Source organism: Ruegeria sp. HKCCA4812 (assembly GCF_013034245.1).
In the GTDB taxonomy this organism is placed as follows: domain Bacteria; phylum Pseudomonadota; class Alphaproteobacteria; order Rhodobacterales; family Rhodobacteraceae; genus Ruegeria.
On sequence record NZ_WQFQ01000001.1, the window covers coordinates 505,345 to 614,723 of the forward strand.

Sequence of the window (109,379 nt, forward strand, 5' to 3'; positions counted from 1 at the left end):
GATGCGGCGGCTGAAGCGGCTGAATAGCATGTTTCTTCGCGACATTTAAAAACCGGGCATCTGTTGTGTAGCGCAATGGATGCCGCCGCCAAGCTCTCCCAGCACATCCACGTCAAGCGTCACGACTTCACGCCCAGGGTGGTGCCTTGCAAGCGTTTCCGACGCGATCCTGTCTGTTTCCGAGTCTCCGAACCGGGCCGCAATCACACCGCCATTGCAGACGTAGTAATTGGCATAAGAGGCCACGAAATCCGGGTCTTCGACACGGCGGAAATGCGGCTCGGGTATCGCGTCCATGTTGATGCCCGCGGCAATGAGACGATCATGGGTGTCCAGCGCGGCCATGTGGAAAGGATCATCTTTGTCCGGTTCATCCGGCAAGTTGATGATGCCGCGACCGGGGCCGGTAAAGCGGGCCAGACTGTCAATGTGATAGTCGGTGATATCTTCGCCCCAGACTCCTTCGGACCAGATCATGCGTTTGGCCCCATAGGCCGCCAACAACCGGGCTTCGATCTCGTCCCGAGTGAGGCCGGGATTGCGGTTGTCATTCACCCAAGAGCTTTCATGCGCCATTAGCGTCCCATGCCCATCCTGCTCGACGCCACCGGCTTCGCCGATCAGCCCGGTCGGCAACAGGGGCAGACCCAGCCTTTCGGCCACTCTGCCGGCAATTTTCGCATCATGTGCGTGAACCTGTTTTCTTCCCCACCCATTGAACTGGATCTGTTGGACCGCAAGCGCGCCACGGGTATTGATCGCAAAGACCGGGCCTGCGTCCCGGCACCACAGATCTTCGGTCGGGACATCCCAGATCTCGACCGCCGCAGAAAGCCGTTTGCTGATGTCTGCGTGATGTTCCGATCCGGCGAGCATTGTGACGGGTTCAAAAGCAGAGATCGTGTTTGCGATTTCCGCAATACTCCCCTGTACCATTTCCAGAAAAACGGGATCGCGATATACGGTGCGGCTGACCGGCCATTGCATGAAAGTGCGTTCATGCCGGGCGTCTTCGGCCGGCACGTGGAAGCCTGTCGCGGACTGCGCAATAGACTGGCCAGAGAAACACGTCATACCCAACGCTCCTCCGGCCACCAGAAATTCCCGCCGCTTCATGGCACGTCGCCGACAGATCCGGCCTTAGCCGCGTTCGGCACGTATACCGTTAACGATCTGCTGCATCTGATCGGCTGGCAAATAGCCACGCAGCATCTCTGTGCCCAACACGAACGAAGGCGTGCCCGAGATCTGCATCCGCTGGGCCAGAGCACGGGTGCGCGCAATCTCATCCGTAACGCGATCGCTGTCCATCGCCGCGATGATCTCGTCGCTGTTCAGCCCCAAACCGTCCGAGATGCGGCGCAGGGCAACTTCGGTTGGCTCGCCGGTGAATTCCAGCAGGGCATCATGGACCTGCTTGTATGCGTCGTCGCCCGCCACGTGTTTGGTGGCCACGGCAAAACGTGAGGACAGCACAGACGCATCACCCAAGATGGGGAATTCCTTGATTACAAGGCGGATGTTGCCGTCTTCTGCCAGCAGGCTGGTAACTTCGGGAACGGCACGGCGGCAATAGCCACACCGGTAGTCCATGAACTCGACCAGCGTGATGTCGCCATCCGGGTTGCCGCCAACCCAGCTGTACCCGTCATCAAACAGTTCATCCGCATTGGCGGCGACCAGTTCTTTGTCCGCCGCGGCTTCGGCGACGGCATTGCGCTCTTCCAGAATGTTGATGGCTTCGATGATCACTTCGGGGTTTTCCAGCAGGTATTCGCGCACTTGGGCACCAAATTCCGCCTTCTCGGCATCGTTCATCGCGTTCAAGTCCAGCGCCTGCGCCGAGGTCGTCGCCATGGAAAGCCCCAGAAGGGCGGGTGCAGCATGTCTGAGGATCATTTCCGTTTCCTTTTGTCTTTGTCGAGTCGTTCCGCCGCAATCAACACGTCTTGTGCCCTTTGCCAACCCGGTGAACCTTCGGGCAGTCGTGCCACGGCGCGTTTCGCGTGAATTCCGGCATCTTTCAACCGCCCTTGCAGCGCATACCGCTCTGCCGTCACGGTGGATGCCATACCATCATTGCCAACCCGAGCATAGGCCACACCCAGATCCTGCAACAGCCTAGCGTTCCGGTAGTCCCGGGCGCGGGCTTTTTCCAGCACGCTCAGGGCCTGTTTGGTTTGACCCTGCGCCAGCAACGCCCGCCCGTATCCAGCCAGGATAAGCGCATCGTTCGGAGCCATTTCAACAGCGTTCCCATACGCTTCAACAGCCGCGCCTACTTGCCTGTTTTCCAGCAGAATTTGCCCTTTCAGGTCATAATAGTAGGGGTCGTTCGGGCGCAGCGCCAGTGCCGCGTCGATGGCACGGCGCGCGCGATCCAAATCACGGTTCTGATGATGGGCCGAAGCCTCGCGCATCAGGCGGATGTCCTGGGCGGCTTCTTCTTTGGCGCGCCGTAATGTCCAACTGGGTGAGCGTAAAAAGGCCGACAGTTTGCCTTTGACGCGGGCAAACCAGTAATCGGCATTGGCATTCGGAACGGCTTTGTCGCCGAACTCATCCAGAAACGCTTCGGCGGCGCGCAATCGTTCACGACTGGTGGGATGCGACCGCATGTACGGGTCCTGATTGGCGACGCTCAGCAATTCCTGACCCGCAAATTTTCTGTGCAGCTCCACCATGCCGCTGGGGGAAATCTGAGCCCATCGCAGATAGCTTGCGGCGCTTCGGTCGGCCGAGGCCTCTTCGGCGCGGGTATGGCCCAGAAAGCTGCGGATTGCGGCGCCTTGGGTGCCTGCGGCGATGCCAATGGCGGCTTCACCCCCTCCGGCCACAGCCGCAAGAAGGGCCAAAGCGGTACCAAGGCCTGCATTGCGCCGCGCCGCCTTCAGGTTTTCGGCGCGCCGGGCCAGATGGCCGTTCGCGATATGCGCGGCCTCATGCGCGATCACTGCTTGCAGCATTTCGGGGTTTTCGACCGTAAGGATCAGCCCGTAATTCAAATAGATGGCGTTGTAGTCGATGACGAATGCATTGAACGTGTTGTCATTGACCACAAGGATTTGAACCCGATTGGTGTTCAGACCGGCGGCACGCAGAACCGGAAAGGCCAGCTCGCGCAGGCCACGCTCGATATCGGGGTCGCGGATCAGGCTTTGCCCATGGGATTGCGTTGCCGCCACCAGCCAGACACCAAACGACAGGATCAGAGCCGGGATTGACGTCAGCAGGGATACGCGTTCAAAAGCCATGGCTGCAACATGGGAGATGGGCATGAGAAACTCAACCCGGTCCGGGGTCGATCCCTTCATCGTGATGGACGTGATGGAAGCTGCGCGCCGTGCGGAAGAAGCGGGCCGCCATGTGATTCACATGGAAGTTGGCCAGCCCGGAACCGGCGCCCCCAAGGGCGCGACCGAGGCGCTGGCGAAAGCGATGGATCAAAGCCCGTTGGGATATACGGTGTCTCTGGGTTTGCCTGCGCTGCGAAAGCGTGTCGCGCAGCTTTATGGTGAATGGTACGATGTGGACCTGAACCCGGGGCGCGTGGTCATCACGCCCGGATCGTCCGGCGGGTTTCTGCTGGCTTTCACGGCATTGTTCGACAGCGGGGATCGCGTCGGAATCGGTGCGCCGGGGTATCCGTCTTATCGCCAGATTCTCAGGGCACTTGGATTGGTGCCGGTCGATCTGCCGACCGCGCCTGAAAACCGTCTGCAACCCGTGGCAGCGGATATTCAGGGAATGGGCCTGAAGGGGCTGATGGTGGCGTCTCCGGCGAATCCTACCGGCACGATGCTGGATCACGCCGCCATGGGGTCGCTGATCGAAGCCGCACACGGGCAGGGGGCATCCTTCATCAGCGACGAAATCTATCATGGTCTGGAATACGAGGCCAAGGCCGTGACCGCGCTGGAACTGACGGATGAGTGCTATGTGATCAACTCGTTTTCCAAGTATTTCTCGATGACCGGTTGGCGCGTGGGCTGGATGGTCGTGCCCGAGGATCAGGTGCGCGTGGTCGAGCGGATAGCCCAGAACATGTTCATCTGCGCGCCGCATGCCAGTCAGGTTGCCGCACTGGCCGCGATGGATTGCGAGGACGAACTGCAAGCCAATCTGGACGTGTACCGCCGAAACCGCGCCCTGATGCTGGACGGGTTGCCCAAGGCGGGCTTTACGAAAATCGCGCCTCCGGACGGGGCTTTCTATGTATATGCCGACGTGTCTGACCTGACCGATGACAGCCGCGCATTTGCGGCCGAGATTCTGGAAAAGGCCGGCGTCGCGGTCACGCCGGGTCTGGATTTCGATCCGCAACGCGGCCATACGACGTTGCGTTTTTCCTATGCGCGCTCGACGGCCGACATTCAGGACGGGCTGGAACGGTTGCGCGTTTTCATGACCCAGCGGAAGGTGATCGGGGAACCTGCCTGAGCCGTTCACAAATCAGCCCTTGTGGTATAGGCTGCCTGGCAAACGATCTCGGGAAAACTTGAGGCCATGAGCAGGATCTTCATTTGCATTGCCCTGTTCTGGGCGCTGTGCGGCAGTGCCGTCGCGCAGGATTTCAGTGCGCTGGCACGCGTTCAGCCCGACCAAAGCCGCATCACGGATGTGGGACGAACCGGCGTTCGCGTGGATATCGGCCTGAGCCAGGGGGTGCCGTACCGGATCTTCACCTTGCAGGATCCGTACCGGATGGTTCTGGACTTCAACGAAGTGGATTGGACCGGGCTGAACCGAACGGATTTCCTGCAATCCGAACGCGTCAGCGGCGTACAATTCGGAGCCTATGTTCCGGGTTGGTCGCGGCTGGTGTTGGAACTGGGCGCTCCGATGGCCGTAGACACTGCCGTATTGTCAGTTGCCGAGGTTTCGGGGGCGGCTCTGCTGACTCTCAACCTCAAGGGCACGGATTTTGATACGTTCAACGCAACTGCAGGTGCGCCGCGCAACCCGGGATGGGACCTGCCGGAACCGGCTGATGTGCCGCAGGCATCGGCGCGCTCGGCAGACAGACCGTTGCGCGTGATGCTCGATCCGGGGCATGGCGGGATTGATCCGGGTGCCGAAATCGACGGCGTTGATGAAAAAACCCTGATGCTGACCTTTGCCCGCGAACTGCGCGAAGTTCTCTTGCGATCAGGAGGTTATGAGGTGGTCCTGACCCGGGTTGACGACCAGTTCGTCTCGTTGGAGCGCCGGATTGCCCTGGCGCATCGGGCTGGCGCGGATCTGTTCATTTCGCTGCATGCGGATTCCCTTTCGGAAGGTCAGGCCCATGGGGCTGCCGTCTATACCCTGTCGGCCGATGCTTCGGATGTGGCGAGTTCAAAACTGGCCGAGCGGCATGATCGTGGGGATTTGATCTCGGGTATCGATCTGAACGGCGCCGATGATCAGGTGGCAGATGTTCTACTTGATCTGGCGCGCCAGGAAACGATGCCGCGGACCAGTTCCTTGGCCAGCGCGATTGCCAACGGGATGGCCCAGCAAGGCGGGCCGATGAACCGTAAACCGCTGCGGACCGCTTCGTTCTCGGTTCTCAAGGCGGCCGATATTCCGTCTGTTTTGGTCGAACTTGGATTTCTGTCGAGCCCCAGAGATCGAGAAAACCTCAGGGATTCGGAATGGCGGGCGAAAATGGCCTTGGGTATCTTTCAGGGGATCGAAGACTGGCGTCAGCAGGATGAGATCCGCAAATCCCTGATTGGCCAGTGACCTTGCGACGCAAAACGGCTAGAATACGCTTGGTGTTTTGACCCTTGGGCGGTGCAACACTATATAGGCACCACCGCGAGAAAAAGGCAGTAACGTGATCCGGTTCATTCTTTCGTTTTTCGGGGCGATCTTCAGTATCGTTACCTTGGGTATTTTCATGGTCGCACTGGTGATCGGTGCGGTGTTCTGGATGTATGGCCGGGACCTGCCCAGCCACGAATCCCTGGCCCAGTACAAACCCCCGACGATCAGCCGGATCTATTCGGGCGAAGGCCAGTTGATCGACGAATTCGCGCAGGAACGCCGCCTGTTCACGCCGTCCGCGGAAATTCCCGATCTGGTGAAGCAGGCGTTTATTTCGGCGGAAGACAAGAATTTCTATACCCATCAGGGGTACGACCCACGCGGCATTGTCGCGGCAGGTGTCGAAGCGGTGCGCACCAAAGGCGGAACCGTGCGGGGTGCGTCGACCATTACGCAGCAGGTGATGAAGAACTTCCTGTTGTCGGGCGACCGCCGGGCAGAACGCAAGATCAAGGAAATCATCCTCGCCACCCGGCTCGAGGATACCCTGGACAAGGAGCAGATCCTTGAGCTGTACCTGAACGAGATCTTTCTGGGTCAGAACTCGTACGGTGTGACGGCCGCCGCACAGACCTATTTCAACAAGACCTTGCAGGAACTTGCCCCGCACGAAGCCGCGATGCTGGCCGCGATGCCCAAGGCGCCGTCGGATTACCACCCGGTTCGGGAAAAGGAACGCCTGCTGGCCCGCCGAAACTATGTGCTGCGTGAGATGTACCAGAACGGTTACATCGATCAGGCGACCTATGAGTCCGAGGTCGAGATGCCGCTGCGCTCGGTTCAGAACGGCGATTTCGAAAGCTTCCGCACCGCATTGCCGCCGCGTGACTACTTCACCGACGAAATCCGTCGCCAACTGAGCGAGGACTTTGGTGAAGGTGAGTTCTTTACCGGCGGCTTCACGGTTCGTGCGTCGGTGGACGAAGAAATGCAGGTCGAGGCCGCAAAGGCCCTGCGCACGGCGTTGCAAAAATATGACCGGTCGCGCGGGAAATGGCGCGGCACCGGCGAAGTGATTCCGGAAGAAAAACTTGCGGATGAGGCACAGTGGCGCGAGGCACTGTCGCTTCTGGAAATCCCGCGCGATGTGGTGCTGCCGACCCGCTGGTATCCCGCCGTGGTTCTGAATGTCTCGGATCAGCAACTTACCGTCGGGATCGAAGACGGCCCTGCGGATGGCACTATTCCGCGGTCCGATATCAAGTGGATGCAGGGTGATTTTGCGACGAACTTCAAACGCGGTGATGTGATCCTTGTTGTCGAGGGCGAAGAGGGGCAGTGGTCTGCCCGTCAGGTGCCCGAAGTTCAGGGCGCTTTTGTGGCGATGGATGTGAACTCGGGCCGCGTTCTGGCGATGCAGGGCGGGTTTTCTTATCAGGATACCGTTTTCAACCGCGCCACGCAGGCACAGCGCCAGCCGGGGTCCAGCTTCAAACCCTTTGTCTATGCCGCCGCGCTGGACAGCGGATACAGCCCGGCAACCATCGTTGTGGACGCACCGATCGAGGTGAACACGCCACAGGGCTTGTGGCGGCCCAAGAACTCGTCAAACAAGTTCTACGGGCCGACGCCCTTGCGCACCGGGATCGAGCAGTCGCGGAACCTGATGACCATCCGTCTGGCGCAAGAGGTCACGATGCCGGTGGTTGCAGGCTACGCTGAACGCTTTGGCGTCTATGACCGGATGGGCGCGTTTCTTGCAAACTCGCTGGGGTCCGAAGAAACGACGCTGTACAAGATGGTCGCGGCTTATGCGATGTTCGCGAACGGGGGTCAGCGGGTTGAACCCACTCTGGTCGACCGTATTCAGGACCGGTTCGGCAAGACCATCTATCGTCATGATGATCGCCAATGCCTGAATTGCAACTCGACCTGGCTCGAGCCCGACGAGGCCCCGACCCTTGTTACGGACCGCGCGCAGGTAATGGATGCCATCACGGCTTATCAGCTGACGTCCATGATGAAAGGCGTGGTGGATCGCGGCACCGCCTCGCGCTATGTGAACCTGCCGGTGCCGACTGCCGGCAAGACCGGAACCACCAACGAATCCAAGGATGCGTGGTTCATCGGCTTCACCTCGAACATCGTGGCTGGCTGCTATATCGGATATGACCGCCCGCGCCCGATGGGCCGGGGGGCTTATGGTGGTACCTTGTGCGGCCCGGTGTTCCAGAGCTTCATGGAAAAAGCCGTCGAAAAGTATGGCGGTGGGCCATTCAAGGTTCCAGAAGGTGGCCACTTCATCAAAATCGACCGTTTCAGCGGGGCCCGCTTGCCGGATGACGCCACTGGCGACTATGTCGTAGCCGAGTTCTTCCGCGACGGTGTCGATGGGTTCATCGACCGTGTTTACGACGGTGGTTTTGCGATTGGTTCCGACCTGCCCTTGTTCGAGGAAGCGCAGCGCGCAGGCGTGCAGGTTCAAACCTCCACCGGTCAAACCATCACGGTCGGCCCCAAGGCCACGCAAGGCGATCTGAGTACCGGCGGTCTTTACTAATCGGCCGCGTCCAGAAAAAGGCGCAAAAGATCGGCTTCCGGGTCGTTTTCGATGGCACCGTCGGATCGCCAGCAGATGGACAAGGCGCATTTGACGGCTGCCCATTGGGTCAGCCGTTTCTTTGAAATATTCATGGCTTCGGAATATAGCGACAGGCAGGTTTCGATCTGCCGGGGATCGCGCACCAATTCGGTCATGCCTTTTGGGTGCCGCAGTGCATTTGCCAGTTCAAAGGCCGGATCTCCTGCATATCCTTTGGCATCGAAAACCCGCGGGCCATTGTGGGTCAGAATAATGTTGTCCGGGTGAAGATCCCCGTGCAGGGGCACCGGCGTGGGCTGGCTGATCAACAGGTGCTGACCCAGATTTGTGGCGGACAGCATGTCCTTGCGCAGAAGGGTTGGGCAGGCCGGAGCAAAGGTGCAGCCGAACAAAGGGGCGAACACCTGGTTCAGGGGTTTCAAGCCACCGACGTCAGCGGTGGCCTTCCCATGCAGGCGCACCGCCGTTTCTGCAAGGATCGCAACAGCGTCTTCAGGGCGTCCTGCCCGCGCAATGTCCCCCAAAGACGGGCCTTCCAGCCATTCCATCAGAACGGCATTCCGTTCCTCGTTGAGAACCCGAACCGCGCCCCGGTCATGCCAGGTTTTCAACAGCGCGGTACCGGGTCCTTCGTTGCCGCGATCCGGTTCGCGATAGAGTTTCAGGGCGGCCGGCCCGTGTTCCGACTGTACCTTCCACACCCGCGCCTGGGCTGTCTCGGCAACCAGTTCCGGCTGATGCAATTCCCATCGGTCCAGAAACTCTTGGAATGTGTCTTGCATTCACGCTCAGCCCGTCTTGTGGTGTCTCGCACCTCTTGCTATCACGCAGGCCTGATTGAGCAAGTTGGGACAAGACCATGCGCGCCGAAACCCAGAACACTGTGGCGGAAATCGAAAAGTCGCTGGAGCTGCTGGCGCAGCGCATGGACTATGAGACCGCGCCGCATCGCCTTGAGGAATTCAATGCGCGTGTCGAAGATCCCAACCTGTGGGACAATCCCGAAAAGGCGCAGAAACTGATGCGCGATCGGCAGATGCTGGTCGACGCGATCGAGACCTACGAGGCCATCAAAACAGATCTGAGCGACAATATCGAACTGATTGAGCTGGGCGAACTGGAAGAAGACGAAGAAGTTGTCCAGGACGCCGAAGCCGCGATCAAGGCGCTTCAGGCCAAGGCCGCGAAGAAAGAGCTTGAGGCCCTGCTTGACGGTGAGGCCGACAGCAACGACACCTTCCTCGAGATCAACTCGGGCGCGGGCGGAACCGAAAGCTGCGACTGGGCCTCGATGCTGGCGCGGATGTATGTGCGCTGGGCCGAGAAAAAAGGCTATACGGTCGAGCTTCAGTCCGAAACCCCGGGTGAAGAGGCAGGGATCAAATCCGCTGCGTACAAGATTTCCGGCCACAACGCCTACGGCTGGCTGAAATCCGAAAGCGGCGTACACCGGCTGGTGCGGATTTCGCCTTTTGACTCGGCGGCCAAGCGGCACACCTCGTTCTGTTCGGTCTGGGTTTATCCGGTGGTCGACGACAATATCGAGATCGAGGTGAACCCCGCCGATATCCGCATTGACACCTACCGGTCATCGGGTGCCGGTGGTCAGCACGTGAACACCACGGACTCGGCCGTACGGATCACGCACATTCCGACCGGGATTGTCGTGACCTCGTCCGAAAAGTCGCAGCACCAGAACCGCGATATCGCCATGAAGGCTCTGAAATCGCGCTTGTATCAACTGGAGCTGGACCGCCGGAACGCTGACATCAACGCGGCACACGAGGCCAAGGGGGATGCGGGCTGGGGCAACCAGATCCGGTCATATGTTTTGCAGCCCTACCAGATGGTCAAAGACCTGCGGACCAATTACGAGACCTCGGATACCAAGGGTGTTCTGGACGGCGATCTGGACGGCTTCATGGCGGCCACACTGGCCCTGAACGTGGCGGGCAAGAGCCGCTCCGAGGCCCAGGGCGACAGCTGAGGTGAAGCGTAACAGCCCTTTCCTGAACGTTCTGAAAGGGCATTGGCAGCTTATCCTCATCACGGCCCTGGTGTTTCTGCTTTGGAATACACCGGTTGCGGTGCCACTGAAGATACTGGTCGTCTTTCTGCATGAGTTGTCTCACGCGGTGACGATCCTGATGACGGGTGGCTCGGTCGAGAGCTTTTCGATCTCATCACAACAGGGCGGCGTTGTCGTCGGCCGGGGCGGCAATCGCTTTCTCAGCCTGTCTGCCGGGTATCTTGGTTCACTGGCGCTTGGCATGGCCCTTTTGATCCTTGCCTTGCGAACAAGGGCCGACCGCGCCGTTCTGGCGGGTTTTGGCGGCGTCATGTGTCTGGTGGCGGTGCTGTATATCCGCGACCCGTTCGCCCTTGTTTTCAGCATCGGAACCGGGGCTGCGATGATTGCTGCGGCGTGGTATCTGCGTCCCGATGCAAGCGATCTGGTGCTGCGTGTGATCGGATTGACCAGTATGATCTATGTCCCTTTCGACATCTTCGATGACACGATCCGACGGTCTGGCGCGCGCTCGGATGCATTCATGCTGGCCGAGGAATTCGGTGGCTCTGCCATGTTGTGGGGCGGGATCTGGCTGGTGCTCAGCTGCATCGTGATCGTTCTTTGCCTGCGCTACTGGCTTGGGGCTGACAGCAACCTGCATTTTCGCAGATCAGCGCGCTGACATTGCCGTCTGCGACGACGCTGAAAAGATACATCTAAACAGTGGGTTTAAATGATCCGAGCTGCCCGCTAGGCTGCCGGAAACGACAATGGATTGGCGTGTCATGGACCTGACCCGGATATCGGCAACACACCTTTTGAAACAGTTGGCCAACCGGCAGGTTTCAGCCTCGGACGTGATGCAGGCCACGCTGGATCGCATCGCCAAGGTCAATGGTGAGGTGAATGCCATCGTGGCGCTGAGGGATTCAGATGGTTTGATGGCTGAGGCGAAGGCCTGTGACGACGGCCCGATCACCGGCCCGCTGCACGGTCTTCCAATCGCAGTCAAGGATCTTGTGAATGTGGCGGGTGTCGCCTCGTCGCAAGGATCACCTGTTTTTCAAGACCACGTGCCAGCCAGCGACGATCTGATCGCCGCCCGGATGCGGCAAGCCGGTGCCATCCTGATCGGCAAAACCAATACGCCGGAATTTGGGCTGGGATCGCACACGTTCAATCCGGTCTATGGGGCAACGCGCAACCCTTATGATGCCAATCGTACCTGCGGTGGCTCATCCGGCGGGGCGGCGGTTGCTTTGGCGACGGGCATGGTTGCGCTGGCCGATGGCTCGGACATGATGGGCAGCTTGCGCAACCCTGCCGCCTGGAACAACGTTTATGGCTTTCGGCCAAGCTGGGGCAGGGTGCCTTCCGATCCCGTAGGGGACAGCTTTTTGCACCAGTTGTCGACACTGGGCCCCATGGCGCGCTGCCCCGTAGATCTGGGTGTTCTGCTTGATGTCATCTCGGGTCCGGACCCGCGCTTGCCGCTGGCCGTTGAAAGTGCGCCGGTGTCGCCGGTGACCGCCACAGATCTGCAAGGGCTGCGGATCGGGTGGCTTGGCGACTGGGGCGGCGCTTTTCCGACCGAGCCCGGTATTCTTGACATCTGTAAAGACGCGATGGACGTGTTCGAAACACGTGGCGCGCGGGTTGAGGACGTCGCCCCGCCTTTCGATGCCGAAAAACTCTGGACCAGCTGGATCACCCTGCGGTCGTTCAGCGTGGCCGCCGGGCTGGAACCCTTGGCGTCGCAAAAGGAAGATTTGAAAGACTCGGCACAATGGGAACTGGATCGGGGTTTGGCAATGAATGCAATGGAGGTGCACCACGCCAGTGTCATCCGCTCGGAATGGTTCCGTTGCGCGGCGAACCTGTTCGAACAGTTTGACGCGTTGGTTCTGCCGTCTGCTCAGGTCTGGCCGTTTTCGGTTGATTTGCCTTACCCGACAGAGATAGCGGGCCGGGCCATGGATACCTATCACCGATGGATGCATGTCACGATACCGGTCAGCCTGATCGGCCTGCCATGTCTTGCTGCGCCCGCGGGGTTTGGCACGCAGGGGCTGCCGATGGGGTTTCAATTGTTCGGGCCCAGAGGATCGGATCGGAAACTATTGTCAGTCGGTGCGGCTTACCACGCCGAAACCAATTGGCCGAACAAGAGGCCGGCGATGCAATAACGCCGGTCAGGGAGGAGGAAGACAACATGGACAAACCCTTTGGTGTTCCGGATATGCGACCGGTCGATACTGCTATGCTGCGGACTGCATTGCAGCGCGCCGGGGCCGACTTTCGCCGCGCACCGCTGTTCGGCCTTATTTTTGCGGGGTTTTACGTACTGTCCGGGTGGGCGATGGCATGGGTGACAATTCAGACCGGAACAACCTTTTGGCTGGTGCTGGCGGCCATCGGGTTTCCGCTGATCGGCCCGTTTGCCGCTGTTGGTCTGTACGAGGTGTCGCACAGGCTGGAACAAGGCGAGCCGCTCGACTTTGGCGCGATCTTCGGGGTCGTGATGCAGCAAAGCCGCCGACAATTGCCCTCGATCTGCGCGATCATAGTTGTCGTGTTTCTTTTCTGGTTTTTTCTGGGTCACATGATTTTTGCCCTGTTCATGGGGTTGGCGACGATGACCAACGTGTCGACCTCGCTTGAGGTGTTTCTGACATTGAATGGCCTGACAATGCTGGCCGTTGGCACGGCCGTCGGGGCGGTTTTTGCAACCGTTCTGTACATGATCACCGTTCTGTCGATCCCTCTGCTGCTGGACCGCGAGCTCGATTTCGTAACGGCCATGATCACCAGTTTTACTTACGTGTCAGAGAACTTTCCGGTGATGCTGGCCTGGGGTGCCTTCATCGCGGTGCTGACATTTCTGGCGATGGTGCCCTGGTTTCTGGGGCTGCTGGTGGTACTGCCTTTGCTGGGACATGCCAGTTGGCATCTGTACCGGCAGATCACGCAGAATGATGAAGAGGAAACACCAACCTGAGACGGTAGGTTACAGGTTCTGAGCCACATTGTTCGTCGACAATCGCGCAGCAGCAAAAATGGCCGTCGAGTCGTGCCCAAGGTATTTTAGCACAACGGGTTCGGGCGTTGTCGCATTTGTCGGGCTGATGACCGACCCACGCCAATGAACTGCCGTTCCCGTGGGGTCCGGAGAGATCAGATAGACCCGGCTGTTGTGACCTTCCCGCTGGGAGGTGAGCATATAGACAGTGTCACCGCTTGCGGCCGCTATCCCCTGTATTTCCCGCGCCTTCGGGGGTGCCTCGGGCATTGCCGCACGCGACACGTAACCACGGATCAACGTACATTGGGCCAAGGGGCGGGCGTGCAGCAGGGTCATCCGGTGTTCAGCCGACAGGCTTTCGATCACCGCGTAGAACCCGGGGGAAAACGGGGATTTCTCGATCGCATCCGCACCCGAGCCCAGAAACTCTGTCAGGGCCGGGGTTGCGGGGTGTTCTTCGATCTTCTCGATCTCGTCCAGCGGTTTCAGAAGAATGCGGGCATCGACATCGAAAAACCTGCATATACGGTCCAGCACATCCGGTCTGGGTACGCTTTCACCGGAAAGATATCTGTTGAACTGGGTACGGTTTACGCCAAGTTGTCGGCACAGCGCCGAGATCGAGCGATATCGCTTTGCCAATTGCCGAAGATTCGCACCAAACATTGCGCGAATCTCAGCCGGACTACGAATATCGTCAGTCATGGGTGCCCACGTCTTGCTTAGTTTCTGAAAGAAACCATCGTCGCACTGAAGCCGAAGCCCGGTGCATTGTAAAAATCGTACAGAATGACCCCAAGCAACGTATCCCCACGTCGCGTTGCAGCTTCGAGGCTAACGCCCTCATGTGTAAAGGCAATAGGCTTTATCTGAAAATGCCTGATCTTTTTCGGGAAAAGCCGACCTTATTGCAATTATAGCGCATTCAGATCGCAAGAGTTGAATTTGAAAGGACCAGCCACCCTAAAAAGTGTTCCCGCCTTGGCTGCAAGACAAGTGCCAAGGCGGGACAGTTCGATCAATCGCCGCGCAGCAGGGCCGCCACGCCGGTACGCGCGATTTCCATCAGGCCCAGCGGGCGCATCAGGTCGGCAAATGCGTCGATCTTGTCGGGCGCACCGGTGATTTCGAAGATGAAGGAATTGAGTGTGCTGTCGACAACATTGGCGCGGAAGATATCGGCCAGTCGCAGGGCTTCGACCCGTTTATCGCCTTCGCCGACAACCTTGATGATCGCCAGTTCACGCTCGACCGAGGCGCCCTCGACCGTCAGATCATGCACATCACGCACCGAAACAATCCTGCCAAGCTGCGCCTTGATCTGTTCGATGACTTGGGGCGTGCCGGTGGTGACGATGGTGATGCGGCTCAGGTGGCCGGTATGATCAACCTCGGCCACCGTCAGGCTTTCGATGTTGTAACCACGACCCGAGAAAAGGCCGATGACACGGGCCAGCACTCCGGGCTCGTTTTCGACCAGAACCGCGATGGTATGGCGTTCCTGAACGTCCGAGAAGGTGGGCCGTAGGTTATAGGCCGAATGGCGGGTAGAGCCTTTTTTGATATGTAGGGCAGACATTTACGTCCCTTTCATCATCCTTGACAGGTTGGGTACAGCGCGGCACTCAACCAAATCCGTCGAATTTCGTTAAACCAGAACCGAACCTTTGGAGTCGATCACGCCCTGCGTCTCGGCCTCACCCAGCAGCATCTCGTTATGGGCCTTGCCCGACGGGATCATGGGGAAGCAGTTCTCGTGCTTTTCGACCAGACAGTCAAAGATCACCGGACCGTCGTAATTGATCATCTCCATGATCGCGTCATCCAGATCGGCGGGGTCGGAACACAGGATACCTTTGGCGCCAAAGGCCTCAGCCAGTTTCACGAAATCGGGCAGGGCCTCGGACCAGGAATGTGAATAGCGCTCGCCATGCAGCAGCTCCTGCCACTGACGGACCATGCCGAGGCGTTCGTTGTTCAGGATGAACTGTTTCACCGGCAGGCGGTACTGAACGGCGGTGCCCATTTCCTGCATGTTCATCAGCCAGCTGGCCTCGCCGGCGACATTGATCACCAGAGCATCCGGATGCGCCATCTGCACGCCGATCGAGGCGGGGAACCCATAGCCCATCGTGCCCAGACCACCCGATGTCATCCAGCGGTTGGGGTCTTCGAACCCAAGGTACTGCGCCGCCCACATCTGGTGCTGACCCACCTCGGTGGTGATGTAGCGATCATGCTTTTTTGTCAGTTCTTCAAGGCGTTGCAGCGCGTATTGCGGTTTGATCGACTTTTCGCTGTTGGTGAAGGCCAGGCAGTTGATCTTGCGCCACTCGGCGATCTGGTTCTGCCATTGTTTGACATTCGCGGCGTCCGTCTTGCGGCCGCGCGACTTCCAGATCTTCAGAATATCCTCGAGCACATGCGCCACATCGCCGACGATCGGGATGTCCACCCGGATGACCTTGTTGATCGAGGACGGGTCGATGTCGATATGCGCTTTTTTCGAGTTCGGCGAAAACGCATCGATACGCCCGGTGATCCGGTCATCGAACCGCGCACCGATATTGATCATCAGATCGCAATCATGCATCGCCATATTGGCCTCATAAAGGCCGTGCATGCCGAGCATTCCCAACCAATTTTCGCCCGAGGCGGGATAGGCGCCCAGACCCATCAGGGTTGAGGTGATCGGAAAGCCGGTCGCATCCACCAGTTCACGCAGCAACTGGCTGGCCGCGGGGCCGGAATTGATAACGCCGCCGCCGGTATAAAAGATCGGTTTCTTTGCGGTTTCCATCGCGGCAACCAGTTCGGTGATCTCTTCCAGATCTCCTTTCATCGCGGGTTGGTAATGCGAGGTCGAAGGTTTCGGGCTGGCATATTCGCCCGACGCGAACTGCACATCCTTCGGGATGTCGATCAGCACCGGGCCGGGGCGGCCCGAGGTGGCGACATGGAATGCCTCGTGCAGGGTTTCAGCCAGCGAGTCCGTGTCCTTCACCAGCCAGTTATGCTTGGTGCAGGGGCGGGTGATGCCTACGGTGTCGGCCTCCTGAAACGCATCCGATCCGATCATGAAGGTCGGGACTTGCCCGGTCAGAACAACGATCGGGATCGAATCCAGCAATGCATCGGTCAGACCGGTGACAGCATTGGTGGCACCGGGGCCTGACGTGACAAGCGCGACGCCCGGTTTTCCCGTCGATCGGGCATAGCCTTCGGCCGCGTGGATCGCGCCCTGTTCGTGACGCACCAGAATGTGGCGAATGTCGTTTTGCAGAAAGATCTCATCATAGATCGGTAGCACGGCGCCACCGGGGTATCCGAATACCGTGTCCACGCCCTGATCCTTGAGGGCCTGAACCACCATCTTTGCGCCGGTCATCTCACGTGTCATCTGCTTTGCTCCGTTCGCGACATGTGTCTTGCGTTCGACAAAAAAAAGCCCCCGATTTTTCGGAGGCGCATGGGTTCGATTATGGTTTACCGTTACCGGCCCATGCGCGTGGTTCCTACGATTACGACTAGCGTTCTCATCGCCAGAGGCTCCTTTTTGCTTGGAGGCGACATTATGGTCGGGGGGAAGGGGCGTCAACAGGCAATTGCACCAATTTTCTATCTCAGCGGCGGTATTTTGCGACATTTTATTGCGCAGATTGCCGCATGTCGGGAATTTCCGGGAATTCGACGTGAAAATTGGCCGTTTTGTGTGCGGATAAGGCGGTCTGAAAGCGTCAGGCCGATGTCCGAAACGGGCATGATCATTACTTTTTTCTGCGCCACGCTGAACGTGCAGGGGGTAAAACCCGGAGGCTTGAAATGTTGCAGGACCTGGTTGATCTTGGCCGCTATCCAATCGATCGTCCGGATTCACCGGCTTATGATCGGCTGATCGAGGATTTGAGACGCGAGTTGGAGCAGGATGGATGTGCCGTTCTGCCGGGTTTCGTGCACGAAGCAGGGGTCAAGCTTCTGGTGCAAGAAGCCGAGGGGGTAGCGCCCAAGGCGCACCGGTCCTTCAACAGAACCAACGCCTATTTCACGAAGGACGACCCAAGGCTTGGCATCGCTCATCCGATCCGCCGGTTCTATGATCGTTCGAACGCCTTTGTTCCGGCCGACAATCTTTCGAAATCCGGCCCGCTGCGGCGCATTTACGAGTTCGACGGCTTTCTTCCCTTTGTCCGCGATGCCCTGAATGAACTCGAAGACCGCTTTTTCCGCTACGATGACCCATTGGCGGACGTGATCATCAATGTCGTGGAAGAAGGGCAGGGCTTTCCCTGGCATTTCGACACCAACAACTACACCGTGACGCTGGCCATCCAGAACGGAGAGACGGGCGGCGCGTTCGAGTATGTGCCCAACCTGCGGACGGCGGAAAATGAAAACTTTGATCTGGTGGCCTCGGTTCTCGATGGGAACATGGGGCAGGTTCGCCGGCTGGAGCTGCGGCCGGGGGATTTGCAGATTTTCAAGGGCCGGTATTCACTGCACCGGGTCGCTCCGGTCAGAGGCAAGCGCCGTCGTTATGTCGGCATCTTTTCCTTTGTCGAGGCTGAAGGGATGTGTGGCGGTGTGGAACGGACGCAGCAATTGTATGGCCGCGTTTTGCCGCATCACTGCAAGCGCGCGGGGCTGCGAAAGGATCAATTGCTGGATTGAGTGTTCAACCTCGGTACAATGCATCTGTTTCCTGTCCGGAGAGTCAGATGCCCAAGATTTTGCAGCTTACACCATTTGTGTTGTGCTCGTCCCTGAAGGACCAGATCGACTTCTATTGTGATCGCCTTGGGTTCACCTGTGGGTTCATGCAAGACAATTATGCCTTTTTGAAACGTGGTCCTGTTGCGATCCGCCTTTTGGAGTGCCCACCCCGGGATGACGGCAAGCCATTGGGTGAAGAACACTCCTTCTATATCGATGTTGAAGACATTGATGGGCTTTATGACAGCCTGAGCGACCGATTGGCCGATCTGCCCGAAGGCCGTGTCAGGCCGCCGTTCAATCAGCCCTATAATCAGCGTGAATTCCACGTTCTGGACGAAGACGGGACATTGGTTTTTTTCGGAGAAGGTCTTTGACCCGGCGGGTACCGCTCCCACCCATCGTCAACACGCCTGTGGCGCGTATCCTCTGGTTGGGCCAGGCAGCGCTACGCGCTGCGGGCGCGTGCAGATCAGAAACCGACGCCAGTCCCTTGCAGCACGCCATGTTCCAAAGCGTAGCGTGTCAGCCCGGCGGTTGAAGATATGCCGAGTTTGCGCTTTATATTCTTGCGGTGCGTTTCGACCGTCCGCACGGAAATATCCAGCGTTTGCGCAACTTCCTTGTTGGATTTGCCCTGCGCTAGTTCCAGCAGAATGGTTTGTTCACGTCCGGTCAGCGCTTCGCGCACGTTGTCGCCCTTGGGTTTGAGCGATCCGCTGGCGCCGGTGCACAGATACTGTTCACCCCGCATCACCGCATCAATTGCCTGCTTGATCTCTTCAGTGGGAACGTCCTTGAGCACGTAACCTTTGGCACCGTGGCTGAGCGCGGTCGAGATATATTCCGGGCTGTCATGCATCGACAGGATCAGGATGCGCGTTTCCGGCAATCGTTCCAGGATGATTTCCGTGGCGCTGAGACCGCCGAGGCCGGGCATGTTCAGATCCATCAGGATCACATCCGGGGCAAGGTCAACAGCCTGATCCACTGCCGCCTGTCCGCTGCCAAGCGTACCGACAACTTGGATCTCATCATAGCTTTCAAGGATGGACTGGATGCCCTCGGCCACCATTGGATGGTCGTCGACGATAAGAACTCGGGTGCTTTCGGCGCTCATGTGCCGGCCTTTCGGTTCGGTGTTGCGTCTTCCTGCGGCGGCAGAAGGTGGCTCAGCGGCAGGCTGACTTCGATGACGGTGCCACCACGCGGTCCGCGTGATGACAGAATGCGCAGGGACCCGTCAAGCTGTTCGATGCGTTCTTGCATGTTGCGCAACCCGATCCCGGTGCTGGGGGTGCTGGGATCGGTCCGCATGCCCCGGCCATTGTCGGTGATCCGCATGGTTGCACCTTTCTTGTGCCCGCGCAGGTCTATCGTAACATGCGTGGCGCCAGAGTGGCGCTCGATATTGGTCAGCGCCTCTTGCGCGATGCGATACAGGGCAATCTTGCTGTCCTGATCCAGCCGGTTGCGGAACACCACGGTCGAGAATTCCGTCTCGATCCCGGTGCGGTCCCGGAAATCGTCGGTCAGAGCTTTCAGCGCTGGCCCAAGACCCAGATCGTCCAGTACGCCGGGGCGCAGGTCGCGACTGATGCGGCGGACCTCGGTGATGGCGGTGCCAAGATGGTCAATCCCTTTGTCCAGCGGATCGCGTGCGCCCGCGTCATCGCCGCGGGACAGGCGGCGCCGCGCGTTGTCCAGCGCATAGCGTACACCGACCAGAATCTGGCTGATGCCGTCATGCAGTTCGCGGGCAACGCGGCCTCGTTCCTCTTCCTGGGCATCGAAGACGCGCTGGGTCAGCTCCTTCAGCTTGGCGTCTGCAAGTCTGCGCTCGCGGATGTTCAGCAACATGCCAGATGCAAAGACAATGAGCACCGCCGCCACAACGATCGCGCCGATATACATGAAGGTGCGCTGAACGCGGGCCTCGACCTCGGCCCTGGCGTTGGCGACCGTTGCAACGATGTCGTCGATGAAGACTCCTGTTCCCACGACCCAGCGCCAGTCCTGAAGCCCGACGACATAAGCGATCATCTGTGCTTCCTCTCCGGTCGAGGGCTTTTGCCACATGAAGCTGTGCCAACCAGCCCCCTGGCGGGCGAGGCGGATGAACTCGTCAACGATCGGAGTGCCGTCGCTGTCCGTCAGCCCTTCCCAGTTTCGGTTGATGAACTGCGTCTGGCGGGGGCTGACCAGGTTGTTGCCGTCATAATCGTAGACAAAGAAGAACCCATCCTGGCCATAGATCATTGCCGACAGGATTTGGGACACTAGGTTTTTCGCGACCTCGTCATCAGGCTCGGCCCGGCCATAGATGTAGGCGAACCCGTTGCGCGCCTGCGTTACGTAGTTGCGCAACTCCTCCTTCTTGGCTTCGACCAGGCTGCGTTCCAGAGCTTCGATCTCACGCTCGGCGGTCGCGCGCGCCTCGTACGCCACAAGCACGGCAATTGCCGCCACGGCCACGACGAGCGGGATTGCGGCAACCAGTGACAATTTCTGCGCATAGGTCAGCGAGACCAGATGTCGGAGTCTTTGCATGGACGAATCGATACGCAAGCGGCGGCGAAAATGCAAAAAGATTGGGCTTTGTTCGGGGAATACAGAGATTATCGTCGGGGAAGACATGCTTTGCGGTCTGATTTCTTGCCGGAAATCGCAAAGAATCCGATTCTCTACGCAGTAGTAGGTATTCCCTTTCAGTTCGGTCACATTAGGCTGACGCGCACTGAATGCGACAGGTCCGGTTCTGCCGGGCCGTGACTATGAAGGGGAGGAACACTCATATGGATCGTCGTTCATTTCTGAAAAAATCCGCGCTGGGCGGTTCGGCTGCTGCAGCGACAGCATTGGCGGCACCGGCTTATGCTCAGGGCCAGCGTACCCTGACCATGGTGACCTCGTGGGGTCGTGGTCTGGCGGGCGTGTTTGACAGCGCGCAGCGTTGTGCCGACAGCATCAACGCCATGTCGGATGGCAGCCTGAATGTTGAAATCAAGGCGGCAGGCGAACTGGTTGGCGCCTTCGAAGTATTTGACGCGGTGTCGTCGGGTCAGGCGGACATGTATCATGCCGCTGACTATTACTTTGTGGGTCAGCACCCGGGTTATGCGTTCTTCACGGCCGTTCCTTTCGGCATGACTGCACAGGAACTGGTGAACTGGTACTATCATGACGGCGGTATGGAGCTGCATGACGAGCTGGGCGAAATCTTTGGCCTGAAGTCCTTCCTGGCCGGCAACACCGGTGCGCAGGCGGGTGGCTGGTACTCGAAAGAGATCAACAGCCCCGAAGACTTCAACGGTCTGAAGTTCCGTATGCCGGGTCTGGGCGGCAAGGCGCTGGGTAAACTGGGCGCATCGGTCCAAAACATTCCGGGGTCGGAAGTGTATCAGGCGCTGTCGTCCGGCGCGATCGACGGTACCGAGTGGATCGGTCCATGGGCCGACGAAAAGGCCGGCTTCCAGGAAATCACCAAGACCTACTACACTGCGGGCTTCCACGAGCCGGGCGCAGGTCTGTCGCTGGCAACCAACCGCGACGTGTTCAATGAACTGACCCCGGCACAGCAGAAGATCATCGAGATCGCTGCTGCCGAAGCGCACCAGTGGAACCTGGCCCAGTTCCTGGCCAACAACGGCGCAGCGCTGCAGCGCCTGCAGGCGGGTGGCGTCAAGGTTCTGGAATTCCCGGACAGTGTCTGGGACGCGTTCGGTCAGGCCAGCCAGGAAGTTCTGGACGAGAACATGGGCGATGAGCTGTTCAAGAAGATCCACGACAGCGCGATGACGTCGATGGCAGCATCGTCTGCTTGGAACAACCTGTCATCGGGTGTTTACACCGCTCAGCGCGACCGTGTTCGCGGCTAAGCCATTCTGATCCAAGAAAAACCGGTTCCCCCGCGTCGCGGGGGAGCCTTTCCCGTTGCGCTAAGGGGTTTGGGCAAGCAACAATAATCCCATGCACAACTGAGACGACCTGGGGACAACATGCAGGACGAAAACGGTATCTCGTTCTTCGGCGCCCTGTGGAATGGACTGGTCTGGTTCATTCAGAACATTGCCGAAGCCTTCTATAATTTCGGATACGCCATCACGCATCCGCAACTCTGGCTGGACTGGTCCGACAAGGCGTCGATCATGCGCTTTGTCTATTACGGTGGTTCGGTCGAGTTCTTCTTTGTGGTGTTCACGTTCTTTCTGGTTCTGACGGCCATCGGGCTGTACTACCGGAACTTCATGTGGGCCATCGTGCGGGGCCTTGAGGGGTTCGCCAATACCACCGGGCGCTTCTTTGCCTGGGCAGGCCTTTTGATGGTGATCCAGCAGATCGTGATCGTTTTCATGCAGCGGGTCTTTACCAGACCCGATATGTCCTTTGGTTTGGGTATCCCGTTCCAGATGGATATCAGCTGGTTCGCGGAAGAACTGAAGCTGTATAATGCGATGGTCGTGTGCCTGTGCTGTACCTACACATTCGTGCAGGGTGGGCATGTGCGTGTTGACCTCATTTATGCCGGCATCAGCCACCGTGCCAAACGGGTGGTTGATATGTGCGGTGCGGTTTTGTTCATGATGCCCATGGCGGTGCTGACCTGGATGTATGGCTGGTACTTCATGTGGCGGCATCTGATCGTGCCGAAGCCTTCGGCCAGTGACACGCTGGACCGGCTGGTGGCCAAGTCCCGCGCCCTGCGCTGGAACGTGGAAACCATCGGGTTCAGTCCCAACGGGTTCAATGGATACTTCCTGTTCAAGATCTTGCTGGTGGCTTTTGCCGCGATGGTGTTCTTGCACGCAATCGCATTCCTGTACCGCTCGTATCTTGAGTATGTGGAAGGGCCGGAAAGCACTGGAAAATACCTCGACAAGGACAGCCTTGGTGAGGGCGAAGAAGCCTATGAAGGCGCGCATTAAGGACGGAGACCAAGACAATGCTATTCGGACTTGATGGCGTCGAGATAGGCCTCATTATCGTATTCTTCTGCCTCTTTGGGGGCATCCTTTCCGGCTTCCCGGTGGCCTTTGCCATCGGTGGCGCCGGGGTGATTTCCTTCGGGATCATTGCCGCACTGGACAGCGCCGGGCTGTTGGTCCACCAGGCAATCGACACGGGCTCGCAAGCCTATCGGGATCTAGTGAATTCCGGGGTCAAAGCGGATGTGATTTCCGTGTTCCGATACCCGGAGTTACCGAGGATCGCCGAGCCGGTTTTTGTGCAAGGTTGGGAAACCGCGCTGGACCGCAACGTGTCGTTCATCGTCAATCGCATGAACGAACGTGTTCTGGCCGGTCAGTCCATCGAAACATTGCTGGCCGTGCTGATGTTCGTTCTGATGGGCATCACACTGGAGCGTTCAAAAATCGCGAACGACCTGTTGACGACGATGGCGCGCGTGTTTGGTCCACTGCCGGGTGGTCTGGCCGTGTCCATCGTGGTTGTGGGGGCATTTCTTGCGGCCTCTACCGGCATCGTTGGCGCGACCGTGGTGACCATGGGCCTGCTGGCGCTGCCAACCATGTTACGGAACAACTACTCGCCAGAGCTTGCAACGGGTGTGATCGCGGCCTCGGGTACGCTGGGGCAGATTATTCCGCCCTCGATCGTGATCGTTCTGCTTGGCACATTGGCGGGCGATTTGTACTCGACAGCGCAGGAGACGCGGGCAGTTGAGGCGGGATGTACCGATGCGCTGACCTATTTGGGAGAGCCGGCAGTTGTCTCGGTCGGAACCTTGTTCCAGGCGGCTCTTTTGCCGGGGATCCTTCTGGCCCTGCTTTATGCGTTGTATGCCTTTGGTTATGCATTGCTGAATCCCCATAAGGCACCTGCCGTGGCGCTTTCAGGCGGGTCGGGTGAGCCGATCACCCGGTCCGAAGGTTTGACTTGGCTGCTGGGCGCACCGGTTGCGCTGATCGTCGGCACCGTGTTGCTGGGCAATGTCGGCCTGATCGGCAGCCAGAACATTTCGGTCTCGGCTTTCTCGGACATCGGACAGGGCGCATCGTTGCGTACCAACGTGTCGGAAGAATGCAAGGTATCGATGATCGATCTGCATGGTCAGGCCGCCTGGGATCAGGCCGTCGCCGAGCAGGAAGCCATCGACGCCGCTGGCGGTGCAGCTGAGTCTCAGCGCCTGACCGAAGAAGAACTGGCCGCCGCACAACAGGAAATGATTGCATCAGCCGCACCAATTGGCACGGGTGTCGCGATCACCGTCGTGCTGTTGGGCCTCACTCTGGTGCTGGGTCGTGGCATCGCCCCCTCGCGTGCGCCACAGCCGCTTATCGTTGGTGCGATTGGTCTGCTGCTTATGGTGTTGGTCGATATTTTGCTGATTTCGCCCACGACATCTTCTGGGGCGACGTTCCTGTTGCTCGCGTTGCCATTTGCGCTGGCCATGTATGGTTGCAAGGAAGCCGCAGCGCGATGTGCGACCAATGACCTGATCCGCGTGGTCTTCCCGCCACTGGTTCTGATCATCGCGGTTCTGGGGTCGATCCTGGGTGGTGTGACCAACCCGACGCCGGCGGCTGCGCTGGGGGCGGGTGGCGCGATCATGCTGGCGGCCTATCGCAAGCTTCAGGATCAGGGGCGATCGGGCAAGGTGATCATCTGGTCGACCTTTGCCGTGATCATCGCCTTGCTGATGGGGGTCAACTTTGACCTGCGGGTCAATCAGGGCAATGTGACGTTGGAGACCTGGATCGCCTTCATCATCGCGTATGCAGCCTATCTGTATGCCTTGTTCGGGCTGCTGTTCGGGTGCTGGGTGCTGTATTCAAGCGGAGTTCTGACCCCGGTGGTGCGCGAGACGGCCAAGGTGACCTCGATGGTGTTTACCATCCTGATCGGATCCCAATTGCTGAACCTGGTGGTGATCTCGTTCGGAGGGGAGCACTATATCCAGCAATTCCTGAAGAGTTTTGACAACGAGTTCACGGTCTTTCTGATCGTGATGCTGGTGTTGTTCATTCTGGGCTTCGTGCTGGATTTCCTCGAGATCATCTACATCGTGATCCCGATCGTGGGGCCGGTGATCTATGGCGGGTCGTTCGACCCGAAATGGGTGACGATCATGGTGGCGGTGAACCTGCAAACATCCTTCCTAACACCACCGTTCGGGTTCGCGTTGTTCTACTTGCGAGGGGTTGCGCCGAAGGAAGTGACGACGGGCCATATCTATCGCGGGATCATTCCGTTTGTTCTCATCCAGGTGGTAGGGATCGCAATTCTGTGGTTCTTCCCGGCGATTGTCACGATCGTACCGGACCTGATCCCGAACTGATCCGGATCATCAAAATGCAAAAGGGGGCCTGTCGGCCCCCTTTTTCTTGTTTGTTGCAGGGAAGGGGCCAGCCCCTTCTTGCCCTGCGGCCAATTCATCCCCGGGATATTTGGGGCCAGATGAAGAAGCGGATCAGGTGAATTGGATCAGATCCCAGCGGTTGCCATAAGGATCGCGCCAGACGGCGACTGTGCCATAGGATTCAAAGCGGGGAGTTTCTTCGAAATGGACCCCGTTGGCACGCATCTGTGTGTAGTCGCGTTGGAAATCATCGGTTTGAAGGAAAAAGCCCACACGGCCGCCGGTCTGGTTGCCGATGGCGGCGCGTTGCTCGGGCCCGTCGGCTTTGGCCAGAAGAAGGCCGCCGCCGTCTGAACCCGGCGGTGTGATCAGGACCCAGCGTTTTCCGCCCCCGAGATCGATGTCCTTCAAGAGCTGGAAGCCAAGTCTTCCCGTATAAAACGCAAGTGCGTCATTGTAATCCGGCACCACGAGGGTGACGGCGTGCAGGTTCTGTTTCATCGGATGGTCAGCCCTTGGTGGGGTGGCGGTCGGGAAGCTGGATATTGGCCACTTGCTCGGCAATCGGAGCGGTGGACAGGGGGTGCCGTGAGGAAGAGCAGAAGGTATCAGGATCTGTGATCTTTTGCCATTCGCCCTGAACATAGGCCTCAAGCCCAGAGAATTTTGCCTTGTAGCCCATCTTGGGGCTGCCGGGGACCCAATAGCCCAAGTAGATATAGGGCAGGCCAGCTTCGCGCGCGATCTGGATATGGTCCAGGATCATATAGGTGCCCAGAGAATTCTGAGGCTGGTTCGGATCGTAGAAAGAGTAGACCATGCTCAGCCCATCATCGAGCACGTCGGTCAGGCTGACAGCGATCAGGTCGCCGGTCTCAGGATCTGCATACTCCACCACTCGGCTTCGAATCGGGGTTTCCTCGATCATTGCCGCAAATTCGAACACGTCCATGTCGGCCATGCCGCCATCGGCGTGTCGGGTATCAAGATAGCGGCGGAACAGCTCATACTGCTCGTCCGTGGCCCAGGGCGATGTGGCGCGGCGTTGCAGATATCCGTTGCGTTTCACCGCGCGTTTCTGGCTTTTTGTCGGGCGGAAAGCCGATACGTCGATCCGAGCGGACAGGCAGGCCGCGCAATCTGTGCAGGAAGGGCGGTAGAGTACATTCTGCGATCGGCGAAACCCCTGCTGCGACAGGGAATTGTTCAACTGTTCCGCACCTTCGCCCTGAAGCGCGGTGAACAGCTTACGCTCCATCCTGCCATCGAGATAGGGGCAGGGTTGCGGGGCCGTGACATAGAATTGTGGCGCAATTGGCAGCGTGTGTCGCATGAAGTTCCCAGATAGCCTCGGGAGGGATGATAGCAACCGTTCCCGAGGCCGCCAAGTGTTTCGCGCAACCGCGTGTCAGGCCCGTCGATTGATCATGACCGTGCCCAGAAAACTGTCGGTCAGACCCTGGCCGCGGGCGCTGGTCAACATCATGATCACCGAGATGATCTGGATCACCGCAAACGCCATGCTGACGAAATAACCGGCAGTGTGGGCGATGGCCTTGCCCATATCCATTCGTTCTCCGAATGCGTCGCGCAATTCGATTCCCATGAACCGCATGCCCAGTGTGGCCGAGCCGTTCGTGATGGTTACTACGCGATAGACAAAGCTGATCACGGCATAGATCACTGCCAGAAAAAACAGACCGAGGCCTGCGCTCAACAGGATCGCCACGGTGCAGAGCAGCGAGATGAAGGCGATATCAAACAACCAAGCGACAAAGCGTTTGCTTGTTACCGAGTTGTAGAATTCTGGTTGGGTATCCGGGTCAGGCAGGTGGTTCATTCATCAGGTCCGAAAAAAATGGGTCAGGGTACCCTGTCCCGGAATGCCGGGACAGGGCAAGGTCAATCAGGCGGGCTTGCCATTTCCGTCGTCTTCATGGTTCTCGCGGGCGCGTTCGTCCATGAACTCGTCGAACTCCGCCTTGTCCTTGGCATCGCGCAGGCGGCGCAGGAATGCCTCGAAGTCCTGCTGTTCGCGTTCAAGGCGGGCCAGTGTATCTGCCTTGTAGGCGTCAAACGCGCTGTTGCCGGATGGTTTCATCGCGCTCATGTGGCTGTGCCAGGATTTGCGGCGGCTGCAGGATTTGCTGAACATGCGTTTGCTCCAGATCATGTAAGCCAGAAGGGCCAGGCCAACCGGCCAGAAGAAGATAAAACCAAGGACCATGGCGGCGATCCAGGCCCCTTTGCCTTTGTCATCCAGCCAGGCCTCGATTCGATAAAGCCATCCCGGATTCGCGGGGACGGCGGGGTCGGACAATGCGGTCATTTGAGCTCTCCAGGGTTGATGTAAACTCTTTTCACATTGCTTAGATGGGGTCGTGGGCGGGGGTTGCAAGGGGTCAATGTAAAAAAGGTTTACATTCAGCAAGCCGGTTGACGGTGAGCGTCATCAGCCGCAGGTTGCGGAAATGGATATGACAGAACACAAAACGGCACCTGCGCTGAGTGAGATTCTGAATTTGGAAAAGCAGGTCTGGATGGCGCTGGTCGAGGGCAACGCTATCGCGGACCGGGCGTTGCTGAGCGCGGATTTTCTTGGGGTCTATCCGACGGGATTTGCCAATCGTGACGATCATGTCGGCCAATTTGCAGATGCTCCGACGATGGCCGAGTTCGAACTGAGCGACGCGAGATTGCGTGTTCTGACACCGGATATCGTCTTGCTGTCCTACAAGGCCGATTACCTGCGCCCGGGTGCGACAACGCGCGAGGCGATGCTGATTTCTTCTTTGTGGGAACGCAGAAACGACGTTTGGGTCAACAGTTTCAGTCAGGACACGCCGGTTCAGAACACCTGATCAGAATGCCTCATTGACGATCACGCGCCGCGATGCGCAGTTTGCGCCCATGACAGACGTTTTAGCCATTTCAAGACTACCGCGCGCTTTCGATCCATCCCTGGGGGCCGAAGCGCGGGCCCTGATGCCTGATTTGCCGGCCGAGATGGCGGATTTGGTGGCGGGCACCGCCGGTTCCAGCCCCTATCTGAAAAGCCTGATCGAACAAGAGAAGGGCTGGCTGCCCGAGGCCCTGATGCACCCGGATCAGGCATTGGCCGACGTCATGGCTGCTGCGCGTGATCTGCCGCCGGATCAGTTGAAACCCGGATTGCGGCAGGCCAAGCGGCGAATGGCTCTGCTTACGGCGTTGGCCGATATTGCAGGTGCGTGGCCATTGGAGAAGGTCACGGCGGCCCTGACCGATTTCGGTGCGCTGGCCGCGGATGTTGCCGCCAAGGCCGAGATCGCGACACTGATCCGGCGCAAGAAGCTGCCGGGCATGACCGAGGATGATGTCGAAACCGCAGCCGGCCTGGTCATATTGGCGATGGGCAAGATGGGCGCGCATGAGCTGAACTACAGCTCGGATATCGATCTGATCGTCCTGTTTGATGAGACGCGCTTTGACCCCGATGACTTTTACGAGGCCCGGCAGAGCATGGTTCGGGCCACGCGCAACTTCTGTGCGACGTTGAGCGAGAAGACGGCGGATGGCTATGTGTTCCGAACGGATCTGAGGCTGCGCCCCGACCCGGCCGTGACACCGGTTTGCATGGCGATGGAGGCCGCCGAGCGGTATTACGAAAGCCTCGGTCGCACGTGGGAGCGTGCGGCTTACATCAAGGCGCGGCCCTGCGCCGGGGATCTGGATGCGGGGCAGCGTTTCCTGGACGGCTTGCGCCCCTTTGTCTGGCGCCGCCATCTGGACTTTGCCGCCATTCAGGACGCCCATGACATGCGCCTGCGCATCCGGGAAAACAAAGGGACAGGCGGGTCTTTGTCGATCCCCGGTCACGACATGAAACTGGGGCAGGGCGGTATCCGCGAGATCGAGTTTTTCACGCAAACCCGCCAGTTGATCGCGGGCGGGCGGGACGCTGACCTGCGGGTACGAGGCACGGTTCCCGGGCTGGCGGCGCTGGCGGCAAAAGGCTGGGTGCCACAGGATGTGGCGGACAAGCTGACCGATCATTACCGCGCGCACCGCGAAGTCGAACATCGCATCCAGATGATTCATGATGCGCAGACCCACAAGGTGCCGAACTCACCCGACGGGATCGAACGCGTCGCCTGCCTGATGGGGATCAGCAGTGCCGAGTTGACGCAGGACCTGAAAAACCGTCTGACCGAAGTGCATGAGCTGACCGAAGGGTTCTTTGCCCCCGGACCTGGTGCAGCGCCCGCCCATGTACAGGATGTGGAGTTCGACAAGAACGTTCTGGCCCGATGGACGACATATCCGGCCCTCAGGTCCCAGCGCGGCGCGCGGATTTTCGAACGTCTGCGCCCCGAACTGCTGTCACGTCTGGCCAAAACCGCCAAGCCCGACGAAGCATTGTTGGCTTTGGACGGGTTCCTGGCGGGCCTGCCCGCCGGGGTGCAGCTGTTTTCGCTGTTCGAGGCGAATCCGCAACTGATCGACTTGCTGATCGATATCGTCGGAACCTCGCATGCTCTGGCTTCGCACCTGTCCCGCAACGCGTCGGTGTTTGATGCGGTGATCGGGGGCAGTTTCTTTGCGGATTGGCCCGGGCAAGAGGCGTTGCAAGCGGAATTGACGCAGGCTTTGTCGGAAGAAACGGATTATGAAACCCAGCTTGATCTTGCCCGGCGCTGGTGCAAGGAATGGCATTTCCGGGTCGGCGTGCATCACCTGCGCGGCCTAATCGACGGGGTTCGGGCAGGTCGGCAATATGCCGATCTTGCGCAGTCGGTCATCGCGGCCATCCTGCCGCATGTCACCGAAAATTTCGCCCGCAAACACGGCCCTGCACCGGGGCGCGGCGCTGCCGTGCTTGGGATGGGGTCGCTGGGGGCAGGCCGGATCAACTCGCAATCCGATCTGGACATGATCGTCATCTACGATCCTTTGGATCAGGACATGTCTGACGGTCCGCGCCCTTTGGCCACGCGCACGTATTATGCGCGGTTCACGCAGGCCCTGATCACGGCATTGTCCGCGCCGATGTCGCAAGGACGCTTGTATGAGGTCGATATGCGATTGCGTCCCTCGGGCAATCAGGGGCCGGTTGCGACCAGTTGGGCCAGCTTTGTCAATTACCAGCGGAACGAAGCCTGGGTGTGGGAGCATCTGGCCCTGACCCGCGCGCATGTTGTTGCCGGGGATGCCGGACTGGCCGAGGAAATCGAAGCCTTCCGCACCGAGTTTCTGTCGCACCCGCGAGAGCAGGGGAATGTTCTGCGCGAAGTGGCCGAGATGCGGTCACGCCTGGCCGCGGCCAAGGCGCCCGCCGGCATCTGGGACGCCAAGAACGGCCCCGGCCGGCTGATGGATATCGAATTGATGGCCGAAACCGGTGCTTTGCTGGCAGGGTCCGCGCAGCGCGATGTCGCGTCGGGTCTGGATGGTGCCGTCGCAGCCGGGTTGCTGGATGTCGCGCAGGCGCAATCTCTGAAAGACTGCTATGACCTATTCTGGTCGGTGCAATGCGCCGCGCGGTTGCTGTCGGGCAAGACAATCGAAGCCGACAAGATCGGGGAAGGCGGTACGGCATTTTTGTGCCGCGCCACCGGGTTCGAACAGGTCGAGGCGTTGCAGGCGGCATTGCAGGAATGTTACACGACCGCGGCCGATCTGATCGGCGGCGTGATCAAGGGGGAAGAAGATGGCGCGCAGCAGTGATCCCAACGACCACAAAGGTCTGATCCGCGAAGCCTATCGAATCGACGGCATCACCCTGCCAGAGTGCCGCAGCATCTTTTTGGACTGGGCGCTGAGCCTTCCTGCGGATCGCGACCAGAACACGGCGCTGGCCGAGCTGCACGCGGGCTATGCCGAGCAGAACCCCGATCATCCGATGACACAGGTTCTGACCGAAGGCCTTCAGACGGCAAAGGCCCCAAAACGCCGCGGCGGTTGGCGATCCCGTAACCGCTAGGGCTTTCCCACCGGCGCGTTCAGGACTATGAGGGCGCCATGACCCAATCTGCCGACCGTCCCCGTATCCGCCTGAAACCCAAAGCCAATGCGCGCGGCCTGCGCCATGGTTTCCCCTGGGTCTACGCCAATGACATCGTCTCGGACCGCCGTACCAGAAAAATCCCCGCGGGCGCATTGGCGGTGCTCGAAGATGACAAACGGGCGCCCGTCGCGCTGGTCGCGGTCAACCCCGCGTCCAAGATCATGTGCCGGGTGCTGGACCGTGACATCGATGCGCAGCTTGACGCGACATGGTTCGAGAACCGTTTGCAGCGCGCCCTCGATCTGCGAGAAAGCCTGTTTGACGCCCCGTATTATCGCCTGATCCATGCCGAAGCGGACGGCTTCCCCGGCGTCATCATCGACCGCTTTGGCGAGGCCTGCGTCATTCAGCCCAACGCGACCTGGGCTGAGGCGCATCTGGGCCTGCTGACCCAAGCTCTGGTCAAAGTCACTGGCGTGACCACGGTGCTGAAGAACGCCTCGGGCCGTACACGCGGGCTGGAGGGGTTGGACGACGTCAACCAAATATTGCGCGGATCCGCGCCCGATGCGCCCCTGCCTGTGCCGATGAATGGCGCCACCTACATGGCGGATCTGACAGGCGGTCAGAAGACCGGGCTGTTTTACGACCAGCGCCCCAACCACGCCTTTGCCGCGCGCCTGGTTCATCCCGATGCGCAGGTGCTGGACGTGTTCAGTCATGTGGGCGGCTTCGGTCTGGCGATGCTTGCAGGCGGTGCGGGGCAGGCATTGTCCGTCGATGGCTCAGCCGCCGCGCTCGACCTCGCGAAACAAGGGGCCGAGGCGTCGGGCCTTGCTGAAGAGTTCCAGACCCGACAGGGCGACGCGTTCGAGGTTCTGACTCAACTGGGCGAAGAAGGCGCGCGATTTGACGTGGTGATCTGCGATCCGCCCGCGTTTGCACCGTCCAGACAAGCGCTGGATGCGGGGCTGCGCGCCTATGAACGTATCGCACGACTGGCGGCGCCTCTGGTCAAACCCAGTGGTTATCTGGGGCTGTGTTCGTGTTCGCACGCGGCTGACCTGAGCCGGTTCCGCGATGCGTCCTCCCGTGGGATCGGGCGTGCCGGGCGACAGGCGCAACTGATCCACACCGGGTTTGCGGGTCCGGATCACCCGCAACTGCCGCAACTGGCGGAAAGCGGCTACCTCAAAGCAGTGTTCTACCGCCTGTGAGGGCCGTTCTCGACGCCTGCGTCATCTATCCCACGGTGATGCGCGAGATGCTGCTGGGCGCGGCCCGCCTTGGCCATTTCACTCCGATCTGGTCTGCCCGCATCCTCGAAGAATGGGCCCGCGCCGCGCGCAAGCTGGGCCCGACGGGCGAGGCGCAAGCCCGTGCCGAAATTGCCTTGGCGCAGGCGCAGTGGCCGCAGGCCGAACGCGCGCCGGTCCCGGGGCTGGAGCAGCGCCTCTGGCTGCCCGACTCCGCCGATATCCACGTCCTTGCGACGGCCATCACGGCCTCGGCTGACGTCATCGTCACCGTCAACGCCAAGGATTTCCCCAGAAATATTCTGGCAGAGGAGGGGCTCGACCGCCGAGATCCCGACGGCTTGCTGCATAGTCTCTGGCTATCGGACCCTGACGGCCTCGCGACCATCGCCGATCGCGTTCTGAGTGAAGCCATCCGCCTTTCCGGCCACCAATGGACCTTGCGCGCGCTGATGAAAAAGGCCCGCCTTCCACGCCTTGGCAAGGCGCTCACTCAATAGACGGGGGCCCCTTCATCTGGCTAAAAAATGTCCCGGAGAGCGCGAGAGGCTGGCCTCTCGCTGCGCACCCTCAGCCACGCGCCCAACGCTGCTCAAGGGCCTCCAGTGCCGCTATGCGCTCACCCGTTTTCGGGTGGCTCATCAACCATGCCGGGGCAACGCCCGCCCGTTGCTGCGTCAGGTCTTCCAGCTTGTGAAACAAGGATTTCTGCGGCCCGATCCCGATTCCGGCCTTGGTCAGCAAGGCGGCGGCATATTCGTCCGCCTCATACTCATCCTGTCGTGACAGGCGCGAGGCCAGCAATGACGTCAAGGCATTCGCAATCATCGCTCCGATGAACGGAATAAACCGGTTTAGCACCATGATCAGCGCCGTCCGCATTGCGTTTTGACCTGAAAAATCAATCATCCGTCGCTTTGCATGACCCAAGGCAACATGCCCCAATTCATGGGCGATCACGCTGGCCATTTCTTCGGCCGAAACCTCTCCGTTGCGGAATTTTCGGTAAAACCCGCGCGTGATGAAAATCCGACCGTCCGGAGCAGCCAGCCCGTTCACCGGGTCGATCTCGTAGATATAGACGGGGACCCGATCGATTTCCAAAGCCGCGGCCAGCCGATCCGTCATCCGTTTCAGCACCGGGTCGGCCAATTCGGTCGATTTTGCGTCCAGCTCACGATGGGTGCGCCAGACCGAAATACGGTACATCACGATGGCGTAGCCAATTGCCAGCAGGATCGGGGTCAATCGAAGCATGTCAAAGATATGGTCCGAACATGGGCATTGCGCAAGTCACACCTGCGGGATGTTCGTCGGGACCCGCATGTTCGTGCGCCGAAATCGGCAAAACCCTCCTCGTGCGCCGAAACAGGCACAACCTTCGATAAGTTGTGATCTTGCGATATGAGCTGTTGATTATTTCAACGATCCCACTTAACCGACGGGGCGCTATCGATGGGGGACCCATGACCGACAAGAACTATGAAGCGCGTCACCTGGAAACACTCGACCGGGATTTGCGGCGCTTTTCACGCCTAGAAATGGCGACCGCACAGGCTGGACGGCCCTTTGTGGGCTCAGGGATTGCCCTGGCATTCATTGTCACCGCAGGCCTTGTGGCCGCTTTTCTGTTCGGGCAGGGCAACAACGCGCTTGTCGTCGTGATCGCGGCGATGTTCGGGGCCTATATGGCGCTGAATATCGGGGCCAATGACGTCGCCAACAACATGGCCCCTGCGGTGGGGGCGAATGCGCTGACCATGGGCGGTGCCATCGCGATTGCCGCCATTTTTGAAAGCGCCGGGGCGCTCATTGCCGGGGGCGATGTCGTGTCGACCATCGCGAAGGGAATTATTGCGCCGGAAAGCATGGGAACGGCCAACGTCTTCATTTGGGCGATGATGGCGGCGCTGCTGTCCTCGGCGCTTTGGGTCAATCTGGCCACATGGGTCGGTGCGCCGGTTTCCACCACGCATTCGGTTGTGGGCGGCGTCATGGGGGCAGGGATCGCCGCGGCTGGGTTCGGCGCCGTAAGCTGGGGTACCATGAGCAAAATCGCCGCCAGCTGGGTGATCTCGCCACTTCTGGGAGGCTTGGTCGCAGCCGGTTTCCTGTGGTTCATCAAGGCCAGGATCATCTATCAGGAAGACAAGATCGCCGCGGCCCGCAAATGGGTGCCGATGCTGGTCGGGATCATGGCGGGAGCCTTTGCATCTTATCTGGCGCTCAAGGGCCTCAAGAAAATCATCAAGATCGATCTCGGGACGGCGTTGCTGATCGGTGCGGCGTGTGGAGGGCTGATCTGGGCAGTGATGATCCCGGTGATCCGCCGCCAGTCCGAAGGGCTTGAGAACCGCAACAAATCGCTGAAGATTCTGTTTGGAATTCCACTGATCGTCTCTGCAGCGCTGCTGAGCTTTGCGCATGGCGCAAATGACGTTGCCAACGCGGTGGGGCCGTTGGCCGCGATTGTGCAGGCTTCTGCCTCGGGCGATTTCACTCATGCCGTCAGCATTCCCCATTGGGTCATGGTCATCGGTGCGTTCGGGATATCATTCGGCCTGTTCCTGTTTGGTCCAAAACTGATCCGCATGGTCGGCAGCCAGATCACCAAGCTCAACCCGATGCGGGCCTATTGCGTCGCCCTGTCGGCTGCGATCACGGTAATCGTTGCAAGCTGGCTGGGCCTGCCTGTCAGTTCCACCCATATCGCGGTTGGCGCTGTATTCGGGGTCGGGTTCTTCCGGGAATGGGATGCCGAGCGAAGGCTGAAACGCGCAAGGCTGGCCTTTCCCGAACGCCCCCGCGTCGCGCCGGAAGAACGCCGCCGCCGCAAGCTGGTTCGCCGGTCGCATTTCCTGACCATCGTTGCCGCGTGGGTTATCACTGTTCCCGCCGCAGCAATGCTGGCAGCGATCCTGTTTCTTGGGATTCAGGTGATTGCCGGGTAAACTCTGGCGCTGACCTCAACGGGTCAGCGCTTTCATTCCCTGTTCCAGCCCTGCCAGGGTCATCGGCACCATGTGGCCTTCGAAGATTTCCTGAATCATGCCGATGGAATGGGTGTATTCCCAATATTTCTCGGGCACGGGATTGATCCACAGGTTCGACGCCCATTGATCCCGCGCGCGTTGCAGCCAGACTTGCCCGGCCTCGGCGTTCCAATGCTCGTTGGCGCCGCCGGGATAGGCGATCTCATATGGGCTCATCGAGGCGTCGCCGACGAAGATGCATTTGTAGTCGGGCCCATAGGTGCGCAACACTTCATGCGTGGGCGTCTGCTGGTCCCAGCGGCGGCGATTGTCACGCCAGACGCCTTCGTAAAGGCAATTGTGGAAATAATAGTATTCCAGATGCTTGAACTCGGACCGTGCGGCTGAAAACAGCTCTTCCACCACTTTGATATGCGGGTCCATTGATCCACCAACGTCCAGAAACAGCAGCACTTTGACCGCGTTGTGACGTTCGGGGCGGGTCTTGACGTCCAGATAGCCGTGTTCGGCCGTGGCGCGAATGGTGCCGTCCAGATCCAGTTCTTCCGCAGCACCTTCGCGCGCCCAGCGGCGCAGGCGTTTCAGGGCAACCTTGATGTTGCGCGTGCCCAGTTCAACCGTGTCGTCCAGGTTTCTGAATTCGCGCTTGTCCCAAACCTTGACCGCGCGCTGGTGGCGGCTTTCCTTTTGGCCGATGCGCACGCCTTCGGGGTTGTAGCCATAGGCCCCGAAAGGAGAGGTCCCGGCCGTGCCGATCCACTTGTTGCCGCCTTGATGGCGGCCTTGTTGTTCCTTGAGACGCTCGCGCAGCGTGTCCATCAGCTTGTCGAAACCGCCAAGCGCCTCGATCTCGGCTTTTTCCTCGTCTGACAAGTGTTTTTCGGCCATTTTGGCCAGCCAGTCGCCAGGGATGTCAACGGCTTCCAGAACCTGATCGAAGCTGATCTCGTTCAGTCCTTCGAAACTGGCGGCAAAGGCGCGGTCGAACTTGTCGATGTTGCGTTCGTCCTTCACCATCGACACGCGGGCGAGATAGTAGAACGCCTCGACATCATAGGTGGCCAGACCCTTTTTCATGCCTTCCAGAAAAGTCAGATACTCCCGCAGCGATACCGGGATGCCAGCTTCGCGAAGGTTTTCGAAAAAGGGCAGGAACATCGTGTCAGCCCACCAAACGCACCAGAACCAACGAGATCACCAGACCCACCAGCGCAAAGGCAATGCCGTATCCGGCGGCATATTGCGCCATGTCGGCGCGATTGCCGCTGCGCTTTTTCGCGGCCAGTGCGCCCAAGGTCGCACCCAGTGCCGCCATTCCCAGAACTACCAACATATGTGCGTCATCCGTCTTTCGTGCCATCCGTGTTTCTTCGGTCATTGCCCCGCGACAACGACTGGGCCACCAGATCCGAGCCAAACCCGTACCGCGCCCATCCCAGGCTGTCCAGCCTGACGGCACGTGCTTGCTGTATCTGCCCCGCCTGCTTCAGCGCTTCTGATTTCAGCAACAGCAACGTGGCCAGCAGAGACGCATTTTCTGCCCGTGTCATGACATCGATGGCCCTGTTCAGCTCGGGCAGAACACTGGGTCCCTTTTCCTGTGCCAGGGCAAATGCCGCAGTTTGCGTGGTGACATAGGCCTGATGCACCTCTGTGCCGGGTGTGGCCTTCAGAAATTGCTGCGCAATCTGAAACTGGCGTTGAGCTTCGTTGGGGTCCCGGAATTGTTCCATCCGGCCTATCAGGTAATGAGGATAGGCGCGGCGGTGATCCGTCCATCCCTGTTGTTGACCGATCCGCGCCGCCTTTCGGGCAGCGCGCAGCTGTCTGGGCGACCCTGCGCCCGGTCCCAGTGATTTCTGAATCGCGTCAATCCATTCGCGCGGCGTATCCGTAAAGGGTTGAACGGGCACCCTGTCCCCGCGCGGGTTCATCCGGCTGAGAACCCCCGGGATGACCGCGGCGACCTGATCGCGGGTCATGCCGGTGCGCAGTTCCGGCGCATAGGCAGCCCGCAGGATTAACATGTCGAACCCGGTCAGAACCGTATGGATATTGTCGTCGTTGAACACCGAATCCGGCAGGTGATACAGATCGTTCAGCGGACCAAGCGCTTGGGCCAGTTCTTCATGCAGGCAATCACGTATTTCCTGCGGACTGACGTCGTATGGGATGAAAATCCCAAGCCGTTCGCGTTTGCGCAGTTCAGTCCAGCTGCTTTTGATTTTTCGGCGGTCACGGCGATATTCTTCAAGGCTCGAGGAGTTGGGGACGACGAAACAGGCCGCATTGGGCAGAATGCGCAGAATGTCTTTCTGGCTGACGGCTTCGATGGTGATATTGGCCTGTCCTTCGTCGATCTGTCGGATGTTGATCCCGGCCTCGCGCTTCAGACGGTTGAGCAACCGGGTCAGATCCTGCTGCATGCTTGCTGTCGGCGATCCTGTCAGGCGGACTGTGACCGGGGTCTCAAAACGCGTGAAAACGGGCAGGGCGGCGCCGCTTTCCAGTTCGAAATGCAGGGACAGGAAGTCAGAGGCGATGTTCTTGTTGGACCGAGCAGGCGGCGAAGGGCGCGCCGTTGAAAAAGACTTTGCAGGCGGCAGGCTTGCTTCGATGGGCGCGACCTGATCGGGCAGTTCGATCGTTTCAACCGTCGCGCAGCCGGCAACAACCAGTGCCAGAAAAAGGGCACTCAATCGCTTCATGAGCGGGCGTACTTGATGAACGGTGTCAGTGTGCCGATGCGATCATACAGTTTCCGCGCAGTGTGGTTGAATTCCTGGGTCAGCCAATAGACCGACGGCGCGCCCTGACGATCTGCCTCATCATAGACCGCCTGGATCAAGGCCCGGCCAACGCCTGCCCCCCGCGCCTCGGGGCGCGCGAACAGGTCTTGCAGGTAACAGACCTTTTCCACCTTCCAAGCGTGGCGATGAAACAGATAATGTGTCAGTCCGACCAAGGCGCCATTCTGCTCGGCAACGAAACAGGAAAAATCCTGCGGGTCGTCGCCCAGCAGTCTGGAAAAGGTTGTTTCGTATACATCATCGGGCAGGGCGGTTTCATAAAATGCCAGATAGTCCCGCCACATGTCGGCCCATTGGCTTTTGTCCTCGGCACGCAGGGTGCGGATTGTCAGTGCGTTCGCCACGCGTTTCATCCAATTCTGTGGGCGGCGAAGCTCTGTTTCGCCAGATGGACCGATGCTGGCATCCGGGCCGTCCCAAGGCAAGCCATGATCACCGTCTGGTCACCGTCCGGCTATCGTTTGCCGCGTGCCATAAAGGCCAGACGTTCGAACAGATGCACGTCCTGTTCATTCTTCAGCAACGCGCCATGCAGCTTCGGAAGCGCATCTGCGCCGCCGCGCTTGAGGTCTTCGGCGCTCAGGTCCTCGGCCAGCAGCAGCTTCAGCCAATCCAGCACTTCCGATGTTGACGGCTTTTTCTTGAGCCCCTGCGTCTCGCGGATTTCATAGAACTGGGTCAGGGCGGTGGTCAGCAGCGCATCCTTGATGCCGGGGTGATGAACCTCGACGATGCGGCGCATCGTGGCCTCGTCCGGGAAGCGGATGTAGTGAAAGAAACAGCGGCGCAGAAACGCGTCCGGCAGTTCCTTTTCATTGTTCGAGGTGATGATGACGATAGGGCGGTTTTTGGCCCGGATCGTTTCCCCTGTCTCGTAGACATGGAACTCCATCTTGTCGAGTTCCTGCAAAAGGTCGTTTGGAAACTCGATATCCGCCTTGTCGATCTCGTCGATCAGCAGAACGACCTTTTCGTCGGCCTCGAAGGCCTGCCACAGCTTGCCCTTGCGTATATAGTTCGACACGTCATGCACGCGTTCCTCACCCAACTGGCTGTCCCGCAGGCGGCTGACCGCGTCATATTCATACAGGCCTTGCTGCGCGCGGGTGGTGGATTTCACATTCCACTCAATCATCCTCAGCCCCAGTGCGCCGGCCACCTGTTTGGCCAGCTCTGTTTTGCCGGTGCCGGGCTCGCCCTTGACCAGCAATGGGCGTTCAAGTGTGACGGCGGCGTTCACGGCAATCGTCAGATCGTCAGTGGCGACATATTCGGCTGTACCTTGAAAGCGTGCGGTCATGGGCCTCTCGTGTGGTTTTTCGTGATCCGTGGGCAGGTTGTGTTGTCCGGGTTACAGACGGTCAATGATTTTGACAACCCGCGTCCCTGCGTCGGTCGAGGCGATTTTTGCAGGAACTCCAAGCCCTTTTGGTTGATTCGTGTGCGCGAATGGACCCTGCCAATTGACACCTGCCTCAAAAAGGCCTGCTAAATTTCATAGAAAAACAGGGTTTTGTTGTTGTTTGTCTCATATTTAGACAAAACAGCACGAGGGCGTGCTGAAGCAACGTTTGTGTAGTGACAATCCCACGCCCGTCGGCTAAACGCTGCGCAGAAGGGGGTGCCAAATGTCAGGTGAAACATCCGCGACCGACGTTTCTGGCCATACCGAGGGAGCAAATATGAAACAGGAAGTTTTTCTGCCGGAGGATTACCGCCCGGCCGAAGATGAACCTTTCATGAATGAACGTCAGCTTGAATATTTCCGCCGCAAGCTGTTGGATTGGAAGAATGAACTTTTGGCGGGCAGCCGCGATACGATCGAAGGGCTACAGGACAACACCCGAAACATTCCCGATGTCGCCGACCGCGCGAGCGAGGAGACCGATCGCGCTCTGGAGCTGCGGACTCGCGACCGCCAGCGCAAGCTGGTTGCCAAGATCGACGCAGCCCTGCGCCGGATCGAAGAAGGTGAATACGGCTACTGCGAAAAGACCGGCGATCCGATTTCGCTGAAACGTCTGGATGCACGTCCGATTGCAACCATGACGCTGGAGGCGCAAGAGCGCCACGAGCGCCGCGAAAAGGTCCACCGCGACGATTGATCGCCGGGTGCAACTGGAAAATTTCGAACGCCGGGGCCTGTGGCTCCGGCGTTTTTGCGTTATGCGGGGGGGCATGAAGATCAATCGGTTGAATTTCTGTGTAATTGGCGGCGGCATCGGCGGTCTGGCGGCTGCGTTGGCGCTGCGGCAACACGGGGCGCAGGTCACCCTGCTGGAGCAAGCCCCGGCATTGACCGAAGTTGGCGCGGGCCTTCAGATCAGTGAAAACGGGATGTGCGTGTTGCGCGCCCTTGGGGTGGCGGATCTGTCTGCGGGCCAGAAGTCGCACGGTACGATCTTGCGCGATTGCCGCAAAGGGCGCGTTGTCAGCCGGCTGCCCGGGCCTTCGGCTGGCCCGACCTATTATTTTCACCGTGCCGATCTGTTGAATCTTCTGCATTCTGCGGCCCGCCAGGCCGGTGTGGATGTCCGTCTGGGGGCCAAGGTTTCCAACGTGCAGAAACACCCCAGCGAAGCCGAAATTCTGTTGGCGAGCGGCGAGGGGCTGCGCGCCAAATGCGTCATCGCCGCCGACGGTGGCCGAAGCACGATTCGCCCGGCTCTGAACGGGCCCGAGACACCCGAGTTCACGCACCAGGTCGCCTGGCGCGCCACCATTCCCTGGCGACCGGATTCAGGCGTGGTGACGGCATCCCTGACCATGGGGCCGGGTCGGCATGTCGTAACCTATCCTTTGCGCGATCAAAGCATGATGAACATCGTTGCGGTCGAGGAACGCTCGGACTGGCGGGAAGAGGGATGGAAGCTGAAGGGCGATCCGGACGAGCTGCGCGCACGCTTTTCAGGGTTCGGCGGTCCTGTCGGTGAGATTCTGTCAAAGGTCTCGGATGTGAATCTGTGGGCCCTGTTCCTGCGCCCGGTCGCAGAAAAATGGCAGAATGGTCGTCTGGCATTGCTGGGGGACGCGGCGCATCCGACCTTGCCGTTCATGGCACAAGGCGCCTGCCTGGCGCTGGAAGATGCCTGGACGCTTGCACGATCATTCGACGAACACTCGGGCGTCACCAGCGCGCTTGCCGCCTACGAGCAAACGCGCAGGCCAAGGGCCGAAAGCGTGGTTGCCGCTGCCGGGTCGAACGCACGCAATTTCCACCTGTCAGGCCCCGCCCGTTTGGCGGCCCAATGTGCGCTTATGGCCATCGGAGGGAAATTGTCACGCCGCTACGAATGGATATACAGCTACGACGTCACGGCCTGAACCGCTAAATATCCAGATCGACCCAGACAGGCACGTGATCCGAGGGCTTTTCATGCCCGCGCACGGCGGCATCAATCTGGCAATCCCGCATTAGATCTGCCGCTTGCGGGGTCAGCAGAAAGTGATCGATCCGAATTCCGTCGTTCCGGTTCCAGGCCCCGGCCTGGTAGTCCCAGAATGAATAGTGCCCCGCGCTTTGGGTGGTGGCCCGGAACGCTTCGGTGAAGCCCAGATTCAGGATCTTGCGGAATGCGGCGCGGCTTTCGGGGCGGAACAATGCATCGTCGCGCCATGCTTCGGGGCGTTTGGCGTCCTCCGCCTGCGGGATGATGTTGTAATCCCCCGCCATCAACGCGGGTTCTTCGGTGGCCAGCAAATCACGGGCACGGTCATATAGCCGTTCCATCCATGCCAGTTTGTAATCATATTTCGGGCCGGGTGCGGGATTGCCATTGGGCAGGTACAATCCACAGATCCGAAGAGCCTTTTTGCCAACGACGGTGGCTTCTATCCAGCGGGCCTGTTCATCCGCGTCATCGCCGGGAAGGCCGCGGGATACATCCTCGAGGGGAAGCTTCGACAGGATTGCAACGCCGTTGAAGCTTTTTTGTCCATGGGTTTCCACGTTGAACCCACGCTCTTCGAATATCTCGCGCGGGAAGTTTTCATCGACCGACTTGATCTCTTGCAACAGCACTACGTCCGGCTGCGCTTCGTCCAGCCAACGGGGCAAGGCTTCGGCCCGCGCTTTGATGCCGTTGATGTTGAACGTGGCGATTTTCATGCGCGATCCTCCGAAGACTTGGTGCAACCTATCGCGCAGAACGGGCCCAACGGCAAGGCGGAGATCGTATTTGCGAGGCTCTGCCTCGCGCTCCGGGATATTTTTGGCCAGATGAAGAAACGGATTATTAACCGAATTTCTTCAAGCTGAAGTGGCGGTACAGGCGGGGACGCCTATGACCGCGCCAGGTGAAGGCCTCTGGTCTTTCGGTCAGAGGGCGGACTCCTGCTTCATCTGGCTGAAAATATCCTGGGGGTGTGGGGGCAAAGCCCCCACGGTTACATCGAAAAAGATGTGCCACAACCACAGGAAGAGGTGGCGTTGGGGTTGTCGATCACAAATCGTGCACCGATCAGTTCCTGGGTGAAGTCGATAACCGCGTTTTCCAGGAAGGGCAGCGAAATGGCGTCGACAATGACTTTTTGCCCTTTGCCTTCAAGGACCAGATCATCTTCTTTTGGCGTATCCAAAGCGATTTCGTATTGAAACCCCGAGCAACCGCCGCCTTCCACTGCGACGCGCAGTGCCTGACCCTGATCCGCCGCGCCGATTTCTGCGAGGCGTTCAAAGGCGCGATCCGTGACTGTTGGGGGCAGATTCATGCCGGTCTCCAAAGGTTTCCTTCCGTTACGCCATACAATATAGAAAGTGCAAGGACAGGCGACAAGGACGAGCCATTTGGACAGAGCTAGTTTTGCCTCGGATCCGGACCGCACCAGGGGACGGCTCGTAGCCGAGGAGGAAAGCAGTTTCCGATCATGCTTTCAGCGCGACCGGGACAGGATCATTCACGCTAGTGCCTTTCGGCGCCTCAAACACAAGACGCAAGTTTTCGTTGAGCATGAGGGCGATAGTTACCGCACCCGCCTGACCCATTCCATCGAGGTGGCGCAGGTCGCCCGGACCATTGCCGGTGCCCTGGGCCTGAACCCAGAGCTGACCGAAGCCGTGGCCCTGGCGCATGATCTGGGGCACACGCCCTTTGGACACACTGGCGAAGACGCGCTGCACGCGTTGATGAAGCCCTATGGTGGCTTTGATCACAACGCGCAGGCCATTCGGATCGTCACAAAGCTGGAGCGCCACTATGCAGAATTCGATGGGTGCAACCTGACCTGGGAATGTCTGGAAGGGATAGCCAAGCACAATGGGCCGGTTGAGGGCGATCTGCCCTGGGCATTGGCCGAGTGCCATCAGGAATTTGATCTTGAACTGCACACCCATGCCAGCGCGGAAGCGCAAGTTGCCGCCCTTTCTGATGACATAGCTTACAACAATCACGATCTTCTGGACGGGTTGCGCGCAGGGTTGTTCACGGATGACGATTTGCAGGACCTGCCGATTGTCGGGGTCTGTTACGCCGAGGTGGATGCCAGATACCCAGGGCTGGATTCCTATCGCCGACGTCACGAAGCGCTCAGGCGGGTTTTCGGGGTCATGGTGGCGGATGTCATCAACACTTCGAACGATCTCATTGCTGTGTCTGGCGCGCAGTCCGTCGAAGAAATCCGACATCTTGGGTATCCTGTCATCCAGTTCTCGGATGAGGTTTGGGCGCAACTGCGTGAAATCCGGGCGTTTCTGTTCACACGGATGTATCGCGCACCCAGAGTGATGTCAGTGCGGGCAGAGGTGGCAAAGATCGTGGAAGATCTGTTTCCGATCTACATGAACGATCCCAGGCAAATGCCCGTGCGCTGGCATAATGACATTGAAGCGGCCAGGGACGACACAGCCTTGGCCCGCATCGTTTCCGATTACATTGCGGGCATGACCGACCGATTTGCCTTGCAGGACCATGCGCGGCTGACGGGCTGATCACTCCACGGCTATGTAAGCGATGGCCCAGACTTGCTGAGCCGCTTGTTTCGCAGACTGTTCGGCGTTCTTCGTTGGTGGGAACACGATCATCGTCGGGCCGAAACCTCCGATCCCCATCGGTGCGCCATCAGCATGCGTTGCAACGATCGGTTTGTGCGTGGCGATACTGTCCCACTCGATTTCAGCCTGATACCCATCCAGCGCCATGGGAAGAGCGGTTTTCCCCTCGGCCCCCGCCAATGTCATGACGTCTGCCAATAGCGGACCAGAAAACCTGTATTCCCGCTCATTGCGCGGAGGACCATAGGGGATCGTGATCTCGAACTGCTCCAGCCGGTCCAGCATGGCTGCGTCAAAACCAGCCGCGCCGTCATGCGTGACCTCCAGATAGCCCAGCAGACCGCCGTCATTCTCACCCCGCGCAGGCAGGTTTGTTTCGCTGACCGCGCCGCCCAGCGTCAGCAGCACATGGCCTTTGGGCTGTGGCAGGTCGGCCAGCACAGGCAGGGCGGTGGACAAAAGCAAGGCAAAGGACAAGGCGCGTTGCATCGACGGTCTCCGGTAGCGGCGTACAGGCCCGAGATTAGCGAGATGTTTCGCCAAACCAAGCTTAAACATTAGGCGTCCATTGACCTTGCCGGTTTGCGTGGTAAACCCCGCGACAAGCAAAAGGACATCCGAAATGAACCTGTTTTCCGAGATCCGCGGCCTTGTACTGGACGCGCTGGCGCAGATGCAGTCCGAAGGCGCATTGCCCGAGGGGCTGAGCTTTGACAACGTGGCGGTCGAGCCTCCGCGCGATGCGGCCCATGGGGACATGGCAACCAACGCCGCGATGGTGCTGGCGAAACCTGCCAGGATGAAGCCGCGCGACATTGCGGATGTTCTGGCCGGGAAACTGGCAGCGGATGACCGGATCACAAGCGCAGAAGTGGCAGGGCCCGGTTTCCTGAACCTGCGTCTTGCGCCGTCCGTCTGGCAAGGCGTGTTGGCGGCTGTGCTGGAAAAAGGCACCGATTTCGGGCGCTCGACCATGGGGCAGGGGCAGAAGGTCAATGTCGAATATGTCTCGGCCAACCCGACCGGTCCGCTGCATGTCGGGCACACGCGCGGCGCGGTATTTGGGGATGCGTTGGCAAGCCTGCTGGCCTATTCGGGCCATGACGTAACCCGCGAATACTATATCAACGACGGCGGCGCGCAGGTGGATGTGCTGGCGCGGTCGGCCTATGAACGCTATCGCGAGGCCAATGGCCTCAGCCCCGAGATTGCCGAAGGGCTGTATCCCGGCGATTATCTGATCCCGATTGGCGAGGCGCTGAAAGAGAAATATGGCGACAGCCTGATCGACAAGCCGGAAAGCGAATGGCTGGAAGAGCTGCGCGAGTTTTCGACCGACGCGATGATGGACTTGATCCGCGCCGACCTGAAGGCGCTGGGCGTAGAGATGGATGTGTTCTTCTCGGAAAAATCGCTCTATGGCACGGGCCGGATCGAGGCCGCGCTGCAGTCGCTGACTGAAAAGGGCCTGATCTATGAAGGCGTGCTGGAGCCGCCAAAAGGCAAAAAGCCCGAAGACTGGGAGCCGCGCGAACAGACCTTGTTCAAATCCACCGAACATGGCGATGACGTCGACCGCCCGGTCAAGAAGTCGGACGGCAGCTGGACCTATTTCGCCCCCGATATCGCCTATCACTATGACAAGGTGAGCCGTGGCTTTGACGCGCTGATCGACGTGTTCGGGGCGGATCATGGCGGCTATGTCAAGCGGATGAAGGCGGCCGTGTCGGCCCTGTCCGATGGCAAGGTGCCGCTGGATATCAAGCTGACACAGCTGGTGAAACTGTGGAAAAACGGCGAGCCGTTCAAGATGTCGAAACGGGCCGGGAACTTTGTCACCCTGCGGGATGTGGTCGATCAGGTTGGCCCGGATGTGACGCGTTTCGTGATGCTGACCCGCAAGAACGACGCGCCGCTGGATTTCGATTTCGACAAAGTGCTGGAACAGAGCCGCGAGAACCCCGTGTTCTACGTGCAATACGCCCATGCCCGTGTGATGAGCGTGCTGCGCCGTGCCGCCGAGGCGGGGATCGACGCCACCGACGCCACCCTGCGCGGGGCCGATCTGGCGTCGCTGGACCACCCCGCCGAACTGACGGTTGCCAAGAAGCTGGCGGAATGGCCACGCCTGGTCGAGATCGCTGCGCGGACCAACGAACCGCACCGTGTCGCCTTCTATCTGTATGAACTTGCAGGGGATTTTCACGCTTTGTGGAACAAGGGCAATGACGAAACCCAATTGCGTTTCATTCAGGATGGCGATGTTGCCACAAGCCAGTCGAAAATTGCGCTGGCCCGGGCCGTTTCTGTTGTGATTTCAGCGGGCTTGGGTATTCTTGGCGTCACCCCGGCGCAGGAGATGCGGTAACAAATATCGCCCGAACCGCCGGTACGAGGTAGGCAAGAAATGACCCGCGCGCCTTATTTTCGGGCGCGAAGCGGGCAGTGAGGCGGACATGGCGAGTTACGATTACTCGGGGCACCAAAGCCCCGGGCAGAATGATTACCCGAATCAAGCGCATTTCGAGGATGCGTATGACTATCCCGACGAGATGCAGGATTACGACGCGCCGCGCGGCGCGTTCGGACTGGGGCGGGCCGTAAATTTCCTGGGGGCTGTCGCATCGTTGGCGCTGGTCGCCGGCGTCGGTATCTGGGGATACAAGCTTGTCATGCGGGATGTCAGCGGCGTTCCGGTCGTGCGTGCGGCCGAAGGGCCGATGCGGGTGCAGCCCGAAAACCCGGGCGGAACACCGGCCGATCATCAGGGCTTGGCCGTCAATGCCGTGGCAGCCAAGGGCAGTGCTGCCGCCCCGGCAGATCGTCTGATCCTTGCGCCGCGGCCGGTCTCGTTGACGGATGAAGACGTACCTGCCGCTGATCTGAAGCCGAAACCGGCGCTGCATGTGGTGGAAAAACCGATTTCAACCCAGGAAGCCGCCCGATTGCGCCAGAACGCAGTGGATGCGCTGGTTGCGGAATTGGCTGGTGAAGCAGCCAAAACGCAGCAAAACGCCGAGGATGGCGTGCAGCTGGCATCGCTGACCACCCCCGAGGAAGAACCCGCAATTGACCCGGCCGATTTCGCAGCCGCCTTGCCGGACCCGGCCATTGCCGCGCTGCCGGGCGTGCGCCGGTCCTTGCGCCCGTTGACCCGCCCGGCACGCGCCACTCACGGTCAGGTGTCGCCAAGCGAGAATTCCGAAGACGCTATCAATGCCGCGGTGAAGGCTGCGGTTGGGTTGGATGTTGATCCTGATACGCTGGCAAAAGGCACGCGTCTGGCGCAGCTTGGAGCCTATGACAGCGTTCAGGTGGCGCAAACGGAATGGGATCGCCTGATCGGGAAGTTCGGCGAATATATGGCCGGAAAACAGCGCGTTATCCAGAAGACCTCAAGCGGTGGGCGCACCTTTTACCGCCTGCGCGTGCTGGGCTTTCAAGACCTGAGCGACTCGCGCCAGTTTTGTGCCGCGCTTGTTGCGCAAGGGGCTGATTGTATCCCGGTGGCCGTCAGGTGAAGTACGGTGCCACGATCACAGATGCAGAGGGCCTGCGCCTGACGCAGCAAGAAAAAGACTTGTTTCGGCAAATTAACCCGTTCGGGTTCATTCTTTTTGCCCGCAACATCGAACACGCGGATCAGGTGCGCGCCTTGTGTGATGATTTCCGCGAGGCAGTCGGGCGCAATTGCCCGATCACCATCGATCAGGAAGGTGGCCGCGTGCAGCGCCTGCGGGCGCCGCTGGCCCGCGAATGGCTGCCTCCGTTGGATCACGTAGCCAATGCCGCCGAGCAGGCCGAGCGCGCCATGTATCTGAGGTACCGCCTGATTGCCGATGAATTGTTTGGTCTGGGCATCGACAGCAACTGTGCGCCCATGGTGGATGTCGCGCGTCCCGAGACGCACAAGTTCCTGAAGAACCGCTGTTATGACGCTGATCCTGAACGCGTTTCCAGAATCGGCAAAGCCGTGGCGCAGGGTCATCTGGATGGCGGAGTGCTTCCAGTGCTCAAGCATATTCCGGGCCATGGACGTGCCACGTTGGACAGCCACCATGACTTGCCGCATGTGGATCTGCCCCTGGATGAGCTTGAGCGCAGCGATTTCGTGCCGTTCCGAGTCTTGAACGATCTGCCGATGGGGATGACTGCGCATTTGGTCTATGACCGGATTGACCCGCAGCCTGCCACCATCTCGGCAACCATGATGGATGTGATCCGCGACAGGATTGGCTTCGGCGGGCTGATCATGACCGATGACATCGGGATGAAGGCGCTCAGCGGAACGCCTGCTGAGGTGTCGCGGCAAGCCATAAGCGCGGGCTGTGACGTCGTTCTGCACTGCAACGGAAGCTTTGCCGAGCGCGCCGAGGTGCTGGAAGCTGCCGGGGAGATGTCCGATGTGGCACAGGCCCGCGCAGAACGGGCGCTGGCGATGCGCAAAGCTCCGCAGGAACTTGACATCCCTGCCGCCGAGGCGGAACTATCTGCCCTAATGGGCGGGCAGGTATATGAACGATAATCTTTTCAGCGAAGATCCTGTCTCGGTCGCGGATCGTCTTGCGGCCGAAGCGCTGATTGTTGATGTCGATGGGTTCGAAGGCCCGCTGGACGTTCTTTTGACCCTGTCGCGCACGCAGAAGGTTGATCTGAGGAAAATTTCCGTACTCGCGCTGGCGCAGCAATACCTGGCCTTTGTCGAAAAGGCGCGGGCGCTGCGGATCGAACTGGCCGCCGACTATCTTGTGATGGCGGCCTGGCTGGCGTTTCTCAAGTCCCGCCTGCTGTTGCCGCCAGACCCCGAAGACGAGGGACCTTCGGGCGAAGAACTGGCCGCACATCTGGCGTTTCAATTGGAACGCTTGCAGGCGATGCGCGACGCTGCGGCACGATTGATGGCGCGCGATCAGCTGGGACGGGATTTCTTCAAACGCGGTCAGGGCGAAGATATCACCCGGATCCGCACCGTCACCTATTCCGCCACGCTGCTGGATCTGATGCAGGGCTATGCCCGCATCCGCACCCGTGATGAATTCCGCCCGTTTGTGATGGACCGCGATTCGGTATTCACCATGGAACAGGCACTGGAACGGATGCGACCGCTGATCGGGTTTGCCGGGACATGGACCGACATGGAAACTTACCTGCCCGATGGCTGGGATTCCGACCCGGTACGGCGCAGGTCGGCAACGGCGGCGACCTTTGCGGCCTCGCTGGAACTGGTGAAAGAAGGACATATGGAAATCAAGCAGAGCGAGACATTCGCTCCGATCCAATTGCGCAAGAGGACCGAAACACGTGACTGATGCCCCAGAAGAGACCGGTACGCTGTTCGAGGCCCCTCCGCTGGCAGAGCAGGAGCGTATGGTCGAAGCCGTTCTGTTCGCCAGCGCCGAGCCGGTGACGATTGCGGATCTTGAGGCGCGGATGCCCCATGGAAGCGATGCGGCGCAAGCGGTTGAATTGCTTCAGAAACGGTATGAGGGGCGTGGCGTGCGCGTTGTGCGCGTGGGGGATGCCTGGGCCATCCGTACGGCCCCTGATCTGGGCTTTCTGATGCAGAAGGAAACGGTCGAGACCCGCAAGCTCAGCCGCGCTGCGATCGAAACTCTGGCCATCGTGGCCTATCACCAACCCTGCACACGGGCCGAGATCGAGGAAATCCGGGGCGTGTCCGTCTCGCGCGGGACCATCGATCAGTTGCTTGAGATGGAGTGGATCAAGCTGGGCCGCCGCCGCATGACGCCGGGTCGTCCGGTGACGTTTGTGGTAACGCCTGAGTTTCTGGATCATTTTGGTCTGGAAAACGCGCGCGACCTGCCGGGCCTGAAAGAGCTGCGCGCCGCGGGATTGTTGGAGAATCGGCCTCCTCCGGGTGCGATCCCTTTGGGGGAAGGGCGCGAGGACGAAGTTGACGAAGACCAGAGCGAGTTGTTCGATGAAGAGTGATCGAACAGCCCTTTTGTTGCCGCATAAAGCGCCTATCTTTGTGCGTGAGGACACGGAGTTGAGCGATGAATGCAAACCGGATCATCGACATGATTGTGCGTCAGGTCATGCGCCGTCTGGTCAACAAAGGTGTGAACAAGGGTATCGATCTGGCCAGCCGAAAGGAGGGCGGACCCGGCATATCGAATGGGCCCGAAAAAACCAGCGCACCGCGACATGCGCAGAACCTCAGGCAGGCACAGCGCGTGACCCGTCAAATGCGCCGGTTCATGAAGTTCTAGGGGTCAGCTTGCGGCTTTGAAGTGCTTTGACAGTTTCAGGCCCTGACCCTGATAGTTCGAGGCAATGCCCGCACCATAAAGCTGGGTCGGCATTTCAGCCATTTTCTCATAGACCAGACGTCCGACGACCTGTCCGTGTTCCAGCACGAATGGCGCTTCGTGGCAGCGTACCTCAAGCACGCCACGGGAACCGGCCCCCCCGGCAGCGGCATGACCAAAACCGGGATCGAAGAAGCCTGCATAGTGCACTCTGAACTCACCGACCATCGCCAGATAAGGCGCCATTTCAGCCGCGTACATCGGTGGAATATGCACCGCCTCGCGGCTGACAAGGATATAGAACGCGCCGGGGTCCAGGATGATGCAACCATCCTTGGTGCGTACCTCTTCCCAATAGTCCTGCGGATCGTATTCACCGATTCGATCCAGATCGATCACCCCGGTATGAGGTTTGGCGCGATAGCCCACCAGATCGGTATCGGGCAGTTGCAGGTCGACCGAAAAGCCCAGACCGTCCTGAATGACGGCAGGTCCGTCCACAAGCGGAGATTCGGCATGCAAGGACCTCAGTTCCGCATCGGACAACACGGCCTGACCCTGGCGGAAACGGATCTGGTTCAAACGCATCCCGGGACGAACCAGAACCGAGAACGAGCGCGGGCAGATTTCGGCAAAAAGCGGGCCTGTGTAACCTGCGGGCACCCGGTCGAACTCGGTACCGCCATCGGTGATCGTCCGCGTCAGAAGGTCCAGTCGCCCGGTCGAGCTTTTGGCGTTGGCCACGGCGCTCATGCTGTCGGGCAGCGCAAGCGATTCCATCAGGGGCACCAGATAGACGCAGCCCTTTTCCAGAACCGCGCCATCCGAGATATCGATGCGGTGCATCTCAAACTCGGTCAAGCGATCCGTGACAGTCCGGCCTTCGCCCGCAAGAAACGAGGCGCGTACACGGTAAGCCACTGTTCCCAGTCGCAAATCAAGGCTGGCAGGTTGAATCTGGGCAGGCAGAACCTCTGGTTCGGCGGTGATCTCACCGCGCGCGATCATCGCCTCTAGCTGTTGGTTCGGGCAAACACCTGTCATCTCGATCCCCTCTGGTGCCAGAGCGGGATCTGGCCTGTATGCCATAAACGTCGGTGTAATTTGGTCGGGCTAGCAGGACTCGAACCTGCGACCTTCCGTCCCCCAGACGGACGCGCTACCAGGCTGCGCCATAGCCCGACGTTGGGGTGTTCATAAAGATTTTCCCGGCAGGGGCAAGAGGAAATCAATGCCTTTTGTCCTAACCCGCCGCCTGTGTTTCAACCCGGTCCAGCCATCGGCGCAGATCTTTCGCAATCGGAGCGATGCGCCGCAGCAGGTCGTCATCAAAATCTGTCTGATTCCACGCAAGCGACGCGATTCCCCCCATCAAGGGCGCGGCGTCCAGTTCGGGCTCTGGCTCCGGCTGTGACGCGGCAGAGGCGCGTGCGTTTGTCTGCGCATCGTCCTTGCCGGTTGGCTGGATCGGTTCGCGCAGATCCATGCGAATCTGTTCCGTTGCGGGGGCAGGCTTTGGTTCGAACGGCACCACGGTGTCCTGGACGGGCGCAATTGTGGCTGGGCCGGGATCGTCCAAGGAAGGGGACAGCGCCGCGACATGTGCGACGCCTTGTTCGCGCAGGATACGCTGGACACCTTTTATGGTGATTCCGTCTTCGTGCAGCAGTTTTTTGATCCCGCCCAACAGACGCATGTCGTTCGGGCGATAATACCTGCGTCCACCTGCGCGTTTGACGGGCTTTACCTGCGTGAACCGGCTTTCCCAGAATCGCAGAACATGAGCCTGAACACCGAGCCAGTCCGCAACTTCGCTTATGGTGCGAAAGGCATCGGGGGACTTACTCATAACCTGGACGTCCTGAACTTACTTGCGGTTCCCGGCTGCGACGCGATCTTTCATCAGATGCGACGGGCGGAAAGTCAGCACACGGCGCGGCTGAATCGGGACTTCTTCGCCGGTTTTGGGGTTGCGACCGACACGGGCGGTCTTGTCGCGAACACTGAAGGTACCGAAAGACGAGATCTTCACCTGTTCACCACGCACCAAGGCGTCGGACATGTGGTTCAGAACGCTTTCAACCAGCTGCGCACTTTCGTTTCGTGACAGACCTACCTCACGAAAGACGGCTTCGCTCAGGTCCATTCGAGTCAGTGTTTTGTCGCCCATGCTAATTCCCCTGTTGCTATTGAAGCATATGGGTATGGCAAATTCGCTGTCAATATCAATGAATTGCGGGCGGCTGTGTAAGCCGGTTTGCGCCGGTTACCAGCGCAGAACCACTGCGCCCCAGGCCAGACCACCGCCAATGGCTTCGGTCACGATCAGATCACCCGGCTTGATCTGTCCGCGCTGCTTGCCCACGGACAGGGCCAATGGGATGGATGCGGCCGACGTGTTTCCGTGATCCTGAACGGTCACAACCACGTTTTCCATCGGCAGGTTCATTTTCTTGGCGGTGCCCTGAATGATGCGGATGTTGGCCTGATGCGGCACGATCCAATCAACGTCCGAACTGCTCAGCCCCGCTCGTTCCAACGCTGTTTCCGCTGTTTTCGTAAGCTTTTCAACGGCATGACGGAAAACCTGATTGCCCTGCATACGCAGATGCCCGGTGGATTGGGTCGAAACACCGCCATCGACATAGAGAAGATCCTTGTAGCGCCCGTCCGAATTCAGGTCGGTTGCCAGAATACCGCGGTCCTCGGCGGTGCCTGTGCCCTTTTGGGCCTCCAGCACCACTGCACCGGCGCCATCGCCGAAAAGAACGCAAGTTGACCGATCGGTCCAATCCATGATCCGTGAGAAAGTCTCGGCCCCGATCACCAGCACGCGTTTGGCCTGACCGGAAACAATCAGCGCATTTGCGTTGGACAGTGCAAAAACGAATCCGGCGCAAACAGCCTGCACGTCAAAGGCAAAACCCTTGGTCATGCCCAGCCGTGCCTGAACCATGGTGGCGGCCGAAGGAAAGGTCAGATCCGCCGTTGAAGTTGCCAGTACGATTGCGTCAATATCATCCGCCGTCAGGCCCGCGTCGGCCAGCGCGGCCTGGGCGGCGTTGGTGGCCAGATCGGATGTCGTCTCGTCCTCGGCTGCAAAATGGCGGCGTTCGATCCCCGAGCGGGTCTTTATCCATTCGTCGGTCGTGTCCAGGGTTTTTTCAAACTCGGAATTGGGAACAACGCGTTCAGGCAAATAATGCCCGACACCTACTACAACTGAACGGCCTGCCATTTTCCGGTACTGCCTTTTTTGTTATTTATCTGTTTGCGGCGCTGATTGCGCGGCATCTTGTGCAAGCTGGGCAGTGGATGCAACCCGCGCAGCCAATTTTTCGGAAAAGCCGGACTGCGCCAGGGTGAAGGCCAGTTTGATCGCGGCTGACACGCCTGTTGCGTCAGCGCCGCCGTGGGATTTCACCACGGTGCCGTTCAGCCCCAGAAACACGCCACCATTCACGCGTCGCGGGTCGATCCGTTTCTTCAAACGGTTCAGTGACGTGATAGCCAGAATCGAGGCCAATCGGGATAGCGGGGAGTATTTGAACGCCTGCCGCAGCAGGTCACCGATCAGGCTTGCCGTGCCTTCGCCGGTCTTGATCGCGACGTTGCCGGTAAAGCCATCGGTTACAATGACATCCGCCTTGTCACCAGGGATGTCGCTGCCTTCGACAAAACCCACGAAATCGAAATTCGCCTGTTCCGCGAAGCCCGCGATCATCGAGTGCGCCTCTTTCAGTTCGGCGCGTCCCTTGTGTTCTTCGGTGCCGACATTCAGAAGCCCGATCCGAGGGCGGCTCAGGGCCAAACCGTTGCGCGCATAAGAGGCGCCCATCAGGGCGTATTGCAGCAAATCCTTGGCGTCGGCGCGCACATCTGCGCCGACATCCAGCATCACGTTGAACCCCTGAGGGTTGCGCGAGGGCCACAGTATCGCGATGGCCGGCCGGTTCACGCCCGGCAGTTTGCGCAGGCGCATCATCGACAGGGCCATCAGCGCGCCGGTATTGCCGCAGGACACCGCGCCATGGGCTTCGCCCTGGCGTACCGCTTCCAGCGCGGACCACATCGAGGTCTCTTTGCCGTTGCGCACGACCTGACTGGGCTTGTCCTCCATCGTGACCACGCCCGAGCAATCACGAAAAACGACGCGCCCCTCTAGGACGCGCCGTTTGGCGACAAGCTTGCGCAATACCTGTTCGGGCCCGTGCAGCAAGAACCTGATATCCGGGTTCTTGTCGGCCGATTTCGCAAGACCGGCAACAACGACCGAGGGACCTGCGTCCCCACCCATAGCGTCGACCGAGATGGTTATCCGTCCGGCGTGCGTGGGCTGTTCAGTCATGCCTTGGTCTGCGCTCGATCAGGCTTAGGCTGCGTCTTCGTCCAGATCGATTTCATCGGCCTGAGCGACGACTTCGCGATCATCATAGTGGCCGCAGGATGCGCAAACGTGGTGCGGGCGCTTCAGCTCGCCGCAGTTCGGGCATTCGTTCGGGTTTGCAGCAACCAGAGCGTCGTGTGCGCGGCGGTTGTTGCGACGCGACTTGGAAACTTTGTTCTGTTGGACGGCCATGGTCTCAACCTTTGTCTGACTAGGGGTCGCAGAATCGCTGCCGACCCGGGTTTCGTAGTTCGTTTATCGTGGTTTGACGCGCGTTTAGGCGACGGGCCCCGCAATGTCCAACCCAAAATCCGATGAGCGCGCGAAAATACTGCGATTCTCGGTATGTTCAAGCGATTTTTCTGACCGCCTGCTATGACAGGAAATCTGCGCTCTGTCACTCGTCTTTTTTGAGCGTATCGCGCAATCCCGCCAATCCGGCGAAAGGTTTGGCGTCTTCGTCGGTCATCGCCTGTTTTCCGGGTTCTGTATAGTCTGCCTGACCCAGTTCCGCACCCTCCTTGCGCGGATATTGCGGCAGGGCCAGCGACAGCGCCTCGACCATCACCGATGCGGGGTCGATTTCCGGGCCCAAGGGCTCGGATTCGTCATCCTGGGGAATTTCGAACTCGGGTTCATCCGGGTCGGTCCAATCGGCCAGAAAGGTGCGGTGCACGGGAATGTCGATCCGGGTCGTGACCGGCTCGAGCGTCACGACACAGGGTTGGATCACGGTTGCACCGAGTTTGCCGTTGAGAACCCAGTCGCGCTTGCCCTGTGCGCGAAGCTCGCCGGAAAAGCTGAGTTTGCGCAGCCCCAGCAGCCCCAGATCCTGCCTGATCTCATCCAATGCGGCGCTTGCGGGGCGCAGTTCAAAGGGTGTCGGGGCGTTCTGGGGCAGGTCAGCCACCCGAAATGATGTAACGTTGCCCATTCGTGAGCCTTTCTATGTGTTGAACCGTGGCAGCGGTTTCTGTAATCGGATAGAAGCCGCAAGAGGCCAAGGCAAGAGGGTGTGCATGTTGAAGGTAGTGAACCGGTTGAAACCAGCGACGAAATCGCTTGTGTTTGTTGCCTGTCTGGCTGCGGCCGGGGCCTGTACGCCGATCTACAAGAATCACGGCTATGTGCCTCCGGCCGAGGAACTGGCCGAAATCAAAGTGGGCGTCGATACGCGCGACAGCGTGGAAGAAGCCATCGGCGCACCGGGTGCGTCCGGGGTTGTGCGGGATTCGGGCTATTACTATGTCCGCTCGCGGGTGCGCCATTACGGCCCGAAACGACCCGAAGTGGTGGCGCGCGAACTGGTCGCCATCAGCTTTGATCAGCGTGGAGTCGTCAGAAACATCGAGCGTTTTGGCCTGGAAGACGGCATCGTGGTTCCGCTGGAACGCCGTGTGACCGATTCCAACGTTCAGGACAAAGGCTTCCTGCGTCAGCTTTTGGGCAATATCGGCAACTTCAACCCGGCCAATATTCCTGGCTCCAACTGATCGCGCCGGAACCTTGCGTTGGTCACAAGGCGGTCACATGTCTTGTGTTAACGGTGTCGTGCCGACACTCGTGGGTCGGCACCCATGGAGGACGCGACCGTGGCGGCGGCAGTTATGTTGAGAAAGGGGCGCTATCGCGCCCGAATGGCGGAATCGGCCGAGGATATCAGGGCCGCACAAAGCCTGCGGACATTGGCATTCGGCACCCGGCAACCGGACATTGACGATTTCGACACGCAATGCAGCCATGTCCTGGTTGAAGATATGCGATCCGCCGGGCAGTTGGTCTGCTGCTTTCGGATGCTGACAATGGAACATGGCGGTGAAATCGGACGCAGCTATTCAGCACTGTTCTACGACCTGAGCTCGTTGGAAGGGTTCAGTGGCCGCATGGTCGAGATGGGCAGGTTTTGTGTTCATCCGGGCCTGAACGATCCCGACATTCTGCGTGTCGCCTGGGGTGCAATGACGTCCCATGTCGATCAACACAATGTCCAGATGCTGTTTGGATGTTCGTCCTTTGCCGGGACCGAAACCGGGCGATACCTTGATGCCTTTGCGATGCTCAAACATCGCCACCTGGCCCCGAAACGGTGGTTGCCGCGGGTCAAGGCTCCGGACGTGTTCCGTTTCGCCGCACGTCTGCGGCGCCGGCCGGATGCGAAAAAGGCAATGTCGCGCATGCCGCCCCTGTTGCGAACCTATCTGATGATGGGAGGGTGGGTGAGTGATCACGCGGTTGTGGATCGCCACATGAACACGTTGCATGTGTTTACCGGGCTTGAAATCGGGGCGATCCCTCCGGCCCGAAAACGCCTGCTGCGGGCATTGGCCGGTTAAGATGAGTATTTCCGAAAAGGTGAGGACAGGGCGTTGACGCAGTGTGGCCGCCGGTTTAGCTGGCGGGCATGGCGAGAATTCCTTTGTTGCAGATGTCCGGCATATCCCTGACTTTCGGGGGCGAACCGGTGTTTTCCGAACTGGATCTGGTGGTACAGCCCGGTGACCGCGTGGCGCTGGTTGGGCGCAACGGGTCGGGCAAATCCACGCTGATGAAAGTGATGGCCGGCCTGGTCGAGGCTGACCGCGGTGAAATTGTCGTGCCGCCCGGAAAATCCGTGGGCTATATGGAGCAGGACCCGACGATGGAGGGCTTTGCCACCCTGGGCGACTATGCGTCGAGCGGGTTGGAGCCGGGTGAGCTCTACAAGGTTGAACGGGCTGGTGCGGGGCTGAAATTCGATCCTGCGCGCCCAGTTGAGACTGCTTCGGGTGGTGAGCGGCGGCGGGCGGCACTGGCCAAGCTGATGGCCGAGGCACCGGACCTGATGCTGCTGGACGAACCGACCAACCATCTGGATATCGAAGCCATCGCGTGGCTGGAGCGCGAGCTTGGGTCGACCCGAGCGACGTTTGTGCTGATCTCGCACGATCGGGCCTTTTTGCGGGCACTGACGCGGGCGACACTGTGGATTGATCGGGGCGCGGTTCGACGGCAGGAGCAAGGTTTTGACGCGTTCGAAGTCTGGCGGGACAAGATCTGGGAAGAAGAAGACCAGCAGCGTCACAAGCTGAACCGTCTGATCAAGTCCGAGGCCAAGTGGGCGGTTGAGGGTATCAGCGCGCGGCGCAAACGCAATCAAGGCCGGGTGCGGGCCCTACAGGCGTTGCGGGCCGAAAAGGCGGCACAGATCAAGCGTCAGGGTTCCGCTGCGATGACGCTGGAGGCCGGGCCAAAATCGGGCCGCAAGGTGATCGAGGCCAAAGGGCTGGCCAAAGGGTTCGGCGACAAGCAGATCGTTCGGAATTTTGATCTGCTGGTGCAGCGCGGTGATCGTGTGGCCTTTGTCGGACCGAACGGGGTTGGCAAGACGACCTTGCTGAAGATGCTTCTGGGGCAGGTGGAGCCGGACGAAGGTTCGGTGTCGCTGGGTACCAATCTTGAGGTCGCGGTGTTCGATCAGACCCGTGCGCAACTGGACCCCGAGATGAGCTTGTGGGACAGCCTGACCGGCGACCCGGATATGCGGGTTTCCGGCAAGGCCGATCAGGTGATGGTTGGCGGGCAGCCCAAACATGTCGTGGGCTATCTCAAGGAATTCCTGTTTGACGAGCGGCAGGCAAGGGCGGCTGTCAAATCCTTGTCGGGTGGGGAAAAGGCACGGTTGCTGCTGGCCAAGTTGATGGCGAAATCTTCCAACCTTCTGGTGCTGGACGAACCGACCAACGATCTGGATGTCGAAACGCTGGATCTGTTGCAGGAGCTGCTGGACGACTACGATGGAACGGTTCTGCTGGTCAGCCACGACCGGGATTTTCTGGACCGCGTTGCAACGACGACCATCGCGATGGAAGGCAACGGGCGGGCGACCGTCTATGCCGGCGGCTGGTCCGACTATATTGCGCAGCGGGGCGAAGTTTCCGAGAAAAAAGACATCAAAACAAAGCCATCCAAGCCGAAGGTGAAGCAGGAAGCAAAAGCCAGGTCGGGATTGTCCTTTTCCGAAAAGCACCGGCTGGAAAAGCTGCCGGCCGAGATTGAACGGCTGGAGGCCGAGATTGCAAAGCTCGAAGAATTGATGTCCGACCCCGAGCTGTTTACCCGCGAGCCGGTCAAGTTCCAGAAAGCGACCGAGGCGCTTGTCGAACGGCAAGACAAGTTGTCGGCGGCCGAAGAGGAATGGCTGACACTGGAAGAGAAAGCCCAGGCTGAGTAGACGCCAACTGCGCCCGCCTTATCAAACGGCGCGGAAAAAGCTGCTCAAGACCGGAGTTCGCCTGCTGCTTCGGTTTTGCCGGGGACCGGATCAGCGGATCCGCGTCAATTCGTTCAGCTTGCTTCGGCTGCGAACCCGTCGAGCATTTTTATGCAACTGGCGAGATGAAGCGCGTTCAAATGCGTCTGCGACGGTTCGCGGCTGTTCCAAATTGCATGGAAGGCAACGACACCGGGATGTGTCGCAACCACATTGGGGTCGTTTTGGGTGCATTCTTCTTCGGTGCAGGCGATGACACTTTTGAGTTCGGCGCGGTCAAAATCCACCCTTGCCCGGGCGCGCGCCCCCTTGGGGACACGTTTACCCGGCGCTGCCTGAAAAAAAACAGGCGCTGCGCCTCGTGATCAAGGCCCTGGCGGATTGGGGGAAAAGCAGGGTTATCGGTGGGCGCGTACAGGCCGGGCAGGGTTTCCAGCGACGGTCTCGCCGGCGGGAACGTCTTTTGTCACCACACTGCCCGCTCCGATGATGGCATTGTTACCGATCGTAACGCCCGGCATGATGATCGCGGCCCCGCCGATCCAGACGTTTTCGCCGATCCTGACCGGGTGGGCGATTTCGAGCCCCCGAGCCCGCAACGCAGGATCTTTCGCGTGTTCGGCGCAATAGATCTGCACCGCAGGCCCAAGCATCGTGTCATTCCCAATCGTCACCGGCGCGGTGTCGAGCACGACACAGCCTGCGTTGAAAAACACGCGGTCTCCCAACGACAGGTTTATTCCGTAGGCACAGTGAAACGGAGCCTCGAGAAAGCAATCCCGTCCAACTACTGCGAACAGGGCTGCCAGTTCCGGCGCGATGGCCCCACGGGCATCCGGCGGGCATGTGTTATGGGCATGAACGGCCCGGCGCGCTTCGGCGCGAAGCGCATCCAGTTCCGGGTCAAGGCAGCAATACCATTCACCCGCTTCCATTTTCTGCCGCTCGGTCATGAGCCCCGGTTTAGCGCATACGCAGGGCACCGTCGATGCGGATGACCTCACCGTTCAGATAGCCCATCTCGACGATGAAGCCGGCCAGTCTTCCGAATTCTTGCGGATCGCCAAGGCGGGCAGGGTTCGGGACGTCGGCGGCAAGCTGTTGTTGCACCTCTTCGGGCAGGCCCGCCAGCATCGGGGTCATGAAAATGCCCGGCGCGATGGTCATGACGCGAATGCCGGTCGAGACCAGGTCGCGGGCCATCGGCAGCGTCATGCCCACGACACCGCCTTTCGAGGCCGCATAGGCCGCCTGACCCTTTTGCCCGTCAAACGCAGCGATCGAGGCGGTGTTGATGATCACCCCGCGTGCCCCATCTGGTTCGGGTTCATTCTTTGCCATTTCGACAGCGGCCAGCCGGGACACGTTGAAGGTGCCAACCAGATTGATGTTGATCGTACGCTGGAAAGCATCCAGAGGGTGAGGGCCATCCTTGCCGACAGTCTTAATACCATAGGCGATACCTGCACAATTCACCGTGGCCGTGATCTTGCCCATCTTGTCCATGCCATGGCGCACGGCTGCGGCCACCGACTCTTCGTCGGTCACATCCGTTTGCGCGAAATTCCCGCCAATCTCGGCGGCGACCTGTGCGCCGCGATCTGCGTCACGATCCAGAATGGTGACCTGCGCGCCTTCCGAGGCGAAGTGGCGTGCCGTGGCTTCGCCCAGACCGGACGCGCCTCCGGTAATGAGGGCGGCAGTGGTGGACAGGTGCATGGTGAACTCCTCCCAAGGATATGAACACTTGTTCAATAACTGCATTTTGGGGCCAGAGTCCACAAAATTGAGAAAGCAGGAACTTGGTTGGCGGGTAGGGTCCTTGGCCCCGATGTTTCGGCCGATCCTCAACAATACTTAATGCCGACTTCACGAAAACGCGCCTGTTCGTGAGTGAAGAACTCGGCGCCTTTGTGTGTTTTTCCGCCAGGAGGATCTGTTATGGTAATAAGTACGAAACACATACTGGGTGCAGTTGTCGCTGTGCCTGTTTTTGGAATGGTGATGGTTGGCGATGCTGCTGCCGCACCGGAAACCTGCAACTGGAAAACGGCTCGAAATCTTGCCAACGCAGGGGACTATGCCGGGTTGTGCGATTGTGTGCAGGTAACCCCGAGCTTTCTGGACAGGCTTCAAAAGCGGGCCGACTTTGAAACAACCTTGAGTGTAACCGGGGCGCAATGCCCGGGGCTGGCCGCGTTGCTGACGGATTTGCCGACGGCAAGCCTGTCTGGTTCCGCAGAAAATCGGGGTGAAAGCCGCGGCTCTGAACCCGGTGGGTCTGGATTCGCCGATGCTGGTGGAACTGTCGGAGGCGGTGAAAGTGGCCCCAGCGGCGCGTCTGAAGAAAGCGAAAACAATGGAGGCGGCCAGTCCGGCGGTGGAGGAAGTGAATCCGGCGGCGGAAGTGAATCTGGCGGTGGAGGTGACTCCGGCGGTGGAGGTGAATCCGGTGGCGGTGGCGAATCCGGTGGCGGTGATGAATCCGGCGGTGGAGGTGAATCCGGTGGCGGTGGTGAATCCGGCGGTGGTGAAGGCAAAGGCGAAGGTAAAGGCGGCAAGGGTAAAGGTGGTGGTAAGGGCAACAACGGCCATGGCAATGGCGGTGAAGGCAGCAGCCCGGGCCGCGGTCATAACGCCAACAATGACGAAAGTGGCGACCGGCCCGGTCGTGGCGGCGGAAAAGAACGCAGATAAGCACGGCTTACTGAATGAAAAACGGCCACCCGTTTGGGTGGCCGTTGCAGTTTCGTGTCTTTCAGCCTTGCCGGGTCAGCCCAGTTGAACCAGCGCGTGGCGCTTTTTGCCTGCGCTCAGCTTGATCGGCGAAGACAGGGCATTTGCGTCAATCATCAGCCCGGCATCGGTCAGTGGCGCGTCGTCCAGCTTGGCACCGTTTTCGGCGATCAGGCGCTTGGCCTCTTTGCCGGATTTGGCGAGGCCGGATTTGACGATGATCTGCACGATGGACATGCCGTCACCCAGTTCGGCCTCGCTGAGGGTCAGGGTCGGAAGATCCCCGCCCACGCCACCCTTTTCGAAGACTTCGCGCGCAGTGGCTTCGGCGTTCGCCGCGGCCTGCGCACCATGGGCCAGAGTTGTCACCTCGTTGGCAAGACGGATCTTGGCCTCGTTGATCTCGGACCCTTGCAGCGCGCCCAGACGATCGCACTCGTCCACCGGCATTTCGGTGTATAGCTTCAGGAACCGCCCGACATCCGCGTCGGTCGTGTTGCGCCAGAATTGCCAGAACTCGTAGGGCGAACGCATGTCAGCGTTCAGCCAGACCGCGCCATCCTGAGATTTCCCCATTTTCTTGCCGTCGCTGGTGGTCAGCAGGGGTGAGGTCAGGCCGTAGATCTCGTGGTCCAGCACGCGGCGGGTCAGGTCGATCCCGTTGACGATATTGCCCCACTGGTCGCTGCCGCCCATCTGAAGCAAGCAACCATAGCGGCGGTTCAGTTCCAGGAAGTCATAGGCCTGTAGGATCATGTAGTTGAATTCGAGAAAGGACAGTGATTGTTCACGGTCCAGTCGGGATTTCACCGATTCAAAGCTCAGCATCCGGTTGACCGAGAAATGACGCCCGATGTCGCGCAGGAAATCGAGGTAGTTCAGGTCGTCCAGCCACTCGGCATTGTTCAGCATCAACGCTTTGTTCTCGGCCTCTGTGTCATAGTCGATATAAGCCGAGAACACTTTTTTGATGCCCGCGATGTTTTCGTCGATCTGTTCGGGCCCCAGCAGGGGGCGTTCATCCGCGCGGAACGAAGGGTCGCCAACCTTTGTGGTTCCGCCGCCCATCAGGGTTATCGGCTGGTGACCGGTTTTCTGGAACCAGCGCAGCATCATGATCTGGATCAGGCTGCCCACATGCAACGACTTGGCCGTGGCATCAAAGCCGATATAGGCCGGTTTGCACCCACTGATCAGCGCGTCGTCAAGGCCCTGATAATCGGTGCAGTCGGCGAGAAAACCGCGCTCGATCATCGTGGCGATGAAATCCGATTTGGGGTGGTAGGTCATATCGTGCCCTTTGGGTTAATGTTGCGGGGCACTGTATAGGCGGCAGCGCGTGGGAGGAAAAGCCACCTTTTCACCTCGGGCGCGGGGTGCGGTGGAGGGTGTCGATCGAGACACGCGCCTTGAGAAAAAAAATGCCGGGCCGGTCCGGAACGCTTGCCTTTGCGCCCCAACAGAAGGCACGTTGACCGGGCTGCAACCCAAAGGTGAAATTCCGGACCCGGAGGCGGCGAAAGACACAGCCAATTCAGGAGGCAGGCTTGGGCCAGACCATCGCGAAATACGGAAAGCTCCGGGCTTTGGGCGCAATGTCCGGCACATCCATGGACGGGGTTGATGCCGCGGTGGTGGAAACCGACGGGCATTCGATTTACGGGTTTGGGGACAGTGGATACCGCGCCTATTCGGATGCCGAACGCGACGTGTTGCGTGCCGCGCTGGGCCAGTGGCACGGACCCCAGGTCGATGCGGCGGCAGAGATGGTGACAATCGCACATGCCGAAGCACTGTCCGAGTTCGAGGATGTGGATCTGATCGGCTTTCACGGGCAAACGCTGGCGCATGAGCCGCGCGGGCGCGGGACCTTGCAGGTCGGTGACGGGCTGGGGCTGGCGCAGGCCCTTGGGCGCCCGGTGGTCTGGGATTTCCGCAGCGACGATGTGGCGATGGGTGGCGAGGGGGCTCCGCTTGCGCCCTTCTTTCATTTCGCCTGTGCCAAATGGTTCGGCGCGGACCGGCCGCTGTGTTTCCTGAACCTGGGCGGGGTCGGCAACCTGACCTATGTGGATCCGGCGTTCGAAGGCCCCGAAGCGCCCGGAGCGTTGCTGGCCTTTGATACAGGCCCGGCCAATGCGCCGGTCGATGATCTGATGCAGGCCCGGCTGGGGCTTCCGATGGACCGCGACGGGGCACTTGCGCGCGATGGAACGGTGGAAATGGGCGCGCTGGAGCTGTTTCTGGCCGAGCCGTATTTTTCCCGCATGCCGCCGAAATCCCTGGACCGGAACGATTTTTCGGAAATGATTGGTTTGGTCAAGGAGCTCAATGACGCTGACGCGGTGGCGACTCTGACCGGTATGTGCGCCGCAGCTGTTGTGCAGGGGATGGAGCACTGTCCGAAACCTCCGTCCTGTGTGTTGGTCACCGGGGGCGGCAGGCGCAACCCGGTGCTGATGGAGATGTTGCGCGTGTCGCTGGATTGCCCGGTCGAACCGGTTGAGGCGGTGGGGCTGGACGGCGACATGCTTGAGGCGCAGGCGTTTGCCTATCTGGCGGTGCGCGTCGCGCGAGGGTTGCCGACCTCTTGTCCTGGAACCACCGGCGTTCAGGCGCTTGTCGGTGGCGGGGTCGTCAGTACGGTGTCGATGGACCCGGTCGGATAACCCGATCCGAAAACAGTTCAAAAAAACAACTCTTTGTGCGACGATTGCCCAGACAGATGGATCAGGGGCATGGCAGTATGGCGACCAAGGCAGAGCTTGAGGCCGAGTTGGAGAAGTTGCGAAAGCGGAATGCGACGTTGGAGGCGCAGGCCGAAAAGGAAGCGGGTTCCGAAGGTTCACCTGAGGGCACCAAATCGTCGGATGAAATCCGGCAACTGCTGGAAGACCACGGGATCGACCTGAGCCAGGTTCAGTCCTTGGGACATGACGTTGTCGAGGAGTTCGGTCGGCTTCAGAAAGACTATCCGATCACGGCGTTGCTGATTGCGTTTTCGCTTGGGTACGTCGTCGGGCGCGCGCAGGGCTAGGAGGCGGGTTATGAGCAGACTGAGCAAGAACCTGGTTACGATCTATCGGACCGAACGTTTGATTGCGCGCCGCCGTCTTGGGGTGGTTCAGCAGCAGACTATTCTGATGGGCATCGCGGGCATCGCGGCATTGTCGGCGGTGGTTCTTTTGAATGTTTCCTTGTTCCTGGCGCTTCAAAGCTCGATGTCACCAGCATCGGCGGCGGCGCTGTTGGCCTTTGGAAACATCGTTTTCGCCGGGCTTATGGTGCTGATTGCAAAACGCCGAAATATCGACGACGAAGTCGCACCGGCCGTCGAGGTGCGCGATATGGCCATAGCGGATATTGAAGACGAATTGGAGGAGATGACCGCAGAGGCCAAAGAGGTCGTGCAGGCGGTCAAGAGCATTGGATCGAACCCTTTGGGATCGGCAGCGACGCTGCTGGTGCCGCTGATCAATTTGTTGATCAAAAGCCGAAGCGACAAATAGAGGCGCAACCCGAAGGTTCATCGACACACCGGAGCGCCCTTGCGGCGGGCTGTGTCAAAATGGAAATGCCCGACGTGATAGCGGTCGGCGTCCGGGCCAAGCACGGTTCCAAATATGCCGCAGGCGCCTTCGTGCAGCTTTCGCAAAACAGCGCCTTGCGCGTTGTTCCATCCGTCCCGGACCGTGATCTGTGTTCCGTCCTTTAGAACAAAGGTCGATATGTCGATCGCCTTTCCGCGCGCATGTTCCGAGATGCGTGAACGCGGGTGGTTGTTCTGGGTCTTGCAGGCATAGTGGCCAACGATCCGCATCCCCTTCAGCCCGCCGCCCATATCGGCAAAGGCTGGCTTGGCCGTGTTTTCGATCCACGTTTTCAGCGTGACCGCTGTCTGGCAATCCATCAATGAGAATTGGCTGAGTGCGATATCAGAGATTTTGTAAACGCGAACCGGGTTCGTGATCCCGCATCCGCGGGCCTTTCCCGCGACGGGCTTGCGTGTTTCGCCCAGAATGGTCCAGTCGCCGCACACGGCGCCCCGCGCCTGCATTCGTTCACGGCCCGCTTCGAATTGCCGAAACTTGCAGGGTCGCAGGGCAGGACGCCTGGAAACCAGCACCGCAGGTTCGGCTGTCACGGTCGGGTCAGCATCTTCAGCCGTTTCTTCCCCGATCAGCTCTGGCGCAGTCAGATCGGATGCAAGACGGGCCTCGGCGCAAGCGGGCTCTGCGCTGGCGAATGCTGCGCTTTGACACAAGAACAAGACAGTCAGCAGGACCTGTTTCATTCTTACTCGTTACTCCGTCGCCTGTGGCTGCGTGTACAGAATGATCAATGGGCAACCGTCTGTAAACTGACCTTTTCAGGGATCGTTATGTAAACATTCACGCCTTGGGGATATCGAAGCCCGGTGCAGCCAGTTCGAACCCCTCGAACTGGAAACCGGGCGAGACCGTGCAACTGACCAGCGTGTAATCACCCGTGCTGCGGGCGGCTTGCCAATGGCTTTCCGGGACGATCAATTGTGGTGCGCCAGAGGAAAGATCGGGGGTCAGCACATGTTCGGTGGCGGGGCCTTGGTCCATTGCGCTGAGCGACAGGACAAGCGGCGCGCCGGCATGGTACAGCCAGATCTCGGTTGCATCGACGCGGTGCCAGTGGCTGCTTTCGCCTTTCTGCAACAGGAAGTAGATGCAGGTGCCGGTGGGGCGACCTTCGTTTTCGGCGCGCCATGTCTCGGCGTACCAACCACCTTCGGGATGCCGTTGCAGGTTCAAGCGTTCGATAATCTCTTGTGCGGTCATGTGGTTCCTCGTGTTTGGGTGCGATTATGCACGGGCCGGTGTGATCCGCTATGGTATTCATGCGTCCGAGGGATATGTTTACGGCATGACCCTGAAAATCCCCTTCGATAACTCCTATGCCCGTCTGCCGGATGCGTTCTTTGCACGGCAGTCACCGGTTCCCGTGCGCGCGCCAAGGATGATTGCGTTCAACGATGATCTGGCCAAGTTGCTGCGGATTTCGCCCGGAGATGTCGAGGACATGGCCGAAGCCTTTGCGGGAAACAGTATTCCCGAAGGTGCCGAGCCAATCGCACAGCTTTATTCCGGGCATCAGTTCGGGCAGTACAACCCGCAGTTGGGCGACGGACGTGCGGTGTTGCTGGGCGAGACGGTCGGAACGGACGGGGTGCGCCGGGACATCCAGCTGAAAGGTTCGGGCCCTACGCCGTTTTCCCGCCGGGGCGATGGCCGGGCCTGGCTGGGGCCGGTGCTGCGGGAATATGTGGTATCCGAGGCGATGCATGCCCTGGGCATTCCGACCACACGTGCCTTGGCAGCGGTGGAAACCGGCGAGACCGTCTTTCGCGAAGCTCCGATGCCCGGAGCTGTTCTGACCCGGGTTGCATCCAGTCATCTGCGGGTGGGGACATTTCAGGTTTTTGCCGCGCGTGGGCAGATGGACAGCCTGAAGCGCCTGACGGACTATGCCATTGCGCGGCATTATCCCAAGGCAGAAGGGCCGATGGGCCTGTTACGTTCGGTGCGCGATGCGCAGGCCGGTTTGATTGCACAGTGGATGAGCGTGGGGTTCATCCATGGCGTGATGAATACCGACAACTGCTCGATCGCGGGCGAGACCATTGACTATGGCCCATGTGCGTTCATGGATACGTATCACCCCAACACCGTCTACAGCTCGATTGACCGGATGGGTCGTTATGCCTATTCGAACCAGCCCGATATCGCGGTGTGGAACCTCGCGCAGTTGGCAACGTCCTTGATCCAGCAGATGGACGACAAAGAGGCCGCCGTGGAAGAGGCGACCGAGATCGTCCACGCGATGCCGGACCTGCTGCAACAGAACTGGTTGTCCCGGTTCCGGGCGAAGATCGGACTGGCAACCGCAGACGAGGGCGATCAGGAACTGATCACCGATCTTCTGAAGCGCATGGCCGAGGGGCAGGCGGATTTCACCAATACCTTCCGGGCGCTGGGCGGCGGCACGGCGCGGGATCAGTTCCTTGACCCGGCAGCGTTTGACACCTGGGAAAAAGACTGGCGCGCACGGTTGGCGCACGAAGCGACGCCACAGGAGGTGATGGCCGCCGCAAACCCTGCATTCATTCCGCGCAATCACCGGATCGAACAGATGATCCAGGCGGCGGTGCAGGGCGACTATGCGCCCTTCGACCGGTTGAACGCTGTGTTGGCACGACCGTACGAGGATCAGGGGGATGCGGAAGAACTGAGGCGTCCTCCGGCCGAAAATGAGGTGGTTCATGCGACATTCTGCGGGACATAACGCGCAGCCCGCGTCTATTTCCGCAGGATTTCCAACACCGCAGCGCTGACGATCAGGGTGGCGCCCAGAAATTCCCGCAGGCCAAATGGTTCTCCTGACAGGGCGGCGGCCGACGCGATGCCAACGACAACCTCGCTCATCAGCAGCAGGCCGACCTTTGCGGGGGACAGCTTGGTTGCTGGCCAGATGGTCATGTAGATCATCGGCAGGACATAAAAGGCCGACAGCAGCGCGTATCCCGCTATGCGGATCGACTCTTCGCTTGTGATGTTCGGCAGGGTTTGGCCCCCAAGCATCAGCAGGCTGACAAGCGACAGCAACAACGCGCCAATCACAAAGGCAAAAACCTGACCCGAGATGGTCATGTTGCCAGCCTTGTACAGGCCCAGTGTGCCCAATGCCCAGCATATGCCCGATGCCAGCGCCAGCCAGTCGCCCAAGTTCTGCGGCCATGGCACGAATCCGGCGCCTCCGAGCACGACAAACAGCCCGCCAAGCCCGCAGATCAGGCCCGCTAGGCGCATCAGGCTCAGGCGTTCTTTCAGAAATACGACGCCCAGAATCGTGCCCCAGATCGGAGTGAGATAGAACAACAGGATCGAGCGGACGACGTCGGTGTAGACAAGGCTGATCGAATACAGGCTGAATGCAGCCCCTGTGAACATCCCGCTGAGCATCAAATCGCGCCATTGCCGGGCCAGCATGCGTCTGTCGGGCCAGACAAAGGGGATCAACGCAATCAGGGCCGCGCAGTACATTGCGATCCCTGACCAGGGGCCGGTCAGGCCCTGATCGTAGAAAAACCGCACCGGAATCCAATAAAGGCCCCACAGCGCGCCGCCTGTCACCAAAACCATACTGGCCCGGGTGCTGTTGTCGGGTTGGGTCTGGCTCAGGCTCATGCGGGCCCCCCTTTTGCTGCGATGCGTTGTCGTCACCGCATCGGGATAGAGCGTTGCAGGGCCGGGGATCAAGCGGAACCTTTGCTTTGATACCAGCCAGGTTTCAATCGCCGAAACAACAGGCAGATTGCCGGGGGCGGGTGGCGTATCGGAATTGTCGCAGCAGGAAACCAAGCAGAGGGGTTGCGCCTCACGTCAGGCATGGCACTTTAGGGTCAATTCATTTGGTCACGCGTTCATGCCAACTTCGTCCACGCTGCGTATCGCAAGCTACAACATCCAGAAATGCGTCGGGTTGGATTTCCGGCGTCAACCCCAACGTATTCTGCAAGTCATCGAAAACATGAAAGCGGATATCGTGGTGTTGCAGGAGGCTGACAAGCGCCTGCCGCCCCGTCCGGCCGCGCTGCCGCATTTCATGTTGGACGAGGCGGGATGGCAGATCGTCGATCTGGGCGGCGCGGGCAGTCTGGGCTGGCACGGCAACGCGGTGATCTGGCGCGGAGAGGGGATCTCGGTCCGCCGAAAAGGGCATCACGAGTTGCCGGGGCTGGAGCCGCGCGGGGCGGTTCGGGTCGAGTTCGACACCCATATCGGGCCATTGCGCGTGATGGGTATGCATCTGGGGCTTCTGCCAGCGTCGCGGAGACAGCAGATTTTGCACATTCGGCGGAACGACTGGGATATGGACCAGATGCCGACAGTTTGGGCCGGTGACTTCAACGAGTGGTCACGTCAGCCAGTTCTGGATCACCTGGTCCCCGAAATGCGGTTTCTGCCCCCCAGACCAAGTTTTCCCGCCGCGCAGCCCCTGGGCGCGCTGGATCGGATCGCGCTGGGCAGCGGAATACAGGCCGTGGCGCACGGTGTTCACGACACACGTCCCGCGCATATTGCATCTGATCACCTGCCGGTCTGGGCCGATCTGACGCGCGCCAGATCAGAAGGTCGCAAAAGGTGAAATCCCTGTAGCGAAACCTGCGCAGACATATTAAGACAGACACCCGAGCAAGTCTGAGGGGCATCATGTCGGAAACGATTATTGGGCGTTGTGAAGCCAAGGGGCTGCGCATGACCGGTCAAAGAAGGGTCATCGCGCAGGTGCTGGAACAGAGCGACGACCACCCGGATGTCGAGGAACTCTATGCGCGGGCGTCTGCCGTGGACAAAGGCATTTCCATTGCAACGGTCTATCGCACGGTCAAACTGTTCGAAGAGGCTGGTATTCTGGAACGCCTTGAGTTCGGCGACGGACGGGCCCGGTACGAGGACGCCGAGCGCGATCATCACGACCACCTGATCGACATGCAGTCAGGAGAGGTTATCGAATTCGTCGACCCCGAGATCGAAGCCCTGCAGGAAAGAATCGCCGCCAAGCTTGGGTACAAGCTGAAGGGGCACCGGTTGGAGCTGTATGGCGTCCCGCTGGAAAAGGACTGACCCATCACAAAACGCGATTGATCCGCTCACTTTAATTCATCAGGCGTGACGGGAATTGTCTTGCCAGATGCCGTTGGTTGAGGTTGTTGTGCATCTACAGGCACCAGATGTGCCCTTTCCAACGGACGCGCAAATGAACAACGTAAACGGCATCCTGCTGCTCATCGGGTCGATGGCGGCCTTTGCACTTGAGGACATGTTCATCAAGCTCCTGTCCGGCTCTGTGCCGACAGGGCAGATCATGGTGTTTCTGGGCGTGTTTTGCGGGCTCGTGTTCGCCACGATGTCAGTGGTCACCCGAAAGCGGATCTTTGACCCCGTGGCATGGAAAACCCTGCCATTGATCCGCGCTGCGACCGAAGGCTTTGGCGCGGTGGCGTTCGTGACGGCGTTGTCTCTGATCGACCTGTCCACCGTTGCGGCCGTGTTTCAGGCCATGCCGCTGGTCGTCACCATGGGTGCGGCCCTGTTCCTTGGAGAGCAGGTCGGCTGGCGCCGCTGGAGCGCGATCGGCGTCGGCTTTGTCGGTGTTCTGATGATCATCCGCCCGGGGATGGAGGGCTTTCGGCCGGAATCCCTGTTTGTGGTGTTGTCCGTGGTCGCCATTGCGGCGCGCGATCTGATCACCCGCAAGCTGGACCCACGCGTGCCCTCATCCGTCGTTGCGATGCAGGCCTATATTGCGGTGGCTGTGGCCGGCCTGGTTCTGATGGTCATGTCCGGGGCATCCTTCGTGCCGGTTCAAGCCGGTCAAACAGGCCCTTATGCGGGGGCGATCGGATTTGGCGTGCTGGGCTATTACGGCATTGTCACTGCGATGAGGGTGGGCGAAGCCTCGGCCCTGATGCCGTTCCGGTACACGCGTCTGGTGTTTTCGATCCTTGCTGGAATGCTGGTGTTCGGTGAACGCCCTGATGCGCTGACAATGGCGGGGGCGACCCTGATCATCGGTTCGGGTCTTTATACCTTTGTCCGCGAACGGCGTCTGGCGCGGGAACTGGCACCCGCCTGACCCTGTTGGCGCAAACAACGAATTGTTAGCCCTAAATGTCCGGGAATATGCGTGTTAGCGTTAACGGAACCGGTTTACTTTTGGCCGGTTGCTGCTATGACGCGTGCAACCGACCGCAGTCACAGGGACAGGCTTCATGAGCACCATCATCGACATCCACGCACGCGAAATTCTGGACAGCCGGGGCAATCCGACAGTCGAAGTTGACGTGATTCTGGAAGACGGCACCATGGGCCGCGCTGCCGTGCCCTCGGGCGCGTCCACCGGTGCCTATGAGGCGGTTGAAAAACGCGATGGCGACAAGGCGCGCTATATGGGCAAAGGCGTTCTGGAAGCCGTCGCCGCCGTGAACGGCGAGATTGCCGAAGAACTGGTAGGCTTTGACGCGACCGAGCAGGTGGCTATTGACCAGGCCATGATCGAGCTGGACGGCACCGAAAACAAAGGCCGTCTGGGTGCGAACGCTATCCTGGGTGTCTCGCTGGCCACGGCGAAGGCGGCGGCGGATTTCACCACCCAGCCTCTGTATCGCTATGTGGGCGGCACCGCGGCGCGGGTTCTGCCGGTGCCGATGATGAACATCATCAACGGTGGCGAACATGCCGACAACCCGATCGACATTCAGGAATTCATGATCATGCCGACCGCCGCCGCGAACATTCGCGAAGCGGTGCGCATGGGGTCCGAGGTGTTCCATACGCTGAAAAAGGAACTGTCAGGCGCAGGTCTGGCGACCGGTGTGGGTGATGAGGGCGGTTTCGCCCCCAACATCGCCTCGACCCGTGAAGCATTGGATTTCATTCTGAAATCCATCGAAAAGGCGGGCTACAAGCCGGGTGAGGAAATCCACCTGGCGCTCGATTGCGCGGCGACCGAGTATTACAAAGACGGCAAATATGTTCTGTCGGGTGAGGGCACGACCCTGACATCCGAGGAAAACGCGGCTTATCTGTCTGCGCTGGTCAATGACTATCCGATCATCTCGATCGAAGACGGCATGTCCGAAGATGACTGGGATGGCTGGAAGGCCCTGACCGATGCCATCGGCGACAAGGTGCAACTGGTTGGTGATGATCTGTTCGTGACCAACCCGGAACGTCTGGCCGAAGGGATCGAACGTGGCTGTGCGAACTCGATGCTGGTCAAGGTGAACCAGATCGGCTCGCTGACGGAAACCCTGCGCGCCGTCGATATGGCACACCGCGCGCGCTACACCAACGTGATGTCGCACCGTTCGGGCGAGACCGAGGACGCGACCATTGCCGATCTGGCGGTTGCCACCAATTGTGGTCAGATCAAAACCGGCTCGCTTGCACGATCGGACCGGTTGGCGAAATACAACCAGCTGATCCGCATCGAGGAGTCGCTGGGGGAAGTGGCCGAATACGCCGGCGCGTCGATCCTGAAATAAGCATGGAATTGGGGGCCAACGGCCCCCATTTTTCAAAGTCCGGTCTCTGATCCGTCAAGCGGTCGTTCCGCCGCCCGCGCCGTAACCCCTGTGATTGATCAATTGGTGTTGTTGACCCTTCGGACCTCTTGGATTCAAGCGTTTAATGGGCCTTGAACCAGCATCTTCCGGACGATCCCGGTGAAAGTTGCGGCGGGAAACATGGCTTCAGCTGATATCCACCCTTGATTGAACCTTTCTGGTTCGATCCTTCTTTGGGTTTAAGATTGCCGGGCCTGCTTGCAGTTGAAGTTGAAAGTTTTCGAAGAAATCTTCGATCTTTTTGCGAAAGAGGCGTGATCCGGATTGCGCAATCATTTCAATGGTTTTTGTTCTGCAGGCGTCTTGCACTAGCCTTTTTGTATCAAAAAAGAATGCAAAAATCACATTATGTGTGAACTTGTTACTAAGTAAATCACAGCCACGTGATCTAATCTGGATGCATTGCAGAAAGGAGACCACGATGTCTGTATCCAAATTCCTTCTGGTAATCGCAGCAGCTTCTGTCACAGTTCTTTCCGCCTGCGCGGGTCCGGGAACCTACCCAATTACCGGAGACCCGGTCTCGGTGAATGACCCGGTACAGGACATGAACCCGGCCAATATCTTCCGCGGCGAGTCTCGTTAAAGCAACTTGCTCATCAGCATATATCTGTCGCGTGGTTTGAACCCGGTGCGCAGATAGATTTTCTGAGCGGCTTCGTTGTGTCGGTCGACTTCCAGATGAAGGGCAGTCAGCCCGGCTTCGGACAAAGCTTTGGGCAGTGCCAGCAGAACTTCGGTCGCGATGCCGCGGCCGCGAACAGCGGGTCGGATATAGATTTCGTCCACGAAACCGTCCATCCCGCCGAATTCGACGGACCAGCCGAAGGTCAAAATGATGTAGCCCAACGGCGCCCGTCCGGGGCCGATCAGATAGACACAGCCATGGGGAATACCCTCGAGCAGGGGTGTCAGAGCATTTCGGGTCTGGTCCGGGTCTTGCGTCAATCCGGCCTCGGTATGGAAGGCGGTGACCAGTGCCATCAGACGATCCAGGTCTTCGGGGCGCGCCAGGCGCAGGGCGGCGCTCATAATCTGGCCAGCCTTTCCGTCAAAAGATTGAAGAAGCCGTCGGCGTCGATTTCCCCAATGAACAGCGCATTGGGCGCGCGGTCGGTTACGCCCCACCAATCGGCGACGGTCATGCCCATTGTCAGCTCGGACTGGGTTTCAATCTCGACATTCACATGACGGCCTGAAAACAGCTCGGGCCGGATCAGATAGGCGGTCACGCAAGGGTCGTGCAAAGGCGCACCCGCGCTGCCGTATTTTTCCTTGTCGAACCTCTCAAAGAAATCGGTCATCTCGGCCACAGCGAGTCCGACTTTGTTTCCCAGAGCACGGAAAGCATCATTGCGGGGTTTGGTGACCAGCGCCTTATGCGTGACATCCAACGGCATGACCACAATCGGCCTTCCGGATTTGAAAACGATATCAGCAGCTTCCGGGTCGACATGAATGTTGAACTCAGCTGTCGGGGTGATGTTCCCGACCTCGAAATACGCTCCGCCCATCAGAACGATTTCCTGTACCCGGTCCACAATGTCCGGAGCCTTGCTGAACGCGGTTGCGATATTTGTCAGTGGCCCCAGCGGGCAAAGGGTTACCGTGTCCGGTTCTTCAGCGCGCAGGGTGTCGATGATGAAATCCACCGCGTGCCCCTCGGCCAGCGGCATCTGCGGATCGGGCAGGTCCGGGCCATCCAGACCTGTCTTGCCATGCACATGCTCGGCCGTGACCAGCGGGCGGTTCAACGGTCTGTCGCAGCCCGCATAAACAGGTGTGTCGGTCCGGCCCGCCAGTTCGCACACGATCCGAGCGTTCTTGGCGGTCAACTCCAGGGGCACGTTGCCTGCGACCGCCGTGATGCCAAGAACCTCGATGTCCTCCGGGCTGGCCAGCGCCAGCAGGATGGCGACGGCATCGTCCTGTCCGGGATCGGTGTCGATGATGATCTTGCGAGGGGGCATGGGCGTCTCCGGTGGTCGTGAAGGTGGGACACTCGCAAGTGTCGGGTGCCTTGTCTACCCGTTTCTGGGTGCGGCTATGACTTCAACCGGCGGGAGTTTGCCGTTGGCGCGATGCTCTTCGGTTTTGACCTCGTCCCAGAGCGCATCCATCTCGGTCAGGTCGCTTTGCGAGGGGGTCTTTCCCCGTTCGGCCAGCCGGGCCTCGACCTGTTCAAAGCGACGGGTGAACTTGGCATTGGTGCGGCGCAGCGCAGCTTCGGGTTCGATACCCAGGTGGCGGCCCAGATTGACCATCACGAACAGCAGATCGCCGAATTCATCCTCAAGCGCGTCCGCGTCCATCTTGTCACGCGCCTCTTCCAGTTCAGCGGCTTCTTCGGTGATCTTGGCCAGTACGTGGCTGGCGTCGGGCCAGTCGAACCCTACGCGCGCGGCCCGTTTTTGCAGTTTATGCGCCCGCAACAGGGCTGGCAGGTTGGCGGCCACCCCGTCCAGCGCGCCTTTCTGTTCCTTGCCTGCACGTTCGGCGGCCTTGATGGCTTCCCAGTCCTTGGTCTGCTGTTCGGCGGATTTGTCGCGGGATTCGTCACCGAAGACGTGCGGATGCCGGGCCACCATCTTGTCGGACATGGTGCGAACCACGTCCTGAAAGGTGAAATATCCCGCCTCTTCCGCCATTTGAGCGTGAAAGACGGATTGGAACAGCAGATCGCCCAGCTCGCCCTTCAACTCGTCCCAGGCTTCACGCTCGATGGCGTCGGCGACCTCATAGGCCTCTTCGATCGTATAGGGCGCGATGGTGGCGAAATCCTGTTCGATATCCCACGGGCAGCCGGTTTGGGGATCCCGCAGGCGGCGCATGATTTCCAGCAGGCGTTCGATCCCTGCGTCACTGTCATGGATCAGAGGATTATCGGCCATTGCGAACCCTTTCATTCCGGTGTCAGATGCATCCATCCCGCAGTCCCGATCAGGAGTCCACCCCAGATGCCCGTCGTCAACCGAATTGCCGATTTCTCTGCCGATATGACCAGATGGCGCCAATATCTGCATACGATACCCGAGTTGGAGTTCGAGTGCTTTCAGACTGCCGCATTTGTGGCCGAGCGTCTGCGTGAATTCGGGGTTGATGAATTGCATGAAGGGATCGCAAAAACCGGGATGGTCGCGATCATCAACGGGCAGGGCGACGGCCCGACCATTGGCCTGCGTGCCGATATGGATGCATTGCCGATTACCGAAGAAACAGGCGTCGAATATGCATCGAAGAATCCCGGAAAGATGCATGCCTGCGGGCATGACGGGCACACCACAATGCTGCTGGGCGCGGCGCGGTATCTGGCCGAGACGCGAAATTTCAGCGGCCGCGTGGCCCTGATCTTTCAACCGGCCGAGGAAGAAGGCGGCGGCGCGGGCGTGATGGTCGAGGAAGGCATCATGGAGCGGTTCGATATCTCTGAGGTCTATGGCATCCACAACGATCCGGGAAATCCGGAAGGTACGTTCCATACAACGCCGGGGCCGATCATGGCGGCGGTCGATACGTTCGATATTCATATCCAAGGCGTCGGCGGCCATGGCGCCATGCCGCATCAGACCCGCGACCCGGTCATGGCGGCCTGCGGCATTGCGCAAGCAATCCAGACCATCGTCAGCCGCAACCACTATGCGGTGGAAGACCTGGTTGTTTCGGTCACTCAGATCCATGCCGGAACGGTGAACAACGTGATCCCGGACACCGCCTATCTGAACGGCACGGTTCGCACATTCGATCCTTCGGTGCAGAAAATGGTGATGGAGCGGATGGAGCAGATCGTTCAGGGGCAGGCCGCGTCTTACGGTGTCGAGGCACGGCTGGAATATCAGGTTGGATATCCGGCGACGATCAACGATGCCGAAAAGGCAGCCTTTGCCGCGGCCGTCGCGCGCGAAGTGTCGGGGCCTGAGCGGGTGATCGACACAATGGGGCGCGACATGGGGGCCGAGGATTTTTCGTACATGTTGCAGTCGCGGCCGGGGGCCTATCTGTTCCTGGGGCAGGGTGAGGGTGCCGGGCTGCATCATCCGAAATACAACTTCAATGATGATATCGCGCCGGTGGGGGCATCGTTCTTCGCTCGGATCGTGGAAAAGGCGCAGCCGTTGGGCTGATGGGGGAGCGAAATGGCACTGGAAGACGCAAAAAACCAGGTGGATGAGGCATTCACCAATCCGGACCTCAAAGGACTGTCCTATGAAAACACCTTTGGCGGGGCGACCTCGTTTCTGCGCCGGCTGTATACCAAGAACCTGACCGGTGCCGACATCGCCGTGACCGGCGTGCCGTTTGATCAGGCGGTGACCAACCGCCCGGGCACCCGTCTTGGCCCGCGTGCGATCCGCGAGGCCAGTGCGCTGCAATCTCCCGATGCGCCTTATGGCTGGCCCTTCGATGCGCTGAGCGAGCTGGCGATCATCGACTACGGCGACATGGCCTATGACTATGCCAATATCCCTGCCTTTCCAGACACGCTGACCGACCATATCCGCACCATTCTGGCGGCGGATGTGGCCTCGGTTACGCTGGGGGGCGATCACTATATCAGCTTTCCGATCCTCAAGGCCTATGCCGAGAAATACGGGCCGATGTCGCTGTTGCAGTTCGATGCCCATACCGACACCTGGGCCGACGACGACATGAGCCGGGTGGACCACGGCACCATGTTCTACAAGGCGGTGAAGTCGGGGATCGTGGATCCGAAACGCTCCGTCCAGGTGGGGATCCGCACCACCAACGAGGACACGCTGGGCGTCAACATCATCGACGCGCGCGAGGTCTACGAATCCGGCCCCGCTGCCGTGGCACAGAAGATCAAGGGCATTCTGGGCGACAGCCCGGTCTATCTGAGCTTTGACATCGACGGTCTGGACCCGGCCTTTGCACCGGGTACGGGGACACCGGTTTGGGGTGGTTTGAGTTCCATTCAGGCGCAGATCATCCTGCGCGACATCGCCGGGATCAACATCAAGGGCGGCGACGTAGTCGAGGTGTCTCCGCCGTTCGATACATCCGGCGCCACGGCGATTGCGGGGGCGCATGTGGCGACGCAGATCGTCTGCCTGTTGGGGTGGAACAAGCTGGCAAAAACATAACCGTTTGGACGCGCATTAACCATTGGTTAGCCATACTGCCGGTATGTGCTGGGTAAAGAAAGTTGAAGGGATGGGGATACAACGCGCATGACTGAATTCAATCAACCGGTCAGCGGCAATGATCTGGCGCGGTTCTCGGGGCCGAATACGTTTATGCGCCTGCCCCAGGCAGCCTCGCTGGCGGGGCTGGATGTGGCGGTTCTGGGAATTCCGATGGATATCGGCACCTCGTGGCGATCGGGCACCCGGTTCGGACCCAAACAGATCCGCAGCGAAAGCGCGATGATAAGGCCCTACAACATGGCCACCTCGGCGGCTCCGTTCGACAGCTTGCAAATCGCTGACATCGGGGATCTGGCGATCAACACCTTTTCGCTTGCGGACAGCCTGAGGATCATCAGGGAAAGCTATGATGCGATCCTGGAAAAGAACGTGACCCCGGTGGCGATGGGGGGAGATCATTCGATCACCCTGCCGATCCTGCGGGCCATTGCGGCAAAGTATGGGCCGGTGGCTCTGGTGCATGTGGATGCCCATGCGGATGTGAATGACGAAATGTTCGGCGAGAAAGAGACCCACGGAACCGTCTTCCGCCGCGCCTATGAAGAGGGGCTGATTGTCCCCGACAAGACCTTTCAGATCGGCATTCGCGGATCGGGCTATGCGGCTTCGGATTTCACCGAAGCCAGGGATTGGGGCTTCCGCCAGTTCCCGGCCTGGGAGTTGTGGCAGCAGAATCTGACGCAGATCGGCTCTCAGATCCGCAAGATCATCGGGGATCATCCGGTCTATGTCACGTATGACATCGACAGCCTGGACCCGGCCTTTGCACCGGGCACGGGTACGCCAGAGATTGCCGGGCTGACCACGCCGCAGGCGCTGCAACTGATCCACGCGTTGCAGGGCGTGAATATGGTGGGGTGTGACCTGGTCGAGGTTTCACCTCCGTATGACCCGTCCGGCAACACGGCCCTGACGGCAGCCAACCTAATCTACGAGATGCTGTGCATCCTGCCGGGTGTGACGTCACGGTAAACCGGCCCGGAACGGCTTGCCCCGGCGCTTGATCCGCATAGGGCTTCTGCAAGAGGGTAAAGCGGGATGAAAAAGATGGTTCTGTGGGCAGTGATCGCGCTGGTGCTTGGGCTGGGCGCTTACATCCGGCTGGCCCCATCAGCTCTGGTGCAATGGCATATTGCACCGGTTGCAGAGGTTGATCAGGACTTGCCGGGTGGCGTTCTGCGCGTTGTTGCAACCGGCCCGGAAGGGTTGCAAAAGCTCGATCGGATCGCCCGCGCCACGCCGCGCACCTCGGTTTTGGCAGGTTCGGTCGATGAAGGCATGATCACCTATGTCACCCGCACGAAATGGATTGGTTTTCCCGACTATACCACTGTTCAGCAGGACGGCGACACGCTGCGCATCCATGGCCGTTTGCGGTTTGGGCGCAGGGATTTCGATGTGAACAAGGCACGGGTTGATGGGTGGTTGAAGCAGATGTAACTGTTCTACCGGCGCTCAGGACGCCTCATCCTGTTCAAAGTGATCAACTGGATCGCTTTGCAACCCGGACGATAAACACCCTTCCTGCACCTCGCGCCACATGGGCACGTTCAGGGACATCTGGCATTGTGCCGTGAACATGCGGCCGTCGACTTGTAGGCAGATCATCTCACCCAGTTCAATGCGGGACCCGGACGTGTCGGTGCAATAGCAATCGCGGGTCTTGCCGTCGGGGCCGATGTAATCGGCGAAAACCGGCGTGGACGTCAGCAAAAGGGCAAGCAAAATCCGTTTCATGACAGCAAGCTTAGCACGACGTGGCCCTTGACCAAAGCCCCCGGATGATAGACACCGCCGGGATGATCCCCGAAGAACGTCTTGAACAGATCACCCAGCGTTTCCAATACCTCGAAGCAGCCATGGCGGATGGCGCATCGGGCGGCGATATTGCGGCCTTGGCCAAGGAATATTCCGACCTCAAGCCCGTGGTCGATCAGATCATGGCCTGGCGCCAGCTGGTGGCAGACCTGGCTGAGGCCGAGGCGATGCTGGCCGACCCGGATATGAAGGAGTTGGCCGAAGAGGAAATTCCGGACCTACAATCGCGCATCCCCGAGGCGGAACACGCGCTGCAACTGGCGCTGTTGCCCAAGGATGCGGCGGATGCGCGCCCAGCGATGCTGGAAATTCGCCCCGGTACCGGCGGGGACGAGGCCGCTTTGTTCGCGGGCGATCTGTTACGTATGTATCAACGCTATGCCGAGGCCCACGGGTGGCAGTTCGAGATCATCGAAGAACAGGCTTCTGATTTGGGCGGGATCAAAGAGGTGGTGGCCCATATCAAGGGCGACAATGTCTTTGCCCGGCTGAAATACGAATCCGGTGTGCACCGTGTGCAGCGCGTGCCCGAAACCGAAAGCGGCGGGCGCATCCACACCTCGGCGGCGACGGTGGCGGTACTGCCCGAGGCCGAGGATGTCGACATCCAGATAGACGCCAATGACATCCGTATCGACACGATGCGCAGTTCCGGCGCGGGCGGGCAGCACGTGAACACCACCGACTCGGCGGTGCGGATCACACATATTCCGACGGGCTTGGTGGTAACAAGTTCCGAGAAGTCCCAGCATCGCAACCGCGAGATCGCCATGCAGGTGCTGAAGACGCGGCTTTATGACCTCGAGCGGCAGCGGATCGACAGCGAACGTTCCGCCGACCGGGCAAGCCAGGTGGGATCAGGGGATCGTTCGGAACGCATTCGCACCTATAATTTCCCACAGGGGCGGATGACGGATCACCGGATCAACCTGACGCTCTATAAACTGGATCAGGTGATGCAGGGGGATCTGGACGAAGTGATTGACGCTCTGACGGCGGATGATCAGGCCCGATTGCTGGCCGAGATGGCGCAATGATGGGGCTGCAAACAGCAGCGCAGGCCATGGTGGCCGCAACCGCGCGTCTGAGGGCCGCGGGCGTGGATGACCCGGCGCGCGATGCGCGCCTGTTGTTGGCCCATGCCGCACGGATAGAAGCCAGCCGGGTGACGCTGATTGCCCCGGAAGAGTTGCAGCCCGAGATCGCTGAACGCTATGACCAGCTGGTTTCTTTGCGTGCCATTCGGGTGCCGGTGTCTCATCTTCTGGGCGAACGCGAGTTCTATGGGCGCAGGTTTCGCGTCAGTTCCGATGTTCTGGATCCACGCCCCGAGACTGAAACCTTGATCGAGGCCGCGCTGAGCGAACCTTTCGACCATGTTTTGGACCTCGGGGTCGGGTCGGGCTGTATTCTGGTCACACTGCTTGCGGAGCGCTCCAGCGCTTCGGGCCTTGGGGTCGACCTGAGTGAAGCCGCCTGTCTTCAGGCCAGCGCCAATGCCGTGCTCCACAAGGTGCAAGGACGAGCCGAGATTGCGCAGTCAAACTGGTTTGAAGACATTGAAGGCCAGTTTGACCTGATTGTTTCCAACCCACCGTATATTTCCGTAACCGAAATGAAGGATCTTTCGCCCGAAGTGCGGGAGCACGAGCCGCGCATGGCGCTGACCGATGAAGGGGACGGGCTGGGCGCGTATCGGCAGATTGCGGCCTCGGCCCCGGATTACCTGCTGCCAGGCGGGCGAATACTTGTGGAAATTGGCCCGACACAGGCAAATCTGGTGTCTGCCTTGTTTGATGCGGCGGGTTTGGCGGATATTCGCGTAATCCCCGATCTGGACGGGCGTGACCGGGTTGTCGGCGCGAAGATGCCGGGTTGAAACTGTTGTCTGAAGCCAAAAAACGCTGCCCCGAGTAAAAAAGCGTGTGAAAATCCCAGATTCCTCTTGTCTGCACGGTCAGGACATGTTTACTCAGGATTAGTCGGCGAGGTTGACGCTGTTGCAGCGCACCCCTGACGCCAAGCCCAAAAAAGTCGACATCCCGTCACGGCAAACGCCTCTGAGCAGTGCAAAACACGGGTTGAGCGACAGCGCATTGATAAGGCTGACGTAAAGTAAAATGAGATCTTCCAAATCCCGCTCGCGGGCCAAGAACAACCGCAATCGTCCTTCCGGCGGTAACGTCGTGAACCGGGTTTTTGACAGCTCGGGCCCTGAAGGCAAGGTGCGTGGCACACCGCAGCAAATCATTGATAAGTACAATCAGCTGGCGCGTGACGCTCAGCTGTCAAACGACCGCGTTGCGGCGGAAAACTTCCAGCAGCACGCGGAACATTATCTGCGCATGCTGAGTGAGGCGCAGCGCGAGATTGAAGCGCGCCGCGAAGAGCAGGAGCGCCAGAACCGCGAACGTCAGGCCGAGCGTGACCGTGAGCGCGCCGAGCGCCAGGAACGTGAAGCGGCCCGGCAGGCCGATCCCGCCGAAGCGCCGCAGCCGGACGTAATGGATTTCGCGGCACCGGACGCTGCTCCGGAAAGCGGTCTGGTCGAGACACCGGAAAGCAAAGGGGCCGAAGCCCCGGCAGCTGAGAAGAAGGAAAAGCCTGCGCGCAAACCGCGGGCACGCAAACCCAAACCGGCGCCAGCGGCTGAAGATGCGCCCAAAACGGATGGCGACGCACCGGAAGCGGCTGAATAAGCCGTCATCAGAATTTGCAAAGCCCCGAGGTCTAGCCTCGGGGCTTTTTTGTGATCAGGGTTTCTGGATTTCGCGCGCCAGGGCACAGAACGCTTCAAGCGGAACCTGCTCGGCCCGTTCAGTGGGTTGGATACCTGCGGCCTGCAAGCGATCCTCGATATCCGGAGCGACGCCTTTAAGCGAGGCACGCAGCATTTTGCGGCGTTGATTGAAGGCAGAGGCCACCACACGCGACAGGGTCGCGGCGTCAGCAGGATAGCGCGGTTCTGGCAGGGCGGTCAGGTGGACCACCGCGCTGGAGACTTTGGGCGGAGGGGTGAAGGCGCCGGGGGGAAGGGACATGGCGATGCGCGCCTCGGCCCGCCATTGGGCAAGGATGGCGAGGCGGCCATACGCCTTGCTGCCGGGCTGGGCCACGATGCGTTCGGCCACTTCGCGTTGGAACATCAGCGTCAGGCTCTGCCAGAAGGGGGGCCATTCCGGGGGTGTCAGCCAGCGTACCAGCAGTTCGGTGCCGACGTTGTATGGAAGGTTGGCCGCGATGCGGATTGGCGGGGTCAGGTGTTCCAGCGTGTTGATCTCGAGCGCGTCACCATTGATGACCTCCAGCCTTCCGGGATAGGCGGCGGCGATATCGTTCAGGGCGGCGATGCAACGGGTGTCTTTTTCGACCGCCACGACCTTGCGTGCGCCTTCGGACAGGAGCCCTCGGGTGAGGCCACCAGGACCGGGGCCGATTTCCAGTACGTCGCAGTCTGCAAGATCGCCAGCCTGACGGGCGATTTTGGCGGTCAGGTTGAGGTCCAGCAGGAAGTTCTGACCCAGGGATTTGCGCGCCGAGAGTTGATGTGTGGCGATGACCTCGCGCAGAGGGGGGAGATTGTCGATAGCACTCATGATCCGATTACCGTGACGCAGGCCGCAGGGGCAGCGCCAGAAATTTTATGCCTCCGGCGGGGATATTTTCAGCCAGATGAAGGATCAAGAGCCTTGTGCCATGCGTTGGGCAAGCTTCAGAGCTTCGATCAGGCTGGTAGGATTGGCGATGCCTTTCCCGGCGATATCCAGTGCAGTGCCATGATCTGGCGACGTGCGGATGAAGGGCAGGCCAAGGGTGACGTTAACGCCCCGGTCGAAATCCAGTGTCTTGATCGGGATCAGGGCCTGATCATGATACATTGCGATCGCCGCGTCATAGCGGGCGCGGGCAGCGGCGTGGAACAGCGTATCCGCAGGGTGCGGGCCCGTCAGGCTCGCATCTTCCGGGTTCAGACGGGCCAGCATTGGGGCGATCCAGTCAAGCTCCTCGCTGCCCATTTTGCCGCCTTCGCCGGCATGGGGGTTCAGGCCGGCTATGGCGATACGGGGGTGCTGTATGCCAAACTGGTCGCGCAGGCCGCGCGCGGTGATTTCGATCGTCTCGCGCAGCAGGTCGGGCGTTAGCGCGGCGGGAACCTGCGCCAAGGGAATGTGGATTGTCGCCGGGACAACCCGCAACTGGTCGCTGGCCAGCATCATGACAACCCGGCGGGTGCCCGACAGCGCAGCCAGAAACTCGGTATGGCCGGGATAGGTAAACCCGGCCCCGTCGATCAGGGCCTTCTTGTGAATGGGCGCGGTGCAAAGAGCGGCCGCTGCCCCGGCTTTCACAAGATCGACGCCGGTTTCGATGGCATCGATCACCGATGGGGCATTGGCCGGGTCTGGCTGACCGGGCATGTTTGCAGCAGGGAAGTTCAGTTGCAGCACGGGCAAGGCCTGATCACTGACTGCAACAGCATCCGAAGGGGTTTGGATTTTCGCAATGGGCGTGCCAGCGGGCAGGTGGTTGGCGTCGCCGATAAAGAAAAACGGGCAGGTTTGGCGCAGCTCGGCCCATGCTTTGGCCGCGATTTCAGGGCCGATCCCGGCCGGTTCACCGCAGCTGAGCGCAATCGGGCGTGTCATTCCTGAACAATGGTGGCGTCAGCCCGCAGCTGCTCTACCAGGCTGGACGCAAAGGCCTGTAGCCGCTGCTGCGCCAGTGCATTCGCGACATCCGCCCGCGAGGTGTCTTCGCCCAGGTCGCGGACTCGGTTGCACAGCATCAAGAACACCAGCGTCTGCCCGTTGTTGCGGGTCAGATTTGTTGACACCTCGAAGCGATCCAGCTTGGCCAGTTCTACGGCGAAATCACGTGGTACTTCTGAAGGGCTGGCTTCGATGCGGTCCAGGACTTCGACGGGTTGATCCTTGGCGATTCCATACAAGTCATCGCAGGTGTCGATCTCCTCCCGCAGGGCGGCAGCCCGTGCCAGGGTCTCGGCGCTGCGACCACCCGGCAGGTAATAGGCAGCATAATCTAGCTTGGAAATACGCGGCGCGGCGGTTGCCACCTCGCGCAATCCGCGCAACTGAAACAGGGCGACGGCGTTTGGCAAACTGATGGGATCGGTGATCTCACCGTTCTGAAGCCCAAGAATAACCGGCTGCAAGGCAGGCGGCAGGTTGGAGATATTCAGCCAGTCCAGACGTCCGCCTTCGTTGCGGGTTGCGGCTCCGGAATATTGCGCCGCTGCGGCTGAAAACGCTTCGATAGTTTCAAGTCGCGAGATTTCTTCCGCCAGCAATTCGGTCTGTGCAACGGTTTGCGGGTTCACCGGGATGATGATCTCGGACAGCAAAACCTGAAGGCCGCCGCCACCGGTTTGTCCCAGCGCGCGATCAATCTCGTCTTCGGTCGGACGGGCCTGCGACAGATAGCGCGAGCTGACATAGTCGCGCCAGGCCAGCTGATCTGCAACATAATCACGGACAGTTTCCGGGTCGACGCCTGCCTCACCCAAAAGTTGCAGGAACTGTTCGGTGGACAATTGCCCGCGCGAGGCGAACTCGTCGATACCCAGTTGTACGGCTTCCGGCGCAGCTTCCACGCCTGCTTCACGCATGGCCTGCTTGCGCAACTTTTCTTCGATCAGGGCTTCTCTGACGTCAGCTTCATTGCCGCCGGGCAGGCCCAGAACATTCAGGAATTGCAGGCGTTGTTCCAGTTCGTACCAGGTGACGATATCCTGATTCACGCGGATCGCTGGCGAGAACAGGCTCTGGGCGCTGACCTGCGGCGCTGAAAAAGCGAGGAAAACGGCGGCCAGTGCCGGCGTGACCGGTTTGTGCCAACCGGAACGAAGAAACCTGGAGAAACCTGATATCAACTGCATTTTCTCTTGTATGTGTTACCACCGCCTTCAAGGGCGTATCCTGTCAGCGATAGGGTAAAGCCGAATTCTGTCGAAGGCTCAATAGTGGATGTTGAAGTAAAGCGTCTGCTTACGGACATGTTAACCTGAACACATTCATTCTGGTAGGTTACACCAAGCCCCAGCCGGATTGGCTCTGACTGGTTCAGATCATAGCGTGCCTCGGCATTCGTAAGCCAGTTCTGGTCGACTTGATAGCGGCCCAAAAGCCAGATTTCCGAGATTTCATCCGCAATGTTTTCCGCCGGATCCTCTTCCTGCCAGATATAGCTGCCAGACAGGCCGGCAAATTCGGATGCCCAGGCACCGCGCAATTCAGCTTTGACGAAACTGAAATCGCTGTCTATCAGACCGCGCCCGCCGAGTGACCAACCGTTGGCCGTGGTGATTTGCCCCGCCACCAGCAAGTCGGACGTGGTGCCCTGCAATCCGGATGTCAGGGTGAAATTCGGGTCGGCATCCGCCCGAAACACCTGACCCACCGTTACAAGCGCTTGCTGTCCGTCTGCACCATAGCGGGCCCAGTTCAGACCGATGACCCCGGTGGCACCGTCTTCGCGCTGATCTTCCGCAGGGAATCTGGACAGGGCCAGCAGGTTACCCTGATCGAATTCCTGAAACGTGCTTTCATCATCTGGCACATCAGTGTCCGAGACATGGGTCCATCCCAACTGCGCGATCGGTTCCAGAAGCTGAATCGCGCCGGTCTTTTCGCGACGGGTCATCGGATAGCGAAGCGTCAAAGCCGCGCGCGGGGTCGAGCGGGTCACATTGCTGGGAAAGTTGCTGTCATGGCGAATATTGAACGTATCCACCGATGCGCCCACCGTCGCGTCCGCGCGAAGGCCCGATGCAAATGTCCAGCTTCGCAACCATTCGGCATCAACAGTTGCCCTTGTTATGTCACGGCCAACGATATCGGCGTCGCTGGTGCGTTCATGTGCGTGGCCGATAAAAGCCAGCCGCACTTCGCCGCCAAGCGCGCCAGGGAAGAATCGCTTTTCATAGTTCAGGTCGAAGACTCGCGATGGGATTTCGTCCTGATTTTCACTTTCACGCAGAGTTTTGTAATGGATCAGGCTTGTTTTGAACGCGGTGTCGCGTTTGATCCGTTCCAGCGCTATCTCGCTGCGCAAACGATCCAGGCCCGGCAGCCCGTAGTCCGCCAGATAGGCGTCGTCCGAGGTGGTTTGCAGAGCGAATGTCAGCCGGAAATCGTTCTTCAGGTTGAACCAACCGCTGGCGAACAGATAACCGCGATCCTGATCGGGCTGGACATCATCACGGGTATAGGCCCCTTCAAGCTGAATGCGCCCGTTCACGAACGCCTGGCGATATCGATACCCCAGCGTCGTGGTCTTGCCCGACAGGTACGGCGTTAAGGTCAGATCCTTGTGGTCCCCCAGCTTGAAGAAATAGGGAACCTGAACCCCCGTTCCCAGTTGTGAGGTGCTGCGGATCGACGGCACCAGAAAGCCGGTTGCGCGATCCAAAGTGGGGTCCGGCAAGCGCAGATAGGGGAAATAGAATACCGGATAATCAAGCACCCGAAGCTGCGCGCCTTCAAAGTACAATTGCCGCTCCAACTGGTCGTGGGTGACCTTGCGGGCGCGGATCTGCCAAAGGGGTGGCTTACCGTTGGTGCAGACATGGCAGGAAGTGGCCGAGACCTTGCTGAATTGCGTATAGCGGCCCGCTGCCCGTTTCGCCTGAACCGAGGCAATCTGGATCTGCTGATCGAAAACCATCCGAGCACCGATCAGCAGACCGTTTTGGATACCGCTGTCCAGCTGTCCGGAATCGGCCAGAAGGGTCGACTGGCCCCCCTGATCAATGCGAATAGGTCCCTCGAGCGTCAGCTCACCCGTTTCCCGGTCATAGGTGACACGTTGGGCTGACAGCTTGGTATCGCCCTGAAAGGCTTCGACATTGCCTTCGGCCACCAGTTTTCTATCAGGTGTTATAAAGACCTTGTCGGCAACCAAAAGGGCGGGTTCGGCCTGTGACTGCGCAGCTTGCGGGTCAGGCTCGGCCGACGTGGTTTGCGCCGCCAGAACGGTCGGTGCCGACAACGCGATTGCGCTGGTCAGCAGCAGGGAAATCATGCTCCGCATCAGCCGTCCTCCGCGTGTAGAAGCAGGCCAAGGGACAACAAGATGGCGGCGAAGGGCGGCGCCCACGCCGCGATATAGACGGGCAATTGTCCGTTTTCCCCGAGGATTTGCGCAAAATTGCGGACGAAATAGATGGCAAAGCCAAGCAGTACGGCCGTCAAAACGGCTATTCCGGTACCGCCGAACCGAACGTGGCGCATGGTGAAAGCAGCCCCGATCAACACCATTGAGACCAGAAAGAAGGGCCGGGCCAGCTGCACTTGCAACCAGACTTCATATTGCTTGGTCGAAAACCCGGCTTCGCGCAGATCCTTGATCAGTTGCGGCAGGTCAAAAACCGACACTGAATCCTGTTGCCCCAGAGTGTCCAGAATCCGCTGCCGGGTCAGCGAGGTTGGCAACTCCAGCCGTTCATGCTCCACCGAACTGGTTTCAGGGTTCTGCCCGTTCTGCAAATTCCAGATCTTGGCCCGCGACAGGACCCAGTTTCCGTCTTCCAGCACCGCCCTGTCGGCGACGATCTGCTGGGTGGGTTTACCGTCGCGCGCGAAGGTGATGATGGTCACGCCGTCCAGGCCCAGCGTATCCCCGTTCGAGGTGCCCCGGGCATGGATGACGGCCTGTCCGTTTTCCGCCGATTGACGCAGCCAAAGGCCTTCGCTGCTGATCGAAAGCGCTGAACTGCCGTTGTTGCGATAGGAATCAGACAGGCGTTGGAATTCCTGGGATGTGGCCGCAGAGATGGGGTTCAGCAATGCCACCGCAAGCGCACCGATGATCAGGGCCAGCGCCGCTGGCGCGACCAGTGCGCGGATACCCGAGCGACCCGTGGCGCGGGTCACCACGAGTTCAGAGGTCCGCGCCAGCCCGACGAACAAGGCAATGGTGGACAGAATGACCAGCAGGGGCAGCATTTCACTAATGGCGGCCGGTGTGTTCAGAAGCGTCAGGTGCAACAATTGGCCGAAGGACAGGTCGACGTCGTCAAATCGGCGGATCTGTTCGATCAGATCGATGAGAATCATCAAGGTCAGAAAAATACCGCCGATGACCAGAAAGCTTTGTAGAAAGCGGCGGGCGAAATAGCGGTCGAGGATCACAAGACTGCCCCCGCCAAGCCTTTTGCGCCGGAAAACGGGCCGAAATCGCGCATGCATGTCTTCCTGCGCGACGGCGTATGCCTGCCCTCTCGTGTCACGTCGTTCTCCCCCGAGCCTGCCGGTTATTTTTTCGGGACCTTACTGCAATTGAAACGCGGGGAAAACTGCTATCTGGTCAAGTCGGGCGGCGCGGGCTAGGTCTTGGGGAACAGAATTCGAGGAGTTTGCAATGAGCAGTCTGATACCGGTCCGCTTTCAGGAGTTTGACTTGGATGCGATGGCGCAGGCCGAAGGGCGGGTGGCCATCATCATTCCGTCGGACGGAAAAATGAACCCTGCGGCGCGCCGGGCCAATCGCCTGACGAAAGGCGCTGTGGCGAGGCTTGTCGAAAGTGAGAAATTCGGAAAGTCCAAGACCGGCGATGTCATCTCGATGGCCTGGCCGGCTGGGATGGCGGCCGAAGCGCTGGACGTCGTGGTGCTGCCGCGCCGCCCGGAAGCCGACGAGGCCCGCAAGGCTGGTGCCGCGTTGGCCAAATCCGCAGGTGGCAAGGACATGCTGGTGATGGTCGGCAATCAGGCGCATACCGAAAATCTGGCCCTTGGCATGGTGCTGCGCAGTTATGATTTCAACGCGCACAAAACCAAGGACAGCGAAGGCAGCGGTTCAATTACGATCGGACATTCAAAACCCAAGGAAGCCGAAGCAGAGTTTGCACCGCTATACGCGATTGCCGACGGCGTGCGGATGACGCGTGATCTGACCAACGAACCCGCAAATGTTCTGACGACCACGGAATTTGCCGATCGTCTTGTCGAGATGCAGGAGCTGGGCCTGGAAGTCGAAGTTCTGGAAGAGGACAAGCTGACTGAACTGGGCATGCGCACTTTGCTGAGCGTCGGGCAGGGCTCTGCCAGCCCGTCCAAAGTCGTTGTGATGCACTGGAATGGCGGCGACAAGGACGATGCGCCCTTGGCTTTGGTGGGCAAGGGGGTGGTTTTCGACACAGGTGGCATTTCGCTGAAACCGGCCGGTGGCATGGAAGACATGACCATGGACATGGGCGGTGCCGGTGTTGTCGCGGGCACGATGCGCGCGTTGGCCAAGCGCAAGGCCAAGGCCAATGTGGTGGGCCTTGTCGGGCTTGTCGAGAACATGCCTTCGGGCAATGCCACCCGTCCGGGCGATGTGGTCAAGTCGATGAAGGGCGACACGGTCGAGATCATCAACACCGATGCCGAAGGTCGTTTGGTTCTGTGCGACGTGATGTGGTACGCGCAGGAACGGTTCAAACCGGTGGGCATGATCGATCTGGCCACCCTGACCGGGGCGATCATCATCGGGCTGGGTCATGAGAATGCAGGTGTGTTTTCCAACAATGACACATTCTGTGACGCCTTCCTGAAATCGGCCCGGGCCGAGGATGAAGGCGCGTGGCGGATGCCGTTGGGCGATGCCTATGACAAGCTGCTCAAATCGCGCATCGCCGACATGAAGAACGTCGGTGGCCGTCCGGCGGGCTCGATCACGGCGGCGCAGTTTCTGCAACGTTTCGTGAAAGAGGATACACCCTGGATTCATCTGGATATCGCGGGTGTGGCTTCGGTGTCGTCCGAGACATCCTATGCGCCCAAAGGTGCCACGGGCTGGGGTGTGCGCGCGCTGAGCCGGTTCGTGCAGGACAATTTCGAGTAAGCGAATGGGTGCTGTCTATTTCTACCATCTGACCCGCCAGCCGCTGGAGCACACCTTGCCTGTGCTGCTGGACAAGGCGCGGCAGGCCGGGTGGAAGATTGCCGTGCGGGGCACCGATCCCGCACGGATGGACTGGCTGGATGAAAAGCTGTGGCTGGGCCCCGAGGACGGGTTCCTGCCGCATGGTCGCGAAGGCGGCCCGCATGATGCCGAGCAGCCGATCCTTCTGACCACCAGCGCCGAGTCCCCTAACGGCGCGGTGTGTGTCATGGCGGTGGACGGCGCGCCGGTCGAACCCGAAGAGGTGTCGGCCCTGGAGCGGGTTTGCATTCTGTTCGACGGCAATGATGACATGGCCGTGCAGCACGCGCGGGGGCAGTGGAAGACGCTGACCGGCGCCGGATGCGCCGCGCAATACTGGTCGGAGGAATCCGGGCGGTGGGAAAAGAAGGCCGAAGCCTGACGGGCCGTGCCATTTATCAGGAGATTTGAGGATGCAGATGAAGCCTCTGGGCCGCACCGGGATTGTCGTGAGCGATCTTTGCCTCGGGACGATGACGTTCGGGTCGCAGACCTCGGAATCGGATGCGCACCGGCAGATGGACATGGCGCTGGATGCGGGGATCAACTTTGTGGATGCCGCCGAGATGTATCCCGTGAATCCTGTCGCCAAAGAGACAATTGGTCGTACCGAAGAAATTCTTGGAAATTGGAACGCTGCAAATTCGTCGCGCCGGGCGGACTTCGTACTGGCGACCAAGCATTCGGGTGAGGGGTTGTCATATGTTCGCGACGGTGCGCCGATCACGGGAAAAACCGTTCCCGAGGCCATCGAAGGGTCCTTGCGGCGGTTGCAGACGGATTACATCGATCTCTACCAGTTCCACTGGCCCAATCGCGGCAGCTATATGTTCCGTCAAAACTGGGATTATTCGCCTTCGGGCCACAATACCGCGGACGTTCTGGAAAATATGCAGGAGTGTCTGGAGGCCTTGCAGGTTCAGGTGGACAAAGGCAACATCTGCGCTTTTGGCCTGTCGAATGAAAGCGCATGGGGTACGGCGCAATGGCTGAGACTGGCCGAGCAGACGGGCACACCGCGTGCGGCGTCCGTACAGAATGAGTATTCGTTGCTGTGCCGTCTGTTCGATACCGACATGGCCGAGCTGAGCGTACATGAAGATGTCGGCCTGATGGCGTTTTCACCCCTGGGCACCGGGCTGCTGACCGGGAAATACCAGGGCGGGGCCGTGCCGGACGGCTCACGTATGTCGCTTTCACCTCAATTGGGCGGGCGCAAGTCTGACCGGGTGTTTGATGCGGTCGCGGCCTATCTGGATGTTGCCGCGCGACATGGCCTGGATCCGACCCATATGGCGTTGGCCTGGTGCCGCTCGCGACCATTCATGATGTCGGCGATTTTTGGCGCGACCACGGTCGCGCAGCTTGAACACGTATTGGCCGGTGCGGATTTGACGTTGTCAAAGGAGTTGCTGGCCGAGCTGGACGCTGTCCACAAGGCGCGCCCGATGCCGTACTGAGGCGAGGGGGCTCTGCCCCCGGCACGCTGCGCGTGCCTCCCCCGGGATATTTCTGGCCAGATGAAGTTGGATCCGGTCAGTGATGGGTGGGGTGCGCGCGCTCTTGCCTGAGGTCGCGGGCAGATTGGCCATGCGCGGTGCGGAAAGCGCGGGCGAAACTGGATTGCGAGGCAAAACCGGTGGCCAGCGCGACATCCATCAATGGAAGGTCGGTGTCAGTGACCAGACGGCGGGCCTCGGCCAGGCGCAGTTGCAGATAGTGATCCTGCGGCGTGGTGTTCAGGCGCAAGCGGAACTGTTGTTGCAGGGTGCGCGGGCTGGTGCCCAGCTGGTCTGCGATATGGGCCAGTGGCAGGGGGTCATCCAAGGATGCCTGCATCAACGAATTCGCCTTTGCCGTCAGCGCGGTGTGGCGATGTGGAACGCCGGTGCGGCTTTGCGGTTTGCCCGGGTCCGGCGCGCCATCATAGAGGAACAGGCCCGAGACACGGGAGGCGAAACCCGCGCCATGACGGGCGGCGATGATGTGCAGCATCATCTCGACAGCGGGAATCGCGCCGCCCGAGGTCAGGCGACCATTCGAGACAGTAAAGCGGTCGGGGCGCACGTCCACGTCGGGGAAACGAGTGGCAAAGTTTTCCAGGTCTTCCCAGTGGGTTGTCGCGGGGTGACCGTCCAGCAGCCCGGCCTCGGCCAGCAACCAGGGGCCGCCGTCAATCCCGGCCATCGTCGCCCCGGTACCGGCAATGCGGCGCAGCCCGGCCAGCAGGCTGGGGGTGGCGTGGCGGGCCAGTTGGAAGCCCGCGACGACAATCATGAGGTCGCAACCTTGCAGGCGAGCGAGCGGGATGCCGGGCACTTGCAACGCGCTGGTCAGCATCGCGGGTTCGGCTGTGGCGGTCACATAGTCCCAGTCAAATGCGGGCCGGTCCGCCAGACGGTTGGCCGCGCGCATCGGATCGACCGCCGAGGCGAAGCTGAGCGTGTTGCATTCATCCAGCACCAGAACGGCGGTTTTCAGGGCCCGATGTTCGGGTTGCAGTATGTTTTTTGCGGATTGCATCAAGTTCGATTCGCATTCTGCCAAGTGGTTTTCCCAAGGCTGCGCCAGAGTCGGGCTAGAATGCAAATCGGAATCCGTGGAGAAGCCTGGGGAAAACCCAAGGCAAAACTGGGTATAACTTGGGGAAAACGCCATGCCTCTGGAAATGAACCGCGAAGTCTTCATCACCTGCGCCGTGACCGGCTCGGGCGGGACGCAGGATCGCAGCCCGCATGTGCCACGTTCACCGAAGCAAATTGCCGACAGTGCGATTGCCGCCGCGAAGGCGGGTGCGGCCGTGGTGCACTGCCATGTGCGCGACCCCGAAACGGGTGCCCCGTCGCGCGATCTGGCGCTGTATCGTGAGGTGACCGATCGGATTCGGGATGCCGAGGTGGACGCAGTGCTGAACCTTACGGCTGGCATGGGCGGAGACATGGTGTTCGGCGGTATCGAAAACCCGTTGCCATTGGCCGAGGCTGGAACCGATCTGGTTGGCGCGACCGAACGCGTGGCGCATGTGGCCGAATGTCTGCCCGAAATCTGCACGCTGGATTGCGGCACGATGAACTTTGCCGAGGCGGATTACGTCATGACCAACACGCCCGGCGCGTTGCGAGCGATGGGGCAGATGATGACCGATCTGGGCGTGAAACCCGAGATCGAGGCCTTTGACACCGGCCATCTGTGGTTTGCCAAGCAACTGGTGAAAGAGGGAATTCTGGAACCCAACGCCCTGGTTCAACTGTGCATGGGCGTGCCGTGGGGGGCGCCGGATGATCTGAACACCTTCATGGCGATGGTGAACAACGTGCCCGATGACTGGACCTTCAGCGCGTTCTCGCTGGGGCGGCATCAGATGGCCTATGTGGCGGCCTCGGTGCTGGCGGGCGGCAATGTGCGCGTGGGGCTCGAGGACAACCTGTGGCTGGACAAGGGTGTGCTGGCCGAAAACTGGCAACTGGTCGAACGCGCAGGCACCATCATCGAGAACATGGGCGCGCGGGTGATCGGCCCGGCCGAGGTGCGCGAGAAGCTGGGGCTGGTCAAACGGGCGCCCAAAGGTTGACCTGCTTGCGTCCCTTGCCATGACCGGTAAGTGCAGGGGCGCCAGCAAAAGGAAGTGAGCAATGCGATCGGTGCTTGTAATCTGCGCGACGGTTCTGGCCGTTTGTCTACCCCGGGTTGGGGTGGCACAGACCGCGGAAGACCCTTTGGCCCGCAAGGACTGCGAAGCCAAAGGGGGAAGCTATGAGATAGGCGGGCGGATACGGCAGTTTATCTGCTTTGAACCATTGCCCGACGCTGGAAACTCCTGTGAAAAAGCCTCTGACTGCGCAGGGTTCTGCCTGTCGGACACCAAACAATGCAGCGCGGTGACACCGCAATTCGGATGCATTCCGCATCTGGATGAGGCGGGGCGCGCGCAGGTAATCTGTATCGATTAGAGGACAGCATGACAAAGACGGCAGCAATTATCGGTGGCGGTGTCATCGGCGGCGGATGGGCCGCACGGTTCCTGCTCAATGGATGGGACGTTCGGGTGTTCGACCCGGACTCCGAAGCAGAACGCAAAATAGGCGAAGTACTGGACAATGCGCGGCGATCCCTGCCGGGGCTGAGTGACGTTCCGTTGCCGGCCGAGGGCGCACTGAGCTTTCATGACGACATGGCCGACGCCGTACAGGGCGCGATGTGGATCCAGGAAAGCGTGCCAGAGCGGCTGGACTTGAAGCTGAAGGTTTACAAGGGCTTGCAGGAGGCTTGTGATCCAGAAGCGATCATCGGGTCATCGACCAGCGGGTTCAAACCATCCGAGCTTCAGAACGGTGCTTTGCGGCCCGAACAGATCGTCGTGACGCACCCGTTCAACCCAGTCTATCTGCTGCCGCTGATCGAGCTGGTGCCGACCGACAAAAACCCACCGCAGATGATTGAACGGGCCAAGGAATTGCTGACCTCGGTTGGATTCTTTCCGCTGCATGTCAAGAAAGAGATCGACGCGCATATCGCCGACCGCTTTCTGGAAGCCGTCTGGCGCGAGGCGCTCTGGCTGGTCAAGGATGGCATTGCGACCACCGAAGAAATCGACGAGGCGATCCGGATGGGCTTTGGCATCCGCTGGGCGCAGATGGGATTGTTCGAAACCTACCGCGTGGCCGGAGGTGAAGCGGGGATGCGGCATTTCATGGCTCAGTTCGGGCCAGCCTTGAAATGGCCATGGACCAAGCTGATGGACGTGCCGGAATTCACCGATGAACTGGTCGACCTGATCGCCGATCAGTCAGACGCGCAATCCGGAATGCATTCGATCCGGGAACTGGAACGCATTCGCGACAACAATCTTGTTGGCATGATGCGGGCCCTCAAGGCACAGAATTATGGCGCGGGGGCGGTGCTGAACCAGCATGATGCGCGGTTGAAACCGGGTGCCCTGCCGTCGCTGGATCAGGCGGATCTGAGCCAGCCGATCCTGACCCTGTCCCGCGCCGTTCCGTTGGACTGGACGGATTACAACGGCCATATGAACGAAGCCAAGTATCTGGAAGCCTTTGCGGCCGCCACGGACCGTTTCATGGAGATCATCGGCTGCGATATGGAGTATATCGCGTCGGGTGGCAGCTATTTCACCGCCGAGAACCACATCCGTTACATCGACGAGGTCCATGCGGGGGCGAAGATCGACGTGCGCACGCAGATGCTGTTGGGGCAGGGCAAGAAGCTGCATGTCTTTCACAGCATGTATGAAGGCGACAAGCTGTTGGCCACGGGCGAGAGCTTTCTGCTGCATGTCAGTCTGGAAACCCGCCGTCCCAGCCCGCCGTCGCCCAGGATCGAAGCAGCGATGGCGCGGATTGCCGAGGCACAGGCCGCTTTGCCTTACCCTGAAGGGGCGGGTGCCGCCATCCGGAAGCCCTCATGACCCGGCGCGTATTGGTAACCGCCGGGGCATCGGGTGTCGGTCACGCCATGGCCGCGGCGTTTGACGCTGCCGGCTATGATGTCTGGGTGACGGATATTGACCAGTCAGCCCTGGATATCTTGCCCGACCATTGGGTGGCGCACAGGGCTGATGTGACCAACGAGGCCTACATGAGCGCGGTGTTTCAGGCTGTCGGGGCCGCCGGCGGGCTGGATGTTCTGTGCGCAAATGCCGGGATCGCAGGGCCGACCAACGCGATCGAGGATATCGATCTGGATGCATGGCGCGCCTGTCTCGCAGTCAATCTGGACGGGGCCTTTCTGGCCGCCAAGCACGCGGCCCCTATAATGAAGTCGGCGCGGGCGGGCAGCATCATTCTGACCTCTTCGACAGCCGGTCAGTACGGCTATCCGTTCCGAGCGCCTTATGCCTCGGCCAAATGGGCGGTCATAGGGTTGATGAAAACGCTGGCGATGGAACTTGGGCCGCTGGGCATTCGCGCAAACGCCATTTGCCCGGGTGCCGTGGAGGGCCCGCGCATGGAAGGCGTCTTGGCCCGAGAGGCGGCCGCAAAAGGCATGACCCGCGATGAGGTCTATCAGGGCTATGCGTCGGGCACCTCTATGGGGCGCTTTGTGGAAGCGCGGGATATCGCCAATATGGCCGTCTTTCTTGCTTCAGACGCAGCACGGCTGGTGTCTGGGCAGGTGATTGCGGTGGATGGGCACACGGTCAACCCCGACCCGAAACTGTAGGTCAGCCCTGATTTGGTCCCCGGATCTGGCGGATGGTCTGACGGACCGCCTGCCAATCCTGCGCCTCTTTCTGGTTTCCGGCGGCTTCGCATTCGCGCATTTTCTGTGCGGCTTCCGCCTCGGCCCGGTCTCCGTGCGCAGCATATAGTGCGCGCGCGTATTGAGCGGTTTGAATTGCGTCCATTCCTGTGGTCCTCCGTTTGTGATCGGAATGCCCGTTGGTTCGCGCCAAGGGAAGATAGCACAGGTTTTGCGCCGCTGCATCAATTCTTGCCGGATACTGCCGTTCTGAGTTGTCGCAAGTGGTCCGGGAAATCGCGGGCGGCCACATCGGCCTCGCGCACAAGTGTGTCGAAGTGCCGTGAAAACGTCTCGATCCGGTCCCGGTCACGGAACGCCATATAGTGACTGCCTGCGTAAAAAACGCACAGCAGCGGCCCGAAAATCGTTACAGGGGCTGAATAAAGCCGTTTGGCATCGAACAGATAGACACGCATTCGGGGATAAAGCTGTTCACACAGCTCCAGCAGATGATCGATCTGCTCCTGACGAATCGCCGGGCAAAGGCCTTGGTAATACCCCGTGCCGCTTGCAAAGCTTTCGATCTCGAACAATGGCATTGCAATTTCGTAATCAGACTGCGCACTGCGCATCCAGGTCAACCTGTCTTCGGATGCACCGATGGCCTGATCTGCCGTGCGACCCAGATGGGGGGCATATTCCCACTCCAGCACCGCGCGCGTCTTGAGCATGTCGGGCAGGGTGGCCGGAACATAGCGGATCTTGTACCCGGCGGCTTCTTTGTGCCAGTCGAAAATCCGCTCATCGACAAGGGCGCGAGGGGCTTCCGTAAAGGACAGGGAACTGGCCAAAATCTCTGCCGCGCTTTCCGGTCTGTCGGACAGGCTCAGCAACCAGTCAGCCGAGACACCCAGTGCCGCGGCACAGCCACCCACAACATGCGCGTTGGGAAGACGCGCGCCATGACCGGTCAACAACTGAGAAACGGTCGAACGGTCCACGCCGATGTGGCGCGCAAGCGCGCTTTGGCTGACGTGACGGTCCTCCATCGCGCGGGCAAGGCGTTGGCGGAATTGAGCGGCGCGGTCGCGTTTGTCTAAATTTTCCTGCATAAGGTGAAAAATATCACAACTGATGAATTTTGTTAATCATATTCAGAATTTTCAGCGCGTGCACTGAACGGTAACCCCGTTGTAAAAGCAAAAAGAATGGGGTTCGGAATGGAAACGCGGCGAAGATCTGTCGTGAAAGCAATCGTATGGAATGTCATGGGGCTGGCCACCATGACGCTGGTGGGCCTGATCGCCACAGGCTCGGCCGCCGTCGGCGGGGCATTGGCGCTGGTGAATACCGCCATCGGCCTGGCGCTTTACATTGTCTATGAAAGAATTTGGGCCGGAGTTTCGTGGGGGCGCAATGGCTGAGCCCTCAACACCCAAGTCGCCCGAATGGGGTACATTTGCCCTGATCGTCGGCTGCTATGCCGCATGGCTGGTCGGGCTGTTCTGGTTGGCGGATGTTTCGCTGTGGTTGACGGTGCTGGTTTTGGGCTTTGTTGCCGCCCTGCATTCGTCTTTGACGCACGAAGTCCTGCACGGGCACCCGTTCCGAGCCAAATGGCTGAATGAGGCGCTGATGGCGCTGCCGCTGACCTTGGCCATTCCGTATAACCGTTTTCGCGATCTGCATTTGGCGCATCATCAGGATGCCACTTTGACCGACCCGTATGACGACCCCGAGTCCAACTATCTGGATCCCAACGTCTGGGCGGACCTGCCGGGTGGCGTGCGGGCTTTGCTGGCCCTGAACAACACGCTTCTGGGGCGGATGGTTCTGGGTCCGGCCATTGGGCAGGTGCTGTTTCTGCGCGACGAATGGCGAGGGCTGCGGCGCGGCGACAGGGCGATCCTGCTGGCCTGGGCATTGCATATCCCCGGCGCGGTTGCGGTGCTGTGGATCGTTGCACAATCGGCCATGCCGATCTGGACCTATCTGATTTCGGCCTATATCGGGCTGGCGTTGCTGAAAATCCGCACGTTTCTGGAACACCGCGCGCACGAGAAGTCTCGCGCGCGGACCGTGATTATCGAAGACAGCGGGCCGTTGGCGTTTCTGTTTCTGAACAACAACCTGCATGTTGTTCATCACATGAATCCCGCCGCGCCATGGTATCGGCTGCCGTCGTTGTATCGGGATGGCAAAGACAGGTATCTGGCCTGCAACGAGGCGTATGTTTACCGCTCCTATGCACAGATTTTCCGGCAGTATCTACTGCGCGCCAAGGATCCGGTGCCGCATCCGCTCTGGCCAAAGTCTTGATTTGACGACACAACGGGTGACATGAGTCTCTGGATCCCTGTCACCATCGCCGCCGCCAGTTTTCAGACCGTGCGGTTCATGCTGCAAAAATCCTTGAGCAGCGTGAAACTGTCCGCCGCCGGCGCGACCTTTGCGCGATTTGCGTATTCCATGCCGCTGGCCGTTGCCGGGCTGTTTGTGGCGATGCTGACAACGGGCGCCAGCTTGCCTCCGATTGGCGGAGTGTTCTGGCTGTACGCTGTCATCGGAGGCACGGCGCAAATCCTGGCGACGATCTGTGTTGTGGCGTTGTTCAAACAACGAAACTTTGCTGTCGGGATCACCTTCAAGAAAACCGAAGTCATTCAGACCGCGATCGTCGGCTTTCTGGTTTTGGGCGACAGCGTTTCCAGCGGCGCGCTGGTTGCGATCCTGTTGGGGTTGATGGCGGTGCTTTTGCTGTCGAAAACCCCCGGAGGAGGCGGCGCCTGGTGGCGGCATCTGACCAACCGCGCGTCCCAATTGGGGCTTGGATCAGGGGTTTTGTTTGCATTCTCCGCCGTCAGCTATCGCGGGGCCTCGTTGCAATTGGGTGATGCCGACGCCTGGTTCCGCGCACTGATCACCCTGGCCGCCGTCGTGACGTTTCAGTTTGTTAGCATGGGCCTGTGGCTGTTGTGGCGCGACCGGGCCGAACTGCGCGCGGTGTGGCAGACCCGATCCACCGGTGTGTTTGTCGGCCTGACCAGTCTGGGCGGTTCGTTTTGTTGGTTCTGGGCCTTCACCCTGCAAAACGTAGCCTATGTCAAAGCGCTGGGGCAGGTAGAGCTGATCTTCAGCCTGATGGCCTCGATCCTGTTTTTCCGCGAGACGATCACCCGGCGAGAAATCGCCGGGATGTTGCTGTTGGGTGTTTCGATACTTGCCTTGGTGCTGGCGATTTAGCCGGCACGACGCTCGTCAAAGCTCAGGGCAATGAAGCTGGGCAGGTGATCGCCCATACCCACCACGGCCCGGCCATTGTCTTCCTTGCGCCCGCGGCCACGCCCTTTGGGCTCTCGCTCTTTCCGGGTGTCTTTCTTGGCTTCGGAGTCCCGGGCTTTTTTCTCGGGCTTCGGCTTTTCAGGCTTGGGCTCTTCCTTGACCGGATTGTCGATGCGCGGGATGTCCTTCTGGATCAGTTTTTCGATCGCAGCCAGGGCTTTTTCATCGCGGACCGAGCAGATCGTGATGGCCTTGCCTTCGCGCCCGGCGCGACCGGTGCGGCCGATACGGTGTACGTAATCCTCAGGGTGGCCGGGGACGTCGAAATTGAACACGTGGCTGACGGCTGGAACATCCAGACCGCGCGCAGCGACGTCGGATGCAACCAGCAGACGCAATGATCCGTCGCGGAACCCGTCCAGCGTCTTCATCCGCTGCGATTGGTCCAGATCGCCATGGATCGCGGCAGCGTCATAGCCGTATTTCTTCAGCGATTTCGCGCAGATATCGACATCTGTCTTGCGGTTGCAGAAGATGATTGCGTTGGTGCACTTTTCGCCCTCTGCGTCGATCAAGGCGCGCAGCACGTTGCGTTTCTGGCTTGCTTCACGGTCCCGACGGCCGCCTTTGAACATGACAACGCCCTGTTCGATCGTCTCTGATGCGGTCGCTTGCCGGGCGACTTCAACCCGGGCAGGGGCGGACAGGAAAGTATCCGTGATGCGCTCGATCTCGGAAGCCATGGTCGCCGAGAAGAACAATGTCTGCCGCGTGAACGGCGTCAGCGAGAAGATGCGTTCGATATCAGGAATAAAGCCCATATCCAGCATCCGGTCGGCTTCGTCCACCACCATGATCTGAACACCGGTCAGCAGCAGCTTGCCACGTTCGAAATGGTCCAGCAGGCGGCCCGGAGTGGCGATCAGAACGTCGACGCCGCGATCGATCAGCGCCTCTTGCTCTTTGAAGCTGACACCGCCGATCAACAGCGCCTTGGTCAGTTTCAGGTGTTTGGTATAGGTGTCGAAATTCTCGGCCACCTGGGCGGCCAGTTCCCGCGTCGGACACAGCACCAGCGAGCGCGGCATGCGCGCGCGGGCGCGGCCACGGGCCAGCAGGGTGATCATCGGCAGTGTGAAGCTGGCGGTCTTGCCAGTGCCGGTCTGGGCAATCCCCAAGACATCACGGCCTTCCAGAGCGGGCGGAATCGCGCCTTCCTGGATCGGAGTGGGGGATTCGTATCCGGCCTCTTCAATGGCTTTGAGGACCTTCGGGTTCAGGTTCAGTTCGTTGAATTTTGTCATGTATGTCCGGTTTTTGCGGACACTTGACCTGGCCCGCGCGTCAAAGATGTGCCGGGCCCGGATGGCCATGCGCGTAATGCGACATTTCGGCTTGTACGCGGACATAACAAAAACGTTGATCGGGGTCAAATGAAGAGAATTTCACCTGACCCTGCCTGTTGTCTGCGGTGAATTTCAGCAACAATTCAGCAACTTCCGGGGAAGTGTTTCTGTAGTTTTTCGTCCAGGTTCAATGGGCGGTGGCGCAGCAGGCCGTGGCGTTCCAGGTTGGCGCGCACCTCTGCGTCCGCGCCGCTCATTTCATTGTAGAACGCACGCAGCCCGACCATGCCCTGTTCGGCCTCGATCCAATTGAGCAGTTCGTTCTTGCTCAGCCCCCCCCGTTCGCGCGGAACATTCGGAGCCATGCCGGCCTGATACGAGCCACGATCCATGCGGAACTGGTAGTGCGCTATCCAGTGGTCCCAGTCCGGGGCATGACGATGGCACAGATCGATCTGCGGAAGCTCGTATTTGCAGGGCAGCAGCACCTTGTTCTGAAACAAGTTGTGGATGCGGATGCTCAGGTTCTTCAAGCCGGTGCGCACGAACAGCTTTCCCTGAACATGACTCAGGAATCCGCCCATGACGAAGGCGCCGTAATTCGGGTAAATGGTCTCGACCAGCGCTTCGCGGTTCGGGCCATGCGGAATATGAGCTTTGTACAGGTCATCGCCCCCGGCCAAGGCCTCCAACGGGCGGACACGCACCGCGGGAACTGTGTCTGGAACATCGCGCAGAACATCGGAAATGGGGGCCGCCGGCCAAAGAAACTCATCCACATCGATATGTGTCAACCAATCCAGCCGAGTGTTTCGATAGGCAAAAGTGGCGTGAACCGACTGGCGCACCTGATGCTTTTCCGGTCGTGCGCGTCCGCGTTTTTCCCAAAAGGCGTCATCACAGTTTCGGACCCGGACCTTGGGATGCATTCTCAGAGCCCTGAACGTGCGGCGGTTGGGTTCGTCCATGTAGATATACATGAAATCCGCCCCCAGTTCGAGGTGATGGGCCACGAACCGAAGGACGTCTTCGGTTGGCCCCCGGACCATGGAAACAATGCCCCAGGTGGTCATTTGCGCGGTGCGCGGGCGTCGCGCATGCGTTTCAGGCGTCGAAAAATTCCACCTGGGTCCTTGTTCAATTGGATCATCAGGTGATCCACCAGCGGCGCAATCGTGGGATCATTCATCGCCTTGGTCCAGATCGGAGCGATGAGATTGACGTCAAGCCCGCCTTTTTCAAAGGAAAAGCCTTTCATCTGATAGGGCAGCGGGACGTGGTTCCTGTCCTTGAATTGAAACGGCGTTTCGGGGGCCAGCCCCGAGAAGAGCCGCTCGAACTCATACAGCTTCATCATGCTGAAGAACACGCGCAAGGCATGTCCGACCTCGCGCTGTGTCGGCGTTTGACCGTGATCCGCAAAAGTCTGAACAGACGATACCAGCCAACGCAGGTCTAGGGCGGAAAGAAGATGGTCGGAATGTTCGTCCCACAACCGGCAGAACAGCGCAGGGGCCTGACGCGGAAAGGAGCGTTTTCTGAGATTCGAGATCAGCTGGGCGTTCAGGAAGGCAAGCTCTGACTTTCCGACGAATTCCCGCGCGATCTGAACGCGTTTGCGATCCCAGGTGGTGCTGCGCCCGGGTGGCAATTCGGTGGCGGTGTCGGGCACGATGCGTTTGGCCAGATCATCCAGATCGACGTCAAGCTCGGGCAGGGTCAGGGTGCCGAACTGAAACGGGCTGCGCCGGTTCTCATAGCTGTCCAGCATGTCGGGCAGGCCACCGGGATAGGTCAGTTCGTCGTCACTCATGCGCGCAGGATTGCACAGCCAAACCTGCCTGTGCAATCAGACAGTTGCCTCAGGTCATCATCTCTTTTGTCGCGGTCAGGTTCAGCGCGGGATAGTCACGGACCACCCGATCGATATCCCATTGCAGGCGGGTCAGATAGACGATGTCGCCGTCATGATCATGCGCGATGTGCTGCTTGTTGGCGCCCACGAATTTCTCGACTTCGGCCTTGTCACCGCTGACCCAGCGGGCCGAGGTGAACTGCGATGCCTCGAACCGTACCGGCAGGCCATATTCCATCTCGATCCGGCTGGCGAGCACTTCGAACTGCAATGCACCCACGACCCCCACGATAAAGCCCGAGCCGATCGAAGGCTTGAACACCTTGGCCGCACCTTCCTCGGCGAATTGCATCAGGGCTTTTTCCAGATGCTTGGCTTTCATCGGGTCGCCCGCGCGGACGCCTTGCAGCAGTTCAGGCGCAAACGACGGGATGCCGGTCACCCGCAGCGCTTCGCCTTCGGTCAGCGTGTCACCGATGCGCAGCTGTCCGTGGTTGGGAATGCCAATGATGTCACCGGCCCAGGCCTCTTCCGCCAGTTCGCGGTCAGAGGCGAGGAACAGAACCGGGTTCGAGATCGCCATCGGTTTCTTGCTGCGCACATGGGTCAACTTCATGCCACGCTTGAAGTGACCGCTGGCCATACGGACAAAGGCCACCCGGTCGCGGTGTTTGGGATCCATGTTGGCCTGAACCTTGAAAACAAAGCCTGAAACTTTCTTTTCGTCGGGGGAAATCTGGCGGGGTTCTGCGGATTGAACCTGTGGCTGCGGGCCATAGGCGCCGATGCCTTCCATCAGTTCCTTGACGCCGAACGAGTTGATGGCCGAACCGAACCAGATCGGGGTCATGTGGCCTTCCAGTACCGCCTGCGGGTCAAGCGCGGGCAGCAGTTCGCGCGCCATCTCGACCTCTTCCAGCAGCTTGTCCAGCAGATGCTCGGGGACGTGTTCGGCCAGTTTGGGGTCGTCCAACCCGTTGATTTCGATGCTTTCCGCCACCTTGTTGCGGTCGGCGCGGTCCATCAGTTCCAGCCGGTCGCGCAGCATGTCATAACAGCCGATGAAGTCGCGCCCCACGCCGATGGGCCAGGCGGCGGGCGTGACGTCGATGGCCAGCATTTCCTGAATTTCGTCGATGATCTCGAACGTGTCGCGGCTTTCGCGGTCCATCTTGTTGCAGAAGGTCAGGATCGGCAGATCGCGCAGGCGGCAGACCTCGAACAGTTTCTGCGTCTGGCTTTCCACACCTTTCGCGCCGTCGATCACCATGACGGCCGCGTCCACGGCTGTCAGCGTGCGATAGGTGTCTTCCGAGAAATCGCTGTGGCCGGGTGTATCCACAAGGTTGAACCGGAAGTTGCCATAGTCGAACGACATCGCCGAAGCCGAGACCGAGATGCCGCGATCCTTTTCCATCTGCATGAAGTCCGACCGGGTCCGCCGCGCCTCGCCCTTGGCACGCACCTGACCGGCCATCTGGATTGCGCCCCCGTACAGCAGGAACTTTTCCGTCAGCGTCGTCTTGCCCGCATCCGGGTGCGAGATGATGGCGAACGTCCGGCGTCGGGCGATCTCGGGCGGCAGGGTGGGTTGGTTCGAGGTATCAAGCATGAGCGCGCGTATATGCGGGGAATCCTGCCGAAGCAAGACAAAGGGTCTGGTACGAATCATGGGTCTGTGGCAAAAAGAACATATAGTGAACAAATGATGGAGTGGATCAATGAATTTGAAAGAGATTGCCGATGAACTCGTGGCTGGTTGCCGGGAAGACCGGGCCAAGGAAAACCTGTCCAAGCTGTATGCGCCGGATGCGGTGTCGGTCGAAGGGCAGGATTTTCAGGGAATGGGTCGGGAAACCAAAGGGATCGACGCCATCCGTGGCAAGCATGAGTGGTGGGAAAGCGCTCATGAAGTGTCTAGTGCGTCTGTCAGCGATCCGCTTCCTCATGGCGAAGACCGTTTTGCCGTGATTTTCGAAGTGCAGGGCACCGTGAAGGAAACCGGCGAAGCGTTCGATATGCGCGAAGTGGGTGTCTATCACGTCGCCGACGGCAAGATCATCCGGGAAGAGTTCTTCTATTGATCGACGATCCGTTTCTGGTCTTCCCTGTCTGGCCGGTGCTAGACATGCGGCGATGACTGACAGGGAGGATCCGATGGATCTGGGAATTCAAGGAAAACGCGCGCTGGTCTGTGCCAGCAGCAAAGGATTGGGTCTTGGCTGCGCCGAGGCGCTTGCCGCGGCTGGCGTGAATCTGGTGATGAACGCACGCGGCCCCGAGGTGTTGGAGGCTGAAGCCGCACGCCTTCGGTCAGAACACGGCGTCGAGGTGCAGACGGTGGCTTGCGACGTGACCACGCCCGACGGTCAGGCGCAGGTGATCGAGGCCGCGCAGGGCATTGATATTCTTGTGACAAATGCCGGTGGACCGCCACCCGGATCGTGGTCGGACTGGGAGCGCGATGATTTCATCAAGGCGCTGGATGCCAACATGTTGACGCCGATTGCATTCATGAAGGCCCTGCTTCCCGGAATGATGGAAAAGGGTTGGGGCCGGGTGGTGAATATCACCTCGCAATCCGTGCGTGCGCCGATTGCGGTTCTGGGCCTGTCAAACGCGGCGCGTACAGGTCTGACGGGCTATGTGGCCGGAACCTCGCGTCAGGTGGCGCCTCACGGGGTGACCATCAACAACCTGCTTCCGGGCATCCACGCCACGGACCGGGCGGATTCTCTGGACAGCGGTGTGGCGGCGCAACAGGGTATTTCGATTGACGAAGCGCGTGCCAACCGTGCGGCGACGATCCCGGTCAGGCGCTATGGTTCACGGCAGGAATTTGGTGCGACCTGTGCGTTTCTGTGTTCGCAACATGCGGGCTTCATCGTTGGCCAGAATATCCTGCTGGACGGCGGTGCGACCAACCTGACGATGTGATCATGGCGCAGGGGTTTTCGTTGAAAGATCAGTTGTTCAACGCTGAGAAAGTCCGCTTTCTCAGCGACTTGTTCTTGGGTGCTGAACCGGGTTTCGACGCCTCTGCGTTTCAGGCGCAGGTCATGTCACGTCTGCCTGAACTGGAACTGAAGCAGCGTATGAGCTGGATCGCGACATGCCTGCAACAGGCCGTGCCGGGTGACTTGCCGACAGTCGCCCCGGTGATTTTACGGTCTTTGCCGCCTCCGCTGGACCCTGCCAGATCGGATGATGATTTCGGCGATTTCATTTTCGCGCCGCTGGGTGAATGGGTCGCGGCCATCGGGCTGGATCACGTAGATCTGTCTTTGGATGTGTTGGAGGAGCTGACGCAGCGGTTTTCGATGGAATGGGCCATTCGGCCTTTCCTGAACCATGCCCCGGACAGGGTTCTTGGGCGGATGCAGGACTGGTGCACCCACAGCAGCTATCACGTGCGCCGACTGGTCAGCGAGGGAACGCGGCCCCGTCTGCCATGGGGGCAGGGCATCGGTCTGGGTCTGACGGACCCGTTGCCGCTGTTGGACCGGTTGCACAGCGATCCGACCCGGTATGTGACGCGGTCGGTGGCCAACCATTTGAATGATATTGCCAAGAAAGACCCGGGCCTGGTGCTTGGGCGTCTGGACAAGTGGCGCACCGAGGCGCGACAGACCGCGGCAGAGCTGGAGTGGATGACCTCTCATACGCTGCGCGGTTTGGTCAAGGCCGGTCACCCTGAGGCGATGAAGATGCTGGGATATGACCCTGCTGCGGATATCGCCGTGACTATTGATCTGGGTTCCGAGGCCCGTATCGGCGAAGCGCTGGAGTTTTCCGTTGATCTGACCGGGGCAGGGAAACAACCGGTTCTGGTGGATTATATTATTTATTTTCAGCGCTCTGCGGGAAAAACATCACCCAAGGTGTACAAGCTGAAACAGGCGGCTTTAAACAACGGCAGGCTCACATTGGCCAAGCGCCACAGGCTGAAGGGTGATGCGTCTACCTTCAGGCTGATCCCCGGCGCGCATCGGCTTGAGGTTCAGGTGAATGGCGTTGTCCGTGCCGGCGTGGACTTTGAGTTGCTGGGGTAGTTGCGCGCAAGAACACTCACGCTTTCGTCAGAACGACCGTGGCCGGATTGAGAATGCAAGGCCGCTGCACTAGCTGCGTACAGACACGCATGACGGGGAAGCAGCGATGAAACACGATTCGGTACGGAATTATTATGGTGAAGTCCTGCAAAGCAGTGCGGACTTGCAGACCAACGCCTGTTGTACGCCTGACGACATGCCGGATCATCTCAAGCGGATTCTGTCCAAAATTCATGACGATGTGCTGACCCGATATTACGGGTGCGGTCTGATTGCGCCTCTGGATCTCGAGGGCATGTCGATCCTCGATCTTGGCTGTGGGGCGGGGCGCGATGTCTATGCGCTGTCTGCCATGGTTGGTGAAAAAGGCCGGGTCGTCGGTGTGGACATGACGCCCGAACAACTGGACGTTGCCCGCGCGCATCAGGACTATCACGCCCAAGCCTTTGGGCACGCCAAAAGCAACGTTGAATTCCATCACGGCTATATCGAGAAGCTGGAGGAACTGGATCTGGAACCCGGATCGTTCGACATCATCGTCTCGAACTGCGTCATCAACCTGGCGACCGACAAGGATGCCGTGCTGCGCGGCGCGCATCGGTTGCTGAAAGAAGGAGGCGAGATGTATTTCTCGGACGTCTATGCCGACCGCCGTGTCCCGAAGGCGATGGCAGAGGATGAGGTTCTGTATGGCGAGTGTCTGTCGGGTGCATTGTACTGGAATGATTTCCTGTCGATGGCGCGCAAGGCAGGTTTCGGTGATCCGCGCCGGGTGACGCACCGCCCGCTGACCATCGAGAATCCTGCGCTGGAGGATCGTGTTGCCCCGCTCAGATTCCTGTCGGCGACCTACCGTCTGTTCAAGCTGCCGGCGCTGGAACCGGCCTGCGAGGATTACGGCCAGGCGGTGATCTACAAAGGCACTGTTCCCAACGCGCCGCATGCGTTTGTACTGGACGATCACCATGTCATCGAAACCGGCAAAGTCTTTCCGGTCTGCGGCAATACCTGGATGATGCTGCGGGACACGCGGTTTGCCCGCCATTTCGACTTTATCGGTGATTTTTCCACCCATTTCGGCATTTTCGAGGGCTGCGGCGGCGAAAGCCCGTTCGAGGCAACAGACGAAGCCGCATCATCCGGCGGTTGCTGCTGATCTCTTGCACCTGAGGGGCGGGGTTGCTATCCCCGCCCAAGCCCGATGGATTTGATCGGGAAAGGCAATGAGGTCCATCGGTGACAGGTAACGCAACTCCTCCGCGTCTGGAAATTCGCAACATTATTCGCCGGTTCGAAGGGCGGGTTGTTGTGGATGACGTGTCATTGACCGTGCAGGCCGGCAAGGTAACCTGTTTGCTGGGGCCGTCTGGCTGCGGGAAATCCACCACCCTGCGCATGATTGCCGGGGTCGAGATGCAGGACTCGGGCGAGATTTACGTCGATGGCAAGCTGATCTGCGACACCGTGTTTCGGGTGCCCCC

At 59.7% G+C, this 109,379-nt stretch carries 117 protein-coding genes and 1 tRNA gene (2 of these 118 only partly in view); 65 read left to right on the forward strand and 53 right to left on the reverse strand.

Annotated features, from left to right (window positions below; all coding sequences use genetic code 11):
• A protein-coding gene (gene ispG / locus GOW04_RS02530) for a flavodoxin-dependent (E)-4-hydroxy-3-methylbut-2-enyl-diphosphate synthase (RefSeq protein ID WP_171204937.1) crosses the window boundary here: on the forward strand, positions 1 to 27 show its 3' end. 1,095 nt of this gene lie to the left of the window's left edge; 27 of the gene's 1,122 nt are visible here — the last part of the coding sequence; its start codon lies off the left edge, out of view; it ends in the stop codon at positions 25 to 27.
• A gap of 18 nt (positions 28 to 45) precedes the next feature.
• On the opposite strand, the gene GOW04_RS02535 is transcribed toward ispG, so the two are convergent.
• From GOW04_RS02535 to GOW04_RS02545, 3 genes are read right to left on the reverse strand one after another with little or no spacing between them, the layout of a single operon-like run.
• On the reverse strand, positions 46 to 1,116 hold the full coding sequence (locus GOW04_RS02535) for an agmatine deiminase family protein (protein ID WP_171231455.1): 1,071 nt from the start codon (positions 1,114 to 1,116) through the stop codon (positions 46 to 48).
• A gap of 24 nt (positions 1,117 to 1,140) precedes the next feature.
• Complete coding sequence (locus tag GOW04_RS02540) at positions 1,141 to 1,899, reverse strand: DsbA family protein (RefSeq protein WP_171231456.1); 759 nt, start codon at positions 1,897 to 1,899, stop codon at positions 1,141 to 1,143.
• Positions 1,896 to 3,278: a M48 family metalloprotease gene (locus tag GOW04_RS02545; RefSeq protein WP_171231457.1), complete on the reverse strand. Its 1,383-nt coding sequence runs from the start codon at positions 3,276 to 3,278 to the stop codon at positions 1,896 to 1,898. The genes GOW04_RS02540 and GOW04_RS02545 overlap by 4 nt, the downstream gene beginning before the upstream one ends.
• On the opposite strand from GOW04_RS02545, the gene GOW04_RS02550 reads away from it, so the two are divergent.
• The 3 genes from GOW04_RS02550 (at position 3,277) to GOW04_RS02560 (ending at position 8,311) form a co-directional block, all read left to right on the forward strand.
• Positions 3,277 to 4,440 (forward strand): pyridoxal phosphate-dependent aminotransferase, encoded by a 1,164-nt coding sequence (locus GOW04_RS02550; protein WP_171115449.1) that lies wholly within the window; start codon positions 3,277 to 3,279, stop codon positions 4,438 to 4,440. The genes GOW04_RS02545 and GOW04_RS02550 overlap by 2 nt on opposite strands.
• A gap of 66 nt (positions 4,441 to 4,506) precedes the next feature.
• Positions 4,507 to 5,727, forward strand: coding sequence for an N-acetylmuramoyl-L-alanine amidase (locus GOW04_RS02555; RefSeq protein WP_171231458.1), 1,221 nt, complete (start codon positions 4,507 to 4,509; stop codon positions 5,725 to 5,727).
• A 94-nt stretch (positions 5,728 to 5,821) separates the two neighbouring features.
• Positions 5,822 to 8,311 (forward strand): PBP1A family penicillin-binding protein, encoded by a 2,490-nt coding sequence (locus tag GOW04_RS02560; RefSeq protein ID WP_171231459.1) that lies wholly within the window; start codon positions 5,822 to 5,824, stop codon positions 8,309 to 8,311.
• Here the strand turns inward: GOW04_RS02560 and GOW04_RS02565 are convergent.
• The gene (locus GOW04_RS02565; protein ID WP_171231460.1) at positions 8,308 to 9,135 is read right to left on the reverse strand and encodes an aminoglycoside phosphotransferase family protein; all 828 of its coding nucleotides are present in this window, start codon (positions 9,133 to 9,135) and stop codon (positions 8,308 to 8,310) included. The two genes, GOW04_RS02560 and GOW04_RS02565, sit on opposite strands and share 4 nt — an antisense overlap.
• A gap of 77 nt (positions 9,136 to 9,212) precedes the next feature.
• On the opposite strand from GOW04_RS02565, the gene prfB reads away from it, so the two are divergent.
• From prfB to GOW04_RS02585, 4 genes are all read left to right on the forward strand, one after another.
• Positions 9,213 to 10,340, forward strand: a complete 1,128-nt coding sequence (gene prfB, locus GOW04_RS02570; protein WP_171228125.1) for a peptide chain release factor 2 — start codon at positions 9,213 to 9,215, stop codon at positions 10,338 to 10,340.
• Position 10,341: 1 nt separating this feature from the next.
• Positions 10,342 to 11,046, forward strand: a complete 705-nt coding sequence (locus GOW04_RS02575; RefSeq protein ID WP_371814344.1) for a M50 family metallopeptidase — start codon at positions 10,342 to 10,344, stop codon at positions 11,044 to 11,046.
• 103 nt (positions 11,047 to 11,149) lie between these two features.
• Positions 11,150 to 12,550: an amidase gene (locus tag GOW04_RS02580; RefSeq protein WP_171232025.1), complete on the forward strand. Its 1,401-nt coding sequence runs from the start codon at positions 11,150 to 11,152 to the stop codon at positions 12,548 to 12,550.
• 26 nt (positions 12,551 to 12,576) lie between these two features.
• Positions 12,577 to 13,362, forward strand: coding sequence for a DUF2189 domain-containing protein (locus GOW04_RS02585; RefSeq protein ID WP_171231461.1), 786 nt, complete (start codon positions 12,577 to 12,579; stop codon positions 13,360 to 13,362).
• 9 nt (positions 13,363 to 13,371) lie between these two features.
• On the opposite strand, the gene GOW04_RS02590 is transcribed toward GOW04_RS02585, so the two are convergent.
• From GOW04_RS02590 to GOW04_RS02600, 3 genes are all read right to left on the reverse strand, one after another.
• Positions 13,372 to 14,091, reverse strand: a complete 720-nt coding sequence (locus tag GOW04_RS02590; protein WP_171115460.1) for a helix-turn-helix domain-containing protein — start codon at positions 14,089 to 14,091, stop codon at positions 13,372 to 13,374.
• 313 nt (positions 14,092 to 14,404) lie between these two features.
• Positions 14,405 to 14,965: an acetolactate synthase small subunit gene (ilvN, locus tag GOW04_RS02595; RefSeq protein ID WP_117868667.1), complete on the reverse strand. Its 561-nt coding sequence runs from the start codon at positions 14,963 to 14,965 to the stop codon at positions 14,405 to 14,407.
• 69 nt (positions 14,966 to 15,034) lie between these two features.
• On the reverse strand, positions 15,035 to 16,786 hold the full coding sequence (locus GOW04_RS02600) for an acetolactate synthase 3 large subunit (RefSeq protein WP_152458271.1): 1,752 nt from the start codon (positions 16,784 to 16,786) through the stop codon (positions 15,035 to 15,037).
• A gap of 69 nt (positions 16,787 to 16,855) precedes the next feature.
• On the opposite strand from GOW04_RS02600, the gene GOW04_RS02605 reads away from it, so the two are divergent.
• The 3 genes from GOW04_RS02605 to GOW04_RS02615 are packed head-to-tail and all read left to right on the forward strand — an operon-like array spanning position 16,856 to position 18,473.
• A complete protein-coding gene (locus GOW04_RS02605) occupies positions 16,856 to 17,281 on the forward strand; it encodes a hypothetical protein (RefSeq protein ID WP_171231462.1) in 426 nt (141 codons plus the stop codon).
• A complete protein-coding gene (locus tag GOW04_RS02610; protein WP_171231463.1) occupies positions 17,209 to 18,054 on the forward strand; it encodes a 2OG-Fe(II) oxygenase in 846 nt (281 codons plus the stop codon). Before GOW04_RS02605 ends, GOW04_RS02610 begins: the two co-directional genes overlap by 73 nt.
• A gap of 47 nt (positions 18,055 to 18,101) precedes the next feature.
• Positions 18,102 to 18,473, forward strand: coding sequence for a VOC family protein (locus GOW04_RS02615; protein WP_171231464.1), 372 nt, complete (start codon positions 18,102 to 18,104; stop codon positions 18,471 to 18,473).
• Between the two features lie 95 nt (positions 18,474 to 18,568).
• On the opposite strand, the gene GOW04_RS02620 is transcribed toward GOW04_RS02615, so the two are convergent.
• Together GOW04_RS02620 and GOW04_RS02625 are read right to left on the reverse strand one after the other, a co-directional pair.
• Entirely contained in the window at positions 18,569 to 19,216 is a 648-nt protein-coding gene (locus GOW04_RS02620) for a response regulator transcription factor (protein WP_171231465.1), read from the reverse strand.
• Positions 19,213 to 20,646: a cache domain-containing protein gene (locus GOW04_RS02625; protein ID WP_152458267.1), complete on the reverse strand. Its 1,434-nt coding sequence runs from the start codon at positions 20,644 to 20,646 to the stop codon at positions 19,213 to 19,215. The genes GOW04_RS02620 and GOW04_RS02625 overlap by 4 nt, the downstream gene beginning before the upstream one ends.
• Positions 20,647 to 20,891: 245 nt before the next feature.
• Between GOW04_RS02625 and GOW04_RS02630 the strand changes: the two genes are divergently transcribed.
• From GOW04_RS02630 to GOW04_RS02640, 3 genes are all read left to right on the forward strand, one after another.
• Positions 20,892 to 21,974 carry a TRAP transporter substrate-binding protein gene (locus tag GOW04_RS02630; RefSeq protein WP_117868673.1) on the forward strand — a complete coding sequence of 361 codons (1,083 nt, stop codon included), beginning with the start codon at positions 20,892 to 20,894 and terminating at the stop codon, positions 21,972 to 21,974.
• 120 nt (positions 21,975 to 22,094) lie between these two features.
• On the forward strand, positions 22,095 to 23,021 hold the full coding sequence (locus GOW04_RS02635; RefSeq protein ID WP_171228130.1) for a TRAP transporter small permease subunit: 927 nt from the start codon (positions 22,095 to 22,097) through the stop codon (positions 23,019 to 23,021).
• A gap of 17 nt (positions 23,022 to 23,038) precedes the next feature.
• Positions 23,039 to 25,393, forward strand: coding sequence for a TRAP transporter large permease subunit (locus GOW04_RS02640; RefSeq protein ID WP_171231466.1), 2,355 nt, complete (start codon positions 23,039 to 23,041; stop codon positions 25,391 to 25,393).
• A gap of 132 nt (positions 25,394 to 25,525) precedes the next feature.
• On the opposite strand, the gene GOW04_RS02645 is transcribed toward GOW04_RS02640, so the two are convergent.
• The 4 genes from GOW04_RS02645 to GOW04_RS02660 all read right to left on the reverse strand — a co-directional run bounded on the left by GOW04_RS02645 (position 25,526) and on the right by GOW04_RS02660 (position 27,743).
• Positions 25,526 to 25,915, reverse strand: a complete 390-nt coding sequence (locus tag GOW04_RS02645; RefSeq protein WP_171231467.1) for a VOC family protein — start codon at positions 25,913 to 25,915, stop codon at positions 25,526 to 25,528.
• 7 nt (positions 25,916 to 25,922) lie between these two features.
• Positions 25,923 to 26,747, reverse strand: coding sequence for an arginyltransferase (locus GOW04_RS02650; protein WP_171204924.1), 825 nt, complete (start codon positions 26,745 to 26,747; stop codon positions 25,923 to 25,925).
• Between the two features lie 75 nt (positions 26,748 to 26,822).
• A complete protein-coding gene (locus GOW04_RS02655; RefSeq protein WP_171115477.1) occupies positions 26,823 to 27,254 on the reverse strand; it encodes an RDD family protein in 432 nt (143 codons plus the stop codon).
• A 66-nt stretch (positions 27,255 to 27,320) separates the two neighbouring features.
• Positions 27,321 to 27,743 carry a DUF2852 domain-containing protein gene (locus GOW04_RS02660; protein WP_171228134.1) on the reverse strand — a complete coding sequence of 141 codons (423 nt, stop codon included), beginning with the start codon at positions 27,741 to 27,743 and terminating at the stop codon, positions 27,321 to 27,323.
• A gap of 148 nt (positions 27,744 to 27,891) precedes the next feature.
• Here GOW04_RS02660 and GOW04_RS02665 point away from each other — a divergent pair, with 148 nt between their 5' ends.
• Genes GOW04_RS02665 through GOW04_RS02685 form a run of 5 tightly spaced genes read left to right on the forward strand, consistent with a single transcriptional unit; the run spans position 27,892 to position 33,156 of the window.
• Complete coding sequence (locus GOW04_RS02665; RefSeq protein WP_254430051.1) at positions 27,892 to 28,275, forward strand: nuclear transport factor 2 family protein; 384 nt, start codon at positions 27,892 to 27,894, stop codon at positions 28,273 to 28,275.
• 49 nt (positions 28,276 to 28,324) lie between these two features.
• Positions 28,325 to 31,120 carry a glutamine-synthetase adenylyltransferase gene (locus tag GOW04_RS02670; RefSeq protein WP_171231469.1) on the forward strand — a complete coding sequence of 932 codons (2,796 nt, stop codon included), beginning with the start codon at positions 28,325 to 28,327 and terminating at the stop codon, positions 31,118 to 31,120.
• Entirely contained in the window at positions 31,104 to 31,376 is a 273-nt protein-coding gene (locus GOW04_RS02675; RefSeq protein WP_152458258.1) for a hypothetical protein, read from the forward strand. Before GOW04_RS02670 ends, GOW04_RS02675 begins: the two co-directional genes overlap by 17 nt.
• 38 nt (positions 31,377 to 31,414) lie before the next feature.
• Positions 31,415 to 32,617 carry an RSP_2647 family RNA methyltransferase gene (locus tag GOW04_RS02680; RefSeq protein ID WP_171231470.1) on the forward strand — a complete coding sequence of 401 codons (1,203 nt, stop codon included), beginning with the start codon at positions 31,415 to 31,417 and terminating at the stop codon, positions 32,615 to 32,617.
• Positions 32,614 to 33,156 (forward strand): RSP_2648 family PIN domain-containing protein, encoded by a 543-nt coding sequence (locus tag GOW04_RS02685; RefSeq protein WP_171231471.1) that lies wholly within the window; start codon positions 32,614 to 32,616, stop codon positions 33,154 to 33,156. The genes GOW04_RS02680 and GOW04_RS02685 overlap by 4 nt, the downstream gene beginning before the upstream one ends.
• Positions 33,157 to 33,226: 70 nt before the next feature.
• On the opposite strand, the gene GOW04_RS02690 is transcribed toward GOW04_RS02685, so the two are convergent.
• A complete protein-coding gene (locus GOW04_RS02690) occupies positions 33,227 to 33,913 on the reverse strand; it encodes a M48 family metallopeptidase (RefSeq protein WP_152458255.1) in 687 nt (228 codons plus the stop codon).
• Between the two features lie 209 nt (positions 33,914 to 34,122).
• On the opposite strand from GOW04_RS02690, the gene GOW04_RS02695 reads away from it, so the two are divergent.
• A complete protein-coding gene (locus GOW04_RS02695) occupies positions 34,123 to 35,607 on the forward strand; it encodes an inorganic phosphate transporter (protein ID WP_171115489.1) in 1,485 nt (494 codons plus the stop codon).
• A 15-nt stretch (positions 35,608 to 35,622) separates the two neighbouring features.
• Here GOW04_RS02695 and GOW04_RS02700 read toward each other — a convergent pair whose 3' ends face one another.
• The 5 genes from GOW04_RS02700 to GOW04_RS02720 form a co-directional block, all read right to left on the reverse strand.
• Positions 35,623 to 36,807, reverse strand: a complete 1,185-nt coding sequence (locus GOW04_RS02700) for a VWA domain-containing protein (RefSeq protein WP_171231472.1) — start codon at positions 36,805 to 36,807, stop codon at positions 35,623 to 35,625.
• A 4-nt stretch (positions 36,808 to 36,811) separates the two neighbouring features.
• Positions 36,812 to 37,009, reverse strand: coding sequence for a hypothetical protein (locus GOW04_RS02705; RefSeq protein WP_152458252.1), 198 nt, complete (start codon positions 37,007 to 37,009; stop codon positions 36,812 to 36,814).
• Positions 36,990 to 38,357: a DUF2927 domain-containing protein gene (locus GOW04_RS02710; RefSeq protein ID WP_171231473.1), complete on the reverse strand. Its 1,368-nt coding sequence runs from the start codon at positions 38,355 to 38,357 to the stop codon at positions 36,990 to 36,992. Before GOW04_RS02710 ends, GOW04_RS02705 begins: the two co-directional genes overlap by 20 nt.
• The gene (locus GOW04_RS02715; RefSeq protein WP_171167728.1) at positions 38,354 to 38,812 is read right to left on the reverse strand and encodes a GNAT family N-acetyltransferase; all 459 of its coding nucleotides are present in this window, start codon (positions 38,810 to 38,812) and stop codon (positions 38,354 to 38,356) included. Before GOW04_RS02715 ends, GOW04_RS02710 begins: the two co-directional genes overlap by 4 nt.
• 101 nt (positions 38,813 to 38,913) lie before the next feature.
• Complete coding sequence (locus GOW04_RS02720) at positions 38,914 to 39,759, reverse strand: MoxR family ATPase (RefSeq protein WP_152458249.1); 846 nt, start codon at positions 39,757 to 39,759, stop codon at positions 38,914 to 38,916.
• 382 nt (positions 39,760 to 40,141) lie between these two features.
• Between GOW04_RS02720 and dksA the strand changes: the two genes are divergently transcribed.
• Both dksA and GOW04_RS02730 read left to right on the forward strand, forming a co-directional pair.
• The gene (gene dksA, locus GOW04_RS02725; RefSeq protein WP_171167736.1) at positions 40,142 to 40,564 is read left to right on the forward strand and encodes an RNA polymerase-binding protein DksA; all 423 of its coding nucleotides are present in this window, start codon (positions 40,142 to 40,144) and stop codon (positions 40,562 to 40,564) included.
• Positions 40,565 to 40,637: 73 nt separating this feature from the next.
• Entirely contained in the window at positions 40,638 to 41,783 is a 1,146-nt protein-coding gene (locus tag GOW04_RS02730) for an FAD-dependent monooxygenase (protein ID WP_171231474.1), read from the forward strand.
• Between the two features lie 4 nt (positions 41,784 to 41,787).
• On the opposite strand, the gene xth is transcribed toward GOW04_RS02730, so the two are convergent.
• Positions 41,788 to 42,567: an exodeoxyribonuclease III gene (gene xth, locus GOW04_RS02735; RefSeq protein WP_171231475.1), complete on the reverse strand. Its 780-nt coding sequence runs from the start codon at positions 42,565 to 42,567 to the stop codon at positions 41,788 to 41,790.
• Between the two features lie 278 nt (positions 42,568 to 42,845).
• Positions 42,846 to 43,169 carry an iron-sulfur cluster assembly accessory protein gene (locus GOW04_RS02740; RefSeq protein ID WP_152458245.1) on the reverse strand — a complete coding sequence of 108 codons (324 nt, stop codon included), beginning with the start codon at positions 43,167 to 43,169 and terminating at the stop codon, positions 42,846 to 42,848.
• Positions 43,170 to 43,245: 76 nt separating this feature from the next.
• Between GOW04_RS02740 and GOW04_RS02745 the strand changes: the two genes are divergently transcribed.
• Positions 43,246 to 44,385 (forward strand): deoxyguanosinetriphosphate triphosphohydrolase, encoded by a 1,140-nt coding sequence (locus GOW04_RS02745; RefSeq protein WP_171231476.1) that lies wholly within the window; start codon positions 43,246 to 43,248, stop codon positions 44,383 to 44,385.
• Here the strand turns inward: GOW04_RS02745 and GOW04_RS02750 are convergent, their stop codons facing one another.
• Entirely contained in the window at positions 44,386 to 44,937 is a 552-nt protein-coding gene (locus tag GOW04_RS02750) for a hypothetical protein (protein ID WP_171231477.1), read from the reverse strand.
• Positions 44,938 to 45,070: 133 nt separating this feature from the next.
• On the opposite strand from GOW04_RS02750, the gene argS reads away from it, so the two are divergent.
• The 6 genes from argS (at position 45,071) to GOW04_RS02780 (ending at position 50,681) form a co-directional block, all read left to right on the forward strand.
• Positions 45,071 to 46,816, forward strand: coding sequence for an arginine--tRNA ligase (argS, locus tag GOW04_RS02755; protein ID WP_171231478.1), 1,746 nt, complete (start codon positions 45,071 to 45,073; stop codon positions 46,814 to 46,816).
• An 88-nt stretch (positions 46,817 to 46,904) separates the two neighbouring features.
• Positions 46,905 to 47,969 carry an SPOR domain-containing protein gene (locus GOW04_RS02760; RefSeq protein WP_171231479.1) on the forward strand — a complete coding sequence of 355 codons (1,065 nt, stop codon included), beginning with the start codon at positions 46,905 to 46,907 and terminating at the stop codon, positions 47,967 to 47,969.
• Positions 47,966 to 48,973: a beta-N-acetylhexosaminidase gene (gene nagZ, locus GOW04_RS02765; RefSeq protein WP_171231480.1), complete on the forward strand. Its 1,008-nt coding sequence runs from the start codon at positions 47,966 to 47,968 to the stop codon at positions 48,971 to 48,973. Before GOW04_RS02760 ends, nagZ begins: the two co-directional genes overlap by 4 nt.
• Positions 48,963 to 49,757: a ScpA family protein gene (locus GOW04_RS02770; RefSeq protein ID WP_152458239.1), complete on the forward strand. Its 795-nt coding sequence runs from the start codon at positions 48,963 to 48,965 to the stop codon at positions 49,755 to 49,757. The genes nagZ and GOW04_RS02770 overlap by 11 nt, the downstream gene beginning before the upstream one ends.
• A complete protein-coding gene (gene scpB / locus GOW04_RS02775) occupies positions 49,750 to 50,400 on the forward strand; it encodes an SMC-Scp complex subunit ScpB (protein ID WP_171231481.1) in 651 nt (216 codons plus the stop codon). Before GOW04_RS02770 ends, scpB begins: the two co-directional genes overlap by 8 nt.
• Positions 50,401 to 50,465: 65 nt before the next feature.
• Positions 50,466 to 50,681 (forward strand): hypothetical protein, encoded by a 216-nt coding sequence (locus GOW04_RS02780; RefSeq protein ID WP_171204906.1) that lies wholly within the window; start codon positions 50,466 to 50,468, stop codon positions 50,679 to 50,681.
• A 3-nt stretch (positions 50,682 to 50,684) separates the two neighbouring features.
• Here the strand turns inward: GOW04_RS02780 and GOW04_RS02785 are convergent, their stop codons facing one another.
• From GOW04_RS02785 to GOW04_RS02820, 8 genes are all read right to left on the reverse strand, one after another.
• Complete coding sequence (locus GOW04_RS02785) at positions 50,685 to 51,764, reverse strand: 2'-deoxycytidine 5'-triphosphate deaminase (RefSeq protein WP_171232026.1); 1,080 nt, start codon at positions 51,762 to 51,764, stop codon at positions 50,685 to 50,687.
• A 61-nt stretch (positions 51,765 to 51,825) separates the two neighbouring features.
• Positions 51,826 to 51,902, reverse strand: a tRNA-Pro gene (locus GOW04_RS02790).
• 61 nt (positions 51,903 to 51,963) lie between these two features.
• Entirely contained in the window at positions 51,964 to 52,569 is a 606-nt protein-coding gene (locus tag GOW04_RS02795) for a MerR family transcriptional regulator (protein WP_171231482.1), read from the reverse strand.
• An 18-nt stretch (positions 52,570 to 52,587) separates the two neighbouring features.
• Positions 52,588 to 52,890, reverse strand: a complete 303-nt coding sequence (gene ihfA / locus GOW04_RS02800; RefSeq protein ID WP_152458234.1) for an integration host factor subunit alpha — start codon at positions 52,888 to 52,890, stop codon at positions 52,588 to 52,590.
• Positions 52,891 to 52,986: 96 nt separating this feature from the next.
• Positions 52,987 to 53,958 (reverse strand): beta-ketoacyl-ACP synthase III, encoded by a 972-nt coding sequence (locus GOW04_RS02805; RefSeq protein WP_171167758.1) that lies wholly within the window; start codon positions 53,956 to 53,958, stop codon positions 52,987 to 52,989.
• A gap of 21 nt (positions 53,959 to 53,979) precedes the next feature.
• Entirely contained in the window at positions 53,980 to 55,068 is a 1,089-nt protein-coding gene (plsX, locus tag GOW04_RS02810) for a phosphate acyltransferase PlsX (RefSeq protein ID WP_171231483.1), read from the reverse strand.
• A gap of 24 nt (positions 55,069 to 55,092) precedes the next feature.
• Positions 55,093 to 55,299, reverse strand: coding sequence for a 50S ribosomal protein L32 (gene rpmF / locus GOW04_RS02815; RefSeq protein WP_008756996.1), 207 nt, complete (start codon positions 55,297 to 55,299; stop codon positions 55,093 to 55,095).
• A 205-nt stretch (positions 55,300 to 55,504) separates the two neighbouring features.
• Positions 55,505 to 56,041: a DUF177 domain-containing protein gene (locus GOW04_RS02820; protein WP_171231484.1), complete on the reverse strand. Its 537-nt coding sequence runs from the start codon at positions 56,039 to 56,041 to the stop codon at positions 55,505 to 55,507.
• 85 nt (positions 56,042 to 56,126) lie between these two features.
• On the opposite strand from GOW04_RS02820, the gene GOW04_RS02825 reads away from it, so the two are divergent.
• From GOW04_RS02825 to GOW04_RS02835, 3 genes are all read left to right on the forward strand, one after another.
• Positions 56,127 to 56,600, forward strand: a complete 474-nt coding sequence (locus tag GOW04_RS02825; protein WP_152458230.1) for an outer membrane protein assembly factor BamE — start codon at positions 56,127 to 56,129, stop codon at positions 56,598 to 56,600.
• 84 nt (positions 56,601 to 56,684) lie between these two features.
• Complete coding sequence (locus GOW04_RS02830) at positions 56,685 to 57,440, forward strand: GNAT family N-acetyltransferase (protein ID WP_171231485.1); 756 nt, start codon at positions 56,685 to 56,687, stop codon at positions 57,438 to 57,440.
• A gap of 68 nt (positions 57,441 to 57,508) precedes the next feature.
• A complete protein-coding gene (locus tag GOW04_RS02835; protein WP_254430052.1) occupies positions 57,509 to 59,317 on the forward strand; it encodes an ABC-F family ATP-binding cassette domain-containing protein in 1,809 nt (602 codons plus the stop codon).
• Positions 59,318 to 59,430: 113 nt separating this feature from the next.
• On the opposite strand, the gene GOW04_RS02840 is transcribed toward GOW04_RS02835, so the two are convergent.
• From GOW04_RS02840 to GOW04_RS02850, 3 genes are all read right to left on the reverse strand, one after another.
• On the reverse strand, positions 59,431 to 59,643 hold the full coding sequence (locus tag GOW04_RS02840; RefSeq protein ID WP_171231487.1) for a hypothetical protein: 213 nt from the start codon (positions 59,641 to 59,643) through the stop codon (positions 59,431 to 59,433).
• A 111-nt stretch (positions 59,644 to 59,754) separates the two neighbouring features.
• A complete protein-coding gene (locus GOW04_RS02845) occupies positions 59,755 to 60,309 on the reverse strand; it encodes a sugar O-acetyltransferase (RefSeq protein ID WP_171231488.1) in 555 nt (184 codons plus the stop codon).
• A gap of 10 nt (positions 60,310 to 60,319) precedes the next feature.
• On the reverse strand, positions 60,320 to 61,075 hold the full coding sequence (locus GOW04_RS02850) for a 3-hydroxyacyl-CoA dehydrogenase (protein WP_171231489.1): 756 nt from the start codon (positions 61,073 to 61,075) through the stop codon (positions 60,320 to 60,322).
• Between the two features lie 574 nt (positions 61,076 to 61,649).
• Here GOW04_RS02850 and GOW04_RS02855 point away from each other — a divergent pair.
• Complete coding sequence (locus GOW04_RS02855; RefSeq protein WP_171204900.1) at positions 61,650 to 62,141, forward strand: hypothetical protein; 492 nt, start codon at positions 61,650 to 61,652, stop codon at positions 62,139 to 62,141.
• On the opposite strand, the gene tyrS is transcribed toward GOW04_RS02855, so the two are convergent.
• The gene (gene tyrS / locus GOW04_RS02860; RefSeq protein ID WP_171115528.1) at positions 62,129 to 63,382 is read right to left on the reverse strand and encodes a tyrosine--tRNA ligase; all 1,254 of its coding nucleotides are present in this window, start codon (positions 63,380 to 63,382) and stop codon (positions 62,129 to 62,131) included. The two genes, GOW04_RS02855 and tyrS, sit on opposite strands and share 13 nt — an antisense overlap.
• A 305-nt stretch (positions 63,383 to 63,687) precedes the next feature.
• On the opposite strand from tyrS, the gene GOW04_RS02865 reads away from it, so the two are divergent.
• From GOW04_RS02865 to GOW04_RS02875, 3 genes are all read left to right on the forward strand, one after another.
• A complete protein-coding gene (locus tag GOW04_RS02865; protein ID WP_371814367.1) occupies positions 63,688 to 64,761 on the forward strand; it encodes an anhydro-N-acetylmuramic acid kinase in 1,074 nt (357 codons plus the stop codon).
• Between the two features lie 77 nt (positions 64,762 to 64,838).
• The gene (locus tag GOW04_RS02870) at positions 64,839 to 65,129 is read left to right on the forward strand and encodes a hypothetical protein (protein ID WP_171231492.1); all 291 of its coding nucleotides are present in this window, start codon (positions 64,839 to 64,841) and stop codon (positions 65,127 to 65,129) included.
• Positions 65,130 to 65,139: 10 nt separating this feature from the next.
• A complete protein-coding gene (locus GOW04_RS02875; protein WP_171231493.1) occupies positions 65,140 to 65,601 on the forward strand; it encodes a hypothetical protein in 462 nt (153 codons plus the stop codon).
• 17 nt (positions 65,602 to 65,618) lie between these two features.
• Here GOW04_RS02875 and GOW04_RS02880 read toward each other — a convergent pair whose 3' ends face one another.
• Together GOW04_RS02880 and GOW04_RS02885 are read right to left on the reverse strand one after the other, a co-directional pair.
• Positions 65,619 to 66,386, reverse strand: a complete 768-nt coding sequence (locus GOW04_RS02880) for an extensin family protein (protein ID WP_171231494.1) — start codon at positions 66,384 to 66,386, stop codon at positions 65,619 to 65,621.
• A 97-nt stretch (positions 66,387 to 66,483) separates the two neighbouring features.
• Positions 66,484 to 66,903, reverse strand: a complete 420-nt coding sequence (locus GOW04_RS02885; RefSeq protein ID WP_171231495.1) for a cupin domain-containing protein — start codon at positions 66,901 to 66,903, stop codon at positions 66,484 to 66,486.
• 85 nt (positions 66,904 to 66,988) lie between these two features.
• Between GOW04_RS02885 and GOW04_RS02890 the strand changes: the two genes are divergently transcribed.
• Entirely contained in the window at positions 66,989 to 68,407 is a 1,419-nt protein-coding gene (locus GOW04_RS02890; protein WP_171232027.1) for a YdiU family protein, read from the forward strand.
• Positions 68,408 to 68,421: 14 nt separating this feature from the next.
• Here GOW04_RS02890 and GOW04_RS02895 read toward each other — a convergent pair whose 3' ends face one another.
• On the reverse strand, positions 68,422 to 69,309 hold the full coding sequence (locus tag GOW04_RS02895; RefSeq protein WP_171231496.1) for a DMT family transporter: 888 nt from the start codon (positions 69,307 to 69,309) through the stop codon (positions 68,422 to 68,424).
• A gap of 238 nt (positions 69,310 to 69,547) precedes the next feature.
• On the opposite strand from GOW04_RS02895, the gene GOW04_RS02900 reads away from it, so the two are divergent.
• From GOW04_RS02900 to GOW04_RS02920, 5 genes are all read left to right on the forward strand, one after another.
• Positions 69,548 to 70,270 (forward strand): endonuclease/exonuclease/phosphatase family protein, encoded by a 723-nt coding sequence (locus GOW04_RS02900; protein ID WP_152458217.1) that lies wholly within the window; start codon positions 69,548 to 69,550, stop codon positions 70,268 to 70,270.
• A gap of 65 nt (positions 70,271 to 70,335) precedes the next feature.
• Positions 70,336 to 70,749 carry a Fur family transcriptional regulator gene (locus GOW04_RS02905; RefSeq protein WP_152458216.1) on the forward strand — a complete coding sequence of 138 codons (414 nt, stop codon included), beginning with the start codon at positions 70,336 to 70,338 and terminating at the stop codon, positions 70,747 to 70,749.
• Positions 70,750 to 70,882: 133 nt separating this feature from the next.
• Positions 70,883 to 71,761 carry a DMT family transporter gene (locus GOW04_RS02910; protein WP_171231497.1) on the forward strand — a complete coding sequence of 293 codons (879 nt, stop codon included), beginning with the start codon at positions 70,883 to 70,885 and terminating at the stop codon, positions 71,759 to 71,761.
• Positions 71,762 to 71,897: 136 nt separating this feature from the next.
• Positions 71,898 to 73,172, forward strand: coding sequence for a phosphopyruvate hydratase (eno, locus tag GOW04_RS02915; RefSeq protein WP_171231498.1), 1,275 nt, complete (start codon positions 71,898 to 71,900; stop codon positions 73,170 to 73,172).
• Between the two features lie 502 nt (positions 73,173 to 73,674).
• Positions 73,675 to 73,839 (forward strand): hypothetical protein, encoded by a 165-nt coding sequence (locus GOW04_RS02920; RefSeq protein ID WP_171231499.1) that lies wholly within the window; start codon positions 73,675 to 73,677, stop codon positions 73,837 to 73,839.
• On the opposite strand, the gene GOW04_RS02925 is transcribed toward GOW04_RS02920, so the two are convergent.
• The 3 genes from GOW04_RS02925 to mazG are packed head-to-tail and all read right to left on the reverse strand — an operon-like array spanning position 73,836 to position 76,144.
• On the reverse strand, positions 73,836 to 74,285 hold the full coding sequence (locus GOW04_RS02925) for an N-acetyltransferase (RefSeq protein ID WP_152458213.1): 450 nt from the start codon (positions 74,283 to 74,285) through the stop codon (positions 73,836 to 73,838). The genes GOW04_RS02920 and GOW04_RS02925 overlap by 4 nt on opposite strands.
• Entirely contained in the window at positions 74,282 to 75,223 is a 942-nt protein-coding gene (locus GOW04_RS02930; RefSeq protein ID WP_171231500.1) for a nucleoside hydrolase, read from the reverse strand. The genes GOW04_RS02925 and GOW04_RS02930 overlap by 4 nt, the downstream gene beginning before the upstream one ends.
• 54 nt (positions 75,224 to 75,277) lie before the next feature.
• Positions 75,278 to 76,144 carry a nucleoside triphosphate pyrophosphohydrolase gene (mazG, locus tag GOW04_RS02935; protein ID WP_171232028.1) on the reverse strand — a complete coding sequence of 289 codons (867 nt, stop codon included), beginning with the start codon at positions 76,142 to 76,144 and terminating at the stop codon, positions 75,278 to 75,280.
• A 66-nt stretch (positions 76,145 to 76,210) separates the two neighbouring features.
• Between mazG and GOW04_RS02940 the strand changes: the two genes are divergently transcribed.
• From GOW04_RS02940 to GOW04_RS02955, 4 genes are all read left to right on the forward strand, one after another.
• Positions 76,211 to 77,374 (forward strand): M20 aminoacylase family protein, encoded by a 1,164-nt coding sequence (locus tag GOW04_RS02940; RefSeq protein WP_171231501.1) that lies wholly within the window; start codon positions 76,211 to 76,213, stop codon positions 77,372 to 77,374.
• Between the two features lie 12 nt (positions 77,375 to 77,386).
• On the forward strand, positions 77,387 to 78,355 hold the full coding sequence (gene speB / locus GOW04_RS02945; RefSeq protein WP_171231502.1) for an agmatinase: 969 nt from the start codon (positions 77,387 to 77,389) through the stop codon (positions 78,353 to 78,355).
• An 87-nt stretch (positions 78,356 to 78,442) separates the two neighbouring features.
• Positions 78,443 to 79,390 carry an agmatinase gene (gene speB / locus GOW04_RS02950; protein ID WP_171231503.1) on the forward strand — a complete coding sequence of 316 codons (948 nt, stop codon included), beginning with the start codon at positions 78,443 to 78,445 and terminating at the stop codon, positions 79,388 to 79,390.
• 66 nt (positions 79,391 to 79,456) lie between these two features.
• Positions 79,457 to 79,858, forward strand: coding sequence for a DUF1499 domain-containing protein (locus GOW04_RS02955; RefSeq protein ID WP_171231504.1), 402 nt, complete (start codon positions 79,457 to 79,459; stop codon positions 79,856 to 79,858).
• Positions 79,859 to 79,873: 15 nt separating this feature from the next.
• Here the strand turns inward: GOW04_RS02955 and GOW04_RS02960 are convergent, their stop codons facing one another.
• Positions 79,874 to 80,155: a hypothetical protein gene (locus GOW04_RS02960; protein WP_152458207.1), complete on the reverse strand. Its 282-nt coding sequence runs from the start codon at positions 80,153 to 80,155 to the stop codon at positions 79,874 to 79,876.
• A gap of 62 nt (positions 80,156 to 80,217) precedes the next feature.
• On the opposite strand from GOW04_RS02960, the gene prfA reads away from it, so the two are divergent.
• The 3 genes from prfA to GOW04_RS02975 all read left to right on the forward strand — a co-directional run bounded on the left by prfA (position 80,218) and on the right by GOW04_RS02975 (position 82,935).
• The gene (gene prfA, locus GOW04_RS02965) at positions 80,218 to 81,273 is read left to right on the forward strand and encodes a peptide chain release factor 1 (protein ID WP_171232029.1); all 1,056 of its coding nucleotides are present in this window, start codon (positions 80,218 to 80,220) and stop codon (positions 81,271 to 81,273) included.
• The gene (gene prmC / locus GOW04_RS02970; protein ID WP_171231505.1) at positions 81,270 to 82,115 is read left to right on the forward strand and encodes a peptide chain release factor N(5)-glutamine methyltransferase; all 846 of its coding nucleotides are present in this window, start codon (positions 81,270 to 81,272) and stop codon (positions 82,113 to 82,115) included. The genes prfA and prmC overlap by 4 nt, the downstream gene beginning before the upstream one ends.
• Before the next feature lie 241 nt (positions 82,116 to 82,356).
• Positions 82,357 to 82,935, forward strand: a complete 579-nt coding sequence (locus tag GOW04_RS02975; RefSeq protein WP_152458205.1) for a DUF4167 domain-containing protein — start codon at positions 82,357 to 82,359, stop codon at positions 82,933 to 82,935.
• Between the two features lie 54 nt (positions 82,936 to 82,989).
• Here GOW04_RS02975 and rsmA read toward each other — a convergent pair whose 3' ends face one another.
• The 5 genes from rsmA to lptG all read right to left on the reverse strand — a co-directional run bounded on the left by rsmA (position 82,990) and on the right by lptG (position 89,385).
• Positions 82,990 to 83,832, reverse strand: coding sequence for a 16S rRNA (adenine(1518)-N(6)/adenine(1519)-N(6))-dimethyltransferase RsmA (gene rsmA / locus GOW04_RS02980; RefSeq protein ID WP_171231506.1), 843 nt, complete (start codon positions 83,830 to 83,832; stop codon positions 82,990 to 82,992).
• An 84-nt stretch (positions 83,833 to 83,916) separates the two neighbouring features.
• Positions 83,917 to 84,882: a 4-hydroxythreonine-4-phosphate dehydrogenase PdxA gene (gene pdxA, locus GOW04_RS02985; RefSeq protein ID WP_171115566.1), complete on the reverse strand. Its 966-nt coding sequence runs from the start codon at positions 84,880 to 84,882 to the stop codon at positions 83,917 to 83,919.
• Entirely contained in the window at positions 84,879 to 86,132 is a 1,254-nt protein-coding gene (locus GOW04_RS02990; RefSeq protein WP_152458202.1) for a peptidylprolyl isomerase, read from the reverse strand. Before GOW04_RS02990 ends, pdxA begins: the two co-directional genes overlap by 4 nt.
• Positions 86,123 to 88,285, reverse strand: coding sequence for an LPS-assembly protein LptD (locus tag GOW04_RS02995; protein WP_171231507.1), 2,163 nt, complete (start codon positions 88,283 to 88,285; stop codon positions 86,123 to 86,125). The genes GOW04_RS02990 and GOW04_RS02995 overlap by 10 nt, the downstream gene beginning before the upstream one ends.
• Complete coding sequence (lptG, locus tag GOW04_RS03000) at positions 88,285 to 89,385, reverse strand: LPS export ABC transporter permease LptG (protein WP_171232030.1); 1,101 nt, start codon at positions 89,383 to 89,385, stop codon at positions 88,285 to 88,287. The genes GOW04_RS02995 and lptG overlap by 1 nt, the downstream gene beginning before the upstream one ends.
• Positions 89,386 to 89,436: 51 nt before the next feature.
• Between lptG and GOW04_RS03005 the strand changes: the two genes are divergently transcribed.
• Genes GOW04_RS03005 through GOW04_RS03020 form a run of 4 tightly spaced genes read left to right on the forward strand, consistent with a single transcriptional unit; the run spans position 89,437 to position 92,622 of the window.
• Positions 89,437 to 89,583 (forward strand): hypothetical protein, encoded by a 147-nt coding sequence (locus tag GOW04_RS03005; protein WP_171231508.1) that lies wholly within the window; start codon positions 89,437 to 89,439, stop codon positions 89,581 to 89,583.
• A gap of 31 nt (positions 89,584 to 89,614) precedes the next feature.
• Entirely contained in the window at positions 89,615 to 91,081 is a 1,467-nt protein-coding gene (locus GOW04_RS03010) for a leucyl aminopeptidase (protein WP_171231509.1), read from the forward strand.
• A 4-nt stretch (positions 91,082 to 91,085) separates the two neighbouring features.
• Positions 91,086 to 91,544, forward strand: coding sequence for a DNA polymerase III subunit chi (locus GOW04_RS03015; protein WP_171231510.1), 459 nt, complete (start codon positions 91,086 to 91,088; stop codon positions 91,542 to 91,544).
• Between the two features lie 31 nt (positions 91,545 to 91,575).
• On the forward strand, positions 91,576 to 92,622 hold the full coding sequence (locus GOW04_RS03020) for an aldo/keto reductase (RefSeq protein WP_171231511.1): 1,047 nt from the start codon (positions 91,576 to 91,578) through the stop codon (positions 92,620 to 92,622).
• Positions 92,623 to 92,698: 76 nt separating this feature from the next.
• Here the strand turns inward: GOW04_RS03020 and GOW04_RS03025 are convergent, their stop codons facing one another.
• Positions 92,699 to 93,685: a GlxA family transcriptional regulator gene (locus GOW04_RS03025; RefSeq protein WP_171167817.1), complete on the reverse strand. Its 987-nt coding sequence runs from the start codon at positions 93,683 to 93,685 to the stop codon at positions 92,699 to 92,701.
• Between the two features lie 133 nt (positions 93,686 to 93,818).
• Here GOW04_RS03025 and GOW04_RS03030 point away from each other — a divergent pair, with 133 nt between their 5' ends.
• From GOW04_RS03030 to GOW04_RS03045, 4 genes are all read left to right on the forward strand, one after another.
• Positions 93,819 to 94,733, forward strand: coding sequence for a 3-keto-5-aminohexanoate cleavage protein (locus GOW04_RS03030; protein WP_171115578.1), 915 nt, complete (start codon positions 93,819 to 93,821; stop codon positions 94,731 to 94,733).
• A 61-nt stretch (positions 94,734 to 94,794) separates the two neighbouring features.
• Positions 94,795 to 95,112 (forward strand): hypothetical protein, encoded by a 318-nt coding sequence (locus GOW04_RS03035; protein ID WP_171231512.1) that lies wholly within the window; start codon positions 94,795 to 94,797, stop codon positions 95,110 to 95,112.
• Between the two features lie 8 nt (positions 95,113 to 95,120).
• Positions 95,121 to 96,587 (forward strand): carnitine 3-dehydrogenase, encoded by a 1,467-nt coding sequence (locus GOW04_RS03040; RefSeq protein ID WP_171231513.1) that lies wholly within the window; start codon positions 95,121 to 95,123, stop codon positions 96,585 to 96,587.
• A complete protein-coding gene (locus tag GOW04_RS03045; protein ID WP_171231514.1) occupies positions 96,584 to 97,342 on the forward strand; it encodes an SDR family oxidoreductase in 759 nt (252 codons plus the stop codon). The genes GOW04_RS03040 and GOW04_RS03045 overlap by 4 nt, the downstream gene beginning before the upstream one ends.
• 1 nt (position 97,343) lies before the next feature.
• On the opposite strand, the gene GOW04_RS03050 is transcribed toward GOW04_RS03045, so the two are convergent.
• Both GOW04_RS03050 and GOW04_RS03055 read right to left on the reverse strand, forming a co-directional pair.
• Positions 97,344 to 97,526: a hypothetical protein gene (locus GOW04_RS03050; protein WP_117868740.1), complete on the reverse strand. Its 183-nt coding sequence runs from the start codon at positions 97,524 to 97,526 to the stop codon at positions 97,344 to 97,346.
• A gap of 79 nt (positions 97,527 to 97,605) precedes the next feature.
• Entirely contained in the window at positions 97,606 to 98,475 is an 870-nt protein-coding gene (locus tag GOW04_RS03055) for a helix-turn-helix domain-containing protein (protein ID WP_171231515.1), read from the reverse strand.
• A gap of 108 nt (positions 98,476 to 98,583) precedes the next feature.
• On the opposite strand from GOW04_RS03055, the gene GOW04_RS03060 reads away from it, so the two are divergent.
• From GOW04_RS03060 to GOW04_RS03070, 3 genes are read left to right on the forward strand one after another with little or no spacing between them, the layout of a single operon-like run.
• The gene (locus GOW04_RS03060) at positions 98,584 to 98,787 is read left to right on the forward strand and encodes a DUF2061 domain-containing protein (protein WP_152458191.1); all 204 of its coding nucleotides are present in this window, start codon (positions 98,584 to 98,586) and stop codon (positions 98,785 to 98,787) included.
• The gene (locus tag GOW04_RS03065; protein WP_171231516.1) at positions 98,780 to 99,682 is read left to right on the forward strand and encodes a fatty acid desaturase; all 903 of its coding nucleotides are present in this window, start codon (positions 98,780 to 98,782) and stop codon (positions 99,680 to 99,682) included. Before GOW04_RS03060 ends, GOW04_RS03065 begins: the two co-directional genes overlap by 8 nt.
• Positions 99,683 to 99,703: 21 nt before the next feature.
• Positions 99,704 to 100,606 carry an EamA family transporter gene (locus tag GOW04_RS03070; RefSeq protein WP_171231517.1) on the forward strand — a complete coding sequence of 301 codons (903 nt, stop codon included), beginning with the start codon at positions 99,704 to 99,706 and terminating at the stop codon, positions 100,604 to 100,606.
• On the opposite strand, the gene GOW04_RS03075 is transcribed toward GOW04_RS03070, so the two are convergent.
• The 4 genes from GOW04_RS03075 to GOW04_RS03090 form a co-directional block, all read right to left on the reverse strand.
• Positions 100,603 to 101,949, reverse strand: a complete 1,347-nt coding sequence (locus GOW04_RS03075; RefSeq protein ID WP_152458188.1) for a DEAD/DEAH box helicase — start codon at positions 101,947 to 101,949, stop codon at positions 100,603 to 100,605. The genes GOW04_RS03070 and GOW04_RS03075 overlap by 4 nt on opposite strands.
• Before the next feature lie 185 nt (positions 101,950 to 102,134).
• Entirely contained in the window at positions 102,135 to 103,064 is a 930-nt protein-coding gene (locus GOW04_RS03080) for a glycosyltransferase family 2 protein (RefSeq protein WP_254430053.1), read from the reverse strand.
• Entirely contained in the window at positions 103,061 to 103,804 is a 744-nt protein-coding gene (locus GOW04_RS03085) for a hypothetical protein (RefSeq protein ID WP_171231518.1), read from the reverse strand. The genes GOW04_RS03080 and GOW04_RS03085 overlap by 4 nt, the downstream gene beginning before the upstream one ends.
• A 49-nt stretch (positions 103,805 to 103,853) precedes the next feature.
• Positions 103,854 to 105,458 (reverse strand): peptide chain release factor 3, encoded by a 1,605-nt coding sequence (locus GOW04_RS03090; protein ID WP_171232032.1) that lies wholly within the window; start codon positions 105,456 to 105,458, stop codon positions 103,854 to 103,856.
• 109 nt (positions 105,459 to 105,567) lie between these two features.
• Here GOW04_RS03090 and GOW04_RS03095 point away from each other — a divergent pair, with 109 nt between their 5' ends.
• From GOW04_RS03095 to GOW04_RS03115, 5 genes are all read left to right on the forward strand, one after another.
• The gene (locus tag GOW04_RS03095; RefSeq protein WP_171204874.1) at positions 105,568 to 105,930 is read left to right on the forward strand and encodes a nuclear transport factor 2 family protein; all 363 of its coding nucleotides are present in this window, start codon (positions 105,568 to 105,570) and stop codon (positions 105,928 to 105,930) included.
• 73 nt (positions 105,931 to 106,003) lie between these two features.
• Positions 106,004 to 106,783: an SDR family oxidoreductase gene (locus GOW04_RS03100; RefSeq protein ID WP_171232033.1), complete on the forward strand. Its 780-nt coding sequence runs from the start codon at positions 106,004 to 106,006 to the stop codon at positions 106,781 to 106,783.
• Between the two features lie 2 nt (positions 106,784 to 106,785).
• A complete protein-coding gene (locus GOW04_RS03105; protein ID WP_171231519.1) occupies positions 106,786 to 107,898 on the forward strand; it encodes a hypothetical protein in 1,113 nt (370 codons plus the stop codon).
• A 106-nt stretch (positions 107,899 to 108,004) separates the two neighbouring features.
• The gene (locus tag GOW04_RS03110; RefSeq protein ID WP_171231520.1) at positions 108,005 to 109,054 is read left to right on the forward strand and encodes a methyltransferase domain-containing protein; all 1,050 of its coding nucleotides are present in this window, start codon (positions 108,005 to 108,007) and stop codon (positions 109,052 to 109,054) included.
• A gap of 80 nt (positions 109,055 to 109,134) precedes the next feature.
• Positions 109,135 to 109,379 carry the beginning of an ABC transporter ATP-binding protein gene (locus GOW04_RS03115; RefSeq protein ID WP_171231521.1) on the forward strand. Its footprint extends 850 nt past the window's final position, so 245 of the gene's 1,095 nt are visible here — the first part of the coding sequence; its start codon is at positions 109,135 to 109,137; the stop codon falls past the right edge of the window.

Bases quoted from the DNA above. Each gene is read 5' to 3' on its own strand.
- GOW04_RS02535 (WP_171231455.1), bottom strand. From the start codon at position 1,116: ATGAAGCGGCGGGAATTTCTGGTGGCCGGAGGAGCGTTGGGTATGACG.
- GOW04_RS02540 (WP_171231456.1), bottom strand. From the start codon at position 1,899: ATGATCCTCAGACATGCTGCACCCGCCCTTCTGGGGCTTTCCATGGCG.
- GOW04_RS02550 (WP_171115449.1), top strand. From the start codon at position 3,277: ATGAGAAACTCAACCCGGTCCGGGGTCGATCCCTTCATCGTGATGGAC.
- GOW04_RS02545 (WP_171231457.1), bottom strand. From the start codon at position 3,278: ATGCCCATCTCCCATGTTGCAGCCATGGCTTTTGAACGCGTATCCCTG.
- GOW04_RS02555 (WP_171231458.1), top strand. From the start codon at position 4,507: ATGAGCAGGATCTTCATTTGCATTGCCCTGTTCTGGGCGCTGTGCGGC.
- GOW04_RS02565 (WP_171231460.1), bottom strand. From the start codon at position 9,135: ATGCAAGACACATTCCAAGAGTTTCTGGACCGATGGGAATTGCATCAG.
- prfB (WP_171228125.1), top strand. From the start codon at position 9,213: ATGCGCGCCGAAACCCAGAACACTGTGGCGGAAATCGAAAAGTCGCTG.
- GOW04_RS02580 (WP_171232025.1), top strand. From the start codon at position 11,150: ATGGACCTGACCCGGATATCGGCAACACACCTTTTGAAACAGTTGGCC.
- GOW04_RS02585 (WP_171231461.1), top strand. From the start codon at position 12,577: ATGGACAAACCCTTTGGTGTTCCGGATATGCGACCGGTCGATACTGCT.
- GOW04_RS02590 (WP_171115460.1), bottom strand. From the start codon at position 14,091: ATGACTGACGATATTCGTAGTCCGGCTGAGATTCGCGCAATGTTTGGT.
- ilvN (WP_117868667.1), bottom strand. From the start codon at position 14,965: ATGTCTGCCCTACATATCAAAAAAGGCTCTACCCGCCATTCGGCCTAT.
- GOW04_RS02600 (WP_152458271.1), bottom strand. From the start codon at position 16,786: ATGACACGTGAGATGACCGGCGCAAAGATGGTGGTTCAGGCCCTCAAG.
- GOW04_RS02605 (WP_171231462.1), top strand. From the start codon at position 16,856: ATGGGTTCGATTATGGTTTACCGTTACCGGCCCATGCGCGTGGTTCCT.
- GOW04_RS02610 (WP_171231463.1), top strand. From the start codon at position 17,209: ATGTTGCAGGACCTGGTTGATCTTGGCCGCTATCCAATCGATCGTCCG.
- GOW04_RS02615 (WP_171231464.1), top strand. From the start codon at position 18,102: ATGCCCAAGATTTTGCAGCTTACACCATTTGTGTTGTGCTCGTCCCTG.
- GOW04_RS02620 (WP_171231465.1), bottom strand. From the start codon at position 19,216: ATGAGCGCCGAAAGCACCCGAGTTCTTATCGTCGACGACCATCCAATG.
- GOW04_RS02625 (WP_152458267.1), bottom strand. From the start codon at position 20,646: ATGCAAAGACTCCGACATCTGGTCTCGCTGACCTATGCGCAGAAATTG.
- GOW04_RS02630 (WP_117868673.1), top strand. From the start codon at position 20,892: ATGGATCGTCGTTCATTTCTGAAAAAATCCGCGCTGGGCGGTTCGGCT.
- GOW04_RS02635 (WP_171228130.1), top strand. From the start codon at position 22,095: ATGCAGGACGAAAACGGTATCTCGTTCTTCGGCGCCCTGTGGAATGGA.
- GOW04_RS02640 (WP_171231466.1), top strand. From the start codon at position 23,039: ATGCTATTCGGACTTGATGGCGTCGAGATAGGCCTCATTATCGTATTC.
- GOW04_RS02645 (WP_171231467.1), bottom strand. From the start codon at position 25,915: ATGAAACAGAACCTGCACGCCGTCACCCTCGTGGTGCCGGATTACAAT.
- GOW04_RS02650 (WP_171204924.1), bottom strand. From the start codon at position 26,747: ATGCGACACACGCTGCCAATTGCGCCACAATTCTATGTCACGGCCCCG.
- GOW04_RS02655 (WP_171115477.1), bottom strand. From the start codon at position 27,254: ATGAACCACCTGCCTGACCCGGATACCCAACCAGAATTCTACAACTCG.
- GOW04_RS02660 (WP_171228134.1), bottom strand. From the start codon at position 27,743: ATGACCGCATTGTCCGACCCCGCCGTCCCCGCGAATCCGGGATGGCTT.
- GOW04_RS02665 (WP_254430051.1), top strand. From the start codon at position 27,892: ATGACAGAACACAAAACGGCACCTGCGCTGAGTGAGATTCTGAATTTG.
- GOW04_RS02670 (WP_171231469.1), top strand. From the start codon at position 28,325: ATGACAGACGTTTTAGCCATTTCAAGACTACCGCGCGCTTTCGATCCA.
- GOW04_RS02675 (WP_152458258.1), top strand. From the start codon at position 31,104: ATGGCGCGCAGCAGTGATCCCAACGACCACAAAGGTCTGATCCGCGAA.
- GOW04_RS02680 (WP_171231470.1), top strand. From the start codon at position 31,415: ATGACCCAATCTGCCGACCGTCCCCGTATCCGCCTGAAACCCAAAGCC.
- GOW04_RS02690 (WP_152458255.1), bottom strand. From the start codon at position 33,913: ATGCTTCGATTGACCCCGATCCTGCTGGCAATTGGCTACGCCATCGTG.
- GOW04_RS02695 (WP_171115489.1), top strand. From the start codon at position 34,123: ATGACCGACAAGAACTATGAAGCGCGTCACCTGGAAACACTCGACCGG.
- GOW04_RS02700 (WP_171231472.1), bottom strand. From the start codon at position 36,807: ATGTTCCTGCCCTTTTTCGAAAACCTTCGCGAAGCTGGCATCCCGGTA.
- GOW04_RS02705 (WP_152458252.1), bottom strand. From the start codon at position 37,009: ATGGCACGAAAGACGGATGACGCACATATGTTGGTAGTTCTGGGAATG.
- GOW04_RS02710 (WP_171231473.1), bottom strand. From the start codon at position 38,357: ATGAAGCGATTGAGTGCCCTTTTTCTGGCACTGGTTGTTGCCGGCTGC.
- GOW04_RS02715 (WP_171167728.1), bottom strand. From the start codon at position 38,812: ATGAAACGCGTGGCGAACGCACTGACAATCCGCACCCTGCGTGCCGAG.
- GOW04_RS02720 (WP_152458249.1), bottom strand. From the start codon at position 39,759: ATGACCGCACGCTTTCAAGGTACAGCCGAATATGTCGCCACTGACGAT.
- dksA (WP_171167736.1), top strand. From the start codon at position 40,142: ATGAAACAGGAAGTTTTTCTGCCGGAGGATTACCGCCCGGCCGAAGAT.
- GOW04_RS02730 (WP_171231474.1), top strand. From the start codon at position 40,638: ATGAAGATCAATCGGTTGAATTTCTGTGTAATTGGCGGCGGCATCGGC.
- xth (WP_171231475.1), bottom strand. From the start codon at position 42,567: ATGAAAATCGCCACGTTCAACATCAACGGCATCAAAGCGCGGGCCGAA.
- GOW04_RS02740 (WP_152458245.1), bottom strand. From the start codon at position 43,169: ATGAATCTGCCCCCAACAGTCACGGATCGCGCCTTTGAACGCCTCGCA.
- GOW04_RS02750 (WP_171231477.1), bottom strand. From the start codon at position 44,937: ATGCAACGCGCCTTGTCCTTTGCCTTGCTTTTGTCCACCGCCCTGCCT.
- argS (WP_171231478.1), top strand. From the start codon at position 45,071: ATGAACCTGTTTTCCGAGATCCGCGGCCTTGTACTGGACGCGCTGGCG.
- GOW04_RS02760 (WP_171231479.1), top strand. From the start codon at position 46,905: ATGGCGAGTTACGATTACTCGGGGCACCAAAGCCCCGGGCAGAATGAT.
- GOW04_RS02770 (WP_152458239.1), top strand. From the start codon at position 48,963: ATGAACGATAATCTTTTCAGCGAAGATCCTGTCTCGGTCGCGGATCGT.
- GOW04_RS02780 (WP_171204906.1), top strand. From the start codon at position 50,466: ATGAATGCAAACCGGATCATCGACATGATTGTGCGTCAGGTCATGCGC.
- GOW04_RS02785 (WP_171232026.1), bottom strand. From the start codon at position 51,764: ATGACAGGTGTTTGCCCGAACCAACAGCTAGAGGCGATGATCGCGCGC.
- GOW04_RS02795 (WP_171231482.1), bottom strand. From the start codon at position 52,569: ATGAGTAAGTCCCCCGATGCCTTTCGCACCATAAGCGAAGTTGCGGAC.
- ihfA (WP_152458234.1), bottom strand. From the start codon at position 52,890: ATGGGCGACAAAACACTGACTCGAATGGACCTGAGCGAAGCCGTCTTT.
- GOW04_RS02805 (WP_171167758.1), bottom strand. From the start codon at position 53,958: ATGGCAGGCCGTTCAGTTGTAGTAGGTGTCGGGCATTATTTGCCTGAA.
- plsX (WP_171231483.1), bottom strand. From the start codon at position 55,068: ATGACTGAACAGCCCACGCACGCCGGACGGATAACCATCTCGGTCGAC.
- rpmF (WP_008756996.1), bottom strand. From the start codon at position 55,299: ATGGCCGTCCAACAGAACAAAGTTTCCAAGTCGCGTCGCAACAACCGC.
- GOW04_RS02820 (WP_171231484.1), bottom strand. From the start codon at position 56,041: ATGGGCAACGTTACATCATTTCGGGTGGCTGACCTGCCCCAGAACGCC.
- GOW04_RS02825 (WP_152458230.1), top strand. From the start codon at position 56,127: ATGTTGAAGGTAGTGAACCGGTTGAAACCAGCGACGAAATCGCTTGTG.
- GOW04_RS02830 (WP_171231485.1), top strand. From the start codon at position 56,685: ATGGAGGACGCGACCGTGGCGGCGGCAGTTATGTTGAGAAAGGGGCGC.
- GOW04_RS02835 (WP_254430052.1), top strand. From the start codon at position 57,509: ATGGCGAGAATTCCTTTGTTGCAGATGTCCGGCATATCCCTGACTTTC.
- GOW04_RS02845 (WP_171231488.1), bottom strand. From the start codon at position 60,309: ATGACCGAGCGGCAGAAAATGGAAGCGGGTGAATGGTATTGCTGCCTT.
- GOW04_RS02850 (WP_171231489.1), bottom strand. From the start codon at position 61,075: ATGCACCTGTCCACCACTGCCGCCCTCATTACCGGAGGCGCGTCCGGT.
- GOW04_RS02855 (WP_171204900.1), top strand. From the start codon at position 61,650: ATGCTGGTGGAACTGTCGGAGGCGGTGAAAGTGGCCCCAGCGGCGCGT.
- tyrS (WP_171115528.1), bottom strand. From the start codon at position 63,382: ATGACCTACCACCCCAAATCGGATTTCATCGCCACGATGATCGAGCGC.
- GOW04_RS02865 (WP_371814367.1), top strand. From the start codon at position 63,688: ATGTCCGGCACATCCATGGACGGGGTTGATGCCGCGGTGGTGGAAACC.
- GOW04_RS02870 (WP_171231492.1), top strand. From the start codon at position 64,839: ATGGCGACCAAGGCAGAGCTTGAGGCCGAGTTGGAGAAGTTGCGAAAG.
- GOW04_RS02875 (WP_171231493.1), top strand. From the start codon at position 65,140: ATGAGCAGACTGAGCAAGAACCTGGTTACGATCTATCGGACCGAACGT.
- GOW04_RS02880 (WP_171231494.1), bottom strand. From the start codon at position 66,386: ATGAAACAGGTCCTGCTGACTGTCTTGTTCTTGTGTCAAAGCGCAGCA.
- GOW04_RS02885 (WP_171231495.1), bottom strand. From the start codon at position 66,903: ATGACCGCACAAGAGATTATCGAACGCTTGAACCTGCAACGGCATCCC.
- GOW04_RS02890 (WP_171232027.1), top strand. From the start codon at position 66,989: ATGACCCTGAAAATCCCCTTCGATAACTCCTATGCCCGTCTGCCGGAT.
- GOW04_RS02895 (WP_171231496.1), bottom strand. From the start codon at position 69,309: ATGAGCCTGAGCCAGACCCAACCCGACAACAGCACCCGGGCCAGTATG.
- GOW04_RS02900 (WP_152458217.1), top strand. From the start codon at position 69,548: ATGCCAACTTCGTCCACGCTGCGTATCGCAAGCTACAACATCCAGAAA.
- GOW04_RS02905 (WP_152458216.1), top strand. From the start codon at position 70,336: ATGTCGGAAACGATTATTGGGCGTTGTGAAGCCAAGGGGCTGCGCATG.
- GOW04_RS02910 (WP_171231497.1), top strand. From the start codon at position 70,883: ATGAACAACGTAAACGGCATCCTGCTGCTCATCGGGTCGATGGCGGCC.
- eno (WP_171231498.1), top strand. From the start codon at position 71,898: ATGAGCACCATCATCGACATCCACGCACGCGAAATTCTGGACAGCCGG.
- GOW04_RS02920 (WP_171231499.1), top strand. From the start codon at position 73,675: ATGTCTGTATCCAAATTCCTTCTGGTAATCGCAGCAGCTTCTGTCACA.
- GOW04_RS02925 (WP_152458213.1), bottom strand. From the start codon at position 74,285: ATGAGCGCCGCCCTGCGCCTGGCGCGCCCCGAAGACCTGGATCGTCTG.
- GOW04_RS02930 (WP_171231500.1), bottom strand. From the start codon at position 75,223: ATGCCCCCTCGCAAGATCATCATCGACACCGATCCCGGACAGGACGAT.
- mazG (WP_171232028.1), bottom strand. From the start codon at position 76,144: ATGGCCGATAATCCTCTGATCCATGACAGTGACGCAGGGATCGAACGC.
- GOW04_RS02940 (WP_171231501.1), top strand. From the start codon at position 76,211: ATGCCCGTCGTCAACCGAATTGCCGATTTCTCTGCCGATATGACCAGA.
- speB (WP_171231502.1), top strand. From the start codon at position 77,387: ATGGCACTGGAAGACGCAAAAAACCAGGTGGATGAGGCATTCACCAAT.
- speB (WP_171231503.1), top strand. From the start codon at position 78,443: ATGACTGAATTCAATCAACCGGTCAGCGGCAATGATCTGGCGCGGTTC.
- GOW04_RS02955 (WP_171231504.1), top strand. From the start codon at position 79,457: ATGAAAAAGATGGTTCTGTGGGCAGTGATCGCGCTGGTGCTTGGGCTG.
- GOW04_RS02960 (WP_152458207.1), bottom strand. From the start codon at position 80,155: ATGAAACGGATTTTGCTTGCCCTTTTGCTGACGTCCACGCCGGTTTTC.
- prfA (WP_171232029.1), top strand. From the start codon at position 80,218: ATGATCCCCGAAGAACGTCTTGAACAGATCACCCAGCGTTTCCAATAC.
- prmC (WP_171231505.1), top strand. From the start codon at position 81,270: ATGATGGGGCTGCAAACAGCAGCGCAGGCCATGGTGGCCGCAACCGCG.
- GOW04_RS02975 (WP_152458205.1), top strand. From the start codon at position 82,357: ATGAGATCTTCCAAATCCCGCTCGCGGGCCAAGAACAACCGCAATCGT.
- rsmA (WP_171231506.1), bottom strand. From the start codon at position 83,832: ATGAGTGCTATCGACAATCTCCCCCCTCTGCGCGAGGTCATCGCCACA.
- pdxA (WP_171115566.1), bottom strand. From the start codon at position 84,882: ATGACACGCCCGATTGCGCTCAGCTGCGGTGAACCGGCCGGGATCGGC.
- GOW04_RS02990 (WP_152458202.1), bottom strand. From the start codon at position 86,132: ATGCAGTTGATATCAGGTTTCTCCAGGTTTCTTCGTTCCGGTTGGCAC.
- GOW04_RS02995 (WP_171231507.1), bottom strand. From the start codon at position 88,285: ATGCGGAGCATGATTTCCCTGCTGCTGACCAGCGCAATCGCGTTGTCG.
- GOW04_RS03005 (WP_171231508.1), top strand. From the start codon at position 89,437: ATGCATGTCTTCCTGCGCGACGGCGTATGCCTGCCCTCTCGTGTCACG.
- GOW04_RS03010 (WP_171231509.1), top strand. From the start codon at position 89,615: ATGAGCAGTCTGATACCGGTCCGCTTTCAGGAGTTTGACTTGGATGCG.
- GOW04_RS03015 (WP_171231510.1), top strand. From the start codon at position 91,086: ATGGGTGCTGTCTATTTCTACCATCTGACCCGCCAGCCGCTGGAGCAC.
- GOW04_RS03020 (WP_171231511.1), top strand. From the start codon at position 91,576: ATGCAGATGAAGCCTCTGGGCCGCACCGGGATTGTCGTGAGCGATCTT.
- GOW04_RS03025 (WP_171167817.1), bottom strand. From the start codon at position 93,685: ATGCAATCCGCAAAAAACATACTGCAACCCGAACATCGGGCCCTGAAA.
- GOW04_RS03030 (WP_171115578.1), top strand. From the start codon at position 93,819: ATGCCTCTGGAAATGAACCGCGAAGTCTTCATCACCTGCGCCGTGACC.
- GOW04_RS03035 (WP_171231512.1), top strand. From the start codon at position 94,795: ATGCGATCGGTGCTTGTAATCTGCGCGACGGTTCTGGCCGTTTGTCTA.
- GOW04_RS03040 (WP_171231513.1), top strand. From the start codon at position 95,121: ATGACAAAGACGGCAGCAATTATCGGTGGCGGTGTCATCGGCGGCGGA.
- GOW04_RS03045 (WP_171231514.1), top strand. From the start codon at position 96,584: ATGACCCGGCGCGTATTGGTAACCGCCGGGGCATCGGGTGTCGGTCAC.
- GOW04_RS03050 (WP_117868740.1), bottom strand. From the start codon at position 97,526: ATGGACGCAATTCAAACCGCTCAATACGCGCGCGCACTATATGCTGCG.
- GOW04_RS03055 (WP_171231515.1), bottom strand. From the start codon at position 98,475: ATGCAGGAAAATTTAGACAAACGCGACCGCGCCGCTCAATTCCGCCAA.
- GOW04_RS03060 (WP_152458191.1), top strand. From the start codon at position 98,584: ATGGAAACGCGGCGAAGATCTGTCGTGAAAGCAATCGTATGGAATGTC.
- GOW04_RS03065 (WP_171231516.1), top strand. From the start codon at position 98,780: ATGGCTGAGCCCTCAACACCCAAGTCGCCCGAATGGGGTACATTTGCC.
- GOW04_RS03070 (WP_171231517.1), top strand. From the start codon at position 99,704: ATGAGTCTCTGGATCCCTGTCACCATCGCCGCCGCCAGTTTTCAGACC.
- GOW04_RS03075 (WP_152458188.1), bottom strand. From the start codon at position 101,949: ATGACAAAATTCAACGAACTGAACCTGAACCCGAAGGTCCTCAAAGCC.
- GOW04_RS03080 (WP_254430053.1), bottom strand. From the start codon at position 103,064: ATGACCACCTGGGGCATTGTTTCCATGGTCCGGGGGCCAACCGAAGAC.
- GOW04_RS03085 (WP_171231518.1), bottom strand. From the start codon at position 103,804: ATGAGTGACGACGAACTGACCTATCCCGGTGGCCTGCCCGACATGCTG.
- GOW04_RS03090 (WP_171232032.1), bottom strand. From the start codon at position 105,458: ATGCTTGATACCTCGAACCAACCCACCCTGCCGCCCGAGATCGCCCGA.
- GOW04_RS03095 (WP_171204874.1), top strand. From the start codon at position 105,568: ATGAATTTGAAAGAGATTGCCGATGAACTCGTGGCTGGTTGCCGGGAA.
- GOW04_RS03100 (WP_171232033.1), top strand. From the start codon at position 106,004: ATGGATCTGGGAATTCAAGGAAAACGCGCGCTGGTCTGTGCCAGCAGC.
- GOW04_RS03105 (WP_171231519.1), top strand. From the start codon at position 106,786: ATGGCGCAGGGGTTTTCGTTGAAAGATCAGTTGTTCAACGCTGAGAAA.
- GOW04_RS03110 (WP_171231520.1), top strand. From the start codon at position 108,005: ATGAAACACGATTCGGTACGGAATTATTATGGTGAAGTCCTGCAAAGC.